Source organism: Lacrimispora amygdalina (genome assembly GCF_900205965.1).
Classification (GTDB): domain Bacteria; phylum Bacillota; class Clostridia; order Lachnospirales; family Lachnospiraceae; genus Lacrimispora; species Lacrimispora amygdalina_A.
This window is the reverse complement of sequence record NZ_OAOF01000003.1, coordinates 1-115,343: the sequence shown is the minus strand read 5'-3', so window position 1 is coordinate 115,343 and position 115,343 is coordinate 1. Positions and strand designations below refer to the sequence as shown.

At 43.2% G+C, this 115,343-nt stretch carries 115 protein-coding genes and 1 riboswitch (1 of these 116 running past the window's edge); of the genes, 10 read left to right on the top strand and 105 right to left on the bottom strand.

The genetic code is table 11. The features are described 5' to 3' along the window. On the bottom strand, nt 1-354 hold the 5' end (the start) of the coding sequence (locus CRO04_RS05395; protein ID WP_097003212.1) for an MBOAT family O-acyltransferase. Its footprint begins 1,095 nt before the window's first position; 354 of the gene's 1,449 nt are visible here — the first part of the coding sequence; the start codon lies at nt 352-354; the stop codon falls past the left edge of the window. Here CRO04_RS05395 and CRO04_RS05390 point away from each other — a divergent pair, their 5' ends adjacent. Further along, nucleotides 355-654, top strand: a complete 300-nt coding sequence (locus CRO04_RS05390; protein ID WP_097003211.1) for an HAD family hydrolase — start codon at nt 355-357, stop codon at nt 652-654. A 54-nt stretch (nt 655-708) separates the two neighbouring features. Here the strand turns inward: CRO04_RS05390 and CRO04_RS05385 are convergent, their stop codons facing one another. The 21 genes from CRO04_RS05385 to CRO04_RS05285 all read right to left on the bottom strand — a co-directional run bounded on the left by CRO04_RS05385 (nt 709) and on the right by CRO04_RS05285 (nt 20,610). After that, complete coding sequence (locus tag CRO04_RS05385; RefSeq protein ID WP_097003210.1) at nt 709-2,076, bottom strand: amidase family protein; 1,368 nt, start codon at nt 2,074-2,076, stop codon at nt 709-711. A gap of 149 nt (nt 2,077-2,225) precedes the next feature. After that, complete coding sequence (locus tag CRO04_RS05380) at nt 2,226-3,062, bottom strand: MBL fold metallo-hydrolase (protein ID WP_097003209.1); 837 nt, start codon at nt 3,060-3,062, stop codon at nt 2,226-2,228. A 60-nt stretch (nt 3,063-3,122) separates the two neighbouring features. Next, on the bottom strand, nt 3,123-3,479 hold the full coding sequence (locus CRO04_RS05375) for a NifB/NifX family molybdenum-iron cluster-binding protein (protein WP_097003208.1): 357 nt from the start codon (nt 3,477-3,479) through the stop codon (nt 3,123-3,125). Between the two features lie 23 nt (nt 3,480-3,502). Next, complete coding sequence (locus tag CRO04_RS05370; RefSeq protein WP_097003207.1) at nt 3,503-4,354, bottom strand: ATP-binding protein; 852 nt, start codon at nt 4,352-4,354, stop codon at nt 3,503-3,505. Further along, nucleotides 4,348-5,175, bottom strand: a complete 828-nt coding sequence (locus tag CRO04_RS05365; RefSeq protein WP_097003206.1) for a 4Fe-4S binding protein — start codon at nt 5,173-5,175, stop codon at nt 4,348-4,350. The genes CRO04_RS05370 and CRO04_RS05365 overlap by 7 nt, the downstream gene beginning before the upstream one ends. Nucleotides 5,176-5,195: 20 nt before the next feature. Beyond that, nucleotides 5,196-5,558 (bottom strand): NifB/NifX family molybdenum-iron cluster-binding protein, encoded by a 363-nt coding sequence (locus CRO04_RS05360; RefSeq protein ID WP_097003205.1) that lies wholly within the window; start codon nt 5,556-5,558, stop codon nt 5,196-5,198. A gap of 310 nt (nt 5,559-5,868) precedes the next feature. After that, nucleotides 5,869-6,645, bottom strand: coding sequence for an EFR1 family ferrodoxin (locus CRO04_RS05355; protein WP_097003204.1), 777 nt, complete (start codon nt 6,643-6,645; stop codon nt 5,869-5,871). 342 nt (nt 6,646-6,987) lie between these two features. Then, nucleotides 6,988-7,569 (bottom strand): TetR family transcriptional regulator, encoded by a 582-nt coding sequence (locus tag CRO04_RS05350; protein WP_097003479.1) that lies wholly within the window; start codon nt 7,567-7,569, stop codon nt 6,988-6,990. Between the two features lie 198 nt (nt 7,570-7,767). Next, nucleotides 7,768-8,517, bottom strand: a complete 750-nt coding sequence (locus CRO04_RS05345; RefSeq protein ID WP_097003203.1) for an ABC transporter permease — start codon at nt 8,515-8,517, stop codon at nt 7,768-7,770. Continuing rightward, nucleotides 8,510-9,427 carry an ABC transporter ATP-binding protein gene (locus CRO04_RS05340; protein ID WP_097003202.1) on the bottom strand — a complete coding sequence of 306 codons (918 nt, stop codon included), beginning with the start codon at nt 9,425-9,427 and terminating at the stop codon, nt 8,510-8,512. The genes CRO04_RS05345 and CRO04_RS05340 overlap by 8 nt, the downstream gene beginning before the upstream one ends. A 282-nt stretch (nt 9,428-9,709) precedes the next feature. After that, nucleotides 9,710-10,774, bottom strand: a complete 1,065-nt coding sequence (locus tag CRO04_RS05335) for a methyltransferase domain-containing protein (protein ID WP_097003201.1) — start codon at nt 10,772-10,774, stop codon at nt 9,710-9,712. 471 nt (nt 10,775-11,245) lie between these two features. After that, nucleotides 11,246-11,590 (bottom strand): recombinase family protein, encoded by a 345-nt coding sequence (locus CRO04_RS05330; RefSeq protein ID WP_242974348.1) that lies wholly within the window; start codon nt 11,588-11,590, stop codon nt 11,246-11,248. A gap of 70 nt (nt 11,591-11,660) precedes the next feature. Next, entirely contained in the window at nt 11,661-12,155 is a 495-nt protein-coding gene (locus tag CRO04_RS05325; protein WP_097003200.1) for a kinase, read from the bottom strand. Nucleotides 12,156-12,463: 308 nt separating this feature from the next. After that, entirely contained in the window at nt 12,464-13,834 is a 1,371-nt protein-coding gene (gene rlmD, locus CRO04_RS05320) for a 23S rRNA (uracil(1939)-C(5))-methyltransferase RlmD (RefSeq protein ID WP_097003199.1), read from the bottom strand. 132 nt (nt 13,835-13,966) lie between these two features. Beyond that, on the bottom strand, nt 13,967-15,637 hold the full coding sequence (locus CRO04_RS05315) for a DEAD/DEAH box helicase (protein ID WP_097003198.1): 1,671 nt from the start codon (nt 15,635-15,637) through the stop codon (nt 13,967-13,969). Nucleotides 15,638-15,827: 190 nt separating this feature from the next. After that, nucleotides 15,828-16,757 carry a CorA family divalent cation transporter gene (locus CRO04_RS05310; RefSeq protein ID WP_166432473.1) on the bottom strand — a complete coding sequence of 310 codons (930 nt, stop codon included), beginning with the start codon at nt 16,755-16,757 and terminating at the stop codon, nt 15,828-15,830. A 171-nt stretch (nt 16,758-16,928) separates the two neighbouring features. Then, nucleotides 16,929-17,525 carry an AAA family ATPase gene (locus CRO04_RS05305; protein ID WP_097003196.1) on the bottom strand — a complete coding sequence of 199 codons (597 nt, stop codon included), beginning with the start codon at nt 17,523-17,525 and terminating at the stop codon, nt 16,929-16,931. 15 nt (nt 17,526-17,540) lie between these two features. After that, entirely contained in the window at nt 17,541-18,203 is a 663-nt protein-coding gene (locus CRO04_RS05300; protein WP_097003195.1) for an amino acid ABC transporter permease, read from the bottom strand. Further along, complete coding sequence (locus CRO04_RS05295; RefSeq protein WP_097003194.1) at nt 18,197-18,931, bottom strand: amino acid ABC transporter permease; 735 nt, start codon at nt 18,929-18,931, stop codon at nt 18,197-18,199. The genes CRO04_RS05300 and CRO04_RS05295 overlap by 7 nt, the downstream gene beginning before the upstream one ends. A gap of 26 nt (nt 18,932-18,957) precedes the next feature. Beyond that, entirely contained in the window at nt 18,958-19,836 is an 879-nt protein-coding gene (locus tag CRO04_RS05290) for a transporter substrate-binding domain-containing protein (protein WP_097003193.1), read from the bottom strand. A 42-nt stretch (nt 19,837-19,878) separates the two neighbouring features. After that, nucleotides 19,879-20,610 carry an amino acid ABC transporter ATP-binding protein gene (locus CRO04_RS05285; protein WP_097003192.1) on the bottom strand — a complete coding sequence of 244 codons (732 nt, stop codon included), beginning with the start codon at nt 20,608-20,610 and terminating at the stop codon, nt 19,879-19,881. Nucleotides 20,611-21,032: 422 nt separating this feature from the next. On the opposite strand from CRO04_RS05285, the gene CRO04_RS25950 reads away from it, so the two are divergent. From CRO04_RS25950 to CRO04_RS05270, 3 genes are all read left to right on the top strand, one after another. Next, a complete protein-coding gene (locus CRO04_RS25950) occupies nt 21,033-21,332 on the top strand; it encodes a hypothetical protein (protein ID WP_141400942.1) in 300 nt (99 codons plus the stop codon). Nucleotide 21,333: 1 nt separating this feature from the next. Next, nucleotides 21,334-21,819: a hypothetical protein gene (locus CRO04_RS05275; protein WP_097003190.1), complete on the top strand. Its 486-nt coding sequence runs from the start codon at nt 21,334-21,336 to the stop codon at nt 21,817-21,819. A 157-nt stretch (nt 21,820-21,976) separates the two neighbouring features. Then, a complete protein-coding gene (locus CRO04_RS05270; RefSeq protein WP_097003189.1) occupies nt 21,977-22,177 on the top strand; it encodes a UDP-N-acetylmuramoyl-tripeptide--D-alanyl-D-alanine ligase in 201 nt (66 codons plus the stop codon). A gap of 257 nt (nt 22,178-22,434) precedes the next feature. On the opposite strand, the gene CRO04_RS05265 is transcribed toward CRO04_RS05270, so the two are convergent. The 17 genes from CRO04_RS05265 to CRO04_RS05185 form a co-directional block, all read right to left on the bottom strand. Next, complete coding sequence (locus CRO04_RS05265; protein WP_097003188.1) at nt 22,435-23,430, bottom strand: ABC transporter ATP-binding protein; 996 nt, start codon at nt 23,428-23,430, stop codon at nt 22,435-22,437. After that, entirely contained in the window at nt 23,420-24,451 is a 1,032-nt protein-coding gene (locus CRO04_RS05260; RefSeq protein WP_097003187.1) for an ABC transporter ATP-binding protein, read from the bottom strand. Before CRO04_RS05260 ends, CRO04_RS05265 begins: the two co-directional genes overlap by 11 nt. Nucleotides 24,452-24,466: 15 nt before the next feature. Next, nucleotides 24,467-25,345: an ABC transporter permease gene (locus CRO04_RS05255; protein WP_097003186.1), complete on the bottom strand. Its 879-nt coding sequence runs from the start codon at nt 25,343-25,345 to the stop codon at nt 24,467-24,469. A 6-nt stretch (nt 25,346-25,351) separates the two neighbouring features. Next, nucleotides 25,352-26,305: an ABC transporter permease gene (locus CRO04_RS05250; RefSeq protein WP_097003185.1), complete on the bottom strand. Its 954-nt coding sequence runs from the start codon at nt 26,303-26,305 to the stop codon at nt 25,352-25,354. Nucleotides 26,306-26,387: 82 nt separating this feature from the next. Continuing rightward, the gene (locus tag CRO04_RS05245; protein ID WP_097003184.1) at nt 26,388-28,022 is read right to left on the bottom strand and encodes an ABC transporter substrate-binding protein; all 1,635 of its coding nucleotides are present in this window, start codon (nt 28,020-28,022) and stop codon (nt 26,388-26,390) included. Between the two features lie 255 nt (nt 28,023-28,277). Then, nucleotides 28,278-29,918, bottom strand: a complete 1,641-nt coding sequence (locus tag CRO04_RS05240; RefSeq protein WP_097003183.1) for a hypothetical protein — start codon at nt 29,916-29,918, stop codon at nt 28,278-28,280. Between the two features lie 20 nt (nt 29,919-29,938). Continuing rightward, nucleotides 29,939-30,889: an ROK family protein gene (locus tag CRO04_RS05235; protein ID WP_097003182.1), complete on the bottom strand. Its 951-nt coding sequence runs from the start codon at nt 30,887-30,889 to the stop codon at nt 29,939-29,941. 69 nt (nt 30,890-30,958) lie between these two features. Then, a complete protein-coding gene (locus CRO04_RS05230) occupies nt 30,959-31,678 on the bottom strand; it encodes a phosphatase (RefSeq protein WP_097003181.1) in 720 nt (239 codons plus the stop codon). Nucleotides 31,679-31,796: 118 nt separating this feature from the next. Next, a complete protein-coding gene (locus tag CRO04_RS05225; RefSeq protein ID WP_278321355.1) occupies nt 31,797-32,489 on the bottom strand; it encodes an MgtC/SapB family protein in 693 nt (230 codons plus the stop codon). A 186-nt stretch (nt 32,490-32,675) separates the two neighbouring features. Continuing rightward, nucleotides 32,676-33,689 carry an inositol 2-dehydrogenase gene (gene iolG / locus CRO04_RS05220; protein ID WP_097003180.1) on the bottom strand — a complete coding sequence of 338 codons (1,014 nt, stop codon included), beginning with the start codon at nt 33,687-33,689 and terminating at the stop codon, nt 32,676-32,678. Between the two features lie 27 nt (nt 33,690-33,716). Continuing rightward, on the bottom strand, nt 33,717-34,616 hold the full coding sequence (iolE, locus tag CRO04_RS05215) for a myo-inosose-2 dehydratase (RefSeq protein WP_097003477.1): 900 nt from the start codon (nt 34,614-34,616) through the stop codon (nt 33,717-33,719). Between the two features lie 66 nt (nt 34,617-34,682). Continuing rightward, nucleotides 34,683-35,471, bottom strand: coding sequence for a 5-deoxy-glucuronate isomerase (locus CRO04_RS05210; RefSeq protein ID WP_097003179.1), 789 nt, complete (start codon nt 35,469-35,471; stop codon nt 34,683-34,685). A 30-nt stretch (nt 35,472-35,501) separates the two neighbouring features. Then, the gene (gene iolD, locus CRO04_RS05205) at nt 35,502-37,433 is read right to left on the bottom strand and encodes a 3D-(3,5/4)-trihydroxycyclohexane-1,2-dione acylhydrolase (decyclizing) (RefSeq protein WP_097003178.1); all 1,932 of its coding nucleotides are present in this window, start codon (nt 37,431-37,433) and stop codon (nt 35,502-35,504) included. Between the two features lie 22 nt (nt 37,434-37,455). Continuing rightward, nucleotides 37,456-38,490, bottom strand: a complete 1,035-nt coding sequence (iolC, locus tag CRO04_RS05200) for a 5-dehydro-2-deoxygluconokinase (RefSeq protein ID WP_097003177.1) — start codon at nt 38,488-38,490, stop codon at nt 37,456-37,458. Between the two features lie 159 nt (nt 38,491-38,649). Beyond that, nucleotides 38,650-39,669 (bottom strand): LacI family DNA-binding transcriptional regulator, encoded by a 1,020-nt coding sequence (locus CRO04_RS05195; protein WP_097003176.1) that lies wholly within the window; start codon nt 39,667-39,669, stop codon nt 38,650-38,652. Between the two features lie 94 nt (nt 39,670-39,763). Beyond that, a complete protein-coding gene (locus CRO04_RS05190; protein ID WP_330400782.1) occupies nt 39,764-41,287 on the bottom strand; it encodes a CoA-acylating methylmalonate-semialdehyde dehydrogenase in 1,524 nt (507 codons plus the stop codon). A 52-nt stretch (nt 41,288-41,339) separates the two neighbouring features. Further along, nucleotides 41,340-42,194, bottom strand: coding sequence for a class II fructose-bisphosphate aldolase (locus CRO04_RS05185; protein WP_097003175.1), 855 nt, complete (start codon nt 42,192-42,194; stop codon nt 41,340-41,342). A gap of 224 nt (nt 42,195-42,418) precedes the next feature. On the opposite strand from CRO04_RS05185, the gene CRO04_RS05180 reads away from it, so the two are divergent. After that, entirely contained in the window at nt 42,419-43,198 is a 780-nt protein-coding gene (locus CRO04_RS05180; protein WP_166432472.1) for a DeoR/GlpR family DNA-binding transcription regulator, read from the top strand. Here CRO04_RS05180 and CRO04_RS05175 read toward each other — a convergent pair. The 4 genes from CRO04_RS05175 to CRO04_RS05160 form a co-directional block, all read right to left on the bottom strand. Continuing rightward, the gene (locus CRO04_RS05175; protein ID WP_242974347.1) at nt 43,195-44,514 is read right to left on the bottom strand and encodes a glycoside hydrolase family 28 protein; all 1,320 of its coding nucleotides are present in this window, start codon (nt 44,512-44,514) and stop codon (nt 43,195-43,197) included. The two genes, CRO04_RS05180 and CRO04_RS05175, sit on opposite strands and share 4 nt — an antisense overlap. 147 nt (nt 44,515-44,661) lie before the next feature. Further along, nucleotides 44,662-45,507 carry a carbohydrate ABC transporter permease gene (locus CRO04_RS05170; RefSeq protein WP_097003173.1) on the bottom strand — a complete coding sequence of 282 codons (846 nt, stop codon included), beginning with the start codon at nt 45,505-45,507 and terminating at the stop codon, nt 44,662-44,664. Between the two features lie 5 nt (nt 45,508-45,512). Beyond that, nucleotides 45,513-46,424, bottom strand: coding sequence for a carbohydrate ABC transporter permease (locus tag CRO04_RS05165; protein ID WP_097003172.1), 912 nt, complete (start codon nt 46,422-46,424; stop codon nt 45,513-45,515). A gap of 79 nt (nt 46,425-46,503) precedes the next feature. Next, entirely contained in the window at nt 46,504-47,874 is a 1,371-nt protein-coding gene (locus CRO04_RS05160; RefSeq protein WP_097003171.1) for an ABC transporter substrate-binding protein, read from the bottom strand. Between the two features lie 215 nt (nt 47,875-48,089). Between CRO04_RS05160 and CRO04_RS05155 the strand changes: the two genes are divergently transcribed. Both CRO04_RS05155 and CRO04_RS05150 read left to right on the top strand, forming a co-directional pair. Further along, nucleotides 48,090-49,847: a sensor histidine kinase gene (locus CRO04_RS05155; RefSeq protein WP_097003170.1), complete on the top strand. Its 1,758-nt coding sequence runs from the start codon at nt 48,090-48,092 to the stop codon at nt 49,845-49,847. Then, complete coding sequence (locus tag CRO04_RS05150) at nt 49,841-51,361, top strand: response regulator (protein WP_097003169.1); 1,521 nt, start codon at nt 49,841-49,843, stop codon at nt 51,359-51,361. Before CRO04_RS05155 ends, CRO04_RS05150 begins: the two co-directional genes overlap by 7 nt. Nucleotides 51,362-51,414: 53 nt before the next feature. On the opposite strand, the gene CRO04_RS05145 is transcribed toward CRO04_RS05150, so the two are convergent. The 3 genes from CRO04_RS05145 to CRO04_RS05135 are packed head-to-tail and all read right to left on the bottom strand — an operon-like array spanning nt 51,415 to nt 54,461. Further along, a complete protein-coding gene (locus tag CRO04_RS05145; protein WP_097003168.1) occupies nt 51,415-52,266 on the bottom strand; it encodes a sugar phosphate isomerase/epimerase family protein in 852 nt (283 codons plus the stop codon). An 18-nt stretch (nt 52,267-52,284) separates the two neighbouring features. Beyond that, the gene (locus tag CRO04_RS05140; protein WP_097003167.1) at nt 52,285-53,439 is read right to left on the bottom strand and encodes a Gfo/Idh/MocA family protein; all 1,155 of its coding nucleotides are present in this window, start codon (nt 53,437-53,439) and stop codon (nt 52,285-52,287) included. A 2-nt stretch (nt 53,440-53,441) separates the two neighbouring features. Next, entirely contained in the window at nt 53,442-54,461 is a 1,020-nt protein-coding gene (locus CRO04_RS05135; protein ID WP_097003166.1) for a Gfo/Idh/MocA family protein, read from the bottom strand. Nucleotides 54,462-54,581: 120 nt separating this feature from the next. Between CRO04_RS05135 and CRO04_RS05130 the strand changes: the two genes are divergently transcribed. Then, nucleotides 54,582-55,427, top strand: coding sequence for an AraC family transcriptional regulator (locus tag CRO04_RS05130; RefSeq protein WP_097003165.1), 846 nt, complete (start codon nt 54,582-54,584; stop codon nt 55,425-55,427). Between the two features lie 14 nt (nt 55,428-55,441). On the opposite strand, the gene CRO04_RS05125 is transcribed toward CRO04_RS05130, so the two are convergent. From CRO04_RS05125 to CRO04_RS04850, 56 genes are all read right to left on the bottom strand, one after another. Next, nucleotides 55,442-56,200 (bottom strand): DUF6062 family protein, encoded by a 759-nt coding sequence (locus tag CRO04_RS05125; protein WP_097003164.1) that lies wholly within the window; start codon nt 56,198-56,200, stop codon nt 55,442-55,444. A gap of 2 nt (nt 56,201-56,202) precedes the next feature. Then, nucleotides 56,203-56,892: a response regulator transcription factor gene (locus tag CRO04_RS05120; protein ID WP_097003163.1), complete on the bottom strand. Its 690-nt coding sequence runs from the start codon at nt 56,890-56,892 to the stop codon at nt 56,203-56,205. Next, complete coding sequence (locus tag CRO04_RS05115) at nt 56,889-58,319, bottom strand: sensor histidine kinase (protein ID WP_207654408.1); 1,431 nt, start codon at nt 58,317-58,319, stop codon at nt 56,889-56,891. The genes CRO04_RS05120 and CRO04_RS05115 overlap by 4 nt, the downstream gene beginning before the upstream one ends. A 264-nt stretch (nt 58,320-58,583) precedes the next feature. Continuing rightward, complete coding sequence (locus CRO04_RS05110) at nt 58,584-59,858, bottom strand: zinc-binding dehydrogenase (protein ID WP_097003161.1); 1,275 nt, start codon at nt 59,856-59,858, stop codon at nt 58,584-58,586. A 36-nt stretch (nt 59,859-59,894) separates the two neighbouring features. Then, the gene (gene pfkB / locus CRO04_RS05105; RefSeq protein WP_097003160.1) at nt 59,895-60,824 is read right to left on the bottom strand and encodes a 1-phosphofructokinase; all 930 of its coding nucleotides are present in this window, start codon (nt 60,822-60,824) and stop codon (nt 59,895-59,897) included. Further along, on the bottom strand, nt 60,824-61,291 hold the full coding sequence (locus CRO04_RS05100; protein WP_097003159.1) for a PTS sugar transporter subunit IIA: 468 nt from the start codon (nt 61,289-61,291) through the stop codon (nt 60,824-60,826). The genes pfkB and CRO04_RS05100 overlap by 1 nt, the downstream gene beginning before the upstream one ends. Before the next feature lie 162 nt (nt 61,292-61,453). Beyond that, entirely contained in the window at nt 61,454-63,559 is a 2,106-nt protein-coding gene (locus CRO04_RS05095; protein ID WP_097003158.1) for a BglG family transcription antiterminator, read from the bottom strand. A 1-nt stretch (nt 63,560) separates the two neighbouring features. After that, nucleotides 63,561-64,892, bottom strand: a complete 1,332-nt coding sequence (locus CRO04_RS05090; RefSeq protein ID WP_097003157.1) for a PTS mannitol transporter subunit IICB — start codon at nt 64,890-64,892, stop codon at nt 63,561-63,563. A 98-nt stretch (nt 64,893-64,990) separates the two neighbouring features. Beyond that, nucleotides 64,991-66,373: a PTS mannitol transporter subunit IICB gene (locus tag CRO04_RS05085; protein WP_097003156.1), complete on the bottom strand. Its 1,383-nt coding sequence runs from the start codon at nt 66,371-66,373 to the stop codon at nt 64,991-64,993. Nucleotides 66,374-66,627: 254 nt separating this feature from the next. Further along, nucleotides 66,628-67,815 carry a methionine adenosyltransferase gene (metK, locus tag CRO04_RS05080; RefSeq protein WP_097003155.1) on the bottom strand — a complete coding sequence of 396 codons (1,188 nt, stop codon included), beginning with the start codon at nt 67,813-67,815 and terminating at the stop codon, nt 66,628-66,630. Between the two features lie 89 nt (nt 67,816-67,904). Then, nucleotides 67,905-68,034: riboswitch (SAM riboswitch) on the bottom strand. Nucleotides 68,035-68,135: 101 nt separating this feature from the next. Further along, nucleotides 68,136-69,059: a nucleotidyltransferase family protein gene (locus tag CRO04_RS05075; RefSeq protein ID WP_097003474.1), complete on the bottom strand. Its 924-nt coding sequence runs from the start codon at nt 69,057-69,059 to the stop codon at nt 68,136-68,138. 50 nt (nt 69,060-69,109) lie between these two features. Then, nucleotides 69,110-70,402, bottom strand: coding sequence for a UDP-N-acetylglucosamine 1-carboxyvinyltransferase (locus tag CRO04_RS05070; protein ID WP_097003154.1), 1,293 nt, complete (start codon nt 70,400-70,402; stop codon nt 69,110-69,112). Between the two features lie 106 nt (nt 70,403-70,508). Next, a complete protein-coding gene (locus CRO04_RS05065; protein WP_097003153.1) occupies nt 70,509-72,983 on the bottom strand; it encodes a hypothetical protein in 2,475 nt (824 codons plus the stop codon). A gap of 239 nt (nt 72,984-73,222) precedes the next feature. Continuing rightward, nucleotides 73,223-73,981, bottom strand: a complete 759-nt coding sequence (locus CRO04_RS05060; protein WP_166432471.1) for a hypothetical protein — start codon at nt 73,979-73,981, stop codon at nt 73,223-73,225. A 65-nt stretch (nt 73,982-74,046) separates the two neighbouring features. After that, complete coding sequence (locus CRO04_RS05055; RefSeq protein ID WP_097003151.1) at nt 74,047-74,967, bottom strand: nucleotidyltransferase family protein; 921 nt, start codon at nt 74,965-74,967, stop codon at nt 74,047-74,049. Between the two features lie 141 nt (nt 74,968-75,108). Next, the gene (gene atpC, locus CRO04_RS05050) at nt 75,109-75,507 is read right to left on the bottom strand and encodes an ATP synthase F1 subunit epsilon (protein ID WP_097003150.1); all 399 of its coding nucleotides are present in this window, start codon (nt 75,505-75,507) and stop codon (nt 75,109-75,111) included. A 10-nt stretch (nt 75,508-75,517) separates the two neighbouring features. Beyond that, a complete protein-coding gene (gene atpD / locus CRO04_RS05045; protein ID WP_097003149.1) occupies nt 75,518-76,912 on the bottom strand; it encodes a F0F1 ATP synthase subunit beta in 1,395 nt (464 codons plus the stop codon). Nucleotides 76,913-76,941: 29 nt separating this feature from the next. After that, on the bottom strand, nt 76,942-77,796 hold the full coding sequence (gene atpG, locus CRO04_RS05040) for an ATP synthase F1 subunit gamma (protein ID WP_097003148.1): 855 nt from the start codon (nt 77,794-77,796) through the stop codon (nt 76,942-76,944). A 15-nt stretch (nt 77,797-77,811) separates the two neighbouring features. After that, nucleotides 77,812-79,314 (bottom strand): F0F1 ATP synthase subunit alpha, encoded by a 1,503-nt coding sequence (gene atpA / locus CRO04_RS05035; protein ID WP_097003147.1) that lies wholly within the window; start codon nt 79,312-79,314, stop codon nt 77,812-77,814. A gap of 33 nt (nt 79,315-79,347) precedes the next feature. After that, the gene (locus tag CRO04_RS05030) at nt 79,348-79,896 is read right to left on the bottom strand and encodes a F0F1 ATP synthase subunit delta (protein ID WP_097003146.1); all 549 of its coding nucleotides are present in this window, start codon (nt 79,894-79,896) and stop codon (nt 79,348-79,350) included. Then, nucleotides 79,884-80,399 carry a F0F1 ATP synthase subunit B gene (gene atpF / locus CRO04_RS05025; RefSeq protein WP_097003145.1) on the bottom strand — a complete coding sequence of 172 codons (516 nt, stop codon included), beginning with the start codon at nt 80,397-80,399 and terminating at the stop codon, nt 79,884-79,886. The genes CRO04_RS05030 and atpF overlap by 13 nt, the downstream gene beginning before the upstream one ends. Nucleotides 80,400-80,446: 47 nt before the next feature. Beyond that, nucleotides 80,447-80,704 (bottom strand): ATP synthase Fo subunit C, encoded by a 258-nt coding sequence (locus CRO04_RS05020; protein ID WP_097003144.1) that lies wholly within the window; start codon nt 80,702-80,704, stop codon nt 80,447-80,449. A gap of 42 nt (nt 80,705-80,746) precedes the next feature. Then, the gene (gene atpB / locus CRO04_RS05015) at nt 80,747-81,448 is read right to left on the bottom strand and encodes a F0F1 ATP synthase subunit A (RefSeq protein ID WP_097003143.1); all 702 of its coding nucleotides are present in this window, start codon (nt 81,446-81,448) and stop codon (nt 80,747-80,749) included. A gap of 47 nt (nt 81,449-81,495) precedes the next feature. Then, nucleotides 81,496-81,897, bottom strand: coding sequence for an ATP synthase subunit I (locus CRO04_RS05010; RefSeq protein WP_097003142.1), 402 nt, complete (start codon nt 81,895-81,897; stop codon nt 81,496-81,498). Nucleotides 81,898-81,912: 15 nt separating this feature from the next. Continuing rightward, nucleotides 81,913-82,248, bottom strand: coding sequence for an AtpZ/AtpI family protein (locus CRO04_RS05005; RefSeq protein WP_097003141.1), 336 nt, complete (start codon nt 82,246-82,248; stop codon nt 81,913-81,915). Nucleotides 82,249-82,516: 268 nt separating this feature from the next. Then, nucleotides 82,517-82,801: an ethanolamine utilization microcompartment protein EutM gene (eutM, locus tag CRO04_RS05000; RefSeq protein ID WP_097003140.1), complete on the bottom strand. Its 285-nt coding sequence runs from the start codon at nt 82,799-82,801 to the stop codon at nt 82,517-82,519. A 44-nt stretch (nt 82,802-82,845) separates the two neighbouring features. Continuing rightward, complete coding sequence (locus tag CRO04_RS04995; protein ID WP_097003139.1) at nt 82,846-83,481, bottom strand: phosphate propanoyltransferase; 636 nt, start codon at nt 83,479-83,481, stop codon at nt 82,846-82,848. Between the two features lie 25 nt (nt 83,482-83,506). Beyond that, nucleotides 83,507-85,057: an acetaldehyde dehydrogenase (acetylating) gene (locus CRO04_RS04990; protein WP_097003138.1), complete on the bottom strand. Its 1,551-nt coding sequence runs from the start codon at nt 85,055-85,057 to the stop codon at nt 83,507-83,509. 26 nt (nt 85,058-85,083) lie between these two features. Then, nucleotides 85,084-85,695 carry a BMC domain-containing protein gene (locus CRO04_RS04985; RefSeq protein WP_330400781.1) on the bottom strand — a complete coding sequence of 204 codons (612 nt, stop codon included), beginning with the start codon at nt 85,693-85,695 and terminating at the stop codon, nt 85,084-85,086. 8 nt (nt 85,696-85,703) lie between these two features. Next, complete coding sequence (locus CRO04_RS04980) at nt 85,704-86,333, bottom strand: cupin domain-containing protein (RefSeq protein WP_097003136.1); 630 nt, start codon at nt 86,331-86,333, stop codon at nt 85,704-85,706. A gap of 15 nt (nt 86,334-86,348) precedes the next feature. Next, the gene (locus tag CRO04_RS04975; RefSeq protein WP_097003135.1) at nt 86,349-86,612 is read right to left on the bottom strand and encodes a EutN/CcmL family microcompartment protein; all 264 of its coding nucleotides are present in this window, start codon (nt 86,610-86,612) and stop codon (nt 86,349-86,351) included. After that, nucleotides 86,606-86,911 carry a BMC domain-containing protein gene (locus CRO04_RS04970; protein WP_097003134.1) on the bottom strand — a complete coding sequence of 102 codons (306 nt, stop codon included), beginning with the start codon at nt 86,909-86,911 and terminating at the stop codon, nt 86,606-86,608. The genes CRO04_RS04975 and CRO04_RS04970 overlap by 7 nt, the downstream gene beginning before the upstream one ends. 14 nt (nt 86,912-86,925) lie before the next feature. Beyond that, nucleotides 86,926-87,771, bottom strand: a complete 846-nt coding sequence (eutJ, locus tag CRO04_RS04965; RefSeq protein ID WP_097003133.1) for an ethanolamine utilization protein EutJ — start codon at nt 87,769-87,771, stop codon at nt 86,926-86,928. Then, a complete protein-coding gene (locus CRO04_RS04960) occupies nt 87,753-88,382 on the bottom strand; it encodes a hypothetical protein (RefSeq protein ID WP_097003132.1) in 630 nt (209 codons plus the stop codon). The genes eutJ and CRO04_RS04960 overlap by 19 nt, the downstream gene beginning before the upstream one ends. Beyond that, the gene (locus CRO04_RS04955) at nt 88,382-89,518 is read right to left on the bottom strand and encodes a 1-propanol dehydrogenase PduQ (RefSeq protein WP_166432470.1); all 1,137 of its coding nucleotides are present in this window, start codon (nt 89,516-89,518) and stop codon (nt 88,382-88,384) included. The genes CRO04_RS04960 and CRO04_RS04955 overlap by 1 nt, the downstream gene beginning before the upstream one ends. Before the next feature lie 19 nt (nt 89,519-89,537). Next, nucleotides 89,538-90,020: a EutP/PduV family microcompartment system protein gene (locus tag CRO04_RS04950; protein ID WP_097003131.1), complete on the bottom strand. Its 483-nt coding sequence runs from the start codon at nt 90,018-90,020 to the stop codon at nt 89,538-89,540. After that, nucleotides 90,017-90,355: a BMC domain-containing protein gene (locus tag CRO04_RS04945; RefSeq protein ID WP_097003130.1), complete on the bottom strand. Its 339-nt coding sequence runs from the start codon at nt 90,353-90,355 to the stop codon at nt 90,017-90,019. Before CRO04_RS04945 ends, CRO04_RS04950 begins: the two co-directional genes overlap by 4 nt. 15 nt (nt 90,356-90,370) lie before the next feature. Next, complete coding sequence (gene cutD / locus CRO04_RS04940; RefSeq protein WP_097003129.1) at nt 90,371-91,324, bottom strand: choline TMA-lyase-activating enzyme; 954 nt, start codon at nt 91,322-91,324, stop codon at nt 90,371-90,373. Between the two features lie 22 nt (nt 91,325-91,346). After that, a complete protein-coding gene (gene cutC, locus CRO04_RS04935) occupies nt 91,347-93,914 on the bottom strand; it encodes a choline trimethylamine-lyase (protein WP_330400780.1) in 2,568 nt (855 codons plus the stop codon). Nucleotides 93,915-93,923: 9 nt separating this feature from the next. Next, on the bottom strand, nt 93,924-95,408 hold the full coding sequence (locus tag CRO04_RS04930; protein WP_097003128.1) for an aldehyde dehydrogenase family protein: 1,485 nt from the start codon (nt 95,406-95,408) through the stop codon (nt 93,924-93,926). Between the two features lie 31 nt (nt 95,409-95,439). Beyond that, nucleotides 95,440-95,745 (bottom strand): BMC domain-containing protein, encoded by a 306-nt coding sequence (locus CRO04_RS04925; RefSeq protein WP_097003127.1) that lies wholly within the window; start codon nt 95,743-95,745, stop codon nt 95,440-95,442. Between the two features lie 17 nt (nt 95,746-95,762). Continuing rightward, complete coding sequence (locus CRO04_RS04920) at nt 95,763-96,059, bottom strand: BMC domain-containing protein (RefSeq protein ID WP_097003126.1); 297 nt, start codon at nt 96,057-96,059, stop codon at nt 95,763-95,765. A gap of 20 nt (nt 96,060-96,079) precedes the next feature. Then, on the bottom strand, nt 96,080-96,367 hold the full coding sequence (locus CRO04_RS04915) for a hypothetical protein (RefSeq protein WP_097003125.1): 288 nt from the start codon (nt 96,365-96,367) through the stop codon (nt 96,080-96,082). 4 nt (nt 96,368-96,371) lie between these two features. Continuing rightward, the gene (locus tag CRO04_RS04910; RefSeq protein ID WP_097003124.1) at nt 96,372-97,370 is read right to left on the bottom strand and encodes a DMT family transporter; all 999 of its coding nucleotides are present in this window, start codon (nt 97,368-97,370) and stop codon (nt 96,372-96,374) included. After that, nucleotides 97,370-97,660: an ethanolamine utilization microcompartment protein EutM gene (gene eutM / locus CRO04_RS04905; RefSeq protein WP_097003123.1), complete on the bottom strand. Its 291-nt coding sequence runs from the start codon at nt 97,658-97,660 to the stop codon at nt 97,370-97,372. The genes CRO04_RS04910 and eutM (CRO04_RS04905) overlap by 1 nt, the downstream gene beginning before the upstream one ends. Beyond that, nucleotides 97,650-98,624: a DMT family transporter gene (locus CRO04_RS04900; RefSeq protein WP_097003122.1), complete on the bottom strand. Its 975-nt coding sequence runs from the start codon at nt 98,622-98,624 to the stop codon at nt 97,650-97,652. Before CRO04_RS04900 ends, eutM (CRO04_RS04905) begins: the two co-directional genes overlap by 11 nt. Before the next feature lie 293 nt (nt 98,625-98,917). After that, nucleotides 98,918-99,751 (bottom strand): MerR family transcriptional regulator, encoded by an 834-nt coding sequence (locus CRO04_RS04895; RefSeq protein WP_097003121.1) that lies wholly within the window; start codon nt 99,749-99,751, stop codon nt 98,918-98,920. 199 nt (nt 99,752-99,950) lie between these two features. Further along, the gene (gene trxA, locus CRO04_RS04890) at nt 99,951-100,271 is read right to left on the bottom strand and encodes a thioredoxin (RefSeq protein ID WP_097003120.1); all 321 of its coding nucleotides are present in this window, start codon (nt 100,269-100,271) and stop codon (nt 99,951-99,953) included. A gap of 155 nt (nt 100,272-100,426) precedes the next feature. Then, on the bottom strand, nt 100,427-101,578 hold the full coding sequence (locus CRO04_RS04885) for a hypothetical protein (RefSeq protein ID WP_097003119.1): 1,152 nt from the start codon (nt 101,576-101,578) through the stop codon (nt 100,427-100,429). Continuing rightward, a complete protein-coding gene (locus tag CRO04_RS04880; protein WP_097003118.1) occupies nt 101,535-101,747 on the bottom strand; it encodes a hypothetical protein in 213 nt (70 codons plus the stop codon). Before CRO04_RS04880 ends, CRO04_RS04885 begins: the two co-directional genes overlap by 44 nt. A gap of 205 nt (nt 101,748-101,952) precedes the next feature. After that, nucleotides 101,953-102,225 (bottom strand): hypothetical protein, encoded by a 273-nt coding sequence (locus CRO04_RS04875; protein WP_097003117.1) that lies wholly within the window; start codon nt 102,223-102,225, stop codon nt 101,953-101,955. Nucleotides 102,226-102,402: 177 nt separating this feature from the next. After that, nucleotides 102,403-104,661 carry an alpha-xylosidase gene (gene yicI, locus CRO04_RS04870; protein WP_097003116.1) on the bottom strand — a complete coding sequence of 753 codons (2,259 nt, stop codon included), beginning with the start codon at nt 104,659-104,661 and terminating at the stop codon, nt 102,403-102,405. Nucleotides 104,662-104,685: 24 nt separating this feature from the next. Then, on the bottom strand, nt 104,686-106,719 hold the full coding sequence (locus CRO04_RS04865; protein WP_097003115.1) for a beta-glucosidase family protein: 2,034 nt from the start codon (nt 106,717-106,719) through the stop codon (nt 104,686-104,688). 16 nt (nt 106,720-106,735) lie between these two features. Next, nucleotides 106,736-107,557, bottom strand: coding sequence for a carbohydrate ABC transporter permease (locus CRO04_RS04860; protein ID WP_097003114.1), 822 nt, complete (start codon nt 107,555-107,557; stop codon nt 106,736-106,738). Continuing rightward, nucleotides 107,554-108,432 carry a carbohydrate ABC transporter permease gene (locus CRO04_RS04855; protein WP_097003113.1) on the bottom strand — a complete coding sequence of 293 codons (879 nt, stop codon included), beginning with the start codon at nt 108,430-108,432 and terminating at the stop codon, nt 107,554-107,556. The genes CRO04_RS04860 and CRO04_RS04855 overlap by 4 nt, the downstream gene beginning before the upstream one ends. A 13-nt stretch (nt 108,433-108,445) precedes the next feature. After that, entirely contained in the window at nt 108,446-109,777 is a 1,332-nt protein-coding gene (locus tag CRO04_RS04850; protein WP_097003112.1) for an ABC transporter substrate-binding protein, read from the bottom strand. Between the two features lie 342 nt (nt 109,778-110,119). Here CRO04_RS04850 and CRO04_RS04845 point away from each other — a divergent pair, with 342 nt between their 5' ends. Together CRO04_RS04845 and CRO04_RS04840 are read left to right on the top strand one after the other, a co-directional pair. After that, the gene (locus tag CRO04_RS04845; RefSeq protein WP_242974346.1) at nt 110,120-111,844 is read left to right on the top strand and encodes a sensor histidine kinase; all 1,725 of its coding nucleotides are present in this window, start codon (nt 110,120-110,122) and stop codon (nt 111,842-111,844) included. Next, complete coding sequence (locus CRO04_RS04840; RefSeq protein ID WP_097003111.1) at nt 111,822-112,580, top strand: response regulator transcription factor; 759 nt, start codon at nt 111,822-111,824, stop codon at nt 112,578-112,580. The genes CRO04_RS04845 and CRO04_RS04840 overlap by 23 nt, the downstream gene beginning before the upstream one ends. Before the next feature lie 204 nt (nt 112,581-112,784). On the opposite strand, the gene CRO04_RS04835 is transcribed toward CRO04_RS04840, so the two are convergent. The 3 genes from CRO04_RS04835 to CRO04_RS04825 all read right to left on the bottom strand — a co-directional run bounded on the left by CRO04_RS04835 (nt 112,785) and on the right by CRO04_RS04825 (nt 115,214). Further along, nucleotides 112,785-113,417 carry a GyrI-like domain-containing protein gene (locus CRO04_RS04835; protein ID WP_097003110.1) on the bottom strand — a complete coding sequence of 211 codons (633 nt, stop codon included), beginning with the start codon at nt 113,415-113,417 and terminating at the stop codon, nt 112,785-112,787. A 71-nt stretch (nt 113,418-113,488) separates the two neighbouring features. Then, a complete protein-coding gene (locus CRO04_RS04830; protein WP_097003109.1) occupies nt 113,489-114,019 on the bottom strand; it encodes a cysteine hydrolase family protein in 531 nt (176 codons plus the stop codon). Between the two features lie 208 nt (nt 114,020-114,227). Beyond that, nucleotides 114,228-115,214: a hypothetical protein gene (locus CRO04_RS04825; protein ID WP_097003108.1), complete on the bottom strand. Its 987-nt coding sequence runs from the start codon at nt 115,212-115,214 to the stop codon at nt 114,228-114,230. Between the last annotated feature and the right edge of the window lie 129 nt (nt 115,215-115,343).

Sequence of the window (115,343 nt, the reverse complement as noted above, 5' to 3'; positions counted from 1 at the left end):
AGTTATTGTACTTATTAACATGCCGAAGTACTTAAAATAGGCGAGACAGCCTAAATTAAACACCAGACTTATTATTAAAAAAAGCTTCTGCTTTTGTCTGCTTGTACTATTTTTATCTAAAAAATAACCTATACAATAATTAATCATTATGGAGATGCACATCAATATTACATAGGCAGGCTCTCCCCATGCATAGAAAAACAGGCTTGCGGCAAGCAGTACAATATTCCTCAAATACAGTCCCAGGATCCATGGGCGAGCCGTTCTCGGAATGAACGACCCACCTAGAGAATAATATAATATTAATGTGACTGGTAAAAAAGCGAATGTAAAAAACAGGCTGCTGAATACCATATGCCCTCCGTTATAATGATTCAGCGAGCTTATCAAGCCATAGCTGATAAGATCGTCTGTGCAGACGATACTCAGCAGCACAAACCGGATCCTGAACCACTTCTTTATTATGCAGAAAAGTCCGGTGCAACCCCGAATTCATGCATCTATATCGGCGATATGCCGACAGATATTGCATGTGCAAATGCGGCTGGTTTTGCTTCCGGACTCGTTACCTGGAACCATTCATCCGTCTGGGAACCTGATGTTGATTATATATTTTCATCGCCTGAGGATCTGCTTAAGCTGTACAATATATAGATCACCATCACTCACTATTTCCAACGGACAATTCAAATACTTATATACATTTTACTAAATCAATTTAGGCTTCACTCTTCTGCCCGCGTTTTGTTCTATTGCATAAGCTGTATTTAATAATTCTTCATCCGTTTGAGCAATGATATTTATTCCGTAAGGCATTCCATTATTATATAGCCCACAGGGTACCGTAATTGCTGGTAAACCAGTATATTGAACAATGGGGTGATCTTTAAATACAATACACACATTCACCTCCTTTAACTGATCACTCATATATCGTTTTGTGGACTCCATATCTTTTAACGTATCCATATATATGGATTCTGTCATATCACCAGAGGTATTATTCTGGGCTTCTTCTAATAATATTTGACCATATCTTAAGGCTTCTTCTTTATGGTTATTGTTAAATTCAATAATTTCCTTTAAACTTTTTATTCTATAATCTTGAGGTAACTCAGCTAAGTATTGATTCATAGCATACTTAAACTCATATTTTTTAATGTCATCGATCTTTTTATTAGAAATTGTTTTGAGATGTAATCGTTTTAAGATTGCACCAGCTTCCTTTAATTTATCTAAAACACCATTCGCCTTCTTTTTGTCTTCCTGCGACATATTATCGATAGCAGATTGGTCAATCCCTATTACAGTACCTTTAAGACTTGTCTTTTCTGTAAAGTGTATTTTATTGGCTGATATTTCATTAAAAATAATAATTGCATCTTTAACAGTTCTTGTCATGGGACCAACCATATCAAGAGTAAAACTTATGGGTATAATACCTTTTATACTCAAAGCACCCTTACCTGGACGGTACCCTACAATACCATTCTTTAAACCAGGAGATATGATAGAGCCGGAAGTATCGGTGCCAAAAGCTGCCATACATAAATCAGCTGCAACTGCAACCCCTGAACCGGTACTGGAACCTGCCGGGCTTTCACCTAAAACGTATGGTGATTTTACAATTCCTCCTTTTGAACTATATCCGTTAGGCATTCCCTTCGTCATATAATTAGCAAATTCAGTCATATTTGTTTTGCCAAGAATAACAGCACCTTTTTTCCTTAAAATTTTAACAATCTCAGCATCCGTTTCTGCAATTGAATCTGCCAATGCCAGCGATCCTGCGGATGTGTGCAAGCGATCTGCAGTATTTATATTGTCTTTTAAAAGAATCGGTACCCCGTAAAGCAAACCAAAATCACCATTATTTCTTTCATCAAGCTCCTCTGCTATTGTCATAACATCAGAATTTATCTCACAGATAGAATTTAATCCTTGAGAACCTTTGTCCAAAGAGGCAATTTGCTCTAAATATTGTGAAACAATCTCTTTTATAGAGAAGGTTTTATTTTTTATTATCTTACTTAATTCAGTAATTGTTATTTCGTCTAGATTTATTTTGGCTGCCATATTTTTCTCCTGCTTCTGTTTGACATTCTATAGTTATATTTTTACTATTATCTTCCTATATAGTTTGATTTATTCAAATGAAAAATTGTTATTGACAAAAAATGGACTTATGTGTTTTCTTCACAAAGTCCATTCTTATATTTCCGTATTTAAATCTCAATTACTTTTCCCGTATTGTTATAAAGAAATTGCTCTTTTAGTTCCTCACTAATAAGACAAATTCCTTCCTTTCCAGTACAATGTGACACTGCAATTAATTGTATTTTCATATCTTTGAAAGCAGCCATTGTTTTTTTCATTCTAAATTCATCTGCTTCAATTAAATGTGTTCCACCAATCACCGCATGAATAGGGATATTAACTCTTTTGGAAATTGTTTTTAATATATTTACAATTCCAACATGAGAACAGCCAACAATTACAACTAATCCTTTTTCTGTAATAATTCCCATTGATATTTCATCATCAAAATTGTCTGGAGTAAATTCATCATTTTCTTTTATAAAAAATCTGCTGTTTCTAACTTCATAGTCCGTATATCTAGAAAAATGATGAAAAACAATAATATGATCTGTCAAATAAATCATGTCTTCTTTTACTTTTCTTAAAGAGATCTGTTTTTTTGCTATAAATTCTTCATCAAATGAATTTCCATTAAATTTATAACCTGGTGCATCTGCAGTTTTGTATTTAGGCTTAAAGAATTCTTCGCCTACAATGAATTGCGGAACTTTATCAACTTCACTTATAAACTTTTCAACTCCACCACTATGATCATAATGTCCATGACTGATGATACAATAATCTAATTTATCTAAATTTTTATGAAGAGACTTGGCGTTTTTTATAAAATCTCCACTTTCTCCAGTATCAAATAAAATATTCTTTCTATCAGTCTCTATGTATAAAGATAACCCATGTTCATATAGCAGCTGACCCTTGTCATCTGGATTATTTTCAATTAACGTTGTTATCTTTAGTTCCATCAAAATTTTTTCCTCTTTCCTGATACCATAAAAGATTTTTCTGCAAATAGCTCACCTTTCTTAATCGTTACAATGACCCTCATGAGAATGTTCAGTACAAACACTTCCTGTAGATTTTAATCCACCTGCAATATATAGTTTTACAATATCATCAGTATTTCCCTGTGCTCCAACTACAACTTCAATCCCATTTTCGTTAAATAAGTCCTGTGCTGTTTCTCCCATTCCACCAGCAATAATAACATTTGCTTTCTGCTCTTTTAAAAAGACAGGAAGATATCCTGGTTTATGACCCGGGTTTGGTACAAAAACTTTATTTTTAACTTCAACATTCTCTACATCATAAATAGTAAAGCCTTCACAATGTCCAAAATGTCCACTTACAAACTTTCCATCACTCGCTACTGCTACATTCATTTTTTATTCCTCCAATTATTGTTTTATTTTTTCATGAGGCTATTCATACGAACCCACATTTCTTCAATTGCTTTTCTTGCAGGACTTTCTGCAAACTCTGTAATTGGTTTTAATGTGTTAACCGACTTCATGACCAATTTATCAAAAGGTATTTTTCCTACTACAAACAGATTCTTTTCTCTGGCAAAGTTCTCAATCTGAGAGGTCATATCTGAATTGATGTTATACTTATTCACACAAATCATTACCTGTGTTTCAAAATGTTCAGCAAGCTCCAAAATTCTTTTTAAATCATCCAGCCCAGATCTGGTCGGTTCTGTTACGATAAGTGCAACATCCGTATCCGTAATCGATGCGATTACAGAACACCCGATTCCAGGAGATCCATCAAGAATTACGATACTGTTATTCTCTTTAAAACTTTTTGCATTCTTTCTTAGCCCGGTAACCAGTTTGCCTGATCCATCACTTCCTATTCCCATCATTGCTCTGGATATGATCCCTTTATCCGTTTTTGTTATAAAAGTATCTGCTGTTTTTTCGTCTACCAATTTGATCGCGTTCTGTGGGCACACCAAAGTACAGGCTCCACATCCTTCGCAGCTAAATGAGTCTAATGTCCAATTTTTTATTGCACCGAACTTACAGACTTCTTCACAGATTTCACATTCTATACAAAGACTCTTGTTTATCTTTGCTTTTTTACCACCATAGAAGTCTTTCTTTTCAACATCCATACCTTTATAGAACAGATACAGGTTGGGTGCATCTACATCACAATCAACTTTTATCACATTTTTAGCCAATTCAGACAACGCAGCTACAACGGTCGTTTTCCCGGTTCCTCCTTTTCCGCTTAACACTGATATTACCATGTAAACGCCTCCTTTATCTTCTCTGCCATATCGATAAAATCCTTTTTGTGATTGTCGTTCTCACATAACATCATTCCTTTTGAATATAACGAGGCGGCTTCCATACTGTATGGAACAGTTCCAAAAATTTTAACATCATTGGTCCGGCAAAAAGTTTTCACCATATTATCTTTTCCGTCATCTTTATTAATGATAATTCCATATGGGATGTTATAAAGTTTTACAAGCTCCACAGCCATTTTTAAATCATGAAGACCAAATTCCGAAGGTTCGGTTACTAAAATTGCTGCATCTGCATATTTAAGGGCAGTTACTACATTACATGAAGTTCCTGGCGGACAGTCAATAAGATGATCTTCATTCGGTAATTCTTTCAAGCGTTTGTTTATTACTGGAACTGCCATTGGCTCCCCTACATTAAGAATACCGCGGTAACAGGGAATCTCTTTTGCATTTCCACTTTCCAGCTTACCAATAGCTCGCTTTACATAAAATAAAGCAGCCGTCTTACAGACCAGCCTGCAGGCACCACAGTCATGACACAATTTCTCAAAAACAACAATCTCTTTTCCAGCTTTTGCAAGCGCATTAAACTGACATGCTTTTGCACAGGCTCCACATAAAACACACTTTTTTTGATCAATATGAGGATATTCCACAAAAATATCTTCTCTTTTTTGAATAGAAGGATTCAAAAAGATAAATCCATTCGGCTCTTCCACATCACAATCAACATAACTAACCCCCAATGTCATTGCGAGATTTGCAGATACCGTTGTTTTACCAGTTCCTCCCTTTCCACTCAGTATTGCTATATTCATGCCATTCTCCTCGTATTCATCTATTTCATTCCGTGATGTGCACTTCCTTCAGCGTTAATCTCTGTAAGTCCATTGTTTTGAAACATTTCAATTGCTCTAAATACTGGAAATGCATCACAACTATACGCCTTGATTCCGGCTTTTTCTATCAATTCAAATGAATTCGGACCAAGTTTGCCGGTAATAATCACTGATACGTTCTCTTCTATCACTTGGCTTGCTGCTGCAATTCCAGCTCCTCCTCCAGAAGATACACCAGCGTTTCCTATTGTTTTAAATTCTCCTGACTCTGTGTCATAAATCAAAAAATAATCGCACCTACCAAATCTTCTATCCAATAGGCTTTCTTTATTCTGACCTGTTGCTGATATTGCAATTTTCATATTGTACCTCTTTTTCGCTCTTGTTTTTATGGGCATATGCTAATTACTATATTACTATTCATAATGGTTTTTGTCAAATGCCAATTACAAATATTTAAAATTTCTAATTGGCATGCTTCTACTCAATATGTGTGGTGTCAGATTGGTGCTGCTAATGATGATTATGCAAAGTTTCATATGTGGTCGAATGTGAAACGCAAGAAAGACCACTCTTTTCTTCCTAAAAGGATGAAAACAAGCGGTCTTTCGACTCACAATATACGGATGTGTTCACTAGTACTTAGATTTCGTATGCTGTCTAAGTTTACAGTCAACTGTTATTGCCTTCTATCAATTCTTTCAAACTAATACTGGGATTAGTATAGCGTCCTCTGCTTTGTGTCTTATTCTTATAGTTAATAGCCATCTTAGGGCACCATTGCACACACGCCATACATTGTTCGCAATTGTGATTAAAACTCGGTTTTTTATTTTTCATTACTATGTTGGCAGCAGGGCAAACTGCCTCACAGGTTCCGCAACCCGTACAAGCGTCGGAAACATTAAACCCTTTGTCTTTTCTGGGGAATATTAATTTGGGGGCAATAGAAGTTGATACATTAAGAAGCTCGTTTACCTTACCTGCGGGCTGCTGCGTTTTGGCTGTAATCTTTTGTACCAATGCAGGTATACGATCGGTAGCAATTTGATATTTCTCCGGGTTTCTCTCGTTCATTTTATACATCGCAACATAATTTGAAACCATACTGATTTTCTCTGCAAAATTAAGTGTTATACCTTTGTTTTCCAAAATTTTGGCAAGGGCAGTTAACGCAACACCGCTTGCGCCACCACAGCCAGTCACAGCAAAAAAATATGCGTTTTTACTTTTTTCAAGTGACATTTCGCTTATAAATTGTGTTACTCTTCGCGGCAAATTGAAAGCGTATGTCGGATATACAAAACCTATATAATCATACACTTCATTGCTGTCATGTCTCCCTTTACCCATAGATACCAACTTACAATCCGGTAATGATTCGGCTATTTTTTTAGCTACCTGTAAGTTATTTCCTGTTCCTGTAAAATAATAAATAATACTTTTCAATTTGCATAGCCTCCTATTTAACTTAAATCATCTAACTCCAGTTCAAGAGTTCTTGAGTCTGTACACTCGACCATATCAAGAGTTGTAATAGGACCAAGAAAAACTAAGTGAGCAGCTGCCTGGAACTAATATTACATGTTACATTATTTATTATTTGTAGTTTGTTATATTAATAATACCACGTGTTGTGATATGTTACAATATATTTATTTTGTAACATATCATTTTTTTGCTAAAGAATGTTGTTCCATCTTTGATTTTAAACATAGTCTGAATCTTGGAATACAAATAATTCATGCCCACAACAATTCCAATTGGGACTGTCAAGGGCAGCAATTCGATTCATCTATCAGGATTTTTAAGTCCTCTAATCAGAAGATTAATAACAGATTCTATTTTTTGCTTTCGATCAGTATCTTCAAATGAGTTTGGATGGATAAAGACGCTGGTTGCAAGATATACGGCTCTTGCCGCTTGATAAGGTGATTCCGCAAAAAATACACCTTCCGCAATTCCTTGTACTATAATCTCTTCAATATAGCTAATGCCTTCTTCTATACCTTTTTCTATGACTCCCGCAGAGCTTTGTGCTAGTTTAATGTAATTTGCAAACATTTCCGGATCTTCAATAGCACTGTTGCGTTTAGCTTCTGCATAGTCTTCAAGTAAATGAATAAGCTTAATATCAGCAGAATTATCTTCTTTTAAAATATCCTTTATAGAAGCATGCAAATATGAAAGCCAGCGTTCTGTAACAGCATTCCAAAGGTCGGTTTTCCCATTATAATACCGATAAAGGGCAGCATGGCTAACTTTTAATAATTTCGCTACGTCAGAAATATTCGCTTTTTCTGGTCCGAAACGGCGAATAACTTCTTCTGTTGCATTGAGTATTGTTTCTTTATCTAACGAGTTCTTATTCAAATTAATTACCACTTTCCTGTTTTATTTCCTATTATATCATGTTTAATTTCAAGTATCAAATTACTTCATTTGTAACATTAGCAAAATGGAGTACCGGATTTCCTTTTTGTTGCCGGTCACTGGCCGACAGGAATTTCTTCTGATTTTGTCTTGCTGAGTCATAATTTGATATAGTGTGGCGTTTAAATATTAGTTCCATTATTTCAAATCTTCCCTTTTGAAATGGTGATAGGTCATAAAGAAACCGACTGCCGATAACATAAATATGATTCCCAAAGATAAGGCAGTAGGGTAGCCAGTACTTTCAATTTTGCCCTGCACAAGAAAAAATGTGGCTGTCCACGGATATAATGCACCCCATTCTTGATTTGCGAGAGCTGCACTGCCCATGACGATAACAGCAGAACCAATCATAGGCGCAACAAATCCCTTGGTTATCCCTGCAGCAAATACAAAAGGAGAAGTTGTTAAAAACATTAGGATACCGCCTAATAGAAACTTTGGAAACCATTCAATTGCCACAAGCAAGCTGTATTCTTTCAGTGTAAAAACAGCGTGGTATATTCCACAAACGACATAAATACCTGCCCATGTCACAATATTAAGAGTAACAATCCAAAGCAGTAAGGAACAAAACTTGCCAAACAGTAGTTTTGTTCTAGAGACAGGAATGGGTAATATAGTTTTAAGTGTACTTTCTGTATATTCTCTACTGAATAAGAATGAAGCAATTGCCACATAAACCATCATATTTGTCAGTAGCATGGTATAGAGTATACTGCTGTTGTAAACGTCAGATAAGGTAAAAACAAACTCTGGGTTATCATAATGAGTTTGCACAGCCTCTAATAGCATTAACAATGGTGTGGACAGTACTCCTGTAATACTAATTGGTATTATTTTTGACCGCTTTAATTTTAGTAGTTCACAATAGATAAGATTACGCAATGCCACCACCCCCAATCAGTTTAGTGAAATATTCCTCTAAGTTTTCTTCACTAGTATTTATCTTTGTGACAAGAAGTCCGTTTAAGGCAAAGTCACGATTGATGTCACCTATACTATGACTGAAATCGTAAATTTTCAGCGTATTATCATGCACCGTAAAGTCTGTGATTTGGTAGTGGTTTTCTAAAATTTCTGCCGCCGCATGTCCATCCGACAAATCAAATTGAATGTATTTTCGGTTTCTTTTGTGTGGCTCTGCTATATCAAACTCTTCAATCAAACGTCCCTTGTGCATAACACCAATAATATCTGCAATCTGCTCAATCTCGTTTAAAACATGGCTTGATATAAAAATAGTGATGCCATTATCGTGGCTAAGTTTAGATAGAAATGAACGGATTTCTGATATTCCGATTGGGTCAAGTCCGTTAATTGGTTCATCAAGTATAAGTAGCTCTGGATCGTGCATCAGGGCAGCGGCAATACCAAGCCGTTGTTTCATGCCAAGGGAATAGTCAGCAAAGATCTTTCTTTTTTCTTCATGCAGCCCCACAATTTCAAGAGCATTTAAGACTGCATTTTTGCAAAGTTGTCCTCGTAATCTAGCAAGAATATATAAATTCTCATACCCTGTTAAATTACCATAAAACCCTGGTGTTTCAATAATCGAACCTATTTTATTATAAATAGCAGTTTCATTGTCCTTATAGTCTTTACCAAATAGTCTGACAGTTCCATCTGTTGGAAAAGTAAGTTTCAACATCATTTTCATTGCGGTAGTTTTCCCGGCTCCGTTTCTGCCAAGCAGTCCATAAATCTTCCCTTTTGGAACATGAAGACTTACTTTATCAACAACAGTAACAGTTCCATATCGTTTAGTGAGATTGTTTGTTTCAATAATAAATTCCATAACCATTATTCCTTTCTGCGGATTTCTATACTGCTGACCACAAATTTATTATCCGTTCCAGTGTTGCAAAAGCCAAGAAACCTACTGTCACAATAGAAAAAAACTCTGACACTTATCGTGTCAGAGCCTATTTTCAAGGGTTCCCATAGTCTTTTACTTAATTTTCAATCGTTTCATCAACAACGGGTCTTCCGTTTAGCAGACAAACCGTCTCCACGTGCGGTGAAAGATGTTTGTTATACTACATGGCGTAAATATCACCTTACCCCATCCGTAAACCATCTATTTTCTCACCTTAATGGCAAAAGCCGTTGGCAACATTAATGCTTTTCTGCCAAAATCATTATCTGATGCCATTGCTTTTTCTTTGTCAGTTTCTTCGATAAGTTCTTCAACAATAAAACCATTTCTGGCTAAAGAGTTAATATATGTACTCAACATACGATTAGAAAGCATAATTTCTTTGTTGCCCATATCAGCACAATACCATTCTTCATTAAAATAGGAATTACTAAAAACAAGTTTACCATCTTCAACTGACACACATTTATGAATGGGATGTGACCAACCGAAAACGAATACTCCATCTTTTTTCAAATAAGAATGAATACGTTTAAAGGTTTTATCCAAGCCTGTTGTCCAACCAATTCCATAAACAGAATAAACTAAATCGAAATAATCAATTGGTATTCCACATTCATCCTCCATAGGGGAACAAATTAGTTTAGCACTGATTCCTTGTGTCTGAAGATAATTTTCAGTTCTTTCAATTTGATTTGCAGATATATCCACCCCCCACAAATCAGTTGCCCCTAAATCTGCAACATATTTTAAGGAATGACCATTACCGCAACCGATTTCGAGCACACTTTTATCCGACAAATCTCCAAGTAAGTTCAACTTCTCCTTTGATGGTAAATAACCTCCCCACTTTGGTAAAGCTGTTACACCCAAAAACTCACTTCCTATTGTATTCCAAAACTCGATATTAGTTTTATGGGCTTCGCCCACATTTATATCAATATTAGCCACCTTACCTAAAACTTTACCACCGACAATGTTCTTTTTCATTTTCTCTGCTTCTTCGATAAGTTTCATAATATTTTCCTCTGCTTTCTTTTTGTAGTCTGCATCGGTCAGCTTTTCTCCTGAAAATAACTCGTTAAGATTGATTTTGAGAATTTCACAAATCGGCATCATAAGGGACAATTCAGGCATTCCGTTGCCACATTCCCATTTGCTTACAGTTTTATTGCTAATTCCAAGAGTATCAGCAAATTCACACTGAGTTAAGTTCCGCTGTTTTCTCATTTTTGCAATAAATCTTCCAATTTTAACTTGATTCAAGCCGACACCGCCTTTCTTTGAGGATATTATATTTCAATCACTAGTAAAATCACACCCACGAATCGTAGAATTTATATAAGAATTATTATAGAAAGCTTTTCAATCAGCTATCATCCCAAAATACTCCAACGCATAATTAACCTTAATCCTATCATCGGATTTTCTTACCCTTAAGTAACCCGCTGCCTGAATTAACCAGTTTTTTGTGCTATCTGCCCGCTCTTTTTAGCTAAACCTGTTCCCGAATGGGGATTTATCTGCCATGATGAATATGACGTAAATAATAAATACAATTATAAGTATTATGTTTTGGGAAGTAAACGTTATCGGGTATTGACTTTTTATATGACCAAGAAAATAGCGATGAATGATATGCAATCGATGACTTCAAAGATGTTGCCTTATTTTACCAGTCAGAAGATGAACAAGTAGCCTTTGATGTGTATTTAGTGGGCATAAAGAATTGGTGGACTACATATATTCTCCCCCAACCTCAAGAGTATCAACCGTATCCCTGCCAAATCTACTAATACTCTTGGTGAGTATGATGTCTAGGTTGTGGGATTGACAATCTTCCAGTATCCTTACAAACTCACTACGATAAGAACCTGTTTTACTGGATGCAATGTCCATATACACATCCACTAGTAACCACTGTGGTGTAGATGCAGTTAATCTTGTTAATGCCGATACTTGTGTTGTTAGGCTTTTTAGTTGGTCTACACTATTTGTACTCACACGGCAGTATATACCCACTCGCTTATCTCTCTTTGAAGGTTTCGCTGGTATATAATGAACTATTTTGTTTTCGGTCATGATAAAACCTCCGTAATTACAGATCCTTTGATCAATTGGATTTTGTCTGCTTCATAAAATGCTCATATTCTCACATAGAAATGTCTTTTAATATAATATTAACAGCGCTCTCTAAAGAAACATCCTGTTTGAAACTCTTCTCTGGAATTATCCCAATGAAATCTTTTTCATTCCACCATCGAAGCATTTCTGCTTCTCCAAATTCAAACTTTTTTTCTTTGGTTTCATGTCGTCTTAGTGTTTCCTCAAATGGAATGTCATAGTAATACGCGAACAATTTTTCTTTATATAATTCTGTAGCGGTTTCAAATAATGGTTTATACCAGTTTGCATTCAAAATTCCTTCAAGAATAACATATTTACAATGTGATTTTCCGTATTTCAAAAGTGTAATCAATAATGTCAAAGCTTCCGTATTTTTTCCATCATGTGCCCACAGCATCTCGCGTCTAACAATGTCTTGTGAAATCAAAAGAGTATTTCTTCCGATTTTTCTTTGAAGCATTTTTGCAACACTTGACTTCCCGCTACCTGAATTTCCCCTTAAAATAATAAGTGTTGACATTATTTATACCTCCCATTTTCTGCTTATTACTCTGCCAGATAATATGAATAATCTACATTAACATGAATTTATATTTCCATTTAATATCACGACTAATAAACATCTAAGCATATTACGCCAATATTAATTAGTCTATTCTCGCAACATATCTGTCTACTCAACCTACCAAAAAGTAATTCTGTCTACTCAACTATGCGACTTTTCACAGTAGATATATTCCCGTAGAATAGCCATTTTACAAGGGGTTCTGCCATTCTGCAAATCAGCAAAATACGCAGAACCCCTTATTTACTACACTTTTAAACCTTTTACTTTTCAACCCTTGACATCAATACTACGCACTCAACATGTGTGGTCCACGGAAACATATCGCACCCTCTCACCATAACAAGTTCATACCCTCTCTCCGCCAGGTACTTCAAATCCCTTGCCAACGTCGCCGAATCACAGCTTACATACACCACCCGCTTCGGTCCCATCTTCACAATGGTCTCCAGACATTTCTCATCGCAACCTTTTCTTGGCGGGTCCACGACAATTACATCCGCATATATATGATTCTTTTCATATTGTTCCGGCAGTACCTCCTCTGCCTTTCCTACAAAAAACTCTGCGTTCTCAATACCATTTTGCCTTGCATTTTCCCTTGCATCATCAATTGCCTGAGGGACAATCTCCACTCCATAGACCTTCTTTGCCTTCTGTGCAAGAAACAGGGATATGGTTCCGATTCCGCAATACAGATCCCAGACCGTCTCTTCGCCGGTAAGTCCTGCATACTCCAGAGCCGTTCCATATAGCTTCTCTGTCTGCACCGGGTTCACCTGATAGAAAGAGAGAGGAGAGATACGGTACTGCACAGATCCGATGTAATCCGTGATATACCCCGGTCCATAAAGATTCTCCACCTTGTTCCCCAAAATCACGTTTGTCCGTTCCTTATTCACATTCAGCGATATACTTGTCATTCCGGGTATCTCAAGCAGGCTTTTCACCAGCTCATCGATATGTGGCAGCTGATTTCCGTTAATAACCTGACATACCATCAGCTCTCCTGTGTGGAATCCTTTCCGGATCAGTGTATGGCGAATCAGCCCCTTATGCGTGCTCTCCTCATAAGGAGTCAGATGGTATCGTTCCATGTGGGCCTTAATCCGCTTTAATACCTCTTTATTCTCCTCCACGCCTAACAAACAGTCCTCACATCCGATAATAGCATGGGTCCTTCCGGCATAAAAGCCTGCAACTGGTCTTCCTTCCTTATCCAGTCCCCAGGGAAACTGAGCCTTATTGCGATATCTCCATGGCTCGTCCATTCCCATAACAGGAAGCATCGGGACATCGGTAAAGCCGCCGATCCGGGTAATATTACCATAAATTTTTCTTTCCTTATAGCGAAGCTGCTCTTCATAGCTCATGGTCTGAAGCTGACAGCCTCCGCACTGCCTGGCTACCGGGCATTCAGGGGTAATTCTGCTTTCTGACGGTTTTATAATTCGCTCCAGACGGGCAAAACCGTAGGTTTTTTTCACCTTCATGGCTTTTGCCTCCACCTGATCACCGATTACCGTATCTTTAATAAACCAGATGAACCCATCTGTTTTACCGATCCCTTCCCCGGCTTCACTCAGATCCTCTATCATCACCTGGAACCTGTCATTTTTCTTCCAATCTGCCATTTTTTCCTCCAATAAACTCCTCATTTGAACTAATTGTATCCTGTTTTCTGTCAGGAAGCAAGAAAAGAAAACAGGAGCCGGACAACTCCCGTAAGACAGACCGTCTTCCTTCGTTGTTCAGCTCCCGAAAATTTATCTGCCTTTTCCGTTGGCTTTTTCCATATGGATATTTTTACCTTTAATTTTTACATCCTTCATTGCAGTTAACACGGCATCTGCGTTCTCTCTGGGAACCTCTACAAATGTATATTTGTCATACATATCGATGCTTCCTACCATCTTACCGGGCATACCGGATTCTCCCGCAATGGCACCAAGAATATCTCCTGGTTTTACGTTCTGATTCTTGCCGATGTTAATGAACAGACGGGCCATATCATCTCTGGTAGACTCATATCTTCCGCCATTGCCTCCGCGGCTGTTGCTTCTTCCTCTGCCTCTGTTTCCGCCGCCGAAGCCTTCCAGCTCGTCAAGGGAACGGGGTTGTCTGGTATCGATGATGTCTTCGTTCTCCTCACCCATCATCATCTTTAAAAGAGCTGCTGCCAGATCAAGAGAAGTGTAATCCTCTTCCAGAAGCTTTTTCTCAATGATATTGACTGTCTTGCTGAGATCTGTATCGCCGATGGTCGATGCAACACCTTCCAGGATCTTATCCACTTTAATTGCAGTAACATCATTAAGAGATGGAATTGCCTGAGGTACGATCTTGGTCTTGCAGTAACGCTGAATGTCACGGAGCTTGTAAACTTCCTTGCCTACCACGAAGCTGAATGCAATACCTTCACGGCCGGCACGGCCTGTACGGCCGATACGATGTACGTAGTACTCGTCATCCTGTGGAAGATCATAGTTAAATACCGCCTCTACGTCGTCTACGTCGATTCCACGGGCCGCTACATCAGTTGCCACTAAAATCTCTGTCTTACCGTTACGGAAGCTGTTCATGACACGGTCACGCTGGATCTGCTTTAAGTCTCCGTGAAGACCTTCTGCAAAATATCCTCTTCCCTGAAGTGACTGTACCAGCTCATCTACCTGCTTTTTCGTATTACAGAAAACAACAGAAAGCTTCGGTGCATACATGTCTAAAAGACGGCACATTACTTCCACCTTGCTCTTTGGTTTCACCTCATAATAATACTGGGTCACCTTCGGTACAGTCAGCTCTTTCTTCACTACCTTTACCTGTACCGGATCCTGCTGGAACTTTCTTGCAATATCTAAAATAGCAGGAGGCATGGTTGCGGAGAACATCACGGTCTGCCGTTCTTCGGGAAGCTGGCTTAAGATAGTTTCCATATCCTCTAAAAATCCCATGTTAAGCATTTCATCTGCTTCATCCATCACAACAGTATGGACAAAATCAAATTTAACGGTTTTCCGGCGCATGTGGTCCATCACACGTCCCGGTGTTCCGATAATAATCTGAGTACCGTCTTTTAAAGAACGGATCTGTTTCACAATGTCCTGGCCTCCGTAGATAGGGAGAACCTTCACACCATGCATATATTTAGCAAGCCTGCGGATCTCATCTGCCACCTGAATAGCAAGCTCTCTGGTAGGACAGAGGGCCACCGCCTGAAGCTTTTTTACCTTAGGGTCAATTTTCTGTAACAGGGGAATACCAAAGGCTGCAGTCTTTCCAGTTCCTGTCTGGGCCTGACCAATGATATCTCTTCCCTCCAGCTGAACCGGTATTGCCTGGGTCTGGATCGGAGATGCCTCTTCAAATCCCATATCTGCTACTGCCCGCAGAATTCTTTCATCTAGTTGTAATTCGTCAAATCTTACTGTCTCCATAAATGATTAATTCCTTTCTCATTGCCAGCCGGGTTCTTATGTTGCCGACGGCCGCACAAACACACTATCGCAAACAAAACGAGAGGTATCAGGCACGTTTCAGACCTTCATCCTCTCGTTTCACACAAAAGTAAACTATAGCAGATTTTTTTTTTCGTGTCAAGGGAATCGCTTTAAATACCGTAATATATTATTTTTTTAACCACCCTTTCCGGGTAAAATACCATATTTCTCCAATTATTAAAAGGATACTGATGAGGATGCAGACAGGATATCCATAGGTCCAGTTAAGCTCCGGCATGTTTTTGAAATTCATGCCGTACCATCCTGCAATAAGAGACAGGGGTGCAAATACGGCCGTCACCATGGTAAGAAAGGATAATGCATGATTCTGCTTCATATCCATACGCACCTGATACATTTCACGGATCTGCTGTGCGTATTCCCGCAGTTCTTTTCCATACTCCGAAAGCCTCGCCATTCTCCCGGTAAATAAGTGGAACAGCGCCTGCTCATCCTTTTTTAACAGACCGTTATAATTTTCCGTTAAGGTCTGACTCATATTCATCAGCTGTCCGTAATAGGAGGTAACCTTTGCAAGCTCCTTCCTGGTTTTTAAAATAATTCCCAGTACATCCTCCCTTTCCTTTCTGCCGCTCATGATTCTGTCTTCCATCTCTGTTAAGTGTTCCTCATATTTCTGAAGATATACAATCTCGTCCCTGACCTGATATTCCAGGAATTCAAATAAAAGGTGGGCAGGGGTTGTCTTATCAAAAATTTCTGCTTTGTCTATCTCTTTCATCATACGTTCTGTTTCCCCGCTGTCATCAATAAAGAGAAGGCGGCTCTGGTCCATGTAAAAGCCAAATACCAGCGGACGTTTCAGAGGATTTTTTTTCACAGGAATTACAAAGGTACCTAAAACACAGTCCTTTAACAAATCGGTCCTGCAATACTGGGCCCGCTCTAAATTACGTACCAGCAAATGATCCTGATAGCGGGTATGATGTCTGTTCCAGTATTCGTCCCTGGTTAAAATTTCAATCAGCACATCCTCTTCTGATAAAGATTCCTCGGCTTTTACAGGAATCAGTCTTTTGTCTAATTTATACCTCACTTTAAGCTTCCTCCTAAACCCCGTACTTGGTCTCTTCCCTGACCTGCCTATTAAAGTTTAGTACCTGCCATTTCTGTTGTCAATAGAACAGGCCCTTTTGGCAGACGCTTCGGACTCTCATCCTGGTTTTGCCAAAAAGGCCTATTTTAAATAGGAAACTTCTGAATCATATCAGGCTCCAAATAACTGATGCACAATCTGGGCAATCAGCTTTGCTGTTCCTGTCACCCCAAGAAGAGAGGAATCAATCATCAGCTGCTTATGTTCCGGATTACCTGGTAAATAGCCGGCATATTTTTTGTGATATGCATTCCTGGCCTTATCTACGGAGAGGATCATTCTTTTAGCCTCTCCCTCTGTCATTCCCAGCGTCTCCACACAGTTTTCCAGGCGTTTCTCGTAAGAAGCATAAATAAAAATGTTAATGTTATTTTTTTCCTTTTCCAGTAGGAAATCAGAGCATCTTCCAACCAGAATGCAGCTGGACTTTTTTGCCAGATCCAGAATAATATCCTTCTGTACATCAAAGATAATATCCTGCATATACTCTTCATCCGTTCCAAGCGGAAACATCCTCGGCAAGAAGCTGTGCCTGGACTTCTCCTCCTCATTGCTGATCATTGAAACCGGCAGATTCAGCTTTTTTGCAACTTCCTCCACAATATCCCGGTCATAAAACTCCACGTTAAGAATCTGGGACAGCTCTTTGGCAATGGAACGCCCAAGACTTCCGAACTCACGGGTAATGGTGATCGTAAACTTCTCCATAACAGATGTACCTCCCTAACCGGTAACAATTGTTTTCTGATATCCCCTGACCACACAACTGAGTGTGAAGCAGATGGCAAAGTAGCAGATGGCCTCAAATCCAAACAGCAGCATCATTCCACGTACATCGTAGATACTGCCAAGGACAACTGCGCAGTTTCTCATGAACTCGGCTACGTCCACCATCTTTAAAAATGAGGTATCCTTGATAATGGTTATAACCTGGCTTAAAAGCGCCGGAATGACCTTCTTATACGTCTGGGGCAGTACAATGTACCACAGCGTCTGTAAAAAGCCAAAGCCCTGGGACTGCGCCCCTTCAAACTGTCCCTTTGGAATGGAGTTTAATCCGCCCCGGAAAATTTCTGCCATCACTGCAGAGGTGAACAGGGATATGGCAAATACCGATACTCCTACTTTATTCCCCTTCACAGTAAAGTAGATCCAGAGAATCCATAAAAGGTTGGGGGTACAGCGGAAAAATTCTGTATAGGCCGCCACTATGGCTCCGGCCCACTTCCATTTACCGGAAGAATACGTCCGGACCAGTGCCAGTATGGTTCCGAAAAATATACTGATTATGGTAGCCAGTACAGCGATGAGAACCGTCATCCGCAGTCCCTTCAGCATAAAAAGTACATTTGCCGGTGTAAATATCTGCTGAATTAATTCTAGCATGCTGCCTCCTCGTCTGCCTGAATATCAAGCTTTTTTGCAACCGGCAGCCGCATGGAGCGGATCTCTAAATATCTTGCCAGTCTGGCTAACGGGAAACAAATAATAAAGTACATCAGTGCACTGGTAAAATATGCCTGGGCAAAATACCCTCTGTCAGCGCCCCAGGAATCCGTAAAATACATCAGATCCATACCGGCAACCATAGCCAGAATAGAGGTATTTTTCACCAGATTTAATGCCTGGTTGGCAAGAGGGGGCATAATAATCTTAATCGTCTGAGGCAGAATGATATGATACATGGTTTCCAGATAGCCAAAGCCCTGGGATGCGGCTGCCTCCGACTGTCCCTTTGGTATAGCTTCAATTCCGGTTCTTATGACCTCGGATATGTAGGCACCATGATAGACTCCCACGCCGATTACCCCTAAAACAAACTTAGGGATACGAAATCCGGAGCTGGAAAATAACATGGGCAGAACCGAGTAATAACACATGACCTGTAAAGCCAGAGGCGTATTCTGTATGAACTCCACATAAATTCGCGAAATGATTCTTGGCAGCTTCCACTTAGATGTGGAGAACATGCCGAATATCACTCCCAGGACCAGCGAAACCGCCAGTCCTACCAGTGAAATCCGAAGCGTCATAAGAAACCCAGGGATATAATATTCGGGGAATGCCGTAAAAAGAGCACTCCATCGTTTTCCATCAAAAAGACCTTTTATCATGTCATTTTTCCTTTACTTAAAACAGCTTACTGTAATCCCCATTTATCCTGAAGGGTCTTCATAGAACCATCAGAAAGCATGGAAGTGACTTTTTTCTCAACTGCTTCTGCAAGTCCTTTGTTATCCTTAGCGGCTGCAACACCGTAATCCTGCTCTGCAAAACGGTCTTCCAGAATCTGATTGCCGTCATTTACGTAACCTGCAAGGATTGCACGGTCAACGGAGAAACAGTCAATCTGTTTGGTAGCCAGTGCCTGGGCCAGTGCCGGATAACCATCAAATTCCTGGAACTGTGGGTTTACCTTTAATCCCTTTTCATCCACGTATTTTTTAAATCCATCCTTTGTTGTAGAAGACTGGGCCACACCGATAATTTTTCCATCTAAATCCTCAATGGAATTGATTCCGGAATCCTTATTCACTAAAAGACCAACTGCATCAGTGTAGTACGGAGTGGAAAAGTTATAGGTTTCTTTTCTTTCTGGTGTAATGGTGAAGGTTGCAATAACCAGATCGATTTCCCCATTCTCTAATAAAGGTCCTCTGGTTTTTGCAGTCACGCCCTGAAATTCCACCAGTTTCTTTTCTTTCGCCTCGTCTGCGCTGCATCCGAAGATGGAACCTGCGATCTCATAGGCAAGATCATCCTCAAAGCCCTCATATTCTCCAGTTGCAGTATTTTGTAAACTGAACTTTGGAATATCTGATTTACAGCCAACCTTTAACACACCGCGGTCAATAATCTTTTGTACATCCTTTGCAGCTGCTCCGTCCGCTTCTGCAGAAGAACCTGATTCTTTCGTATCTGCCGGTGCAGCCGTTGTCTCCGGCGCTTTCGAACCACATGCAGTTAATGCTGCTGCCATAACCAATGACAGAGCCAGTGATAACATTCTTTTCTTCATAATTGTTTCCTCCTCGATATTTTTAATATATTAAACAACGTCCTAATGAAGGATTTTGCTTAAGAACGCTTTTGTCCGCTCATGCTCCGGACATTCAAAGAAGTGTTCCGGTGTTCCCTCTTCCACAATATAGCCGCCATCCATGAAGATTACCCGGTCGGCAACCTGACGGGCAAATCCCATCTCATGTGTCACACAGATCATGGTAATATTCTCATGAGCCAGCTCCACCATAACATTTAATACCTCCTGCACCATCTCAGGATCCAAAGCGGAGGTTGGTTCGTCAAATAAAATCAGCGGCTGCTTTGTGCATAAAGCTCTTGCAATCGCCACCCTCTGCTGCTGTCCGCCGGAAAGCTGAACCGGATAATTACCCGCCTTATCTTTTAAACCCACACGTTCTAAGCATTTCATTGCAATCTTTTTTGCTTCTTCTTTGGGAACATGCTGAAGTTTAACGGGTGCCAGTGTCAGATTTTCCAGAACAGTCAGATGAGGATATAAATTGAATTGCTGAAATACCATAGATGAGTATTTCTTAGCCATTTCCAAATGATTTTTCTTTGTAACCTGTGTTCCTGCCACCGTGACGGTACCGCTGGTTGGTTCCTCCAAATAGTTAATACAACGGATAAACGTGGATTTTCCGGAGCCGGATGGTCCGATGATAACCAGTTTTTCCCCTTCCCTGACCGTAAGGCTGATATCCTTTAATACCTCCAGGTCTCCGAAGTTCTTTTTTAAGTTTTCAACTTTCACCATATCTGGCATGTTTCCAGCCCCTCTCTGTCTGATTTCTAAAAAAATGCATAAGGGCGCCTAAGAATCTTAAGTTCTTAGGCGCCCTTGCCTTGTTGCGTTATGATATTGTTGTTATTATAAAAAGTTTTACCTGAAAAGTCAAGATATTTTTTAGTGGAGTAAAGTCATGAAGTAAATAAAATCATTGCAGACCGTATATAATCTGATAGTTAATCTATCCACAGTTTGGTATTGATCTCAATATATATCTGATATACCAGAACAGAATCAACTAACAAGCTAGTCTACAACGTTTTAGCATATCAGTAGTAAAAAACCTACTTAGCATGTTGATTGAAAGTTTTCTCAATATCACCCAAGGCATCTCCCCTTGTCAATATTTAAAATAAATAAAAATCAGAAAAACTGTTACCAATTTGAGTCTAAAAGCTTTGAGCATAGAGAATATCCTCAAAGATCTTGATTTGCAACGAAATCCAAATCAAGAAATTGTTTATGCCATAGTACCGTTAATTAACGATGGGAAGATAATAGGAAATCCAATGTTTTTTAAATCACGAGAAAAAATTTTTGAAGTAAGTGTACCATTTCAAAAGAAAGGTAATTATGAGAATTTAAGATTTCTGATTTTTCCTTATGCTGATTTCTTTGATATAGAATATCTGGGTACTTACAAAGCATTTTTATGGTCCGATCCTATAAAAACTCAAAAAATAAAAAAAGGGGATTAAAATGAAAAAAATTATCAAAACGTTTATTTTATCTTGTTCTTTGGCGTTAAGCATTACGGGTAGTGCTATTGCAGCTCAAAACGACAGTTCTGCATTAAAAGATTATGAGGTTGTAGCAGAGACAAGCAATAATCAATCAATTTATGGAACTGAAACCAATCAGGGAATCAGAGCCAGCAACGCAGTTGCTGTATGTACAGATTATATGCAGATTGATAAAAAGTTCTTAAAGAACCAGTGGCGTACAGTAGGTGAGACTATAATTACACCAACCGTAACCTGGGAAATAGCTATGGAATTGGAATTATTTAAAAATGGACACATAGCAACAACAGCATCAAAAACAAAATCAAATACAAGTTACTATTCTACCCATACAAAGTGGGTTAGCGGTAAACAAAGTGATGATTGGACTGCTGAAGGTATTTTTAGGGTATTCGATGATAATGGTTCTAAAATTCACGAACAAGAGTTATATATAGACTAAATTACATAGACCATAAAAATGAAAAACTGAACAAACCGTCTATCGTAATAAAGTATAGACGGTTTGTTTTATATAGACAGAAAGGTATTATTACTTTATTATGGAAACAATAACTAAAACAGAGAAACAACAATAAGTCGCGTTCTATGGAGGGAAAATGAAATTTAAAGAAAAATCTGGTGCAGTTACAATTATTGGAGATAATGTATCGCCTGTTAAAGTTTGTGATATAAAAAACGGTAGACCTAAAGTCAAACGATCAGAAACAGCCGATTATTATGAGTTCACTCTTATCTATTCATTATTTCATCGAGTCAAAAAAAAATATGACAAGAAAACGCTTAAAGAGATAAAATAGTTCAATAGTCAGGAAGTGAAATTGTGGTATTCTGAAAGTGTAAATTTACTTGCGGACTTGTGTCAATAACGTAGACACAAAAAGTTTAACTTCGGCTAATAATTGTAAGATACTAGAGAAATGTAATAACGATAGAGTCCAAGTTATTAAACTCTGAGAAATACGAAACCGCTGCAAGCCTAATATCTAAAAGCTGTACAGCGGTCCGCAGCTAACTTAAATGTTAAAAATTTACTATAATAAGTTTTACAAAAAAGTCAAGATTTATTTCCCCCAGTGTAAGGACAGGAAACAAAATGACCCGGAGAAACTTCCCTCATTTCCGGTATATGATTTTTGCATTCTTCCCTGGCATACATACATCTTGTGTGGAAATGACAGCCGGTTGGAACATGCATGGGACTGGGAAGCTCCCCACTTAGCATGACACGTCTGGACTGGGCTGCAAGTTTGGGATCTGCCAGCGGAATCGCAGAAAGCAGTGCCTTTGTGTAAGGGTGAAGGGGATTTTCATATAGCTCATCACTATCAGCAATCTCCACCAGTCTTCCTAAATACATCACACCGATCCTGGTGGATATATGACGAACCATAGACAGATCATGTGCAACGAACAGGTAGGTAAGTCCCATCTCCTTCTGCAGATCTTCCAAAAGATTCACCACCTGAGCCTGTATAGATACGTCAAGGGCAGAGATTGGCTCATCGCAGAGAAGAAACTCCGGTTCCACTAAAAGCGCTCTGGCGATACCGATTCTCTGCCGCTGGCCTCCGGAAAACTCGTAAGCATATTTATACATATCATCCGGTTTCAATCCCACCTTCTTTAAGATCTCCACCATTCTGCCTTCCATCTCGTCAGAGGATAACCCGGATACCGCAGTCAGAGACTCTTTTAAAATCTCCCGTACATTGTGGTGTGGATCTAATGAAGAATATGGATCCTGAAATATGATCTGCATCTGTCGGTGAACAGGAAGAAGCTGTTTTCCTTTTAAACCGGTAATATCCTGGCCTTTAAATAAAATGGAGCCGGATGTGGGATCATACATACGAATCAAAGTTCTGCCTAGTGTGGATTTCCCACATCCCGATTCTCCCACCAGTCCAAAGGTCTCCCCTTTGCGGATATAAAGGTTAATTTTATCTACCGCCTTCACTTCTGCTTTTTTTCTTCCAAAGAAGTCCTTTGCAGGGAAATACTTGCACAGATCTCTTGCTTCCAGAAGGATTTCATTTCTATTATTTTCCATGAGCTGTTACCTCCGCTTCCTGTTGGTCAAGCTCTTCCCCTGAATAGATGCACATGGCCCTCTGAGTGGTACTGTAAATGCGGTAACTGGGGATTTCTTTCCTGCATTCATCACATGCAAACTTACACCGCTCTGCAAAGGGACAGCCAGAGGGCGGATCAAGCAGGGATGGAGCCATGCCCGGAATGGGTTCCAGACGTTCTTTGCTGCCCGACTGTGGCTTGGGAACCGCGTGAAGAAGCGCCCTGGTATAAGGGTGCTTCGGAGAATAGAAGATCTCCTCCGTTGTTCCTTCTTCCATTAACAGGCCGCCGTACATTACCGCAATTCTATGGCTTAAGCTGGCTACGACGCCTAAATCATGAGTAATGAGAATAATGCTCATCCCGGTTTCTTCCTGCAGGCTTTTAAGGAGATCTAAAATCTGGGCCTGAATCGTCACATCAAGAGCTGTGGTAGGCTCATCGGCAATTAAAAGCTTTGGCCTGCAGCAAAGAGCCATGGCGATCAGGGCCCTCTGCCTCATGCCTCCCGAAAATTCGTGGGGATACTGCCCCAGACGCTTCTCCGGTGAGGGAATACCTACCTGCTCAAGTACTGCAATTGCTTCTTTTTTTGCCGCTTCCTTATTCATGCCGCGGTGACGCTTTAATACCTCTATTAAGTGATAACCTATGGTTTTTAAGGGATTTAAAGCAGTCATGGGGTCCTGAAAAATCATAGCCATTTCTTTCCCCCGCAACTTTCTCAGCTGCTCCGGGTTCATGGCGAGCAAATCCTCTCCCGCAAACGTAAGCTGATCTGCCTGAACCTCTGCATTATCTGGCATCAGTCCCATAACTGACTTCATAAGTACACTTTTTCCGCTTCCTGATTCCCCAACAACTGCAAGGATCTCACCGGCTTCCACGTACAGGCTGACTCCCCGCACTGCCTGCACTGTTCTGCCATGAGTATGGAAGGTGGTCCGAATGTCTGCAGCAGACAGTATATTTTCTTTCTTTTTTAATGTCTCTTCCAATTCTTCGTCCCTCCTTTACTCTTTCTCTCCGCTCATTACCTTTGGCTCCACATAAACACGAAGCAGGTTACCAAGCTTATTGAATGCAAATATCGTTATTATAATCAGAAGTCCCGGAATCAGTGCCATATGAAAGCTGTTCTGCATGGTTCCCTGGGCATTTTGTAAAAGACTTCCCCAGGAAGACATGGGCTGCTGAATTCCAACGCCCAGAAAGCTTAAGGAGGATTCCATCATAATGGCATCTGCCATACTGGTGGTTGCAGCTACAATGATTGTAGGAAAAACCGAAGGTATAATATGACTGGTAATAATTTTCCATGTACCAACTCCGGAGAAACCAGAATAAAGGATAAATTCCCGTTCTTTTAAGGACAGCGTCTCAGCCCTTACAAGTCTGGCAATCTCCATCCAGGTAAAAAGTCCTATTACAATAATAATAGATTTTATCCCTGGATTTAAAAAGATACTGACAACCGTTACCAGAACCATCCACGGAATAGAAAGAAGAATATCTACAATCCGCATCAGAATCATATCCACAATTCCACCGGTAAATCCTGCTACCGTACCTGCCGCCACACCGATAGTTAAACTGGTGAGCATGGCTAAAAATGCCACAATCAGGGAAACTCTGCCGCCATAGATCACCCTTGCGAAATAATCTCTTCCCACTTCATCCGTACCAAACCAGTGGGCAAAAGACGGTTCTTTCAGCCTGTTGGCAATATCCGTCGCATTGGGTTCCATGGGCAGAAAAGGAGCCAGGAGTGCAAACAGGATAATAATCCCTAAAAGGATCAGGGATATGACAGCCGCTTTATCATGTTTTAAAGCCAGCTTTACACTGTCAATCCGAATTGATTTATCTTTATTTTTCTTATCGTTTATCATGTCCCGTCACCCCATTTCCTTAATCCGCGGATCAATCAGGCAGTACAGGATATCTGAGAACAGATTTCCCAGGATAACCAGAGTGGAAGACAGCACCAGAATAATCATAACGATTGGGTAATCCATTCCCTGTATCGCTTTGATAAAATAAGGACCAACTCCCGGCCAGCTGAAAACCGTCTCTGTAATGATAGATCCTGTAATCAGCAATCGAAACGCGATACCAAACCGCGTGATCACAGGTAAAAGCACGTTCTTGCATACATGCTTAAACATAATCTCACTCTTCGTCGCACCAAACGCCCTCTGTACCATAACATAATCCTCAGAAAACTGGGTCAGAGTAGAGGAACGGACATATTTAATATTTGGCGGCATAAACGCAATGGTAAGCGTGAGATACGGCATAAAAAAGTGCTTTAAAAAGTCAGCTATGGAAGATTCCTTCCCTACCGCATGCATTCCCACAATGGGAAGAAGCTTCAACTTATAACCCAGAACAAAGATAAGAAGCATGGCAAACCAGAAGGATGGAACCGCGATCCCCACAGATGAAACTGCGTCTATGATTTTATCAGCCATTTTGTTTTTATTGGCACCTGCCATAAGCCCCAGTACCACAGCCAGAATATAAGCGGTGATAAAAGCAGGAAGCACCAGTTTTACTGTATTGGGAATTCTGACTGCAAGATCTGCAGCAATGCTTTGTTTTGTTACAATGGAATATCCGAAATTACCGTTCATAATCCCGTCAAGCCAGCGGATATATTGAACATACACCGGCTGGTCATAACCGTACTTTGCTTTGATTAAATCGATTGTTTCCTGTGACATCTTCGGGGAGGTCATGGCATCAATGGCATCATAAGGCGCAAAATGCATCAGCGCGAAGCAAAGGACCGATATGAGCAGGATCATGGGAATGGCTGTTAATATCCGTTTCAGTATATACTTGGCCATATCATCTCTCCTTAATAAAGAAAGAGGTGTCTGCTGCTTAAGGGCAGCAAAACACCATTCTCTCTTTTTTGCAGCTGCAATTTTACTTCTTCTGTAACTTGGAGGTGTCCTCAAAGGTATAAACTGGAACCAGCTTTGCATCTTCAATTCCAGTTACATTTTTAGAAACCACTAAAAGACGTTTGTTGGAATACATTGGATAGAAACAGGCTGTATCCTGAACCTTCTTCTGAAGATTGGTGTAGATTTCTTTTCGTTTAGCCTCGTCTGTTTCTTTCCGTCCCTGAGCAAACAACTCATTGATTTCAGGCTGATCATAGTACATATAATTGTATGCAGCGCCTGTTTCAAATAAGCTGGAGAAAGTGTCAGGGTCAATTCCCATAATATAACCGCCAAAGTACATATCGTAAGAATTGTTCTTATCTTTCATCTGCTGGCTGAGTGCCTTAGAATCAACACCTGCAAGAGTAACCTTAAATCCTGCTTTCTCAAGCTGTTCCTGAACCATCAGTGCTGAAGTGGACTGTAAACTGTCTGATCCGCTGTAACCAAGAGTCAGTTCTGGTTTCTCCACTCCGGAAGCAGCAAGATATTCTTTTGACTTTTCAAGGTTCTGCTCATATTTCTCCACATCTTCTGTAAAGAACTTGCTGTTTGGAGGCATGAAGCTCCATGGCAGATCATAGTTATCAGAGCTTAACAATGCTGCATCTGCAATTGCTTTTTTATCCAGAGCATAGAGAATTGCTTTTCTTAAATCCTCATTCTGCACACGGCCTGCATTGATCATCATATAGCCCACGCGGCCTTCCTGATACGGATATACCGTTAAATTGGCAGAATCCAGATCCATCTGTGCTATCTGAGCCGGAGTGCCGATCCATGCATCTACTTCGCCGCTCTGAATGGCTGTCATGGCTGTATTCTCATTCTCAATAATACGGTATACAATATTGTCAATGGAAGGAGCGCCAAGGAAATAGCTCTCATTCTTCGTAAACTTCACATAGGAACCTGCAGAGTACTCTGACATTACATAAGGTCCGGTTCCAACTGGCTTTGTATTAACATCATTATTTTCAAAATTAGTTACATTCTCATAAATATGCTTTGGCATAATGAAAATCTGGGAGAACATCTCCACTGCTGCAGAGTTTACGAAAGGCATGGTTAATTTAACTGTATAATCATCAACCTTTTCAATCTTTACAGCACCTTCCGGATAAACCAGCTGAGAATAAGCCCAGCCTGCGTTCTCTTCCTTCTCCATAGCCTCAAATGTGAAAACAACGTCGTCAGCAGTAAACTTCTCACCGTCTGACCATTTAACGTCATCACGCAAATGCATGGTGTAAGATAAGTTATCATCAGAAGTATCAATGCTCTTTGCCAGGAAATAGTTAATTCCGTCGGCATTGTACATATATAACGGAGAATAGATCATCTTAAGCGTCATAAGACCAAAACGGTCACTGGTAGTAATTACATTTACATTGGCACCCGGATCTCCTGCGATAGCATAGGTAAAGGTGCTTTCTCCTCCTTCTGACGGATTCGCCGCATCCGCTGTTGTCTCGCCACCACCTGCTGTACTGCCGGATACTGCTGTGGTACCTTCTGCTGACGGATCTTTGCCGCCGCACGCGGTAAGTCCTCCCAGCACCATAACAGCTGCCAAAAGAAAGCCCGCACGTTTCATAAAATTCTTTTTCATAATTTTCTCCTTTCTTTACTGTCCCTAAACTCATCTGTCCTTAATCAGAAAAAGTTAAAATCATTATATACCGACTTACCTACTTTTTTCAACACTTTTCGACATTAATCCTATTTTTCTATAGTTTTTATATGTTAATCATAGTTTTTCCATTAAGCAGGTAGTAAAAAAGACAGTTGTTAAAACCAGCAACTGCCTTCTTTGGCATATGATATATCTATTATGAACAATGTTGTATTTATGATATTCCCTTTTTTATATATTTCGAATGGAGAAGGTTCTTTCATATGGGGTATAGTCATTGAAATACAGAGTAAAGCCGGCGGTGTTGATCTCTTCACCTGAGTAATGTCCGCCGAATTCATGTGTTCCAAATCCCGGTCCAATGAGAAGCTTCTGATCTCCGTGAAGAAGATTAAGAAAGCCATCCCGAAGCACCATCTCTCCGCCTTTTTCTGCTCTCATATGAAAATGCTCATTTTCCAGAACGCTGCCTGCAGGAATACAGATTTCAACACGTAGAGGCGCTTTGTCAAGTCCCTCTGCTTTCACGGACACTTCCATGCCGTCGATGAGCTCTTTCAGAGTGACAGTCATGCGGATTTCACTGCTGTTTAAAATATCCCGCTTCTTATGATCCATTTTCCACCAGTCTGTTGTGTCCTGTTTTTCTTTAAACGGAAGATAATACCAGCCTTTTGCAACAGAAGTTAAAACGCAGACTCCATCTTTTTCTTCCATTGTCTGAGGAACAAAGTTACGGATATCGCAGTAGCTCTCTCCTATTTTTAAGTATACCAGTGTTTCCTTAAATTTTAAGAACAGAAACGCACTTTTCCCTTTGAGGATACTGTAGCCATATCGGGAAGTCTTTCCCCTGATTACACCAGCTTCCTCAAAAAGCTTATGGTACGTATCTAAGAAGCCATATCCTTTCAATTCATACTGCTCCATAAAATCATGAAGCATTATAATATGCAGGCATTCAGGCGCCATGTCGCCCCGTTCCATATTGTCTTTGATAATCTTATGGGCAGCCCGGTCAAAGATTTCCTCTCCGGTTTTTGCGGCCATATATAAATACTGGTAAAAATACTTGTCCGGATAATCAGCCTTCCCCTGATCCTGTCTGGTGGAATTCTGTGTGAAAATCGTATCGTCGGGATCAATGTAAAAGAGCATCATTTTTAAGTTCCGCTCCACATATCCCAGATAGCTTTCCTCGCCGGTTTCCTCATACATTGCCATCATGGCATTGTTTACCACTGCATTGTAATTGCCGGTAGAGCGCTCTGCATACTCCCCTTCCTCATTGCCGTCAATCCCTTCCGCCAGATACTGGTCTGCACGGGCAAGCAGCTGCGTGGCAAACTCCGGATTTTCTTCTTTTACCAGATTTGCCCCCTGCATCAATGCAGCTGTAATTCCCCAGCGGTGGTTGGGAGTGTGAAATCCTCCGGTCAGGAGAGCGTTTAAGGATTCTTCCAGTATAAAACGGTAACCGTCCTTCAGTTTTTCCAGCTCGCCTACTTTCGTATATTTTAAAAACAGGCGGTAGGTTGCAATCAGACGTTTAAAGCAAAAGGAGGTGTCCGGTGCAGATTTAAAATTGCAGGAGGGATAATCAAAGCTTCCATCCTCTCTCTGGCAGTTTGCGATAAAGGTCACGGCTGCTTCCATGGCACGAAGAAGAGCAGCATCCTTGTAATACCTGCTTTGAGAATTCAAATAAACTGATGCTGCATCTGCCATCACATAGATGGTGGGCTTGACCTCTAAAATAGCACGTTTCATCCCTCCGTAAAAAGGGTCTTTTTCGTCTGTTACCTGTGTACTTAAAAAATGATCCACCCGCTTCTCTGCGGAACGTATCAGATGTCCCATATACCGTTTCATAATTCCTGTCCTCTTTTCTTCTATTCTAATAGCGCAGCTCCAATCAGCCCGGCATCATTGTCTAACACCGCTGCAGTAATCCTTGTCCTGCGCTTTGAGGTTCTTGCATAATCTTCCTGGTCTATGATTCTTTTTAACGGATCTAAGAGTAAATCTCCAGCTTTGCTGATGCCTCCGCCAATGCAGATTAATTCCGGCTGGAATATATTGATTAAATCCAAAAGCCCCGCTGCCAGGTACTCGACGTATCGGTCAAATACGAAAAGCGCAGCAGCATCCTCTCTTCTGACTCCGTCAAAGAGTGTTTTGCCCTCCACGTTCTCAATCTCCCCTTCGCACAGCTCCCAGAGAATGGATTGGGGATTATCCAGCATCGCCTCTTTTGTCTGTGAAATCAATGCAGTGGCAGAAGCATAAGCTTCAAAGCAGCCTTTTCTTCCGCAGTTGCATACAATTCCGTTCCGGTCAATGGTGAAATGTCCGAATTCACCAGCCGCATAGTTCACTCCCTCATATAGCTTTCCGTCAAGAATGATTCCGCCGCCAACCCCGGTTCCCAGAGTCACAGCCAGCATGGAGCTTACGCCTTTCCCGCTTCCTGCCGTATATTCTCCCCATGCCGCAGCATTGGCATCATTATCAAAACGTATTTTTTTGCCCGGCAATGCCTTCTCCATCATGGATACCAGCGGCTCATCATAGAATCCCAGATTATTGGCATACTCAACTATTCCGGTCTCTTTATTAGCGGTTCCCGGGACGCCCATGCCCACAGCTTCTATCTCTTCCCAGGAAACATTTCCCTCCTGTGCCGCCTTCTTTGCAAGGTCCGCCATATCCTCAACGATCTCCCCTGCACTTCTTCCGCTTCTGGTTGGCACAGACAGGCGGGTGAAAAGTGTTCCGTCTTCTCCTACCAGACCGGCGGCAATATTGGTTCCCCCTAAGTCTATTCCGATATAATACTTCATTCTCTATCCGCTCCCTTTCCGCGCACAACTGCCGGAGCGCAGCTGCACCCCGGCATTTTTCTTTCATTATCATCTCCGTTTACGAAGAAACCAGGACTCCAGCTGTTCCATACCTGCATTCACCACCAGCTGTTTTGGAAAATTCAGGCTGTTTAACATGGCAAGAGCCTCATCAAACTGTCCCACACTCCTGCAGAAATGTGCATCTGAGCTGACAATGACAGAAACGCTGTATTTCATACAGAGTCTGGCAATGGTCCTGCAGTTTTGCGCGGAATCTTTCCTGACACGGAAAGTCCCTTCGTTAATCTCCACAAGTTTACCATTTTTACCTAACTCCGGTATTACCCGTTCAAAATCATACTCATAGCAGGCAGTTCCGCTATGTCCGATGATGTCTATCAGAGGATTTTTGGCTGCGTGAAGATATGCTTCTGTATGGTCTTTTATGCTTCCCGGCGGGATCACATCCTCATGAAAAGAGGCTATGGTATAATCCAGCCGGTTTTCTATGGTATCCGGACTTAAATCAATCTCTCCGTCAAAATTTATAAAATTCAGCTCTGCCCCGCGAAGTACACGGATCCCATCCACCCATTCCGGAAGCACACGCAGATTTCTGAAATGCCCCTCCGGTGCTCCGTCCGGATGAGCCGGACAGTGGTTGCTGATTCCTACCGCTAAAAGTCCGGCAGCCTTTGCCGCTGTGATATTTTCATAAACGGTACTATAACCATGCCCGCTTACATCTGTATGCGTGTGTAAATCTGCAGTAAGACGCTTTATCATAATTTTTCTCTTTGCTTTCTCGTAATCTTACTTCATGAGTATATCTCTTTTTACCGCGGTTCTTCTACCTTATTTTTGTTTTTCTGTTGAAATTTATTGCACTTTTTGTTTTTATAGACTATCCGTTAATCGAATCAATCCGTTTGTCGTTGGACAGGCGGAGAACCAGGTCATTCTTTTCATAGCCGGCCGGATAAAGTAAATCAAGTTCGATCTTGGTTGCGTCCTTGGATTTTCCTATTTTTACGTTAAGCACCTTTACCTTATCTTCGTTGAGTTTATGAAACAACTCTGTTATAACTGCGTCGTAATGGGAGGTACTGATTTTCAGCATACACCGATACGGTTCCTTTGATAGAAATGGTACGTCATGGAGCAGAACCTGTATCATAACCAAAAGAAACGCTGAACCGCAGCCCAGATAATAAGCACCGGCACCAATCGCCATTCCCACTCCTGCTGTTGCCCAGATACCGGCAGCCGTAGTCAGACCGCTGACGGAATTATTCTTAACAAAAATAACACCAGCTCCCAGAAAACCGATTCCAGACACGATCTGGGCAGCAATTCTGGAAGCATCAAATTTAGGAATATCCTGAAAACCATACTTGGATACAACCATCATAAGAGCAGCCCCCATCGCCACAATGGCATGGGTTCTCATTCCTGCCCCTTTATTCCGGTTTTTTCTTTCGTATCCGATTAAATATCCGGAAAAACCAGCTGCAATGATTCGAAAAAGCAAACTGGTCTGATACACCAGATCATACCGTTCCACCCAGCCAATCACCATCTGTTCCAATTGATACACGATAACCCCTCTTTTCTATGTTGAACTGTATCTTATAAAATATGCTACTAATTTAACATGTTTAAACAAAAACGTCAGCGCAGTATTTGCTTTTTCCATGTTAGTTTCTATGCAGTTTTTGTACTCTATAGTCCAGCACAGACAGATTGCAAAAGGACCTGCCAGTCAGCCAGCAGGTCCTATGTCTTACATTATAATCTCAGAAATTCTTACCGGTCTGTGCTCTTTTACAGATTTCTTAGCTGCGATTCCCATTAACACCGGTTTTAAACCATCTAATACACCAAGAGGAGTGTCTGTATCCTTCTCAATGGCTTCGATAAAGCAGTTTACTTCCTTAGCAAAGGACTGCATATAACGCTCTAAGAAGAAGTAAAGCGGCTTCTCACCTGTTACTCCATCTGCAGTGCTTAAGACAGCACTGGATTCTGTATCATTAGCAGTCGCAACCATTCCCTTAGATCCGAACACTTCCGCTCTCTGGTCATATCCATAAGCCGCTTTTCTGGAATTATCAATCACTGCAATCGCACCGTTCTCCATCTTGATTGTGATAACAGCAGTATCCACATCGCCGGCTTCTCCAATGGCAGGATCAACTAAAACAGCAGACTGTACATAGATCTCTTCTGCATCACATCCAGCCAGATAACGCACCATATCAAAATCATGAATGGTCATGTCAAGGAACATACCGCCGGATACAGCCGCATATTCTGCGCTGGGCGGCTCAGGATCTCTGGAAGTCACCTTGATAATATGTGGATCACCGATTTTTCCTGCTGCAACTGCATTTCTCACCGCTTCAAAGTTATGGTCAAAGCGGCGGTTAAAGCCTACCTGATATTTCACCTTGCTGTCCTTTAATGCATCGATCACTTCTTTAATCTTCTCTACGTCATGGTCAATGGGCTTTTCGCAGAATACATGCTTTCCAGCCTTAATTGCTTCTACAGAGATGGGAGAATGCGTGTTTGTGGAAGAGCAGATCAACACTGCATCGATCTCCGGATCAGCCAGAATCTCCTTGTAATCACTGGTTGTATTGGTTACGCCCATGCTCTTTGCCCAGTTTGCTGTTTCCTCATTCATAAATGGGTCAGCGATTGTCTTAATTGTAGCATTCTTAACAATATTGCAGATGCTTGTGGTATGAACCTTTCCGATTCTGCCTGCTCCGATAATTCCTACGGTTACCATAATATTCTTCTCCTTTTATCTTTAAAATTAAAGACCTGTTTTTTCAGCAATAAATTTTCTTGCGCGGATTGCATATTCCAGAGGATTTGCCTTAGCCGGATCCTGCTCCGCTTCTACTACCATATAACCCTCATAAGCTGCGTCTTCCAGCACCTTGAAGATCGGACCAAAGTCCACACATCCGTCTCCCGGAATGGTGAATGCACCTGCGCGTACGCCTGCTAAGAAGCTCATCTTCTCTTCCCTCACCTTTTTTACTACTTCCGGACGGATATCCTTTAAATGTACATGTTTGATGCGGTTGATATGCTTTGTTACCATTTCAACCGGATTCTCGCCGCAGTATGCAAAGTGGCCGCTGTCAAAAAGCAGACTTACATATTCCGGATCTGTATGTTCCATCATACGGTCTGTCTCTGCTGCAGACTGTACAACCGTCCCCATATGATGGTGGAAGGTTAATGCCACCCCGTATTTTTCTTTAGAAAGCTTGCCAAGTCGGTTTAAACCATTGCAGAGAAGATCCCATTCTCTGTCATCCATCTCATGCTTTCCTTCAAAAACCGGCTGATCCTGAATTCCCTGTGTGCTGTAACTCTGCTCAGATACACCCACTACCTTAGCGCCCATAGCTGCTAAGAAAGCTACATGCTTTTCAAATTCTGCCTCAGTCTCTTCGTAGGGTTTGCTGATTAAGAATGTAGAAAACCATGCGTTGCAGATCTCCACCCCTCTTAATTCGAGAGCCTTCTTTAAAACCTCCGGATCTTTCGGGTACTTGTTACCCACTTCAGAACCGGTAAATCCTGCAAGTGCCATTTCGCTGACGCACTGCTCGAAGGTATTCTCCTTACCCAGATCCGGAAGATCATCGTTGGTCCATGCAATTGGTGCAATTCCTAATTTTACTTTCTCCCTGTTTAACATTTTTGCTTCCCTTCCCTGTCTTATCATATTTTTATACCGCTGGTTTCGCGGCGATTAACCCCTGTGTTATTCAAATTTGGCATCATGCAGCCACAAGTAACGTTCATCTTCGTTGCGGTCTGTCTGATTCCACGGATTTCCCTCCAGATGGCGGATCATCCAACAGGTATACATCTGGAATCCCGGCGCAACCGCCTGGGGATGAAGCTCCCCTCCCGGAATTGCGGAAAAGCTGCCGTCTGTGCTTTTAAACACCTGATCTCCCACAAAGCTTGCACCGAATCCTTCCGGACGGTCAAACAGAAAATAATAGGTCTCAGGCTGTGGATGCCTGTGGGGTAGATAACCAGACCAGTTTCCCCTGTCATTTAAAACCTCTCCCAGCACCATATTGGAATAAGGAGCGATCTCAATGTCAAAAATCGTATTCACCCGGCGTTTTGCCACATTACCAAACTTACCTACAGCGGAGTATTTCCAGGGTGCATCTTCCGGCTGATACAGCTTTGCTTCAAATGCTTTCTCATTTTCAGCTGACTGGACTAAAATCTCAGAATCCTCTTTTGCTTTTACAGAAATTTCTGTACCTGCACAACCATGCAGACACCACGGTCCTTCTGTAAAAACATCAATTCTTGAAGCTTCCTGTTCTATACTTCCTCCGCGATATACAATTCTTCCTTTTAAAAGAAGCACCGCTGTTTCTTCCTTCTCTTTTAAGAACGTCCTGGTCTCTCCTGCTTTCATGCGGTAAACCCGAATGTCCATTCCCATATCTTTATACTCATTGGTATAAGTGGTTAAAATCTTTTCTCCGGACTCATCAAATTCCGGATATCCGAATACCTGACCCATAGTTTTCTTCCTTTCTTTCGATGTCCGTTTTTAATACTTTCTGGCTTCATTTCTTCCTTCCAGGACTCTTTCCCATGCCTCATTTACGCTGACCTTCTGGGAAACATCGGCAAGTCCTACGTTCCACCAGGACTCATACCCGTCGGACATAGTCTTTGGAATCACCTTTAAGTCAAACAGACATGCTTTTTCCTGACTCTTCGCATCCTTTAAGGCATCTTCCAGCTCCCCGATGGTACGGCAGGTATAGGTTTTCAGGCCATAGCCCTCTCCGATTTTTGCATAGTCAACAGGTATTAAATCACCAGTTGGTTTTTTGCCGTCTGTATATCGGAATTCTGTCGCAAGACTGCCGATACCATGGTTCATCTCCAGATTGTTGATACAGCCAAATCCGCAGTTATCAAATATCAGGATATTAACTTTCTGTCTTTCCTGCATAATGGTCATGATCTCACTGTGAAGCATCTGAAAACTGGAGTCGCCCACTACACAGTAAACCTCATGTTCCGGTTCTGCAAATTTTACGCCCAGGGTTGCTGCCACTTCATATCCCATACAGGAATATCCGTATTCTGCGTGGTACCCGCCCCGTTTGTCGGTGGTCCACATACGCTGCATACAGCTTGGAAGGGAACCTCCCGCAGTAATAATGGTAGCATCTTCATCAATCACTCTTCTGATGGCTGCAAGTGCGGCGGTCTGGGTAATCTTACCATTGGTCAGGCGGACAAATTCCGGAATCGTTCTGGGATCTCTCGCCTTGATAATGGGTTCGAAATCATCTCCTGTATACTGAGTGCTGCCTAAGCGCACCATTTCTTCAGCCCATTTCTTTTTGGCATCTGTGATCTCGTTTTTGTACTGAGATACATACTGCTTTTCTCTCAGTTTTTCAGTCAGTGCCTCTACCGTTACTTTTGCATCGCCCACTGCCATGGACGCATCCATCTTATAAGCATGAAATCTGCTGTTATTGATCGTAACAATCTTCACATTTTCTCTCTGAAACAGCCACTTGGAGCTGGTTGTAAAATCGCTCAGTCTGGTACCGATGGCGATTACCACATCCGCGTCCTTTGCAATGACATTGGAGGCATAAGTACCTGTTACTCCAATTCCGCCCAGGCAGTACGGATGGCTTGATTTACAGGCACTCTTTCCTGCCTGACTCTCCCCAAACGGAATTTTGAATTCTTCACAGAATTTTTCTACGGTTTCACCTGCATCTGAGTAACGGACGCCTCCGCCCACGATTACAATCGGTTTCTTCGCCTCAGAAATGATGTCAGCAATTTCTAAAAGCTCTTCCTCTACTGCCACAGGTCTGGTAATCTTATGAACCCGTTTCTTAAAGAAATACTCCGGATAATCAAAGGATTCTCCTTCCACATCCTGACATAGGGATATACAGCATGCCCCTGTCTCTGCCGGATCGGTTAGCACACGCATGGCATTGATCAGTGCGCTCATAATCATCTCCGGTCTGGTAATCCGGTCCCAGTACTTGCATACCGGTTTAAATGCATCGTTGGTCGTGGTAGCAAGGCTGCTGCTCTGCTCTAACTGCTGAAGCACCGGATCAGGCTGTCTGGAGGCAAAGGTATCCGCCGGAAATACAAGAAGCGGGATATTATTAACCGTTGCTGTAGCGCAGGCAGTCACCATATTGGCAGCACCCGGTCCAACCGATGAGGCGCAGGGGATAATTCTTCTGCGCTGATTCTGTTTGGCAAATGCGATAGCCGTATGGCACATGCCCTGCTCATTTCTGCCCTGAAGGACCCGGAGCTGGCCCGGATCTGTATCCAGAGCTTCTCCCAGGCCGACTGCAATTCCATGACCGAAAATCGTGAAAAAACCTTCAACAAACTTTATTTCTGTTCCATCCACTGAAACATACTGGTTATCCAGGAACTTTACCAGTGCCTGTGCTGTTGTCATCCTTATCGTTTTTGACATGTTCCGCTCTCCTTTTTATTTATTATACACGGGCGATCATCTCACCGAATTTTTCCTTTTCATCTCTGATAAATGCATGCACTTCCTCTGGTGCAGGCAGAGAATCCGAGCAGTTATTGCTCTTTACCATCATGGACGCCTCTGCTGAACCAAATTCCAGGCAGTCAATAATATCCCAGCCCTGATACAGACCATATAAGAAACCGGAGCCATATCCATCTCCGCCGCCAAAGCCTTTTCTGGCCTCTACCGGGAACGGTTTGATGGAAAACGACTGTCCGTCGCAGGTGTATGCCGTAGACCCCTTCATACCATGCTTAATTACAACGATTTTCGCATGATAACCCTGCCACAGTGCTGCACTTTCTTCATCAGTCATACCAGGTCTGATCAGCTTTTCTGTTAAGTCAAATTCCTCTCTTGAACCCATAATGATATCAGCTTCTTTTGCAACTGCAGAATAATAAATAGAAATCTCATCCTCATTTTTCCAGTTATAGGCCCTGTAATCAATGTCAAATATAATTCTGACATCATTTCTTTTCGCCAGCATCACGGTCTTAAGAGCGGCTTCCCTGGAAGGACTCTGGGCAAGTGCGGTCCCGGAAATCAAAACAGCCTTTGCCTTTTTTATATATTCTTCATCGATATCTTCCACATCCAGCTGTAAATCAGCAATGCAGTTGCGGTACATTAATATGCTGCTTTCGCTGGAGGAGAGCATCTCCGTAAATGTCAGTCCCAGTTTCTCACCATTTTTGCATGGGGTAATATGCGACGTATCGATCCCCTGCTCATTAAAGTAATCCACTACAAATTCACCGAACTGGTCATCTGACACTTTCCCGATAAATCCGGCTTTCATACCATGTCTTGTCACGCCTACGGCGATGTTGGCCGGAGAACCGCCCACAAACTTTTCAAACATGTGAACCTTCTTAAGCGGCTTAAATTCTTCCTTCACCTGCTCATTGTAAGCCGGGTTAAAATCAATTGCCACCCTGCCAAGAAGGATTAAATCAAACTCCCGGGCTTCGTCAAATTTTACATATTCCATCGTTACACCTCTCCCATCTGTTTTGCGTGCTTTTTCCCTCGTCTCATGTGCCTATATTATACCACGCACGCAGTCCGCGTGCAAGCAATTTTACACGGATAATTAAAAAAATCAGGACCTGTTTTTTATGATAAACAAACTCCTGATTCCACTTAGTTTTTAAATATTATATTTTGTTTTAATAATAATATCCGTGTAAAAATATTCCTGCTCTTTCCTGCTTCCTGACTGCATAATATCTGCAAGTATAAACAGAGCCCGGTACCCCTGGGTATAGCCGTTCTGATCAATTAAAAAATCGGCGATTCCCTCTTCCAGAGCACGGATATTCCCTGTGGTTAAATCATAGATGATGATATGAGGCTTTTTCTCCAGATCCAGCTCTTCAAACGCCTTTTTTATCCCCCCCTGTCCTCCAGAGAATATCACCGCACCCTGCAGATCCGGATAGGCAGTCAGGGTATTTAAAAGGATCTTCTCCACTTCCTCCTTTTCATCAAAGCTGCTCTGCACGCCCACAAGCTCAAGCTCCGGAAATGTTCTTTTTATTTCTTCCACAAACCCATCTACACGCATGCTGTTCACGCTGTTTCCAAAATATCCGGTAATCGCAAGAATCTTCCCCTGGCCGCCGGTGAGCATCCCCATAAGGCCCGCTGCCGTGCGGCCGCTCTTTTTGTTATCCTGGCCCACAAAGCAGCTGCGTCTGGTTCCCACGATATCTGTATTAAAGGTGACAACCGATATCCCCTGCCCGATGAGGGCATTGATTTTATCCCTGATTTTATCACATTCCACCGGCATGATTGCAATGCCGGAAACCTTGCTTTTTTCCAGCCGTTCCAGTGCCGCCAGCTGTTCCTCTTCACTGACAGTAACACATTCCTCCGTTACGAAACTGATCCCTCTTTTTTTCAATTCCCTTTGTGCGTCCTCTAAGCCTCTCCTGATTGGAATCATGAAAGAGGATTTGGAAAGCTGGGTTACAATACCGATACTAACCGGCTCCCTTTTCACTGACTTTTTGTCCTTCTTCGGCACATAGCCGATTTCATCTGCAATCTGGAAAATCCGCTCTGCCACCTCCTTGCTGATCCGTCCTCTGTTATTTAAAGCGCGGTCTACCGTTCCTCTGGACACACCTGCTCGTTCTGCTATTTCCCGAATCGTTCCCGCCATCTTTTCTCTCCTTTAAGAAATTCACTTTACCAATCATATCACACATAAAAATAGCACGCAAGTATATGCGTGCTATTTTTCACAAAAAGATTTATTAGATTGTACCATCCCAGGTATTTACGGTTGTGGATTCACCTGTTTCTTCGTCAAACCATCTGGTGGTAACAACTTTGTTTTCTGTATAGAAGCGGTATCCATCTTTTCCTAAGCAGTGAAGGTCTCCGATAAAGGACAGCTTGTTTCCGTTGAATGGGAACATACCAACGGGAACCGGGATTCCTACGTTAACGCCGATCATACCGCCGTCGGTGTGTCTTGCAAACTCTCTTGCATAGCGGCCGTTCTGGGTAAAGATTACGGAACCGTTGGCGTATGGATTGGCATTCATTACTTCCAGTCCTTCTTCAAATGTCTTTACTCTCTTAATGCAAAGAACCGGTCCGAAGATTTCTTTTTCTCCCACACTCATTTCAGGAGTTACATGATCAAGAATGGTAGGCCCTAAATAAAAACCGTTCTCATAGCCTTCCACTACCACGTCGCGGCCGTCCAGTACCAGCTTGGCACCTTCTGCGATTCCTGTTTCAATCCATTTAACAACTGATTCTTTGTGTGCCTGGTTAATAACCGGACCCAGATTGGTGGTCTTGTCGTAAGCAGGTCCTACTTTTAACTTCTTAGCCTGAGCCACAATCTCTGCCACAAGCTTATCTGCAATCTCTTCCTGTACTACTACAACAGGCAGTGCCATACATCTTTCACCTGCGCAGCCAAAAGTGGAATTGATGATTCCTGCTGCTACACGTTTCACCGGTGCATCTTTTAAAACCAGAGCATGGTTTTTCGCTTCGCAAAGAGCCTGAACTCTCTTACCTGTGGCTGCAGCTGTGGAATAAATATGCTTTCCAACAGATGTGGAACCTACGAAGGTGATACCTTTTACATCTTCATGAGTAAGAAGAATCTCTGCTTCGTTTCTGGAGCAGGTAACAATATTAATGACACCATCAGGAAGCCCTGCTTCTTTGTACAGCTCTGCAATACGCATGCTGGACTGAGGTGTAAAGGAAGCTGCTTTTAAGACAATGGTATTTCCGCAGGCGATACACATGGGAGTCATCCAGCCCATGGGAATCATCGCCGGGAAGTTAAATGGCACAATACCGGCAAATACGCCCAGAGGCATACGGTATAAAACAGTATCAAATCCGCTGGAAGCGTCCATTAAGCTTTCTCCCATCATCAGTGACGGAGCGCTGATGGCCTGCTCGGTTCCTTCCTTTGCTTTCAGAACATCGCCCTGAGCCTCATCCCAGTTTTTACCGTTTTCTTTGGCTACCAGCATAGTCAGTTCATCCATATGCTCAATCAGCAAATCTCTCAATTTATAGAGGATCTGTACTCTCTTAATTACCGGAGTTGCCGACCAGGATGGAAATGCCGCTTTTGCTGCTGCCACAGCCTCTTTCACTTCATCCGGAGTACAGCATGGTACTTTTGCAATCACTTCACCGGTACTTGGATTGTAGGCATCTGTATACTTATTTGTTGCAGACTCCTTCCACTGACCGTTTACAAAATACTTTAATGTTTTAACTTCTCCCATCTTTCTATCCATTCCTTTCTCTGCAGTTTTATTTTTATGGTAATAATAACATCAGTTGTCTTAATCATGAAAATGGCAGCGGCTCTGCACAGTTGAATATTCTGATATGCTGCTTCACATTCTCATAAACTCCCTGGACCATGGCTTCATTCAGTCCGAAGTAATCATGTTTCCCTTCCGATTTTAAATATGCCTCAGCTTTTTGTGTAAGGCTGTCAAAACTGGCTGTCGCAATGTTGATCTTACGTATTCCAAGGCCAGCTGCTTTTCTAAAATCTTCCGGGGTAATTCCTGTTCCGCCGTGAAGGACCAGAGGTATCTCTGTCATTTCGTCTATGGCTTTTAAAATATCAAAAGCCAGTCTCGGTGCTACCGGATAGTTACCATGGGCGTTGCCGATGGCTACTGCCAGTGCATCCACACCCGTCTTTTCACAAAATACTTTCGCATCCTCCGGATTGGTGCAGCGGATTCCTTCATCTGTGCTGCCATCCTCGCTTCCGCCTACCAGACCAAGCTCCGCCTCTACTGTGGCTCCGTATTCTCCGGCAAGAGAAACAGCCTCTAAAGTCTTTTTTATATTCTCTTCAAAAGGAAGAGTAGAGCCGTCCATCATGACTGAAGTAAATCCGTAATCCAGAGCCTGTTTTAACACCGCTAAGGTCTTGCCGTGATCTAAATGAACCGCAATATCCACCTTCGCATTCCTGGCAGCCTCTACCATCATAGGTCCCATGAAACACAGGGGCGAATGGGGCAGCCGTACTTCTGCGATCTGTAAGATAATAGGAGTGTTCATTTCCTCTGCTGCCTTCACAGCCCCCTTCACCATCTCTAAATTCCCCACACTGAATGCTCCTGCCGCCCGGTTCTGCTCCGACGCCTGCTTCAGCAGTTCTTTCATTTTTACTAATCCCATGCCTTGTTCCCTCTGCTTCCTCCCTTTTGTGAGTATATTTTGATTTATTTATTGTTATGTGTTGGTTATATTCTACCACTGAACTCTACAGAGGTCAAGATATACTACGAAAATTTTTTCGAAATCTGGTTATCTATTGGTGATTTCTTGATATTTTTTCTTGTATCTGGTATAATAGGAAGGCAGCAGCAGATCTAAGGAACCAGAGAATAAGGAGCATGAGTATGAGAATTTCCCGAATTGATCAAATAGAGCAATATATCATTGAACATAAGTCCGCATCCATTGATACCCTGTGTGAGTTATTTCAGATATCCAAAAACACCCTGCGGCGGGATCTGGAAGTACTTGTATCCAGAGGGAATGTGGAAAAAGTGTATGGCGGCGTCATTGCATCTGAAAATATTTTACCCATACCGGATCTGGTTACCTTTCAGGACAGGGCCAGCCGTAATTTTTTAAGCAAGCAGAGAATCGCCGCCCTGGCTGCTTCATTCGTGAGGGAGCGGGATATCATATTCATAGACAGCGGCACTACAACCATGAATATTGTGGACTATCTTACCCATTTAAATACAGTCACAGTCATAACAAACAGCATCCAGGTCATTAATAAATCCATGAATTATCCAAATATTAATCTGATTGTTCTCCCTGGCACGTTAAAAAGGGATACTGCCTCTCTCACCGGCAGCTCCTGTGTGGAATATTTAGAAGATTATAATATTGTACGTGCTTTTATGGCATGCACCGGGGTTTCTGTGCTTTCAGGCGTCTGCAACGCATCCACTGATGAGTACAATATTAAAAAAGCAGCATTAAAAAAAAGCCAGAAGCATTATCTTCTGGCAGATTCTTCAAAGTTTGGACGGGCATCTTTAATGACCTATGGAGACATGAATCAGTTCGACTACATTTTAACCGAAAAAATGCCGGATGACGCATTCTGTTCTTATTGCAAAGAACAAAACTGCGCCATTTCCGTTGCATCTCATGAGGATTAGACGGTGATATCCTCAGCCCGGCATATGGTGACATCCTGCTTGTAGAAAGGCCTCATGCTTTCTGCCACATGGATCTTCACATGTTCAAAACGGATATCCTTTGCATACTCTGCATATATTCCGGATATTTTCGTACGTATCAGTCCATCTCCCTGGCAGGGGCGGATATCATATCCCTCAATCTCCCAGCGGGAGTTTTTCTCCAGAGTGAGATGGATGTTATCAAAACTCACATCTTCAATATAGTTGTCTTCACTGCCGCGGATAAAGATTCCGTTCTCTCCTTTGCAGCTGATATTCTCAAACCGCACATTCCTGATTTTTCCGGCTTTTACCCCAGGTTTTCTGTCATGAGCCGTGATGCAGATTGGTTCTGCTCTTCCCCACCACTCATGGGAGAACCGGCGTGTTTCAATGGTAATATTAGAAAATACCACATTCTCTACATTTCCCCCATCCCGAATCTGTATGGAGATACCTCGATTGCTTTTGCTGATGGTACAGTTTTCTACCAGTACATTTCTAAAGTCACATTCTCCTTCTGTACCGAATTTAATGGCTGCACTGGTGGAAATCAAAGTGCAGTTGGAGATTACGATATTCTCACAGGGACCGTATTGATTATAGTCACCGGAATTTTTTAATACGATAGCATCGTCGCCGCATTCAATGTGGCAGCCGATAATTCGTACATTGGTGCAGTGGTCCGGATCAATACCGTCGGAATTTGCCATCTGTAAGTTATTTAAAAGACGGATTCCCTCAATTAAAACATCATCGCAGCCCACCAGATGAACCGTCCAGAACGCACAATTTATAAGTCTTACATCACGGATGGTAAGATGGCGGAATTTTTCTAAAAGCATCAGGGGAATTCTGGGGTAATAAGTACCTTCTATGTGATAACCGGAATTATCCCCGTAAAAAATAGATTCATTGGCATCTATGGTGCCCAGACCGGTGATCGCCACATTCTCCTGGTCATAGCCATAGATAAATGCATGAAACGGTCTGCCGTTATATTCGCTGTTTAAAAAAGAAGGAAGACCGGATTCATGAGCCACAATCCTGCCGCCGTTTGCCAGAGGATAATAATCGTTTAAATCACTGCTGGCTTTTAATACGGCTCCCATCTCCAGATGAAGTTCCACATTTGATTTCAAAAGAATTGAACCGCTGTTATAGATATGTCCGCCTGGAAGCAGTACCCGTCCGCCGCCTGCGCCGGTACATTCATCAATCGCTTTCTGAATCGCCCCTGCATCGTTTCCGGTCCCATCGCCTTTTGCTCCGAATTCCAATACATTGTAAATCATAATTTCCTCCATTTCCTGTATCTGAACAAGATTGTACTATTAAACTGCCCAATTATATCAATTTAACCAGGCAAATGAAAGGTCTAACTATAAAAAAAAGACAGAGACGTACAAAAAAGCTGTTTTTTGTACTGCCTCTGCCATTTTTTAACCTTTTAAACCAGATGTACTGATACCCTCCACCAGATATTTCTGCAGACTGATAAAAATCAGAACTGCCGGCATGATGGACAGCGTTGCCATTGCAAACATAGCCCCGTAATCGGAGGAGGAGCCAGGATCACTAAACAGCTTTAATGCAAGGCTGACCGGATACTTTGCGGACTCGTTGATATAAAGAAGTGCGGAAAGAAAATCATCCCATCTCCACATAAAGGAGAAAATACTTGCTGTAATTAATGCCGGTGTGATCAGCGGAAGTATAATTCTGACAAATATGCTGTAATAGGAGCAGCCGTCAATCTTCGCCGCTTCATCAAGCTCTCTTGGAATTCCGTCAATAAAGTTAATCATCAGATAGATGAAGAAGCCCTGGATTGCAAAATAATAGGGGACAATCAGGGGCAGGTAGCTTCCCACCCAGCCCAGCTTCTGATACCACAGATACTGGGGAATCATTAACACCTGTGCAGGCAGCATCATGGAAAGGAGCATGGCTGCGAACAGGAACCTTCTCCCAAAAAAGCTGCATCTGGCCAGACCATAAGCCACAAAGGCCGAGGAGAATACCGTACCTAAAGTGGCAACAATTGCAATAAACAGAGAGTTTCTGAAAAATATGATAAATCCTATTTTTGCAAACCCTTTCCAGCCGGTCGAGTAATTGGAAAATACAAACTTTTTGGGAATCAGCTGGCCCGCTGTTGTGAAAATGGTATTGCTCTCCTTAAAAGAACTCATGATCATCCATACCAAAGGATAAATCATGATCAGACCAAGGCCGCAGACAATAACGTGATAGAGAATCCCGCCAATTCTTTTCCTTGTTTTCATGGTTTTTACACTCCTTCCGTATAGACCCAGAATTTTTTAGTAGCAAATAGAAGTAACGTAATCAGCCCGATAATTCCAAGCATCACCCATGCCAATGCTGCGCCGTAACCGGTATTGTAGAATTCAAAAGACTGCTGGTACATATAAACAGTGTAGAACAAGGTGGAATTAAGGGGTTTCCCCTGTGTAATAATAAAGCACTGTGTAAATGCCAGAAATCCGTTGATTGTCTGCATCACCAGGTTAAAAAATATGGTTGGTGTAAGAAGTGGAAGCGTGATCTTAAAAAACTGGGAAAACCGGTTTGCGCCGTCCACTCTTGCCGCCTCATAAAGCGTAGTGGGAATCTGCTTTAAAGAAGATAAAAAAATCAGCATGGAAGAGCCAAACTGCCAGACTGCCAGTATGATCAGTGTCCAGATCGCTGTATTTACGTTTCCAAGCCATGGAAAGCTGGACTTGATTCCTATCAGCCGCAGCAGATGATTCACCACTCCGTCCGTAGCAAACATACGCTTCCAGAGAATCGCCACTGCCACTGAGCCGCCGATTATGGACGGCAGATAGTAGGCTGCACGGTATAATCCTGTCACTCTTGTTGTTTTAAACAGTATCAGTGCCACAATCAATGCAAATACCAGACGCAGGGGAACCGATACAAATGCAAAATAAAAGGTAACGCCGATGGTTTTAAAAAACACCGCATCGTCCGTAAACATCTTGATATAATTTTTCATGCCTGCAAATACTGGCGGTGCCAGAATATTGTAGTCACAAAAGGAATAGTAAAGGGATAGTCCCATGGGAACTACCATGAACAACAGAAATCCGATGGTAAACGGAAGGCTGAATACGAATCCTGCCGTGCTTTCCCTGTTCATAAAATGTCTGAAGTTCTCCCTCTTTTTTTCTTTCATATACGTCCCCTCCGTTCACACATGACTGCTCTTATTAAAAACCGGGGCAGAGCTTACCCTGCCCCGAAACTACCGGTAATTATTTCTCGCTCATAATCTTGTTGGCACTGTTAAAGAATTCCTCAGCAGCTGTCTTCGAATCATATGTACCATAGCAGAGCTGCTCCTGAACCTGATTTAACAGATTAAATACTTCACTTGCTCCATCCGGCTGGGGCGGATTGATCGGTGAACTGTTTGGAGTAACCACTTCATTGATATAGCGGATAATTTCCTGGTTGATGGCATCCATTTTCGGTGAAAGCTCTTCTGCAATCTTGCTGGATGCAGGAACGCCTCTTTCGCCTAACAGAATGTTATTTGCATCGCTGGAATTAGTCAGGTAATCTAATACCTTCACTGCTTCATCCGGATTCTTTGTATGTGCGCCGATGGAGAAGAACTGGCTGGACTTTAAGTACCCGGACTTCTTTGGATCAGGAGACGGCCAGGTAGTCATACCAATGGTCACTCCTTCCGGAGCCGCATTCTGCACTGCTGTCAGCTGGTTGGAGTTTGCGAATGCACACCAGGACATGGTCTCCGGACTGGAACCATATACCAGGGGATCCTGTTCAACAGAACCTATGGAAATCTCTGCAAATACGCCTGGATCAATGAGCCAGCCTTCTTTTAACCCGGTCTCATACATCTGGAAGAACGGAATGTAATCCTCTGCCTTTCCGCCCATCTTTTTATCACCGAATAAAACCACATCGTACGCTCTCATAAAATAATCCAGATATGTCTGGGCAGTTCCGTATACGATGGAAGTTTTATATCCGGTTTTTTCATATACCTGACGGCATACTGCTTCAAAATCATCAATTGTCATATAATCTTTTACTGTGATACCATTTTCATCAAGCAGGGTCTTGTTGTACATCATGGCCGGAGAGTTGATTCCTGCGCAGATTGCATAAACTCCGCCGTCAACTATTCCGGAAGCCATGGTATTTTCCGATATATTGGATACATCGAGTGCTCCCTTTTCTATGTAAGGCTTTAAATCAACTAAAAGTTCATTCTTCACATACTGGTCTATGTACATATAATCCATCTGAACAATATCTGGAAGTGCCTGTCCTGCTGCTGATGTAGCCAGTTTATTCCAGTAATCCGACCACTCGGAGAACTGTCCTTCAATCATTACTCCTTTATTCTGCTGTGAATAAAGATCTAAAGCGGCCTGAGTTCTCTCATTTCTGACCTGGTTCCCCCACCAGCTCATTGTCAGTTTCATGTCACCGCTTTCACCAGAGGCTTCCTTAGAAGGAGCCGCAGTCGCTGCCTGTGTCGTTGCAGGTGCCTGTGTTGCTGCAGTCGTGTTATTTGCTGAATTTCCCCCACAGCCTGCCAGAGCGGCCGCTGCCATACAGCACGACATCAGTAATGCAATTTTTTTCTTCATAATACCTTCCTCCTTGAATTATTAACTTTTCTTAGGTAGTTTTATTATACGTTTCATAGAATGGGGCGTAAATGTGTAAAACCGAGTTGGAAGTGGAAAAAACCGAGTTTTTTTGTTTATTTTGTATATTTTAAAATGTTTTATGTTGAATTATTGTTACTTTTTATATATAATCTCTTTATCACAACAAAGAATTTCCTTAATGAGGAGAACGTATGAAAGCATTTATCCGGAATCTTGCATTAAAAAAGAAGATCCAGTCCATTGTATTTCTATGTATTCTGCTCCTTACTTTTGTTTCCTTTTTTAATATCCATATGACCTCAATTGCCCACCAGAAAGTGCTGTACCAGGCAGTTGCGTCTTCTTTGTCCTTTTCTGCCAAGGAACTTTATAACCGACTGGATGTGATCAGCACCATGGCTGATATGGTGCTTGCAGACAGCACCATGCAGAAGAATCTGGGAATTTTAAAAGATACCGGGCGGATACAGGAACGAACCGTGGCCTATAAGGCCATCTACGGAATGTTAAACGAATATTACTTTAACTTCAGAAAAAATAATATCCGCTACATGAGTCTTTATCAGGATGACTATTCCATACATACACATATCATCAACAGGGAAAAAATTCCGGATTCCATTCGAAAGGACTTAATTGCACGGGCTGAGGCGGGAAAAGGAAAGACTATATGGGTTACGGATTACAGTGATAAGTACGGTCTTTTTCTGGTTAAGAATATACGGCGGACCCAATTTTTAAAGCTTGATTCCATTGGCAGTCTGATTGTAAACATCGACATGAATCAGCTGATTGATTCCTCTACAGATACCAGTCATCTTTATGAGTCTGCTGATTATATCCTGTTTGACGAAGACAATATCATCTATCAGTCCTCCTCTGCTGCGGCCGGGAACCCCATCGCAGTTTCAGGCACTTTTTTTTCACGGTACGGACTCTTTACGTCTATGGATCGTAACTATTTTTATGTAAGGAAGCTTCTTCCGGAATACAATTGGAATTATATCTGTATGATTCCCTACGACAATATCTCAGCTTCCCTTCGTACCAGCTTTCAATTCTCCTTCTTCATAACCTTTATTGCAGTGATCATATCCAGTGTTCTTTCTTCTATACTGATTAACTCTATAATCCGGCATTTTAATAATCTGCTGTTAAAAATGAAACATTTTGCTGACGGGCAGAATGAGATACTTCCGGTTTCCTATGATTACAAGGAAAGGACTGATGAACTGGGTATTCTCCATACCCGGTTTGACCAGATGGTTAATGATGTAAACATTTTGATACGCAATAATTATCTGAATGAAATTCTGCGGAAAGAAGCTCAGCTAAAAGCTCTGGAAAATCAGATGAATCCCCATTTTCTCTATAACACCTTAGAATCCATCAACTGGAGGGCTAAGTCAGTGGGGGCAAAAGATATCTCATCCATGGCAGAGAATCTGGGAACGCTTTTAAGAATCACACTGGACCAGAACAGTAAAGAAGTCCCATTAAGACGGGAGCTGGAACTAATACAGTGTTATATGACTATTCAGAAGTTCCGCTATGAAAACCGGCTGGAATATCGTATCACTGTACCGGAATATCTATACTCCTGTTATGTATTAAAACTGACTCTGCAGCCACTGGTGGAAAATTCCATACGATACGGTCTGGAAGAGAATACGGAAGGCTGTTTCATTCACATATTGGCAGAATGCGACACTGATACACTTTACATTACCATCAAAAACAACGGCTCAGCCTTTGAGGACAACCTTCTGGAAAAGTTAAAAACCAGTCAGGTCAGCCCCCACGGCTTCGGAATCGGTTTGGTGAATATACTGCAGCGGATGCAGTTAACCTATGGAGAAAAATACGGTCTCACCCTTTATAATGAAAATGAACAGGCAGTGGCAAGGCTTGCCTTTCCTCTTGTCCGAAAGGAGAATGAAGATTGCTGAAATTAATAATTGCTGATGATGAACGTATGATACGGGAATCTATTTCCAATATTATTGACTGGAACAGCCTGGGAATCGAACTGATCGGCAGCTGCGGAGACGGAATCGAAGCATACAACATGATTCTCGACGAATCACCGGATATCGTTCTGACCGATATCCGTATGCCCGGCATCTCCGGACTTGAACTGGTTGAGAGAATCTCCCAGACTGATATGGATATCCAGTTTATTTTACTGTCCGGATTCGGAGAATTTGAATATGCCAAGCAGGCGATGAAATACCGGGTTCACCATTATCTGCTTAAACCAAGCAATGAAGAACAGATTATTGAGAGTATCAGGGACGTCATAAAAGAATATTATCACAGAAGGGCTTTTAAGGATCTTCAGAACCGGCAGAAGGCACTGACATTCCATCTTCATCACAGCGTACTGGCTAATATTATTAATGAGGGGATCTTTATGGATGACTCTGCCCAGCCCGCCTGGGATGTCTATTCCGGCTTTATGGATTTTTGCTATACCAGCTATGAGCTGTGCTATCTTCATTATCTGGAAGAACCGCTCCTTGTTTCCGCTCTTGGGCTGATTTATGAATACATGTCAAAAAGTGCTCCGGGTATTGCCGTGTACAGTCTCTATGTGAAAAACACCCTGATTCTCTTTTTTGAAAGCCATCAGGTTTCCTATGAAGATCTGGACACTTTTATGTACCGGCTTTCCATAGAGCAACAGCCGGTACAGCTTAACTATCACAGAAGCACCTATCCCAATCTGATTCAGCTGATAGAAGCCATGACGTCTAAAATTAAGCGGTATGGAATGATTTATTTTATGAATGGTCTTAAGCCGGTTCCTATCTGCAATTATAAAAATCTGATAGAAAAAATTGAACAGCTGACAACTATTTTAATGAATACAGATATAGAGAACCGGGAATCCGGTTATGAAGAGCTTGAGAACACCCTTCACGATATCAGCAACCCTGATTTTTTAAAGCAGGCTGGTTCCCGCATTATTATTAAATTAACAGCAGGTAACCGTTACGGCTCCTCTGTAGAAGCAACCGAATATTTAATGACACTGAACCAGCAGACCGATCCGGCGATCATCAGGAATATGCTCATGGAAAAGATCAGCAAAACAATGGCAGATTCTACGGAAACCTCATACAGTCCTTTTATTGAAAAAGTGATTCAGTATGTAGAGAATAATTTAGATAACCCTAGTCTGACTCTGAAATGGATTGCAGAAAACTATTTATACATGAATGTGGATTACGTCAGCGCGCGTTTTATGAAAGAAACCAGACAAAAATTCTCCAATTATCTCACGACCCAGAGAATCCAGAAGGCAAAGCAGTTGTTATTGGAAGGAAGTACAGAACAAATCCAGTGTGTTGCAGAGAAGGTAGGCTGCGGAAACAATCCCCAGTATTTCAGTCAGATCTTCAAAAAACATACGGGCATGTCACCAAGCGCTTATATAAAACAGATAAACGGAGGGGATTAAACTCAAAAGCCCCGCCTGGTATCTAATTTCCAGGCGGGGCATCAATTTAAATTTTATGAGATTGTATTCAGAATTTTCACCAGAGCTTCATGCGCCATTGTGAAGGCTTCTTCTCCGCTCATTTTTTTCTTTTGGTCTCCATTCTTTTCCAAAGCAGAAAATCCTGCGAAATCACTTAAATGAGGTTCCAGAGATAAGAATCCCTGATATCCACTGTCTTTTAATTTTCTGAGGATCTTTTCCACATTTCCGTCTCCCATTCCTGCAGGAACCACGCTCGCATCTGACCAGAGCGCATCCTTGATGTGAACATAGGAAATATAGGGTTTTAACATGTCATACGCTTCTAAGGTATCCTGTTTGCACTGGACAAAGTTGGCGAAATCAAACACCGCCTGAAAATGATCCCCATAAAATTCCTTCATGATTTCCAGACACCTGTCTGCCATATCCCCATAAATATCTTTCTCATTTTCATGAAGAAGGAGGACTTTGTTTGCCTTAGCATAGTCCACAAACTGTCCAAGCTGATCCATGACCTGATTCTTATAAGGCGCATAACTTTCATTTTCCGGCATAAAAAAGCTGAACATACGGATATTTGGAGTATCCATTACATGAGCGATTTCAACGGTATGTTTGAATAATTCCATATGCGGTGCAAACTCATCCGTAATTTTAATCTTACCAATGGGAGAACCAACGGAAGATAAGGATATTCCGTTATCTGTAAGGCGGGCTTTTATTTCTTTTGCTTCATTTATGGTATGTTCCACCAGCCCCTTACCATCAACTCCACGCATTTCCACGTATGACATCCCCAGTTTTTTCAGCACCTTCATCTGAATATCTAAATTTGTATCAATTTCATCGGCAAAGCCGGACAGCTTAATCTTATCCCACATAATAACGTTCTCCTTTTCTTAATAGCTTCCTTCTGTATCAAACACCACGCCGGTTCCCTCTTTCTTTCTGGATGAAGCACGGCGTTTATTCAGTTCCTCTAAAAACAGATTTTCATCAAACGGCACCTCAATCTCCCGGTCAAGCCAGCTGGATAAATGCATGGCATTGGATAAGGTCAGCCCATTGATTCCTTCCACCCCGTCTGCAACCAGAGGTGTCCCCTTAAGGATTCTTCCTGCAAATGCTTTTAGTACGCCTGCATGCTGCTCATTGATCCCGTCTGTCTCCACTTCCGTAACGGTACATTCAGGAGTATCAAAGCCTCCTTTTGCCGTCTTACAGAAGGTACGCTCATTCTCTGCCAGCCTGTGAAGCATGAGGCGGTCATTTTCACAGACCAGCTTTCCCATCTCCATGGTAATTTCAAACCGGTTGGTACCAGGAGCATCTGCAGTGGAAGTTACAAAGACGCCTGTGGCTCCGTTTGGATATTCCATATAAGCAGTCACATCGTCTTCCACTTCAATGTCATGCCATTTTCCATTGTGGCAGAAGGCTCGTACTTTAACCGGCATTCCGCAGATCCACTGCAGCAGATCCATATTGTGAGGGCACTGATTTAAGAGGACACCTCCGCCCTCACCGTCCCAGGTTGCTCTCCAGCTTCCGGAATCGTAGTAGGACTGTGTCCGGTACCAGTCTGTCACAATCCAGTTAACGCGCTTAATTTCTCCTAACTCCCCTCCGGTTACCAGCTCATGCATCTTCCGGTATATGCAGTTGGTTCTCTGATTAAACATCATGGCAAATACACGGTCGGACTTTTCAGCAGCTTCGTTCATCTTTCTTACCTGTGCCGTATAAACACCTGCCGGTTTTTCGCACAAAACATGATGTCCTTGTTCCAGGGCATAAATTGTAAGTTCCGGGTGCTGGTAGTGGGGAACTGCGATTAATACAGCATCACACACTCCTGCGTCAATTAAATCCGTACCTTCTGAAAAAAATGCAGTCTCTGCCGGCATATGTTCTTTTGCCCAGGCAATCCGCCCTTCCTCCCGGTCAGCCACGGCTGTCACTTCCAGCTCCGGAACTTTTCCTTCCTGAATACTCTTTAAATGGTTCGTCCCCATATTACCAATTCCTATGATTCCCAATCTTACTTTTTCCATTGTTATTTTTCCTCGCTTTCTGCTGATTCATAGATATCCATCATGGTATCAAATGTAAGTCGGACCGACTCCAGATCATTCCTGAAAACCTTTCCTGTATTGACACAGTCATAAAAATCGTGAATGCAGGCCTCATGTCCACTGCCCCAGTAGGCTTTTCCAGGTACCCGGCCTTTGGGTGAACGCCATATAAAGGTTTCGGTATCTCCTGCTTCCTGACAAGTAACCGTATCTCCTTCCACCCTGATAAACCCTCTTTCCCCTGCAAGTTCAATCAGTACCGGTGCATCATTTACATAGGCTGTGGTTGCATAAAAGCTGGCCCTCACCGGTTCTTTCCCCTGCGTGAACTCCATATAAGCTTCAAGAGTATCCTCAACCTCCACAATCCCGCTTAAGTGATGGTTTCTCATGGATGCCTCTGTCCTGACCGGTTTTCCCAGCCAGTGAAGCAATAAGTCAAGGGCATGAATGGACTGGTTCATGAGGGCTCCACCGCCCTCTGTATCAAGCCTGCCTCTCCAGCCGCTTTCTGTGTAATAGGAAGCATCCCTGTGCCAGGTAACAAATGCCCTTCCTCCCCTTATAGCACCGATTCTGCCCTCCTCAATCAGTTCAGAGACTTTTCCGGTCGTCTCGTTATACCGGTTCTGAAAGCAGATTCCAAGCCTGCCGCTGCTGTTTATTGATGCTTCTTTTAACTGTTCAAACTGATCCCTGCTGATGGCCGGAGGCTTTTCCATAAATACGTGAACCCCCTTCTCCAAGGCCATTACAGCCATGGGAACATGACAGTAATGAGGCGTACAGATATGTACTCCATCCAATTCTTCCTTTTCAAGCATCTCTTCTATTGATTCATAAGCATGTCCTTTTCCTTCCGTATACTGGCGGCAGAATTCCTGTGCCCTTTCTATACGGATATCAGCCATGGCACAAAGTCTGACTTCTTTTAATTCCTTTAAAACCAAGGAATGGACCCTCCCAATGTTTCCGCAGCCAATCACTCCAACCCGAACCATAATCACTCCTCTTTTCTTTGTCTTGTCACTTCTATAAATTTATTATATACTTATTTTAACGCAAATTGTTTGCGCAGATTGACTAGAAATATGCGCAGATTGTCTATTTAAGGAGGTCCGATGAAAAAGGAAAGCCCATATCATTACAGCGAATTTTCCGATCCCATAAGCTGTGATTTTACAACCAGCAACATGGCGGGAAATGTAGATTTTCATATGCATAACAGCCATGAGATTTATCTGCTGGTAAACGGTCATATCCAGTATTTTGTGGAGAATGCATGCTACGATATGAATCCCGGCAATTTAATTCTTTTCTCCAACCGGGAGATCCATAAAGCGATCAACACCTCAAGCGAACCCTTTACCAGACTGGTCATTCACGTAAATCCTTCGTATATACGGCCTTATTGTACCCCATCAACCAATCTCTTAAACTGTTTCCATCGAGATCCGGGGAAAAACAATCTGGTCCTGCTGTCTAAGGCAGATTATGACCTTTTAATTTCCATGGCACACAATCTGGAAAAGGCAATAAAAAAACGCTGCATATATGGCAGCGATTTAACAGCATTAACGACTGTGATACAGATTTTAATACTCATCAATCAGGCATGGCAGAGTACAGGCTCTGTGAAAACAGCGCCAAGGCCCCATCGTGCCCAGGCAATCATGAATTATATTGACGGACACTTAACAGAACCGCTTTCTTTAGATACCATCTCACTTGCCCTCTCACTTGATAAATATTACTTAAGTCATTTATTCAAATCAGAGACGGAAAGCAGTATCTTCCAGTATATTGTGGTAAAACGGGTGGCTCTTGCTAAGGAACTGCTTCTAAAGGGACACACAGTCTCAGAAGCCTGCCATCTGTCAGGATTTAACGACTATTCCAACTTTATACGAACCTTCCGCCAGACAACGGGCTGTACACCGGGACAATTTAAGCGTCTCAATCCGTAATAATACAAAACAGGTTATCTTTGCTTATAAGGAGGATTTGCAGGGTATCCACCCCTGATCTTTTGCATCCCACGCTGAACGGCATCCTTTGACTGTTTCCAGTCAGCGTCCCGGTTCAGATAATCATACTTTTCGATAAACCAGTCAATATCACCGGAAACCCGCTCCATATTCTGAAGCATAAGGGGGAATACCACAGAATAGAACTTCCCGCGCTCTTCGTCGTTTAAACACCGGTCTGCACCTTTCATCAGATCTCCAAAATGATGGAGACAAAAGCCTTTGCTGCTTTTTATCTTCTCTGTGAAGCCGGCATCCTTTTTGTACAGATGAAAAAACGTTGCTATATACCGTTCATGCAGCTCACAGGAACGGTCACAGATATAGCAGGTTTTCTCTTTTTCCCCGATCCACCGGGAGAGAGGGGTTTCCTCTGCCTTCTTACCGGTGATCCGGTCCTTCAGAGATTTTTTCCCGGGGGAAAACGTCTTAAACTCTTCCTGCATCTCTGCGATCAGTTTCTTATAATATGTCTTTAATATCCAGCCATTCCCAAGTGCATTGCCATATTCAAACATCCGTCTCTGATGAATCCGGCAGAAACCTGCACGGTCTGTCTTCTCTCTGGTATCACTCTCCATATAAGAAGCACAGGATCCCAGCACAAAATCCATCAGCTCTTCTTCCCCTTTCTGTTCAAGATAGCAGAAAGGGCATTCGTCATTGGCATCTATGGCGTCATTCATGGGTATCTCGTATAATTTTTCCTTCATTCCTACACCTTAAAGCGGTAACCAACTCCCCAGATTGTCTCTATATACTGGGGTTTTGCCGTATTGAATTCTATCTTTTCCCGAATCTTCTTTATATGAACTGTAACTGTGGCAATATCCCCGATGGATTCCATATCCCAGATTTTATTAAACAGCTCTTCTTTGGTATAAACATGGTTGGGATTCTGGGCCAGGAATGTAAGAAGATCGAATTCCTTGGTGGTGAAGTTCTTCTCCTCTCCGTTCACCCATACGCGCCTGGCAGTCTTATCAATCTTCAGACCGCGGATCTCAATCATCTCATTGTCCGGCATACCGCTGCCAATCAGACGCTCATAGCGGGCAAGATGAGCCTTAACCCGGGCAACCATCTCACTGGGAGAAAATGGCTTTGTAATATAATCATCTGCACCAAGACCCAGCCCTCTGATTTTATCAATATCCTCTTTTTTAGCAGATACCATGATAATGGGGGTGTTCTTCACTTCACGGACCTTCCTGCATATCTCAAATCCATCCACTCCAGGAAGCATCAGATCCAGAATGAGTAAATCAAAATCCTCATGGAGCGCCAGCTTAAGCCCTTCTTCTCCGTCATTTTCAATCTCGACTTCAAATCCGCTTAACTCCAGATAATCCTTCTCCAGCTCTGCAATGCTCTCTTCGTCTTCCACAATCAATATTCTGCTCATTCCTGCATGACCTCCTGGTATTTTCTTAAAACAAAGTGTATTTCAGTTCCAATTCCTTCCTTGCTGGTGGCCCAGATTCTGCCCCCATGATCCTCAATAATTTTCTTAACGATGGACAGACCAATTCCGCTTCCTCCCTGGGAAGAATTTCTTGAGGAATCAGTCCGGTAGAAGCGGTCAAAAATGCTGGGTAAGTCCTTAGCAGGAATTCCCCTTCCATTGTCTTCAATCTCCACCTGTATAAAATCACCCACATCCTTAATCCGGATATTGATGATGCCGCTTTTCTTATCCATATATTTTACAGAATTGCTGATAATGTTGTTGATGACCCTTCGCATCTGCTCTGCATCTGCTATTATAATCACATCATTATCTACATAGTTAAAATAACCAAGCTCAATGCTTCTGGCCTCCATCTCAAGCCCTACCTCGTCGATGCAGTCACCAAAATAATTGGACACATTGATTTTGGAAAACGTATAAGGAATCTTGTTGGTATCAATCTTGGAATAAAAGGTCAGTTCATCAATCAGTTTATCCATATCGTTGGCTTTATTGTAGATTGTACGGATATAACGGTCCAGCTTCTCAGGTGATGAGGCAACCCCATCCATAATCCCCTCCACATATCCTTTGATGGCAGTTATGGGAGTCTTTAGATCATGGGAAATATTGCTGATCAGTTCCTTGTTCTCTTTGTCGTACTGCACCTTTTCCTCCGCTGATTCCTTTAAGCGGATTCTCATCTCTTCAAAATCCTGGCAGAGCTGACCGATCTCATCATCATTCTCTACCTCAAGGTTAAAATCCAGGTTTCCGTCCTTGATCTTCTTGGTGGCAACCTGAAGCCGTCCCAAAGGACTTACAACTGACCGGTATACCCACATCATTAGAATTGCATCCGTAAATAATATGATCATAATAGCTGCAAACAGCATCTCTGCCATCATAACCTTTATTTCAGGAAGAAGTCCGTCTACATTGGACACGATAAATACACTTCCCTTTTCATTGTCTGAATAAAGGAAGTCCATCTGCTTAACAAGATGCTGTGTCTCTCCGTCCAGATAAATCGCTCCGTCCAGAGTGCTGTCTATCTCTTCATACCTGGGCAGCTGTTCATAAAGCCCCTGGGTAATATGACTGTTACCGTCATAGATCAGAGTATCTCCTTTGCGCACTATCATATACGCATACTTGGAAGTCAGATTTTCATTCAGTTTCTGTAAAAAATCCTGATCGACAAACCGGTCAGGATCACTTTTTAAGATCCCGCTGATCTCCTTTTGCTCTTCTCTGGTCAGACGGTTAAAAATCTGCAGGGAATTGCCGGATAAAAGATCCACACGCTCTTTTAAATTATAGGCTTTGCTGAAAGCACTCATCTGATAGCTTCTCAAACCTGTCACTACGGCAAAAATCATGGTCAGAGGAATGACTGTTATGATTATAAACGCTACGACCAGGCGTGTTCTTAATTTTAGTTTCACCTTTTCGTCTCTCCCACGTCTTCGTTAATATAATATTTAATAAATAATAATTAATATGTAAAGTATTATAACACACAAAGCTCTCAAAATTTATAAAACAATTCTAAAATTTAAAGTCGCGGGTTTTTCCATAAATAAAAGCTGCACCCTCTCACAAGAGAAAGGATGCAGCATGGTTAATTCCTAACACTTCTTTATTTATAATTCCTTTGGATCAATCCCAAAATGCTCAAAAAGGATCTTTTCCGCTTCCCCATTCCATAATCCCTTATGGGCTTTACAGGATTCACTGAGTTTTTTAAACAGCGGATCGGTCTTTCCCAGCTCTTCAAAATCGTCAATGGCTGTTAAAGGCATATCAAATTGAGTATAGGTAAGCTTTTTCCCTCCGGGTATGGAAGGCAGATTTTTAGTCGCCTCTGCAATGCTGTCAATTCCACCCACATGGGTTACCATAACAGCCGCTTCAATGGCTCCTTTGGCAGACAGCAGATTTGCCTCTACCAGATCATCTGTATTACCGCCTGTAGTTCCCATAATATGGGTGCTTGTGTAGTGGCAGTTGTAAAGATTAATTTCCGCCTTAAACTGGCTGTCGGAAGGACCTGCAAAAAAGTTCATGCAGCCGTCAAAGGCCAGCAGCTTATCTCCCATTTCCGCCACTTCTTTAACAGGGACATAAACAAATACGTCATCATAGCCATGACCCTCAGTGATGGCCATCAGTTCCGCAATGGGATCACCCATTTTGGCTGTATTAACATAAAGAAGCTCAATTCCTCTCTCCAGGGCAGACTCCTCGGAAATCACTTCCTTTGCCCGGGCGATCCGTTCGTCGCTGATATCTGTAACTACAATCCTTTTTGGTTTATTTTCAAACTGCAGGCCATAGCTTACTGCTCCCAGTCCCATGGGACCGCATCCTCCCATAATCAGGATGTTTCCATCAGTTTTAGTTCCCATGGCATGATCATAATTTCTTTTGTTTGTATGATAATTGGCATGGAATCCGCCAATGATACAGCTCATCGGCTCTCCCAGTGAGGCTTCAAAGAAGCTCTCCCCTGTATAATCAAGAAGGCAGCCCAGCTCCATAACCTCGTTTGGCATGATGCAGTAAGTACAGGCACCTCCGCAGAATTCATAAGAATATCCCGGCGAATCCAGCTTTCCTTTGTAATTTAACGCTGGCTGCAGAGAAAACTTCTGACCTGGCTGGAACTGATCCTTCCACTTGTTCCCAACCTCTACGATCAGCCCAGAGCATTCATGACCGACAATCACCGGATTGGTATCCATATTCTGAGGTGCCCTTTTATGCTTTTTACCCTGCTTTACCAGCTTGTAGGTGGACATACAGATACTGTCGCTTAAAATTTTTACAAGAATCTCATCTTCCTTAATCTGCGGAAGTTCAAACTCCTCCAGTCTTAAATCATCTGTTCCATACATTCTTACCGCTTTTGTTTTCATATTTTCATCCTCCAACCTTACTTATGAATTTAGACATTAAATTTCCAACAGTTGTACCTGCTTCACCAGTTCATCCACCAGACTTCGGTGAGGCGGCTTTGTTCCAATGCTGGTAACTGCACCTGCAGAAGCCCCCATGCATAAACGAATGCATGTTTCAAGAGGAAGCTTTTTATCCCAGCTGTATGCCATGGCAGCAACCAGGGCATCCCCGGCGCCTACGGTGGAATGGGCTTTTACCTTAAGCCCGGGACAACGATACCGTTTTTCATTTGTTAAAAAAATGGCTCCCATCTGTCCAAGGGATATCGCAGCCATGGAAGCTCCGTGATTAAGAAGCTTTTCCCCCATGGATACCAGTTCCTGCTCGGAAGCTCTGTAATCCATCTGATAATGCCGTTCCAGTTCTGAACGGTTGGGCTTTAACATATCCGGCTTTCCTTTTAAGGATTCAGAAAACAACGCGCCGTCTGCATCCAGTAAAACCTTTGCCCCTTTTTGATGAACCATCTCCGTAATCCTGCGGTATATATCCGTTGGTATTCCCGCCGGTATGCTTCCTGCCAGTACAAACAGAGTATCCGGGTTTGCATAGCTGTCCAGCCTGTTAAGCAGATCATCAAGCTGTTCCTTTGACACCTCCGGTCCAGGCTCATTAAGCTCGGTCACCTCTCCGGTTTCCTCCACCACCTTTAAATTCGTTCTCGTCTCCCCTTTTACATCTACAAAATCAGTCTTAAGGCTAAGGTCCGTCATGACCTGTCTGATGATGGTTCCACTGGTTCCCCCCACAAAACCTGTGGCAATACTTTCTCCACCTAATTCCCTGATTGTCTTGGAAACGTTAATGCCTTTTCCTCCGGCATCCACTTCCACACGCTTTATTCTGTTTAAATCTCCCCGTTCAAATCTTCCAATATCCACTGTTTTATCAATGGCTGGATTCATGGTTACTGTAACGATCATTAAAAACACCCCTTCCCGGTAAACATGGTATAGATTTCCTGTGCACTGCAACTGGTGATCCTGTCCACATCAGCCGGATCTGCAAGGCACTGTGCAATTACAGAAAGTATCTCTAAATGCTCCTCACCTACCCCTGCGATCCCTATGACCAGCTTCACCATCTCTCCTCCCCAGTCTGTTCCGTCAGGAAAAACCATGACTGCAATACCGGAGTGTCTGATGCTTTTTTTTGCTTCCTCAACACCGTGAGGAAGTGCGATTCCATTGCCGATGTTCGTAGGAAAGGTCAGTTCCCGCAGAAGCATTGCCTCTATATAGGACTCATCCACGCAGCCACTTTCGCAAAGCATTCTCCCCACTTCTCGTATGACTGTCTCTTTATCTCCAGGTCTGCAATTCAATCGGATATTTCCAAGTTCCAGAAGTTCTGCATTTTTTTCTTTATTTTTTTTCCCGTATCCAAACACGTGATTCCCCTCCTCTGCTGGTGTTCTATTTAAATTATAGGGCTGGTATCTTATCTTTTTCAACGAAAACAAAATGGCATTTGGCGCCATCAAATGGCGCCAAAACTAAATGTACGAAAAAAACCAGGCCCTTCCCGGACCTGGTTTTACAGCTTTTATTCCTCACATCTTATCGAGATAATGTCTGAAATATTGATTTAAATAATGGGAAACAAAGGTTCTTATCTCCTCTTTTCCCCCATGCCTCACAGCCTCTAAAAACTTCTCCTCCTCAATCAGCCGCTCGCTTAATACCCCCAGGATCTCACTGTTTTCTGCTGCATGGTCATCCTTTGGCACCAGCATAACCAGCACAACACATACCCCTTTAAAATAAGGGTCACAAAACGGTGTTCCGTCTTTTGTCTGGCAAACGGAAAATACCGGCTTTACCACCCCCTCCGTTCTTGCATGAAGCAGGGCAAAGCCAAAGTCAGGGAAAATCTGGCTGCTAAGCCGTTCTCTCCTCATTAAATCCTCCTGGATCATGATCTGACGGTCTGCGTAGGAAGCCAGTCTCTCACTGACGGCTATCAGCAGTTCCTCAAAGGTGATTCCATTGTCCACCCGCTGGTATTCCATGAGCCTGATAATACTTTTAATCTGAACCGCCATAAAATTCACCTGGTCAAGCTGTATGGTAAACTCCTTGTTATCCTTCTTTTTAGGCATATATTCACACTGGCGCACTTTACCTGCAATCCGTTCCATTTCTTCAGCAGAAAGCAGGGGGCTTACATACAGGATGTCCGCCGTCTCCTTTAATGGTACTGTGGACACAAAGAAATCCGTCTTACTGAGCACATAGGGAGATAAGTCTGCCATACCATAAACAGACAGTTCCACTCTGTCTGAAAAATCTCTGGCAATCCTGGAAGACATAAGCCGCGAAATTCCGATCCCACTGGCACAGACGATCCCTATATTCACCTTTCTGCGGCTTTCCCTTCTGCTTTCCATCCGCACCTCAGCTGCACCGAAGTGTACGGCAAGAAATCCGATCTCCGGCTCCGGTACCTCATATCCATATCGTTTTTCAATTACCCTGGCAACGGACCTGCAACGCTCAAATATAGCCGGATAATCCCGTTTGATCTGATCCAGCAAAGGATTCTGGATCTTCATGCCATTGGCAAGGCGAACCAGAGTCGGCTTTAAATGGGCAATCAGTCCCTGTATCACAAATTCTTCATCCTGCTTCAGCAAATAAGCAATCCCGTCGTTATAGCTGTCGATCATTTCATTGACCACCTCCCACAGCTCCCTGGATTCCTCAATTTCACTTCTTGACTTCTCGTCAACATTTAACTGCTGAATCTTAGAGCCTTTGATGTGAAGGCAGATATAGGCACATTCAATTTCCGGAATCTGAATCTGAAACTCTTCTTCCAGGGATCTGGTTATGGTTTCAGCCAGATCATAATCCTGGTCTTTCTGCAGAAAATCTGCCATAAGGGGATCTTCTTCAATGATCTCCTGCCGGCGGATCCGGTTCACGGCAATCGCCACATGGATCACCAGACCAAGGTAGGAATCCTGTGTCAGATTCAGGATTCGTTTATCCCGTATTCTTAAGATGCAGGCAATCACCCGTTTTACAATGTCATCGTCCAGGATTCTGTAGATATTTCTCTCACTTTTGTTCTGAATAACATTTAACACAGACTGGTTCCGGTCTTCATACATCCCCTGTATCATATCTGTATGAATGTTTTCATCGATAAACACTCTGAGGGCCTGGCGGAAATCCCGTTCACTGCCTTCAATGAACACACCGTATCCCGGCTTTCTCTTTATTTCCAGATGATACTTGTGAAACCATCCTTTGACCGCCTCTAAATCCGAGCTGACAGTGGCCTCGCTGACCCCGAATAAATCACTATAATAATACAGCTTTTTTAACGTCTTATCCTTTAGAATTTCCAGAACCAGACGCTTCTGGCGTTCCATTCGGTCAGAAACGTCAAGGGCATCATCAGCTTCAAGTTCCGCCTGTAAGGCTTCCATCCGGGTCCTGTCTCCTTCCAGCCAGATGCCAGTCCCTGTTTTGGAGCAAAAGGTCAGACCATATTTCTTAAGTGCCCTGGGAATATACTCCAGCTCCCTTTGCACCGTTCTCTTGCTGATATGAATCTGGTCTGCAAGCTGCTTCACAGGAACTGGCCCCTGCTCTTTCAGCAGAGCCAGAACAATTTGCTGCATTCTGGGCGTAAAATCACTACCCGCCATCTCATCCACCTCCCATTAACCAGTTCAGGAGTTCCTTATAACCAGACATATCTGTTAAATTGTCCACCGTAAAGCATAAAATATTAGTTTCCGGCAGGGAACGGGCGAAATCCTTCTGGCAGACAATTGCATCTGCATCAGCCGGAATCCGGTCAGCCGACACATGGTATACCTCTATACCCGTCAGTCCCTCCAGTCTCAGTTTTTTCTTAAAAATGGCACTGGCCATTGCACTGGAGCCCAATCCTACGTCACAAACAAAATATATTCTGGCATGTTCCACTCTCTTAATGGGCATCTCTTCACCCTTTTGTTCTTTTTCTTTATCTATGGCTGGTTCCCTCCTTTTACCGGATAAAATCAGGCATGACAAAAGACAGCTCACCGCAGCGGAGATGGAAACCCCCATAACAATCCCCAGCCAATGCTTTTTGTCCGCCATAATCAGTATGGTAATAATGCTGCCAGGTGAAGCCGGTCCCATCAGTCCGCTGCCTGTTATCATGAAGCAGTAATTTCCAACGATGCTGCCCGCGATGGCTCCCCCCAGTAATCGTATATCTGATAGTATATAGGGGAAATAAACCTCATGAATCCCTCCCAGAAACTGAATAATCATGCTGGAAACCATTGGCTTTCTCATGTTCCGGTTAACCAGGGTATATGCAAGAAGGATTCCAAATCCCGGTCCTGGATTGGTCTCCAGAAGAAACAAAATGGAACTACCCTGATTTTTCAACTGTTCCAATCCCAGCGGCAGAAAAATGCCGTGATTGATCCAGTTATTGAAAAAAATAATTTTCAGGGGCTCTACCACAAAGCTGATAAAAGGGATAATTCCCATGTTTATCAGAAATGATAATCCATTCCCCAACAATCCCAGCAGCCATTCTGCCTTCGGGATCAGCAAAATATAGGCGGCGCCTCCGGCGAGCAGCCCTAAAGATGCTATATATAAGTTGCTAAAGAGCATCTCAAAGCCGGAAGGAATCCAGTTTTTAATCCGATCCAGCCCTTTTTTGCATAAAAAACCGGCGATACCACCGGCTGTGACAGCCAGAATCATGGCAGAGACAGGCTCTGCCATAACAACAACAGAAGCGGCAAGGGTGCCGGCTAAACCGCCGACTTCCCCGCCGCACATAGTGCCCGCTTTATATCCCATAAACACCGGAATCACCAGAGAAGACAAAATTTTAGACATTTCATACAAGTGCTCATTCTGGAATATGCCAGCTGAAAAGACTGACAGCAGTCCTGCTGTCACAAACAAAGGTATGCTTTCAGCGATCACCCTGCTGTAATACTTCAGTACTCTCCGCGCTAATTTCATCTTTGAAGTTCCCCTTTTGTACCCATTGTATAGTTTTATTAGTATTATACCATGGGATACAATCTGATACCAGAACGTCTATATTTTTTTAATTTTATCTAATTACTTTTTAATGATTCCACCAGCTGGTCATATTCCGGAGCTGCCAGAAAGTTAGTGATCAGAACCAGCTGCGCCTCAGGATTACTGTGAGCCGCACGCTCCTTCAATTCCTTATGCGTTACAACAATCTGTGCATCTGTTGGAATTGAGGATACCGGAGAGTGAACCACTTCAATGTCTCCGAATCCTGCTGCAGCCAGCTTTTTTTTCAGAACAGTGGCACCCATAGCACTGGATCCCATACCTGCATCACAGGCAAACACAATTTTTTTAACAGCACTGTTTGATACGGTTTTCGTTTCTACTGTCTGATTCCCTTTGGACTCCTGTTTCATCTTCTTAACTTTATCCCTGGATTCATCAAGATCTCCACTTTTTCCTGTAAACCGAAGCAGAGGAAGAGCCACAAGGAATGAAACAGCAGCAGCTACTGTAACACCTGCCAGCGTACCTAAATATCCGCCTCTTGGTGTCATTGCAAGAACAGCCAGGATGCTTCCTGGAGATGCGGGTGAGGTTAATCCTACACCCAGGAGCTGGAACACAAAAATTCCACTGGCTCCACCTGAAATAACCGCCAGAAGTAATAGAGGATTCATCAGGATGTAAGGAAAATAGATCTCATGGATTCCACCTAAAAAGTGAATGATGATTGCGCCTGGTGCTGAGCTTCTGGCAGTTCCCTTACCAGCAATACAGTAAGCCAGTAATATACCAAGTCCAGGACCAGGGTTTGCTTCAAGCAGAAAGAAGATGGATTTTCCCATTTCTTCTACCTGCTGGATTCCCATAGGAGAAAGTATTCCATGGTTGACAGCATTGTTTAAGAACAGGATCTTAGCCGGCTCAATAAAGACGCTTGCCAATGGAAGCAGCTTATGATCCACAAAGAACCCAACACCTGATTCCATCACCCGGTTCATCACCTCTACAAAAGGTGCAACTCCCTTCAGAGCAATTGCAGTTAAGATTGCACCGATGATACCCAGGGAAAAGTTATTAACCAGCATTTCAAAGCCTGCAGGGACCTTCCCCTCTATTTTACTGTCAAACTTTTTAATTACCCAGGCACTGAGCGGTCCCACGATCATTGCCCCCATAAACATAGGTACACTGGAACCAACAATTACGCCCATGGCTGTGATTGCACCGATAACGCCACCCCTCTGGCCATAAACAGCCGTACCGCCTGTATAGGCGATCAAAAGCGGCAGAAGCGTGCTGGCCATAGGTGAAACCAGAGCCCCGATGGCTTCATTCGGATACCAGCCAGTTGGGATAAACAATGCCGTAATCAGTCCCCATGCAATAAATGCACCGATGTTAGGCATTACCATACCGCTTAAAAAGCGGCCAAATACTTGTACCTTCTCTTTCATTTTACATACCCTCACTTTATGATATAGTATTTACTGTGTAATTTGTGGAAGGTATGATTGGCCAATCATTTCCTTTTCATAGCCTTATTATAATCAATCTGAGCTTTAAATTTCAACACGAAGTAACAGGGATTTGGCGCTAGTTTTAGTGCCAAATATTAAAAACGGTTCATCCCCCGGTTAATCTATAAAAAGAAAGATGCCGCACACAGCTGTAAATCAGCTGTTTTGCGGCATCCCTCTCATAATAATAACTATAAATATTCTTTTAACAGGGAAACCTTATCAAGCTTTTCCCATGGTAAATCTAAATCGTTTCTTCCAAAATGTCCGTAAGCCGCGGTCTGTTTATAGATCGGGCGGCGTAAATCCAGCATCTTAATAATACCGGCCGGACGTAAGTCGAAGTTTTCACGGATAATCTCAACCAGCTTTTCATTGCTTACTTTTCCTGTACCGAAGGTATCTGCCATGATGGAAGTAGGGTGAGCCACTCCGATGGCGTAGGATAACTGAATCTCACACTTATCTGCAAGACCGGCTGCCACGATGTTTTTCGCTACATAACGGGCTGCATATGCTGCGGAACGGTCTACCTTGGTACAGTCTTTTCCGGAAAATGCACCGCCGCCGTGACGGGCATAGCCGCCATACGTGTCTACAATGATTTTACGGCCGGTAAGACCGCTGTCTCCCTGGGGACCGCCAATTACAAAACGGCCGGTAGGATTAATAAAAAATTTCGTGTGTTCATCTACCAGCTCAGCCGGAAGAATCTCATCGAATACATATTTTTTGATATCTTTGTGAATCTGCTCCTGGCTGACATCCTCATCATGCTGGGTGGATAATACCACCGCATCAAGACGCAGCGGGCTGCCGTTCTCATCATATTCAACCGTCACCTGGGTTTTTCCATCCGGACGGAGGTACGTTAAGGTTCCGTTCTTGCGGACTTTAGTAAGCTGAAGTGCAAGCTTGTGTGCAAGCGCAATCGGATATGGCATATATTCTTCTGTCTCGTTGCTGGCGTAACCGAACATCATACCCTGATCTCCGGCTCCGATGGCATCGATTTCTTCTTCTGACATCTTATTCTCTTTTGCTTCCAGGGCACGGTCAACCCCCATTGCTATATCCTTTGACTGTTCATCCAGAGCTACAATCACTCCGCATGTGTCACAGTCAAATCCGTATTTTGCACGGTTATAGCCGATTCCTCTTACCGTTTCACGCACTACCTTCTGAATGTCCACATATGCCTGGGTGGTAATCTCACCCATAACCATAACCAGACCGGTGGTGGTGCAGGTCTCACAGGCTACCCGGCTCATCGGGTCCTGTCTTAACATCTCATCAAGAATTGCGTCAGAAATCTGATCACACATTTTATCCGGATGTCCTTCAGTAACGGACTCGGATGTAAATAATAATTTTTCCATGTTGTCATTTCCTCCTCTGGTTCACATGGGGGAATAACAAAAAGAAAAGTCCGCAGCAACGCGGACTTGATTCAACTTAGTATCAAATCCTCTTATTGCTCGATTTCTCGCTCAGGTTGGCACCTTCCAGACGTTCCTCATGGTAAAAAACACCATAAAACCGACCGGGGTTGCCGTGACTTCACAGATCCTTTGTATCTCCATCACTCTGAATAAGGGATATTACGACTTTTCATTTGTTATTCAATTAGCAGTTATGATATCTGCTTTTTCATTCTACTCTAATAACGGGCATATGTCAATAGCCTTACCAATTTTCACTACTCCCATAGCCTTTCCGGATAAAGGCCTGCTGCCTTAAATCCGGCAATGGCATCTACCACTGTCTTTTTATCTTCCTGATAGGTGACGCCGTACCAGCGGTCTGTACTTTTAAGCACCGTTACTTCTGCTTTCCCCTCTTTTAAAAGCTCATCAACCACAAACGGAAGGAAGTACTCACATTTAAGCGGGTTCGTCTTTAACTCCCTGTTTAAGAAAACAGGGAATCGGTCTTTTAGTTCCTTTAGTATACTCTCTGTAAATCCCCACAAATTCATGGATACAAGGGTATCTTGCGAAAGTGGAGTCCAGGATGCACCGTTATCTTCCGTAAATTCCGCTTTCTCTTCATGTTTTTCAATTCTGGTCCGCTCACAGATATCGGACAGATGTCCGTCTTCTGAAACTGTGCAGACACCTCTGGCTACATGACCATTCTCTGTCAGTGTGTTGTAAAGCTGATATCCAACCATGGAAAACTGGTATTTATTCTCTTCTCTGACACCGGACAGAAAATTGAAAACAGAAACAAATGCCCCTTTTCCATAGTAATCATCAGCATTGATTACAGCAAAAGGACCATCAATCACTTCTTCACAGCACAGAATCGCATGCCCTGTTCCCCAGGGCTTTACCCGTCCGTCCGGCACTTCATATCCTTCAGGCAGCTTAAACAGTTCCTGATAGACGTAATCCACCTTTACATGCGCAGCCATACGGTCGCCAATGTGTTCCTTAAATTCCTTTTCTATTGCCTTTTTGATAATGAAAACCACTTTTTCAAAGCCGGCCTCCACCGCATCATAAATAGAAAAATCAATAATTTTATTACCGTAAGCATCCACCGGATCAATCTGCTTTAATCCTCCGTACCGGCTGCCCATACCCGCAGCCATAATCACAAGCACCGGTTTCTTTCTCATGTCCAAAGTCCCTTCCTCCTGCTAAGCAAAACGGCGGGGAAATCCCCCGCCTAGCCTACTTTTAATTTAAATTTCTGAGCTTCTTTTTCTGAGTCCACCTTTTCAATCATGGCACCCAGACCCTGAAGCTTATCTTCAAAACATTCATAACCTCTTTGTATATAACCGATTTCATCCACTACGGTATATCCATCTGCTGCAAGACCTGCAATCACCAGTGCTGCTCCTGCCCGTAAATCGGGAGCATTCACAAAGGCTCCGGTTAAACCGGTTACACCGTCAATGACTGCCACATTGCCTTCCACCTTTATGTTGGCGCCCATGCGTGAGAGCTCATCTACATAGCGGAAACGGTTCTCAAATATGCTTTCAGTAACTACGCTGGTACCGCCTGCCAAAGCAAGGGTTACTGCCATCTGCGGCTGCATATCGGTAGGGAATCCCGGATATGGAAGTGTCTTGATATCTGTATGCTTCTGACTGATCTTTCCTACTACACGGACTGCATCGTCAAATTCCACGACTTCACAGCCCATCTCCAACAGCTTGGCCGTAATCGCTTCCAGATGCTTGGGAATTACATTCTTAACCATAACATCTCCCCGTGTGATTGCCGCAGCACACATGAATGTACCGGCCTCAATCTGATCGGGGATAATGGAGTACTCTGTACCATGCAGCCTGGTTACGCCTTTAATACGAATGGTATCCGTACCGGCACCCTTAATATTGGCACCCATACTGTTTAAGAAGTTAGCAACGTCAACCACGTGGGGTTCCTTAGCCACGTTCTCCAGAATGGTCTGTCCTTCTGCCAGAGTTGCGGCCATCATAATATTAATGGTAGCGCCTACGCTGACCACATCGAGATAGATATGGCTTGCTACCAGATCGATGGCATGGGCAATTACTGCTCCGCGTTCAATCTTTACATCGGCTCCCAGTGCACGGAACCCTTTTAAATGCTGGTCAATGGGTCTGCTTCCAATGTTGCAGCCTCCCGGAAGAGGAACCTGGGCACTTTTATACTTTCCCAGCATTGCTCCGATAAAATAGTACGAAGCCCTGATTCTTCGGATATATTCATCATCTACCGCTACTTCACGGATTGTCTTCCCATTAATGCGGACTGTATGTCTGTCAATTCTCTCTACCGTAGCTCCAATTTCTTCGATTGCTTCCAGTAATACATTTATATCATTCACATCAGGCAGATTATCAATCAGCACATCCTCATCTGTCATGATCGCTGCTGCAAGAATTCCCAAAGCGGCATTCTTGGCTCCTCCTATGGTCACTTCTCCCACCAGGGGATTGCCGCCTTTCATAATATACTGCTCCATTTCACACCTCTGACTATCTTTTATCTATTACAAAACTCTTAATTACTAACATTCACCTTAAATGATTATAACATATCTTACGAATTTGTAAAGAGAACGCACTTTCTTATTCAAGAATTACTCCGCAGACAAAATCATTACCAAGAGCTGAAAAATAAGCCGCAGCATCATTTAAGCCCATTTTCTGGCTGTCTCCCGTTTCGGGATTGTAGAGTGTCACATTATACTGGTCATAGCCTGAGAGGAGCACATAGCCTCCCTGTCCTGTGTAAGCAGCCGCAGGACAGCCCTGACCGATGAAATAAAGGATCTGGTTTAATTCAGCGCCTCTGGCATCTATCATGAAAACGCCTTCCTTCACTCCATTTTCCGCAAAGTCCGGAAGATTCCGGAAGAAAGCCCCTCCCTTTTTCATAGGATTCTTCATGCTTTTAACCGGAGGCCGGTTGACCCTGTTCCACAATATCTCATGATTCTGGTCCGTTACAACCCCCATCCGTTCATAAGCAAGGTCTAAGGCTTTTACAAAGCTTCTGCTGCTTCCCAGATAATGACCTCCAGCATATGCCAGAAATCTGTTATCCTGATTCTGGGGCCGGCTCTTTAACTCAACCACTTCCGTCGTTTCATAAGCCACTTTTTTAGGTACCGCAATTGATACATTTTTACTCGACGCTTCCTGTTCCAGCTGAACGAAGTAGATCTTTTTCCTGTCCTCTGAGGCATACCAGCCGATTCCCTTTAATTCTTCATCGGAAATCTCCTGATTGCAGACAATGGTATCCTGTTTGGATACTGAATAGGACTGATCCCCCATTTTTACTACCTGGGTTAAATGAATCCGGCTTCCGTCTACCGTAACATCTGCAATAGAAAACTGATCCTGTTCATATTTCTTAACAATTGATCCGCTCTGGTCCATAATTTCAATCCGGTACATGGGAGCATCCATAACTCTTCCATTCTGCGACCAGATGTCTCCTGCTTTTGCAATTCCGTATATAAAATCATCACCGACAAAACCAAGAGGACGATACTTATTATCCTCACCGCCGCCTATTTCTCTTTTAATTCCAGTGTCCAGATCCATTAAATGAATGACTCCGGCACCATAAATATCACTGCCTTCCTGCCATGCAAAATGACGCTCCGTGCTGCTGACTGCATAACCTCCCTCAGAAAGGGAATCTGCCAGAACCATATATTCATTGCTGTTTAAATCAATTCCATAAACCGCTCTGCCGGCCATAAGATAGAGCATACCATTGGTACCTAAGTGAGAAAGCTGATCCACATCTTCCTTCAGCATCTCAAAGGATGAGGTTACCGGTGTAAAGAAACGCTCACCTATAGCATTCTCTTTACTGCTGTACCGGTAAAGAGCGATCCCCATGCTCCCTTCGTGAATTCCCCGGTTCATGTATCCATATACGAGAAAATCCACATCTCCGTTGTCGCTCACAGAAAGAATCTTAATATCATGCTGGTTATATCCGCTGCGAAGGCCATCATCTTTACCGCTGCGGAAGGAAAATACCTTTACCGCATGGCTCTGCTTCTGGTCATAGGTCCATAAATCCCGGTTTATTCCATAAGCAATACAGTTCCCTCCTGGACTTTTCCGTGTCTGCACCTCATCCGGATTGGTAATTCCAAGTGTAATCCGTTTTCCTGAAAACAGTTCCTTCTGCCCTGAAAAAATCTGATTGGTGGTGCGCTCAAAATCCATCAGATAAATACGGCGGCTGTCCCATTTCATCGTAAATGAATCTTCTACTTCATAAAGCTCACCGTCATCACCAGCACCTTTTCTGGCTGCCTGGTACTCCAGACTGACACTGCACATCACACCATCCAAATCCTTAAGAGTTGCCCGGATCTCTCCAACCGGCTCCATGGACAGTCCTCCCCAGGTAAGCTGGGAGAAGCTGGACCGGATAGATACATGACCAAGGGAAGTGTTGTCCTCAGTATTGTTGGTTTCCAGATATGTGGTTAAATCTCTTGCCTGATCATAATTAAATGTTTTCGTAGTAAAATCAAAGGCAAAATCAATCATGTCTTTCCCATTGGTACTGTCTGTCCACATGATACGGGTGTAATAATAAAGAGTGCCGTTTTCAGAGGTATCCAGAGTCAGTATAAGTAAATATTCTTTGTCCTTTGTCAAAAGATTCTGAATGGGAAGGGAAGCTTTTACCGTACCATCTTCCTGATCCCACTTGCTTAAGCTGGTCCGCTCCACCAGCCGGCTAAGGTCAAGACTCCGCACTTCATACTTTATCCCGGTAATGCTGCCTTTATAATCTTCAATCCCCAGATTTAAATTCCTGTCCTGAGGAAGAACAGTAAGCGCTTCCCTTGAAACCGTCTGTCCCATATCCTGAACATATCCGTGAAGCAGATTCATGTTTCGTCCGTACATCTGGGTATATACAACAGGAAGTGAGGCCTCATCCATGGAGGTATACACCATCACTTCATTTTTTTCCGTATTTCTCTGATTCCACATAAAATAAACTGCGATAGCCAACAGGAATATCACAGATAAAATTCCAATTTTTTTAGCCAAACGATTCATATAAAACATCCTTTATTTTTCCATTTTTATCTTCTTTATTGTATACAATAATGGACAAAACTACAATGAAAACTTTCTTAAACATTCGTTAACTGGAAAAACGTCTGGCGAGGATTTCCCTCTTCCTAGCTGCATAACAACAACAAATAAAGGCTTTTTCATCCCTTCTGAACATTTTATCAGGTGCAACCAATATAAAAAGCAACTCCCCTTTTAAAGGAAGCTGCTTTTTATATTCCCTATCTGCATCGTCCGGAGTTACATCTTCTGCGGTGCATTTCATTCAGAAGCAGTACAGATACAATATCCCCCAGCCAGCCATTGCCCTGAGACGGACGGGGGCCTTTTCCCCAATATGGCGGCTTCGGTCCGGGCCCGGGCCCCCAGTATGGCGGTTTTGGTCCGGGACCGGGACCCCAATACGGCGGCTTTGGTCCGGGACCCCAATACGGTGGTCTTCGCCCGGGACCCCAGTACGGTGGTCTTGGTCCGGGACCCCAGGGCGGCGGTCTCCAACCAGGAGGTTTCGGCCCGGGCGGGCCCCAGCCGGGAGGTCCCCATGTGGAATAACGGTCATTCAGTTCTGCTTTTTCTACCTCTTCATTTTCCCATTCCATCGGCTCTGTCTGCATCTGTGCGGCCGATTCCATGCTGTCTTCATTCCCCATGAGCAGTTCATCAGTTATGATCCCTTCTTCACGGATCTTGGCGCAAATGGAATCACAAACCTGATGAATCAGCAGACGATCAGGATATTCATCGTACATTGGGCTGTCTTTATAATCCAGATGATCACATGCTGAAACGACGTACTCATGCAGACGTTTCATATGTCCCGGGTACATTCCCTGTAAATATTCCAGATCCTTTGCAATAATATCGCTTGGCTCCAGAGAACTTTCCCTGATACTCCTGTCACCATAAGAGATGTAAGGCGGCAGGCTCTCATAATCCTTTCCATAAGTATAGTCCGGGTTGCCTGGCACGGTTGTTATCACTCCCTGCTTTTGCTTATACAACACCATTCTATGCTAAGCGGATCAAAAAAGTGCGGATATTAGCGTTAAAAAAGGCGTTCCGGGTAAATTCCTTTTGCAACCAGTTCTCTGATGGCAGCAGAAACAGCCGGTTTATCTTCCTTATAAGTTACTCCAAACCACTTATCTTTTGTTTCCAGTACATGAACTTTTGCCATATCCTGACTGATCAGCCGGTCAATGATTTTTGGAAGCAGGTATTCGGATTTAATATCCCCTTCTTTCAAACTTTCTAAAAACAGTGGAAATCCCCGTTCCAGCTCCATTAAAAATGCAGGAGACAGTCCCCACATATTCATGGAGACATTCTGTTTAAGAGGTACCTTCACCGGATTCCCCGCATCATCTTTTCCGTGAGCCTCACCGTTTTGCATCGTTAGCTCATAGGTCTCCGAAACTTTCTTTAATACACCGTCATCCCCTACCTGACATACACCTCTGGTAACGCCTCCGTTCTCGCTCAAGGTGTTGCCCAGTATAAATCCGCTCATGCACAGATCGAAGGGTTTTGCATCTGTGTCCATCTGATTAACCAGATAGTCATGCATCTTTACAAACCCTTCTTTTCCATAATAATCATCTGCATTGATCACTGCGAAGGGCTCCCGTATCACGTCCCTGGCACAGAGAATCGCCTGTCCGGTACCCCAGGGTTTTGTTCTTTCCTCCGGCTTACGAAAGCCTTCCGGCAGATCATCAAGCTCCTGAAAGGCATACTCCACCGGTGCAATTTCAGCAATCCGGTTGCCGATGATTTCTTTAAAATCCTTTTCCAGATCCTTACGGATAATGAATATAATTTTATTGAATCCTGCTTCTAAAGCATCATAAATGGAATAATCCATAATGATCTCTCCACTGGGTCCAACCGGCTCCAGCTGTTTGATCCCGCCGCCAAACCGGCTCCCGATTCCGGCTGCCATAATTACTAGTGATGTTTCTTTCATAATACATTCTCCCTGTTTCATTTTATCTGTCCCTTAGTATAACATAGATTCAGGATATAATCCACAATCGGAGGGTTTTCAGGTATATTAATCCACAAAAAAGGGATTCAAACCACATAAATCGGTTTAAATCCCTTTTTTCTATTTCATAAGAGAAATTCTGACCACCGCTTTTTTTAACGCGATCTCAGCTCTTACAATATCAATATCTCCGCCCTTTTCGTTTAAGCGGCGTTCTGCACGGATCTTTGCCTCCTGTGCACGGCTTATATCGATTTCCTCCGGCCACTCCGCCACTTCTGCCATAATTACAATTTTTTCCGGTAGAATTTCGAGAAATCCTGACATCAGAGCAGCTTCTTTTATACCGCCTTCTTCATGAATCTTCAAAATTCCCGGTGCAACCATCGCAGTCATGGGGATATGTCCCCGGTAAACACCGATCTCGCCTTCTTCTGTAGTAAGTTCTACCATTGAGGCATCTCCCTCGTAAAACTTTCTCTCAGGAGTTATGATCTGCAGTTTGAATAAATCAGCCATCTTCCACCCCCTATTTTTTCACGCGGGCAAGAACGTCATCAATGCTGCCGGCATTTAAGAAATAGCTTTCCGGTATATCATCATGCTTTCCTTCCAGAATCTCCTTAAATCCCTGAATGGTATCAGAAACAGGCACATAACGTCCTTCCAGACCGGTAAACTGTCCTGCTACGAAGAAAGGCTGGGATAAGAATCTCTGAATCTTTCTTGCTCGGGCTACAGTCAGCTTATCTTCCTCAGAAAGTTCATCCATACCAAGCATGGCGATAATGTCCTGAAGTTCTTTGTACTTCTGAAGGACTTCCTGAACGCCGCGGGCAACCCGGTAATGCTCTTCGCCTACAATACGAGGATCAAGAATTCTGGATGTGGACCCTAACGGATCAACGGCCGGATAGATACCAAGCTCTACGATAGAACGGTCAAGAACCGTGGTTGCATCCAGATGGGCGAATGTATTCGCCGGAGCGGGGTCAGTTAAATCATCTGCCGGCACATAAACTGCCTGAACAGAAGTGATGGAACCGTTCTTTGTTGATGTAATACGCTCCTGAAGCGCACCCATCTCTGTCTGAAGAGTGGGCTGATAGCCAACGGCTGAAGGCATACGTCCAAGAAGAGCGGATACCTCAGAACCGGCCTGGGTAAAACGGAAGATGTTGTCAATGAATAAAAGCACATCCTTACCGCCCTGGTCACGGAAATACTCTGCCATGGTAAGCCCAGTCAGACCAACCCTCATACGGGCACCCGGCGGCTCATTCATCTGTCCGAAAACCATGGTTGTTTTATTGATTACGCCTGATTCCTGCATCTCGTGATATAAGTCATTTCCTTCACGGGTTCTCTCGCCAACTCCCGTAAATACAGAATATCCGCCATGCTCTGTAGCGATGTTACGAATTAATTCCTGAATTAATACGGTTTTTCCAACTCCTGCACCGCCGAACAGTCCGATCTTACCACCCTTCTGGTAAGGGCAGAGAAGGTCAACGACTTTAATTCCGGTTTCCAGAATCTCTGTTTCCGTAGACTGCTCCTCAAAGTTTGGAGCGGATCTGTGAATCGGGAGACGTTCTTTTACTTCCGGTGCTGGTTTCTTATCGATCGGATCGCCCAGAACGTTAAAGATACGTCCCAGAGTTTCTTCTCCAACCGGCACGCTGATAGGAGCGCCGGTTGCTGCCGCTTCCATACCACGTACCAGTCCATCGGTTGAGCCCATGGCGATACATCTTACGGTATCATCGCCAAGATGCTGGGATACTTCTACAACCAGTCTGCCGCCGTCTTTTGTGTTGATATCAATGGCTTCATTGATGTCCGGCAGCTTGCCCTGGCTGAACTTGATATCCAATACGGCACCGATGATCTGGGTGATCTTACCAATATTTTGTTCTGCCATCTTGTTTCTCCTTTATTTATATTTAACAGTTATGATATTGCATTGGCACCTGCTATAATCTCGGTAAGCTCCTGGGTAATAGAACCCTGTCTTGCCCTGTTATAAATCAGCCCAAGCTCTTCTATCATCTCTTCCGCGTTGTTTGTTGCAGAATCCATGGCAGTCATTCTCGCCCCATTTTCACTGGCTACTGCCTCTAATAAAGCGCCATAGATCAGACTGCTCATATATTTTGGAATAATGGAATCCAGAACCTCATCTTCGTTGGGCTCATAGTTCATAAGCGCCAGGTCCGCATGATCGCTTCCCTCTGTCATCTCAACAGGAAGAAGCTTCTTTATGGTTGGAATCTGGGTCACCGTATTCTTAAATGAGGTATAAACCAGATAGATCTCTCCGATCCGGTTCTGTCCGAATGCATCCAAAAGCTCCATGGTAATGTCTGAAGCATCCCGGTATAAGGGTTCATTGATTACCTCGGAATAATCCTGAACAATGTTATAGCCCTTTCTCCCCAGCGCTTCCTTACCCTTGCGGCCAATGGCATAGATATCGGTAAGCTCTGCCTCTAAACGCTCATCCTGCTGAACCAGTTTGGCAATATTGTTGTTATATCCGCCGGCAAGACCTCTGTTGGAGGTAATGACAATCACTGCCTTCCGATTGGAATCTCCTGCCTTTAAATATTTATGCTCAATGGTTCCGGACTTACTAAGCATAGAGTTTATGGTATCATACATCATATCATAATATGGCTTGGAAGCTTCTGCTTTCGCCCTGGATTTCTGCAGCTTTACGGTAGAAATGAGTTTCATGGCTTTGGTAATCTGTTCGGTACTCGAAATACTATCTCTTCTTCGTTTGATATCCCTAATGGATGCCATGATTTTCACCTGCCTTTAAAAAACACCTGCTTTGCACTCATTGATTGCTTTTACCAACAGTTCTTCTGTCTCAGGTGTAAGCTGTTTTGTTTCGCGTATACTTGCAGTAATCTCAGAATATTTGCTGTCAATAAAGCTTGTTAAAGCTTTCTCAAAATCGAGGATTTTAGCTGTAGGAATATCCAAAAGCAGTTTTCTCGTTGCCGCAAAGATAATGATGATCTGATATTCAACCGGAATCGGCTGATACTGACCCTGCTTTAATACTTCTCTGATTCTTTCTCCCTGTGCCAGCTGTTCTGCAGTCTCTTTGTCAAGCTCAGATCCGAACTGGGCAAAGCTTGCAAGCTCTCTGTACTGAGCCAGCTCCACACGAATGGGCGCAGCAATCTTCTTCATCGCCTTGATCTGGGCAGAACCTCCTACTCGGGATACGGATAGACCTGCGTTGATAGCAGGACGGAATCCTGAGTTAAATAACTCTGTCTCCAGATAAATCTGGCCGTCTGTAATGGAAATAACATTGGTCGGAATATAAGCTGATACGTCGCCTGCCTGTGTCTCAATGATAGGAAGTGCGGTTAAGGAGCCCCCACCCAGATCATCAGAAAGTCGGGAAGCACGCTCAAGGAGCCTGGAATGAAGATAGAATACATCTCCAGGATAAGCCTCACGGCCCGGTGGTCTCTTAAGAAGCAGGGACAGGGTACGGTAAGCTGCCGCATGTTTACTTAAATCATCGTAGATAACAAGAACATCTCCACCATTCTCCATCCACTCTTCTCCGATTGCACATCCGGAGTAAGGAGCGATATACTGAAGGGGAGCTAAATCGGAAGCAGTGGAAACTACAATGGTTGTGTAATCCATAGCACCGTACTCTTCCAATGTTTTTACAATCGTAGCAACAGTGGAGGATTTCTGGCCGATGGCAACGTAGATACAATGCACATTCTGCCCCTTCTGGTTGATAATTGTATCAAGAGCAATAGCGGTCTTACCAGTCTGGCGGTCTCCGATGATCAGCTCTCTTTGGCCTCTGCCGATTGGGATCATGGCATCAATTGCCTTAATACCAGTCTGAAGAGGAGTATCTACTGACTTTCTGTCGATTACACCATGAGCAACCCGCTCTATTTTACGGAACTTATCTGTCTGGATCGGTCCTTTTCCATCGATCGGCTGTCCCAGGGCATTCACAACTCGCCCGGTCAGTGCGTCACCTACCGGAACCTCTACCACTCGTCCTGTAGTTTTTACCGTATCGCCTTCACTGATTGCGCCGGTACCAAGTAAAACAGCACCAACATTGTCTTCTTCCAGGTTGAGAACCATGCCGTAGATTTCTCCCGGAAATTCCAGAAGCTCTCCCTGCATCGCATTCTCAAGGCCGTGAATACGGGCGATTCCGTCCGCTACCTGAATGACTGTACCGACATCAGAGACTTCCAGCTTCGTTGAATATCTTTGAATCTGTTCCTTGATGACGGAACTGATCTCTTCTGGTCTTAAATTCATTAAGGTTTGCACCTTCTTTCTGCAAAGTTTCTGTTACGATATCTGCAGCTTTATTAAGCTGCGGCGCAGTTCATAGATCTGCGTCTTAATGCTGGAATCCACTACCCGGTCACCGATCCGGATCATAAGCCCTCCGATAATGGAAGGGTCAACCTGATAATCCATCTCAAACTCCTGATAGCTGGTTGTGCCCAGCAATTTCTGTAAAAGCTGAGCTTTCTGCTCTTCTTTTAATTCCACAGCGCTGGTCACGTGTGCCACGCCGATTTTTTTATATTCTTTGACAGTGCTGATAAAGTAATCACAGATTGCGTTGATTTCCTTTTGTCTGCCTTTTTCGACAATGACTGTCAGGAACCCCATGAGAGCTTCCGATACCCGTCCGCCGAATACCTCTGTGATAATCCCGGCCTTTTCTTCCTTGGCAATCTTTGGATTATCAAGAAGTCCTGCAAAATCCTGATTTGTTGCAAAGATGTTCTGCAGGCTCTTTACTTCCTCGAACAAAGCGTCCACTTCCTGTTTTTCCAGGGCTTCCTCAAACAATGCATCACCGTATACTTTTGATACTAGCTTTGCCATGTACTCTCACCCATCTCTTTCAAGGTTTCATCGATCAGAGAATCCTGTACGGAAGTATCAATGGATGCTGCCACGACTTTGCCGGCCATGACAGAAGCGATGGATATGATCTGTTCCTTCATATCATCAAGCGCTTTCTTTCTCTCCAGTTCCACTTCCCGGTTTCCTCTCATAACAATGCGGTTCGCTTCTTCCCTGGCTTCTGATATAATCTCTGCCTCACGCTGCTTTGCTCTTTTTCTGGCATCCTCCAGAATCTCTTCTGCCTCTTTTCTAACTTCCAGAAGTCTGGCCTCATATTCTTCCTTCATAACATGAGCTGCTTCTTTATCTTCGGCTGCGCTTTTCAACTCTCCTGCAATTTTAAGCTTTCTTTTTTCCAGATAATCACGTACCGGGTTAAAAAGCTTATAAGATAATGCAAAAAACAGGATAAATACATTAATACCAGTGATAAATGAATCGAAAAGCAGCTGTGGGTCAAATCCCAATAATCGGTCCAAGGTTTCGCCTCCTCTCGCTCTTTCTTATTTTCCTGCCAATCCGATTCTTAGCTGAATGGCTTTAAGAACATAAGGATAGCGGCAACTGCGAAACCGTAAAGACCTGTTGTCTCGGCAACAGCCTGTCCTAAAAGCATAGTAGAAGTAATATCGGCTCTTGCTCCCGGATTACGACCTACTGCTGCAGCTGCATGTCCTGCTGCAATACCCTGTCCAATACCAGGTCCAACACCTGCGATCATGGCGATGCCTGCGCCGATTGCTGAGCAACCCAAGATAAAATCCTGTCCTGAAATTCCGTTCATAGAAAAATCCTCCTGAATTAAAATTATTAATGAAATGTTTAATTAATCCAACTTATCATTTACATATACCATGGTCAGCATACAAAATACATAAGTCTGTATACAACCGGAAAATAAATCAAAGTATACATGTAAAAATGATGGGATACCGATCTTTACAAAGATTGGCATCATACCATACCATAATCCCATGATCACGACTCCTGACATCATGTTTCCAAATAAACGGAGTGCCTGGGATATTGGGTTTGTAAATTCTCCGATTAAGTTAATCGGGAATAATACCGCAAATGGCTGTGCCATGCTTGTAAGATGCCCGATTCCGTGGTTTTTGATTCCCTGGTACTGAACGATGCAGAATGTGAATACACCGAGCATAAATGTGACACCAAAGTCTCCTGTTGGGGTTCTGAGTCCAAATAAACCACTGATATTACAGAAAAAAATAAAAAGAAATATTGTTCCGATATAATTGACAAACTTTTTCGCATTATGACCCATGTTTCCACTCACCAGATGATCCAGTGCCTCTACCGCCATTTCCATAATATTCTGAAATGTTCCGGGTACTTCCGTTGCCCGTTTCATCTTACGGTCCGTGATAAATGCAAGAATCAAAATCACGATTGTCACTATGCTGAGACCGATCTCTGTCGTGGTTATCCACAAATCCTGCCCAAACGCGTGAAACTTTGTAACACCTTTGATCATAAAGTCCACATTACTGGCATTCGCAATGACCATACGCTATAGCCTCCTTTCTTAATAATATTTCACATTACCGCAAGGGATTAAACCTTTTTCTTCTTATTAAATGCGATTTTGTGTATGACAGGTTGTAAAAATGCTCCTACCTTGAGTCCGAGGACTCCTGTTACTAATGCTACCGGATTGATTCGATCTGAAAACATACTAATAACAATTATCAATATGGCAATCAACAACAGATAACGGACGGCTGCGCTAATAATTCCCCATTTCTGAACAGTCCTGGGATCCTTGCTTTTCATGGAACGATCCAGCACCAGAGCCATGGAAAAAAACATGACCAGAGCCAAAACCATTCCCAGGATCAGTCCTGCAAAAACAGAGGCCTGAGGATACACAAAAAGTGCCACCAGCATAGCTGCTGCCGTAAAAAAAACAATTCCTGCCGAAACCTCAGCGATCAGATTCTTTGTTTCTTTATCCATTACAAGTCCTCCTGCTTATTTAAGTTTCTCTTCATTGCTCTTTTTTATACGGCTGGGCTGCTTCGGCTTACTCACCATAGGTCTTGCTTCTTTTTGTCTCTCCATTCGCGCTTTTTTATCCTCCTCCTGGTCTTGTCTCTGATTGATGGCAAATGTGGATTTCGCCACTCTGTATCCGTTTGATCCACCAGCCAGAAAACCCAGAATCATGAATAACAGCAACAACTTCGTTCCTGCATACCGGTCGATATAGTAACCGGCAAGAATACAGACAAATACAGGCACCATCACGTTTAACCCCAATTGGGTTACCATCATAAGACTCCTCATCACACTTTTATTATGACGCATGAATTCACCTGCTTTCTGCCTCCTGCACATATACTTCGTATTATACATAATAAAATTTGTTTTGTCTATTATATACGGAAATATTACTCGTTTTTTATAGAACATGTATAAAAAACGAGTAATTGTACATTAACATTACAGAGAAAACCCTTAATATTTGTAACCAACAAAAAACATAATTATTCTACATAATCCATCTGGAAATTGCAAAATGCCTGGCTCTTTACCGAAAAAAACCGGAGAGAACCAGGCATTCTTATCTTTGAGATTAAATTTCTTTTGCTGCCGGAAGAATTGTTTCAACTTCAGCATGCGGACGGGGAATTACATGTACGGATACCAGTTCTCCTACACGCTGAGCTGCTGCTGCACCTGCATCAGTTGCTGCCTTAACAGCTCCTACATCGCCTCTTACCATAACAGTAACAAGACCGCCGCCTACGAATTCTTTACCAATTAAAGTTACGTTAGCTGCCTTAACCATAGCGTCTGCTGCTTCGATGGATCCAATTAAACCTTTTGTCTCGATCATACCTAATGCATCATATTTCATTTTTATATCCTCCTGGGTTTTTATAATAAATTTTAATAGTTCCCTTATTTAACAATTGTAATCTTAGATGTACCGGACAGTCCCATAGCATTGGCTTCTTCCGTATCCAAGTGGCATTCTAATGCAGAAGTCTCTGTTACGCGGATTGCCACGTTGTTAAAGATGCCTCCACGGATGCCCTCTGTCTCAATTTTAACTGTTTCACCGTCATGTACGCCGAATTTCAAAGCGTCAGACGGCGACATGTGAATATGTCTCTGGGCAATGATCAAACCCTCTTTTGTTTCTACGGTGCCTTTTGGTCCTACCAGTGTAATTCCTGGTGTTCCTGCCAGTTCTCCGGACATTTTTGGTGTTGTATTTCTGCCAAGCTTAAAGCAGTCGGCAGCCAGGATTTCTACCTGGGTCTGCTTTCTTACCGGTCCTAAAATGCGGACTTTCTCAATAGCTCCCTTGGGACCGCATACTGTTACCATTTCCTTGCATGCATACTGTCCGGGCTGGGATAACTCTTTCATGTTGGTCAGCTCATAGCCTTTTCCAAACAGAGTATCTAAATCTTCCTGAGACAAATGCACATGGCGGTTGGATACGCCTACCGGAATCGTCAGCTCATCACTGCCGGATTCTGATTTAACCGCATCCATTAAGAGCTTGATTACCGCTTCATACTTATCCATTGCTATTCTCCTTTTTCAGTTCTGATTACTGGCCTTTCATAGCCAGAACGATTTCCTTTACAAGAGCTGCAAGCTTGTCATTGTCATCGCAGTTACTCTGACAGGAAGCTGCCGGAGCGCTTTCCTTCTTCTCGAAAGAAGCAACAAGCTCAGCAGGACTTAAGCAGGAGGATGCCTGTGATTTCTCTTTCCACATGAAAGTTGGGTCATCATCTACAATGGTTGCGCAGTCTTTTAAGCCGAATGCTACTGTCTTAACGTTCAGCAAATGTTTCGGGCTTACGTTTTCAGAAACGGAGCTTCCGCCGCAGGTTCCACAGCCTAATGTGAAGGCAATTGGAAGACCTGTGCTGATTCCCGTTCCGCCCTGGCTTCCGCCTGTGTTTACAAGAATTCTGGAAGCTGGTTTTGCTGCAAATTTTAATACCATATCTCTGTCCTGAGTATGAATGCTCATGGTATGACCGATACCGTTCTGTAACAGACGGTAGCTTAAACCACATGCTTCTTCCCAGTCCTTAACGGTATAGAAACCAAGAACTGTTGTCAGTTTTTCGTAGGATAATGGGTATCCTTCGCCTACGCCTTCCTGTTTGCCGATTAACACTTTTATGCCTTCCGGAATGGTAATGCCAGCAGCTGCAGCAATCACCTGGGGAGAACGTCCTACAAATTTCGCGTTCATGTTATGACCGTTTTTGAATAACAGATTGCAGACCTTGTCGGTTTCTTCTTTTGTCATGAAGTAGCCGCCCTGGCTCTTTAACTCTGCTACAACTTCTGCATGATTGCTCTCTTCGCAGATGATGGACTGCTCGGAAGCACAGATGGTGCCGTAGTCAAATGTCTTGCTGGCCATAATGGTTCTTACTGCATGTTTTACATCAGCTGTCTTTTCGATGTATGCCGGAGAGTTTCCTGCGCCTACGCCGATTGCTGGTTTTCCTGCACTGTAAGCAGCTTTTACCATACCAGGACCGCCTGTTGCGATGATTAAAGAAACTTCCTTACATTTCATCAGCTCATTGGTTGATCCCATGGAAGGCATGGTCACACAGCCGATAATTCCTTCTGGTGCACCAGCAGCCATTGCAGCTTCACGCATAACTTCTGCTGCCTTCTGAGTACATTTTGCTGCAGATGGATGTGGGGAAAATACGATTGCATTTCCTGATTTAATTGCGATCATGGATTTGAAGAATACCGTGGAAGTTGGGTTTGTAGAAGGTACGATACCCATTACAAGTCCTACCGGCTCTGCTACGTCAAAGGTCTGCTTTGCGGTATCTTCACAAAGAATTCCTCTTGTCTTCATGTCCTTGATCTCTTCATATAAAAGTGTGGAAGCTGCATGGTTCTTATAAGCTTTATCCATCACTTTACCGAATCCTGTTTCTTCAACAGCCATCTGAGCCAGACACAGGGAGTGCTCCTCGCCTGCCTTTGCCATACTTCTTAAAATGACATCAATCTGTTCTGCCGTATATCCTGCAATTTTCTTTGCTGCCGCTTCGCCGTTTCTGGCTAAATCCCTTGCTTCCTGGATGGAACGCAAATCATAATCAAAATTTTCCATGTTCCGTATCTCCTCTTCTAAAAATCTTAATCATTTTGTCCGTAATACTTCCTGAATTCTTCCAGCAGCAGGGTTTTATTTGCCTTTGAAATCTCTCTTCCAGCTATGCTGAATTCGGGATACTCCCGGGCAAGCGTCCTAAGCTCTGTTACCTTCATATCTTCAAGTATCTTCATGGTCTCAGCAAGACCGTCCTGGTGCATCCACAGATCAATGGTTTCTCTCTTTATGGTATCCACCAGTTCTGTCTCTGAGACTGGTTCTTCTTCTGTGATCTGGGCAGATAATTCAACTGTCTCTTTCCCTGGTTCGGCTGCCGGTTCCTCTGTAACCTCCGGTACAGGATCGGGTTCATCCGGAGTGTTGCCGCCGATGACAGCTGCAAGTTCCTCATGAGGCCTTGGAATCACATGGCGTGTGATTAATGCGGCACTGTTAATTCGCTCCACTGCCGCCGCTCCGGCCTCAACCGCTGCCTTCACTGCCGCCACATCGCCGGTCACCGTAACAGTAATGAGACCTCCGCCAACTTTGGTTTTCTCTACCAGAGACACATCCGCTGCCTTTAACATGGCATCGGCAGCTTCAATTGCCACCAGCACACCTTTTGTTTCTATAAAGCCAAGTGCCTGCATCATTTACCTCCTTAAACCAAGTCAGCCCAGTTAGCCGGATAGGTTGAGTAGAATACTCTTGCCTTGTCCGGAGAACCCCAGATTACCTTTGATCCTGACGGTACAAAGAGCACATCTCCGGCTTTTGCCGTAAAGGTCTTTCCGTCAATGGTCACAGTTAAGGTTCCTTCGATTACATAGTCGATTTCTTCATAGGTCAGTTCCCACTCAAATTCAGAATGGTCAATTACCAGGAAACCAGCGCTCATTTTTGACTCTTCTTTGCTTACAAGCTCCTGATAATAAGCTTTTACATTTGGATCACCTGTATCGAATACATCCATCTTTACAGAGCTGCCGCGAACAACCTTTAAACCGTTGCCATGGCTTTCTGACTCATATGGTTTTAAAATGTCATTTAACATTCCCTTTTCCATGAGAGCCTTCAGTACCATATAAATTTTCTCGCTGTCAATATCCATTCCTGCAAACGCTCCTTTCGCTTCTGCCTTCTCTTCTGCTTTGTCGCAGAAGGTGATTCCGTAAGCATCTGCTGCATCCTTTGCTGACGGTGTGATAATGCTTCCGCTCTCTACGTGAAATACACTCTTGCCTTCTGCATGCAATGTTTCCACGTCTTTTGCGCATATCAACTGCTTCATATGATCACTTCCCTTCTATATAAACTGGCAGTCTTCATCAATAATCCCAATTACTACGGCATCAACGGGAATCTCATCGTTTCCCAGCATGCGTCTGGCTGAAGAGCCGGTGGAAATGATCACGCGGTCACCGATTCCGGCGCTGATGATGTCTGCTACAATCAGCCGTTCACCTTCCCGTGTACCACCAATGATCTCGGCAAGCATAAACTTATAACCATTTAAAGACTCTGCCTTTCTGGTCGCCCAGATATTGTCAATCAGTCTTGCTGCTACCATTCTATCCCGCCTCTCTTCTCTCTTAGCCTGATTTCTTCCATCGCTGCCTCTACCGATGCCGTATCTCCAAAAATCGCTAGCATGATCATGTTCTGTGGGCAGCTACCCTTGATATCTTCTACTGTAACACCCACGGCTTTTTCTGCCACATCGGCGGCACATACCATTTCGATAATCCGTCCCTGAACGAGACCGATGGCATCCACCTTTCCGATAGGAGTGGAAGCTCCTGAGCCTTTTCTGCGGTTTAAAATATCAATGGTTCCAGGTGACGGCGATTTAATAATCCGATATTCCATACGTCCACTTCCTTTTAATCCATTTCCTCCTGAGTACAGGAGAATGCGATTCCCAGAGGAGTTACAAACATGGGGTTGTCCGGTTTTCGTGTATGGATCCCAGTCTGCTTCTCAATAATTGTTTCGATTCCTGCAAGACAGCAGGTACCGCCTACTAAGTAAATCTCATCTACGTCATATCCTTTGATGTGGCGGTTAATAATGGAGGCTACCTTTTCAATTACCGGCTTTAATACCGGAAGAAGCTCTTTGTGGTTTTCTTCTTTTCGCTTATAAAGCTCTGCTTCTGAAAAAGAGAGGTTATAAGCTCCGGATACAACCAGGGAAAAATGAGTTCCTCCCGTGGGCTCATCAGCTACGTAAACTACTTTTCCATCTTTTAAAATAGAAATTCCAGTGGTTCCGCCGCCGATATCCACCACTGCGCCGTTTTGTATTTTTAGTACTGCGTTTGCTGCTGTTGGTTCATCAAGAAGGGCAGTGATTTCAAATCCGGCTCCCTGTACCACATTCTTGATTGCGCCTCCGTCCAGTGAATCGGTTCCCGGAGGAATGGCTGCAGCTGCATAAAGCAGTTCCGTATTAAGTTTTTCCTCCAGTTCTGCCTTTAACTCACGAACGATCCGAATGGCGCCGATGTAATCAACTACCATTCCGTCACGGACCACATCCGCATATCGGTAAGCGCCGGCCACTGGCCTGAAATTCTCATCAAGTACAGCCAGTACCACGCACGCTGTTCCTAAATCCACCCCCGTATAATAAACGGAGGAACGTTCTCTGACAGGATTTTTTACCACTGCTTCAAACTGGCTTACCAGTTCGTTACAGCTATCAAATGTTATTTCTTTCTTTGACATGTGTTTCCTCCATACAACAGGCAGATCATCTGGGATAAGCGGTTAATAACCGGGTATAAATTTTTTTCTCCTGCTTCTGCCACAAGTTCTCTTACGCAGCAGCGCAGACGGTGTAACAGGACTATTTCTCTTCCTTTTTCGGACTGGGCATGAAAGCCGGTAATCTCAAAACAGTCAGAGTATGGTTCGTTTTGGTTTTCCTTATTAAATCCGGTGCAGGACTCAAATTGATTTATGTCGCCTGAAGCACCTTTCCCCACGAAAGATAACTTCCGCTCTAAATCAAATACCTGCTCTGCTAACAGCACGTCCCTGTCTAATAAGGAAATTCCGGCTTCCAGAAACTGTGCCTTTAAGGTTTCCAGTTTTAATAAGAAACAATCCGGCGCAGGCTCTGTAACTGTGACTGTAACTGGTGTCTCTGCAATTACTTCTGCAGGTTTTGTCAGTTTGCGTTTTGCCGTCAGGGGATCATCGCAAAATGATATCTTTTTGTCTAACAGGAACTGTCGCGCTCCTGGTGTAAGCTTTGCCTGTGCAGGAAGGTCGTAAGAGGCAAAGGGTTCTCTTCTGAATAAAATTCTCAAATCTTCTTCGGTAATGAATTTCATTAATAGCCCCCCTTACAAAGCTTGCGGTAAATCGCTTCGATCTCTTCTGCCGCAGGCACTCTTGGGTTGGTCAATGTGCAGTTATCATGAAGTGCTTTCTCTGCCATTTCCCGTACAGCCTGTTCAAATTCGTCTTTGTCCACGTTTAAATCAGTGATCTGCTGCGGTATTTTAATCTTATTCATTAGATTTTTAATGTGACGCACCAGGCCGTGTACCGTGGCTTTCTCTGTTCCTGCTGCGATACCAAGCATATTGGCAATGGCAACATATCTGCTGCATGCTGCAAAATCTCCGGCATCCTCTAAACCAGCGTTATAGCTGATCACATGAGGAAGCAGTATAGCATTGCTTCTTCCATGAGGAATGTGGAAACGGGCTCCCAGTGCATGAGCCATACTATGGCAAAGTCCTAAGGATGCGCCGTTAAAAGCAACTCCTGCCAGACAGGAAGCGTTGTGCATGTGAGTTCTTGCCTCCATGTCGCTTCCATCTTCCACGGTACGTGCCAGATAGCTCCATACCAGTCTGACCGCCTTTTCTGCACATGCATCAGTAAAATCACCTGCATTGGTTGAAACATAGGCTTCTAACGCATGGGTTAAAACATCCATACCGGTATCTGCCGTAATATGAGGCGGTACTGACACTGTAAAGCGGGGATCAAGGAATGCCGCATCCGGTACCATACTGTCGGAGCGCAGAGGATATTTCGCCTGAGCTTCCGGATCAGAAATAACGGAAAAATTAGTTACTTCGCTTCCGGTTCCGCTGGTGGTTGGAACTGCAATTAAATTCAGCTTGTCATTTCCCATCTGTGTGTAAATGTGGCTGGCTGCCTTTGCGGTATCGATGGCAGAACCTCCGCCTAAAGCGATTATCGTATCCGGTCCAAAGCCTTTCATTCCACCAATTGCCTTTGATACAACAGTGATTGTAGGATCAGGCAATACATCTGAGAAAACTTCAAAGCTGCTTCCTTTTTCTGTCAGCAGGTCTGTAATTAAATTCACCTTACCGGACTGAGCCATAAAGGGATCACAGATGATATAAGCTTTTTCGATTGAAAGTTCCTTGATTTTTTCCAGACAGGAAGATCCCATATATACCTTTGTGTTCATTACAAATTGCTCCACGTTACATTTCCCTCCTTTCCTAGAATTTGCCCACGTTTTCTGGGCATTTAGGGATACCCCTCAGGGTGTTTCCTAATATTTGTTCCATCAACTCATCAATTCCCGTCCGGTCTGATAAGTTGATGTGAATACAGGGAGTTATAATCCCTGCTTTCTTTAACTGACGGATACACCAGCCGTCATTCTCCGGCTTATTTCCGCTTCCTGTAATAACTCCGATTACCGGCACCCGGAATACTTTTGCAAATCCCGGGGGATAACTCTCCCGGCATGAGGACTGGTCTACCAGCATCAGTACATGGGAGGCGTCCTGAGCTGCCGCGATGATATGCTTGTGCATCCAGGGACTTTCTAAATAAACTCCCGGTACATCTAAGGTTTTCTCCCCATATACCATGTTCTGTGTCCGTTTGACAGGACCGTCTAAACCATTGATTGCGGCTGCAAGGGCAGTTTTTCCGCTGCCGCCCGGTCCGATGATCATGATTCTCTTTTTTCTCATGTTTTGGTTATATCCGGCACGGTATATGAAAGCCCGCGCCGTAAGGTATCACACACTGCCCGAAGGGCTGTCTCCACACTGTCCACGTCTCCTGCGATGATGACGGAGCCGGTGAAGCGGTCCAAAAATCCCACCTGCACACTGGCTGCCTTCGCCGCAATATCAGCAGCAATGATGGAGGTTTCAAAAGGAGACAGGGTTAAAATCCCGATGGCTCCAAGCTCATCGATGCCCAGACACTCATATACCTCAGGTATTGGCGACGCGATTACATGAGCGATGGTAACCTGCTTGCCGGGAACGGATTCTTCTATGACTCGCTGTATCTCTGACACGGCGCTCTCCCCTTTCTAGTGTTTCACCACAGTAACCGGGAACTGATACTCATTCATCCAGCCTTCGATACGGTCTAAATCCTCCGCACTTAAGCTTGGATCTCCATCAATTGGATATTCCATATCCAGCTGGTTGTATTTGTTTACTCCCAGCTTGTGATAAGGAAGTAAGTCAATTCCCTTAAAATTTTTGTAATCACGGAACGGCATTAAGAATTTAATCACTGCATCGATTTCTTCCCGGCTGTCATTAATTCCTTTTAACATTGGCATACGGACCTTTACGTTATACCGGCGGTGAAGCAGTTCTTTTAAATTGATTAAGATCTGTTCATTGTTCACGCCAACCAGTTCATTGTGGCGAACCGGATCCATATGCTTTATGTCAAACAGGAATAAGTCCACATATTCTGCGATCTGTAATATCGTTTCGGTCTTTGTGTAACCGCAGGTTTCAATGGCTGTGTTAATGCCTTCCTGCTTACATGCCATCAGAAGATTTAAGGCAGCCTCAGGCTGAGCCGTCACTTCTCCGCCGCCTAACGTCACACCGCCGCCTGATATATCATAAAATGCGGCATCTTCCTCTACAATCTTTAACAGCTCGGAAATTGTCTTTACCTCTCCGGCAATGGAAAGCGCTGAATTGGGGCAGACATTTTTGCATTTCATGCAGCCGATACAATCCTTTTCCCGTCTGATTTCATGTTTTCCGGTCTCTTTGGACATCACATGGATTCCTGCGGGGCAGACGCTTTCGCATGCCCCGCAGTCTGCACAGGAATTCTGCTTAAACATCACCTGGAATTTCCGTACCAGTCCTTCCGGATTGGCACACCATTTACACCGGAGCGGGCAGCCTTTAAAGAATACCAGGGTTCTGATTCCCGGTCCGTCATACATGTTGTACTTCTGTACGTTAAAGATGAGCGCCTTACGTTCGATATCTCCTGTATTTCCATGGTCCATTGTGATTGTTCTCCGTTTTCTTTTAGAAATGTGTCAACATGGTTCTGCTGATGATCTCATCCTGCACATCCTTGCACAGCTCTACGAAGAATGCGCTGTATCCAGCTACGCGGACGATTAAGTCTCGGTAAAGCTCCGGATGTTTCTGAGCCTCGATCAGAGTATTGTTATCTAAGTAGTTAAACTGCATCTCGCCATTTCCAAACATGCAGGCGGTACGAAGAAGAGTGATTAAGCTTTCTTCTCCTTCCGGTGTATCAAGAAGTCCAGCCATGATCTTAAAGTTGTGTACCATACCGATGTTCATGCTGTCGTTGGCCATCTTGGATACAGACTTGATGATTGCTGTGGGGCCCTTGAAGTCAGCGCCCTGGGTTGGACTGATACCATCAGATAATGGCAGCCATGCATGACGTCCGTTTGCAGATGCTCCTGTTAACTGACCGAATGGTGTGTTGTTGGAAATAGATAAGGTTCCGTGGCTTAATACAGAGTATAAGGTCTTATACTGTCTGTGCTCATGCTCGGTAAAGTCAACTAAGTCAGCAGCGATTAAATCTGCGTAATCATCGTCATTTCCGTATTTGGGTGCATTGAGGCAATCGGTGCGGATCTGGTCATAGCCCACAAAGTCAGCCTTTAATGCTTCATTTAACTGTGCAAGTGTATATTTTTTCTCTTCAAATACCAGCTTTTTAATTGCTGCCATGGAATCCGCATAAGTTGCAAGTCCAGACCATACAACTCCAGGTCCGAAGTTATACATCGCTCCGCCTGCAGATACGTCTTTTGCTTTTTCCATACATCCTTCATACATGATGGACATCAGAGGCTTTGGAGCAAGCTCTCTGTGAACGCGCTGAGAAATAACGGTTGCAACAGAAGACCATTTTGTAATGTACTTAATTTCTTCTTTCACAGCAGCTTCAAACTCTTCATAAGTCTTAAAGCTGTTGATATCACCCATGTCAGGACAAACCTGTTTGCCATACCATAACGGTACACCTTTGTTTAATACAAGCTCGATACAGATTGGCCACTGGGTATAAGCGGTAGAGGTCCACTGATACAGACGTCCTGATTTCTGAGGCTCTACGCAGCCCATCAGACAGTAGTCACGTGCATCTTCAATGGAAACGCCCTTTGCAAGCATCATCTTGATGTGAGCGTCATCAAAGTGGCAGGCCGGGAATCCCATACCGGAACGAACAACATCTACAATCTTCTTTAAGTACTGCTTCGGAGACTTGTTGTGAATACGGCATGCAAGTGATGGCTGATAAATCTTCACATGACGGACCGCATCCATCAGAAGGTAGGTTAATTCATTGGTTGCATCATGTCCGCTTCTTGTTACACCACCTACGCACATATTAACGAATGGCTGGTAACCTGCGAAGAATTTGGAACCGCCTTCGCTGGTGATCCACATCATTTCAGACATCTTAATCAGCATACAGCCTGCAAGCTCAAATGCCTGGAAATCATTCATACGGCCGGATTCGATGTCAGCCTTATAGTATGGATACATATACTGGTCTACACGTCCGATGGACATACCAGTCTGGTTCTCTTCTACTACAAGCAGGGATTCGATGGTCCATACAGACTGAATTGCCTCCCAGAAGGTTCTTGGCTTGTGAGCCGGAACGTATGCATTTACTTCAGCGATCTTTAAAAGCTCATCTTTACGCTTTGGATTGGTTTCCTTTGCAGCAAGCTCTTTTGCATACTCGGAAATTCTCTTTGCGTAGATCATTACGCCTTCTGTGGTATCAATGATGGACTTATAGAAGTAGATCTTCTCAATGTCATCTGGATTTTCGTAATTTAACTCTTTTAAATGATCCTTAGCTTCCTGCTGGATATCAAGCATACCCTTGTTCATTAAGATTACATCATAACCAGGATTGGAGTCACCGCCGCCGTTTACTGCGTGGTAGGAACAGTCAGAAACGAAGGATTCACCGGATAATTCCCACACACCAGCTTCACGGTACTGGTCTTCACAGTACTCATCAACGGATTTGCCCTTCCAGAATGGGAAAAGCTCTTCTCTCATGATCTTCTTGTCTTCATCAGAGATATAGAATGGATCCTGAGGACGGGTTCCGATGGTATCGATTTCGTCCATCATCCATCTCCATGCGATATCAGGAGAGAAAGCACCTGCACGTGGAGCGCCGTTTGGAGCACCTACGATCAGCTCGTTGTCCTGAATTACAAGGGGAGCTGTTTCGCAGCAGTAACGGAAACATTTCGCACGAAGCATGATCTTTGGCATACCTGGATTTTCTGCAGCAATCTTAGTGATTGCGCGGGCACGGTATGTTGTGATGGTTGGCTTATGTGTTAAGTAATTCTCTTTTAAGCTCTGAAGTCTTTTTGTAATACCGTCAGGAATGGTTGTACTTTCCTCGGCACATACTGCAGCACCTGCTTTTGCAGGCTCATTTTTATTGATTTCGTCAGAAACAGTTTCAAACATCTTCATCAGGGAAGCTCTTTCCTCCGGTGTCATGTTCTTCGTTGCTTCTACAAATTTATTTGAAAATTCACGAATATCCAATCTGTTTACCCTCTCTTTCAATTATTTCTCTTACAGTTCCTTTGATAATGCCTCTAAAATCTGCTTTAAAAGTTCTTTTGCGTCCCCATTCTGACCGGCAGATGCCGAAATCTGAGTACCAGGACACAACTCCTTCTTTGCATTTTCCAGATATTCATCGGCCTTTCTCACCCCATATCCCACTTTCCGGATATAGATGAAATTCATAGGGGAAACATTATCCGATGTAATACCGGCTCCGGCTGTGATACTCCCCAGTGTCATGGCAGGGAATAAATTGGTTGTCATACCCATGCTGCCTAATGTTGCAGGAGTATTGACAAGCACTCTTCCAACCGGTTTTTTCAAAGCGAACTGCCGGATTACTTCCTCGTCTCTGGAATGGATTACCAAAGTGTGTCCATGGCTTTCATTTACCAGTAGATTCATACATTTCTCACAGGCATGCATCCAGTCGTTTTCGATGTAGTAAGCAAGTACGGGACAAAGAAGCTCTTTTGCAAATGGGTTCCTGTCAGATATATATCTCTGCTGGGAAACCAGAACGCTTGTATTCTCCGGCACGGTAAAGCCTGCACGTCTGGCAAGCTCTGACGCCGGTCTTCCCATAATCTCCGTATCTGCATTTCCATGTTCTAAGTTGAGAAGAACAATTAACTGCTTCTCTTCTTCCCCGTTCATGAAATAAGCACCGTTTTCCAACATTTCCGCTTTTACTTCTGCAGCAATTAAGCTGTCCACTACCACATACTGTTCTGCCGCAGAAACGATTCCATAATCAAAGGTACGGCTTACGATAATATCTTCAACCGCCTGTTTTATATCAGCTGTCCGCTCTATAAATACAGGGCCGTTTCCGGTGCCTCCGTAAATATAGGGTTTTCCGCTTTGTGCTGCCTCACGGTTTAATTCCGGCACTCCGGTATTCACCACCATGGCTGCTGCCGGGTGATGAATCAGTTCCAAAGCTCCTGCTCTCGTTACCGTCTTTAGATATCCAATAGCTCCTTCCGGAAGTCCATAGCGAAGACCGGCTTCTTTCATACAGTCAAGGAGCCTGCCTGTGACCTTCACCGCCCGCTCATGTGGAGCAATGACGATTGGATTGCCGGACTTCACTGCAATCAGTACATTGTAAATAGCAGTGGATACCGGACTTACGGAAGGGGTAAGGGCAGCGATGACACCAACCGGGACACCTACGTCCATAGTTCTATGTACCGGGTCTTCCTTCAGAATGCCCACGCATTTCATGTCTTTTAAGTGCATCGGCACATAATCACAGACAAAGGTATCTTTCACAAGCTTATCCTTGGCACGTCCGTAGCCAGTTTCCTCTGCGGACATAACCGCCAGCTCTTTAGCCAGTTCCTTTGCTGCTTTCGCAAGACCCTCGACGATCTGATCAAGCTTTTCCTGGGGGAAGGTCAGCATGGTCTTACCGGCGTCTCTTGCGCTTTCCATTAAAATCCTTGCCTCCTGTATGGAGAGAAGGTCTTTATCTACAAAACTCATTTCTTTGTTCTCCCTTCAACCGGGATACGTTCTATTCCTGCTCCGGCGCAGCGATTGCATATCTCCTGATGATCTTCTCAAGATCCGGATGAGGTCTTGGGATTACAACACAGCTGTAAATCTCAGCGCCCATATCGCTTACTGCTTTCACTCCTGCATCAACTGCAGTCTTACAGGCTCCTACATCTCCGCGTACCAGAACGGAAATATATCCGGAAGCAACGTTCTCATAACCAATCAGTTCCACATCTGCTGCTTTGCACATAGCATCAGCTGCTTCTAATGCGAATACCAAACCAAATGTTTCAATTGAGCCGATGGCTTCATATCTCTCCATATACTGTTTTCCTCTCTTTACGCGTCAATATCATGCACTGATACAATGTCGCCGACTTCTTTGATCGGTCTTGGCATTACATTATGTGCAGTCAGTTTACCGATAGCTGCTGCTGCCTCTGCGCCTGCATCTACCGCGGAACGCACTGCTGCCACATCACCCTTTACCATAATGGTTACCAGGGTGGAGCCTACGTTTTCATAGGAAATCAATTCAACATCTGCTGCTTTGAGCATCTTATCTGCTGCTTCCAGAGCCGGAGTTAATCCAATGGTTTCTACCAGCCCTAACGCCTCATCTCCGTAATATCTCACCTTCGTAAACCTCCTGAAATTTATTTATGATTACGGTATTTCTTATCAACGTATTTGTCTACGGTTGCCTTGCCGTCCTCGTTAATGGAATAACGCATACGCAGTTCACCCTTCTCATCTAAGTCATAGCTTTCTAAGTTAACAAGTCCGTTAGCCTCTAATGACATTACGTGGTCCATATAACGATCTTTTGTAAACTGACGCTCTGTACCGTACTGGGACTTTAAAGCCCCCATAATCTGAGCGATGTCAGCACTTTCTACTCCGTATAAATAATTTAAAACCGCTGTTCTTGCAGGTAATAACATCTTTTTATTCCCCTTTCCTGAATAAATCCAGTGGATTCATGGTAACCACAATCGCACCTAACACGATTACGATAGAACCGATTACAATCGTAGGGGTAACTGCCTGTCCCAGAAACAGGATACAGAAGAAAACGCCCCAGAACGCATATGTTACATTTAAGGACATACCAATCGCACAGCCAACCGTGGAGTTGCTCTTATACCAGCAAAGGAAGGATACTGCTGCGCTTAAGCCGGATACTGCCAGCCAGACTGCAGGAATTCCTGCAAATAAGGTTCCGCCTAAGAGTCCCATTCCTCCAACGATCGGAAGAATTACGAACAGGTCTACAATACCGGAGATGAGCTGACGTAAGTTTACAGCCACATCAGTGTCGATCATGGCTCCGCCGTAGGTAGAGAATACACCTTCCAGTGCCCAGCAGATTGCTGCAACAAAGGAGAAGATAATTCCCAGAGTAAAGTTGTCACTGCCTTCCGGCTTGGTCCAGTTGATGATGATGGCACCAGCCACACATACAAGCATACCGACCATAACTCTTTTTGTTATTTTCTGTTTTAAGAAGATCCAGGCAAAAATAGCACCAAATAAGCTGCATAATGCGGAGATCGGGATTGCGTACGCTCCTGCCATGGCAAGACCAACCAGATAGGCGCCGTTTGCAATCGGTCCTCCGAGAATAGATCCGATTACAATCATTTTTCCAGGGAATGTGTTAAGACTTCTGCCCATCTCACGGAGACGGCCGCTTTTTGCATTGTAAGCAGTCAGCCAGATTCCTGCGAAAAGGTCATTTAAGCCGGATAAAACATAGGGTCCTGCTAAAAGACCTGCAGCACTGGCAAGAGGCTCATAGTAACCGGCTACCAGTACAAGAACTGTATAAATTCCGTATGTAAGTCCGGATAATGCACCTGTTGTCATTCCAGTTGTCCTGAATTTTTTGTTAATAGCTGCCATTTTTACATCCGCAGATGCTGATGTCATTCCTTGGTTACCCATTACTTAATCTCCTTTTTATCCTTTGGAAGAATTGTCTCAACTTCTGCGTGAGGACGTGGAATCACGTGTACAGATACCAGTTCGCCAACTCTCTGTGCTGCTGCTGCGCCTGCATCAGTCGCTGCCTTTACTGCTCCGACATCGCCTCTTACCATAACGGTAACAAGACCTCCGCCTACAAATTCTTTTCCAACAAGTGTTACATTTGCTGCCTTTACCATGGCGTCCGCAGCTTCAATTGAACCGATTAAACCTTTTGTTTCGATCATTCCTAATGCATCATATTTCATTTGTTACTTCCTCCTTTTTATTCAGCAATTCAAATGGGTCAACGGATACTAAAACAGCTCCGATCATAATGATAATAGAACCAATAATAATGGTAGGAGTCACTGGCTGTTTGATAAACAGGATACAAAACAGCACGCCCCAGAACGCGTAGGTTATATTTAAAGACATTCCCATGGCGCAGCCCACTGTGCTGTTTGATTTGTACCAGCAAAGGTAGGAGATGGCTGCACAGAGTCCGGAAACAATCAACCATGCTACCGGAGGCATGGACAACATCGTGCCCTTTAATAACCCCATTCCGCCTGCCAGAGGCAAAATAACAAACAGATCCACCACTCCTGACAGAAGCTGACGGATATTGATCACAATATCGCTGTCCAGCATGGCACTTCCGTAGGCTGCTAAAACGCCTTCCAAAGCCCAGCCGATGGCCGCTACAAAAGCACATATAATTCCAAGTGTGAAATTTGTGCTTCCTTCTGGTCTTACCCAGTTAATTACAATCGCTCCGATTACGCAGATCACCATACCTGTCCCCACCCTGAGAACAATTTTCTGTTTCAGGAAGATCCTTGCAAAAATTGCTCCAAACAGGATGTACATGGCTGATATAGGGATCGCATATGCTCCCGCCATGGCAAGACCCATTAAGTAAGCACCGCTGGCGATCGGACCTCCGATCAAAGATCCAAGCACAATGATTTTTCCCGGGAACAGCTTTAAGCTTCTGCCGATTTCCCGGATTCTTCCGGTCTTTATGTTATAAGCAGTAAGCCAAAGACCGGCAAAAAAATCATTTAAGCCTGAGGTTACATATGGAGCAGCAAACAAACCCACTGCTCCGGCAAGTGGTTTGTAATATCCGGCTATCAGTACAAAGGTTGTATATAACCCATACGTAATGCCGGATATCAAACCGGTTGTGATGCCAATTCTTTTAAATTTTTTACGCGCTTCCGTCATTTAAGTTTCCTTCCCCATCTGAATAGTGCACAAAATTTAAGTTTCCCTGTTTCATTTTCTTTCTTTCACGTTCAGCTGAAAACGTTTAGAAAATGCATGTCACCTGTTAATGTTACTAATTTTCTACTGGCTGCCTGCATTTTTCTATGCATTTAGTATAGGACTTCCCCCTATGGGGAATGTCAACCTGTTTTTTAATATTTTTTCTCTAATGCTCCGCACAAAAAAAAGGCTCCCCTGAAACAGTAAATTTACTCATTCCTGTTTCAAAAGAGCCCTGCTTTTCATGATCCTTAATCCCGGAAAATGGGAACAATGACTTCCGTCACGAATTCTTGCGGATTCCTGGTTGTCCAGTAATCCACCACATAACGCTCAAAGCATTCCTTACCGCACTGGTATCCCCGTTTGGCTGCCCAGTTTATAATCCGTTCATATTCCTCATCAATGGTCTCATGTCTTCCAATGTGATAAACCGAAGCGGCCATGACGCCGCCATAGGTCTGGCGGTTTAAGCATTCCTTGCATGGATGAATAGCCTTTTGCATAATGGTTGCCGTCTTGCATCTGCCTGCCATCTTATCTTCAAAGGAATCAAACTTTAAGATTACCGGTCCTGTAATCTCATTCTCAGCGTTCTCTAAGTGATTGGTCCATTCAATGTTTATGATGGACTCCATATAATTGTAATCGAAGCGCTGTGTCAGACTGCAAAAGGTGGTCTCCTGAAGGAATTTCACAGATACCTCATGTACGTTGTTCTGGAGCACCATTTTTGCTTCCTGAATCAGCTCATACCAGTCCTTGACAGCTACGTAGCTGTTGTGTATCTGCTGCTCCTGAAGACAGAGCTGACCAATCTTGTTGCGGAAATTCTGTTCCAGATAATAATAGGTATTGCCTTCAACAAGCCCCTGCATCTCTTCCAGCTTAAATCCCATCTGTTTGTAATATTTAACCACAGGAACCGTCATAAGCGTTTCTTTGTTATAGTAGCGGTAACTGTTCTCCTTGCAGATCATATCAGGCGATATGATCCCGATCTTGTCGTAGAAACGCAAGGCCTTTGTTGAAATGTTGCAGATCTTACTCACTTCCCCTATTGAGTATAGTTTCTTTTCTTCCATGTAAACCCCCATAAGCACTGGTCATTGACTATGTGTTCCCTGTTCATCTACTCATTTTATCGTTCGTATTCTGCCTGTACAACCAGTATAATCCTTCCCGTATAGGGGAATGTCAATACCCACTTACTTCTTATTTCTTCGCAAAAAAAGACCACAGGCACCTCCTGTTTAAGGATTGGCCTGTGGTCTTATGAGTCCTTTATTTAACCTGTTCTACCATTTGCAGAATGTCCTTCTTGGATTTCACTCCCACAGAAGTTGCAGCCAGCTTTCCGCCTTTGAAAATTCCAACTGTAGGAATGCTCATAACCTTAAACTGTCCGGCAAGGTCCGGCTCATTATCCACATCAACCTTTCCTATCTTTAAACCGGAATGATTCTCAGAAGCAATCTCATCAAGAACCGGTGCAAACATCTTGCAGGGTCCGCACCAGGTTGCCCAGAAATCCACCAGTACCACGTCGTCTGTCTTTAAAACCTCTTCATCGAAATTCTGCTTTGTTAATGTTACGATTGACATATATAGCTCCTCCTTTATTCTATCGCTTATTTCAGGAAAATTGCCTTCTTCCATTAGTCTTATCATTATTTCACGGATTATGCTCCGCAAGTAGCGTTTGTTTATTACTGTTATTATAAAAGTTACAGTTGCTTTTGTCAATAGAATTTATAAATTTATTTCGCTTCTATTCCAAGAAAATTTATCAATTCCAGGAATTTCTCCTTTAATTCTGATAGACTTACGGTTGCTTCCCCTTGTGTAGAGAGCTTTTCATGATCCAGAACTCCTGCGGGAATTCTTCCGCCTTCATAACCGCCGCTGAGTTTCACCTTCAGGCTTAAGTTCTTCTTATTATAACCGATGTTTAATTCCTTTATCTGAAGGGACCTTTTTTCTTTGCTGCTATTATCAAAATACACCGTTGTATCGAAATTGATTTCTCTATCCGGTCCGGTTACATGACCGGATAAAAGTACCCCCTGATTCTCCACCCGTTGAAACCCGGCATAAGCCAGTTCCGGTATAATGACTTGTGATATGGAAAGGTCTTTGCGTATAGAAATAAGTATTTCCTGGGTATCCCCTTCCGTTTTTCGTTCTTCCAAAAATTTTGCCCAGCTTTTCAGTTCCTCTCCAGGACCCTCTTCAAAGAGCGCTCCTGTCTCTTGTAATACTGAATCAAACTGATCAGCTGGAACCAGTGCCCGTATGGCAGCACCGTTTTCATCTCTTTCGGTAAACTCCACCCTGCTTTTTTTAATCATATCCCTGATATGATCCATCAGTATCCCAAATTTATTTCCGAAATTTTCATTTTGCTGTGGAAGAGGGGATACCCCCAGCTGAGCTTTAACATCTGTCTGGGTTGTTTTCACTAGTGCTGCTGAAATCTGGGGCACCCGGATCACCACCTGATCGGCATCAGCCCAATATTGTGCACCTTCCTGTACGGCACCAAGGAAATAGACATCAAATTTTCCCTGTGCAAATGTATTCTTTAAATCTCTCTGTTTGGTAAGCGAAATCCCAAGACCTCCGGGCAGCACCAGTACCGGCTTTCCATTGACGAGTGCTTCGTCTGCAACCAGCTTAAAGGAGTCTTCGTAAGCATCTCCCTCGCCCTTTTCACTTCCCCAGAGTTCTTTTAGGATTCCCTGCGTCTGCAGGGCTGAACGGCCAAGATAAAATCTGGCATAATATATAGGGATATAATGCCAGCCAGCAGCAGCAAGTACTATGACGGCCACTACGGCTGCAGCTGCCCAGACAGGAATTCGTTTCTTACATGATTCCAGTCTGGCTGAGTTTTTCTTCAAAAAATTCATTCAGTTCAAGCACCTTCTTCCTCAATACGATTCCAACCAGCAGGGAGAGTGAAATGTACACCAACAGCGTTAATCTCAGTGCAATCAGCGTTGTTGCAACCGGATTAAAAAATATATGCTTAAAATCACCTGTGAATATTCTGACTATGTTTTTTACATGTTGAACCATGACTGCCTCCTTTGTAGTAGATTCTTTCACTTATAAAGCGGAGTAGCTATGTATTATAATATTTTATTGCAATAAATGCAATGACATATTCTGTTAAGAATACACATGATTATTATGAACTGGAATTCCAATATTATTAAAACAGAAAAAACGGACTTCCTTAAGGGAAATCCGAATCTTTACTTAATTATAATAAGGTGGTCTTTCAGTCTGGCTTTTTTGTTATGTATAATGCAATAGTATCCATTATTTTTATCTGATTCCCAGCCTTCATAACAGCTTCCCTGATTCCATCGTAAAACCTGGATTTATAGGGTTCCTTTAACGTGATGTGCTCCACCTGGGTTCCAGCCAGGTAATCAACGTATTCATCTGCACTTAAAACTCTTTCTTTTTTCCACTCCTGATAATTCAAATCAGTAAATCCATAGTTGAGAACATGTTCGTAGTCTAATCTGCATGTATACTTTGTTTCCACATGAAAATGCTTTCTATATACTTCCTGTATCTGCTTGACGAGCAGAGTGACTTACTGATTTTCCCCTGGCTTTGTATCATAATCCCCAAATATGAGAATTAAAGTATACGATTAACAGGGTATTGCAAAATCACTTCGCTCAGGTGATCAGGCAATACCCTTTTTTTAACTATTACTTCACGATTCAATTAAAACAACCTTAACCTCCTGTTCCCCCAATACCTTATAATGAAAGTTTCCGTTCCCCCCTTCCACATAAAGCCTGATCACATCCCCTTCCCGTACTGCTTTTACGTTCATTACAATTTTTCCTTCTAAGTCGGTAACCGAAGTCTCACCTACTCCTCCATCCTCAAATACGGACAGCCAGAACGAAACCCCGTCACAATAATCGTAATCCGTCCGGTTATCGCAGCTGCCGACCGCCAATACGCTGTTTTGTCTTACAAGAACCGGCAGACCGTAATAATCAAAGGTCTCCTTCCTCCAGCTTCCTCCTGACATCACTTCTCCATTCAGCAAATTCACCCATCTGCCATCCGGTACATAATATTCCACCTCACCGGATTCATTGAAAACCGGTGCCACCAGAAGGCTGTCTCCTAACATATACTGTCTGTCAAGAACCTCACAGGCCCGGTCTCCCGGGAATTCCATAAACATAGGTCGTATAACAGGAATGCCGTTCTCATGGGCTTTTACTGCCTGCCTGAATAAATAAGGCATAAGGCTGCATTTCAGCTTTACAAATTTCCGGAGAACCTCACAGGCCTCCTCATCGAACAGCCATGGAACCCGGTAAGAAGAGGAACCGTGAAGCCGGCTGTGAGAGCTTAAGAGTCCAAACTGACACCAGCGTTTGTACACATCAGCAGTTGCAGTACTCTCAAATCCACCAATATCATGGCTCCAGAACCCATACCCGGAACATGCCAGGGAAAGGCCGCTCCGAAGCGTCTCAGCCATAGACGGATAGGAAGCAGAACAGTCGCCTCCCCAGTGTACCGGAAACTTCTGGCTGCCTGCTGCAGCGGAGCGGGCAAATAAGACGGCCTCCCCTTTTCCCCGCTCCCTTTCAAGCAGTTCAAAAACAGCCTTATTATATAAATAAGTATAATAATTGTGCATTCTCACCGGATCAGAGCCATCGTGATAAGCTATATCTTTCACAGGGATCCTCTCTCCGAAATCCGTCTTAAAACAGTCCACACCCATATCCAGAAGCAGTTTCAGCTTTTCCTGATACCAGGCTGCTGCCTCCGGATTGGTGAAATCAACCACTCCCATACCAGCCTGCCACATATCGGTCTGCCAGACAGCCCCTTTTTTCTTTCTGATTAAATATCCGTTTTCCTTTGCTTCCTGAAACAGAGTCGACTTCTGTGCTATATACGGATTGATCCACACACAGATTTTAAGCCCTTTTTCATGATAGCGTCTCAGCATCCCCACAGGATCCGGAAATGTTTTGGCATCCCAGGTAAAATTGCACCACTCATACGCCTCCATCCAGAAGCAGTCAAAATGAAAAACCTGCAGAGGAATATCCCGCCTGGCCATTCCATCAATAAAACCGGAGGTGGTATCTTCATCATACTCTGTTGTAAACGAAGTTGTCAGCCAGAGACCAAAGGACCATGCAGGCGGTAGAGACGGTTTCCCGGTTAACTCCGTATATTTTTTTATGGTACCTTTTGGTGTATGTCCATTGATAATGTAATAATCCAGCCGTTCTCCCTCTAAAGAAAACTGGACACGTTCTACCTTTTCGCTGCCAATCTCATAGGATACGTCTCCCGGATCAGCAACCAAAACCCCATATCCCTTATTCGTCATATAGAACGGGATATTTTTATAGGCAATCTCGCTGGCAGTCCCACCGTCCTCATTCCACATCTCCACAACCTGACCATTCTTTACAAACGGAGTAAAGCGTTCACCCAAGCCATAAACATATTCCCCTACATCAAGTGCAAGCTGCTCGACCATATAGCATTTTCCATTGTCCCGGTATTTCATATATGCCATATTTTTAAAACCGGTGCCTGTAAGCTCCCTGTCCCCATCATAGAAGCGGATTCCCCAGGATTCAGGCCGTTTGTCAATAACCGCCCTGGTATTGCCTGACTGGTAGGCGATTTCATTCTCTGATTCAACAATAGTCACCTTTGGACTGCATTCTGCAATCGCAGGAAAGGGACCAGCATCAGCAAGCCCTTCAAAATGGGAAACGGAAACCTTCAGCACATCTTCCATTGGACTGGTAATACGGATTGTCAGCATCCCTAAGTTTAAAATGTCTCCTCTGCTTTTAATATGTCTGCCCGGAGCATAAACCGTCAGCTCTCCGTCCTTAATCCGGCTGTCTGCATATTCTACCGCATAGAGAGGTATCATTTCCTCTCTTACATTCCAAAAACCACTGGTAAATTTCATCTCTGCTCTCCTTACCTGAATGGTTCAGATCTCATCTTCCTGAACCTCTATGCACTGTCTTAACCGTATATCTGAAACTGAACTTCCCACACAAATCTCATATTCATCATCAGGTACAATGAAACTCTTTAATTCTTCATTATAATAGGAAAAATCCCTTTGGGTTAAACAAAAAGACAGAGTCTTACTTTCCCCAGGCTCCAGTTCCGTTTTATCAAATGCCCGCAGTTCCATAAGAGGCCGCTTTACGGTTTTCCCTGCAGCCCTGACATAAACCTGAACCGTTTCAAGACCCGCCCGTGTCCCGCAGTTACGTACATCCACCTTTACGAAAACATTCAGACCGGCTTTCTCAACTCTCAGATTCTCATATTGATACTCCGTATATGATAATCCGTGACCGAAGGGGTATCGTACCTTAATACCTTCCGATTCAAAATAACGGTATCCCACAAAGACATCTTCTTTGTAAACCACCGTTTCACCTCCCGGAAACTCTCCCAGCTTATGAGCCGGGCAATCTTCAAGGCGGACCGGAAAAGTAAACGGCAGCTTTCCGGATGGATTTACGCTTCCCAGAAGGACTCTGGCAAGCGCCCGTCCTCCCTCCATACCATTGTAGCTGGTATATACAATGGCTTTCGTCCGGTCTGCAAAGGCCTCTAAATTCACCGGCGATCCAGCCGCTACTGCAACAACAGCGTTATCATTAGCATTCAGAACTGCAGTAATTAGTTTCTCCTGCCCCTCAGGAAGCTTCATATCCTTTCGGTCCTGCCCTTCCACATCATATTCATGGTTCAGACCGCAGATTACTATCACATCTTCACATTCTGCAGCCAGAGCTGCGGCCCGGGTTATCCCCTCAGCCCCTGCTCCTGGTTCATATTCCACCTTAATATTTCCCCCTGCTTCCATCTTAAGCCCCATGAGAGGAGATATCTCATATAATGCTTTGATTCCCGCGCTTCCGCCTCCGGGTGCATGAAGTGCGTCTGCAAGTTCTCCAATTACCGCCAGGCGTTTCTTTTCTTTCAGAATTATGGGAAGTCTGTTTTCTTCGTTTTTCAGAAGAACTACAGCTTCCTCGCCGCAGGACCGTATCGCTTCCCGGTGTTCAGAAGCATTGTATACGCCTGGATTCCTGGTTTTCTTTCTGTCTCCAAGCATGGACAGACGGTCCATCAGGTTTAAGATATTCCTGATCTTCTCATCAATAACCGCCTCATCCACTTCTTTTTCCAATACCTTGCTGCGAAGCGGTTCTGCCATATAATAATGGTCAAAATCATTGGTAACAGACATTTCGATATCAAGACCGCCTAAAGCCGCCTTAAGTGTATTATGAACAGCGCCCCAGTCCGATATCACTACTCCGTCAAACTTCCATTCCATGCGGAGGATATCCCATAAAAGGTAACGGTTGTGGCAGCAGAATTCTCCCCGTAATTGATTATAGGCCCCCATTATGGTTTGGGCTTTTCCGTCCAATACAGCCGCTTCAAAGCCAGGGAGATAAATTTCCCGCAGCGCCCGTTCGCTGACCTTTACGTTTACCGAAAGACGGTTTGTCTCCTGATTATTAACCGCAAAATGCTTCACACAGGCTGCAATATCATTTTCCTGAATTCCTTTGATCAGCGGAACTGCCATTTGGGCGGTAAGACAGGGATCTTCACTCATGTATTCAAAATTGCGTCCGCAAAGCGGTGTGCGGATTATATTAATTCCCGGAGCGAGAATTACGTCCTTCCCTCTCCCCCTTGCCTCAGCCCCCAGTACACGCCCCATCTGTTTCGCCTGTCTGGGGTTCCATGTACATGCGAGAGCGGTATTGGAGGGTAAGTAGGAAACAAAATCATCGCTGTTTCCCTTTGGCTCCCAGTTATCATCTAAAAGCTCCCTCCTCACTCCCATAGGTCCATCAGACATCCACAGGGGTGGAATATCAAGACGTTCTACTCCGCCCGTATGAAAAATCCCAGTTCCGTGTATCATTCCGATCTTTTCATCCAGTGTCAGTTCGTTTACCAGTTCCTCAATTTCATGCCTTTCCATGGAAACCTCCTGTTGTTTATCCCTTGACCGAACCGGCGGAAACTCCGCCCACAATATACTTCTGACCTATAACAAATACCACCAGTACCGGTGCCAGAGTTAATATAATGTCTGCAGCAACCAGATTCCAGGAATTCTCAAATGCTCCGAAAAAGCTGTATACTGCCAGAGTCATGGGCCATTTCCGGGAATTGTTCAGATAATACAGCGGCATGGTAAAATCGTTCCACACCGTCATAAACTCTAATACGAATACCGTAGACATAATCGGTTTTATAAGAGGTACAATCACCCTTATAAAAAGCTGGCGTGGACTGCACCCGTCAATCACCGCTGCTTCATCAATCTCCCTGGGTATTGTCGCAATAAATCCAAAGGAAAGAAAAAGACTTAAAGGAATATTAATTGCTGCATATAAAAGAATAATTCCGACCCGTGTATTCACCAGATGAAAAACCTGTAATACCTTCATCAGCGCCACGTTGTTAATTGGTACTGCTATTCCTGAAATAATAAAATAATACAAAAACCGGTTGATCCCCTTTTGATTTCTGGATATCACAAATGCGGCAGCTGAAACCAGAATGACAATTAATACTACGCTGCAGGAAGCATAAAGAATTCCATTAAGAAATGAAGAAAACAGCTTTCCCTTTTCCACCACTGTAATGTAATTTTCAAACACCCATTCTTTCGGCAGAGAAAGGGTCATACGGTTAGCCTCCGCGGAGGTCTTAAAGGAATTGATTAATAAGACTGCCAGCGGAAGTAAAACAATCAGACTGATAAAAATGGTAACCAGATTTCCGGCTAAGGAAACAATGCTTCTCTTTCTCATACCTCCACCTCCTTGTTTTCCATCGACCAGATAATAAAATAAAGGAGAGATAAAACCACTAAGAATAAGATACTTGACAGCGTGGTTCCCATGGCCAGATTGCCTTTGGAAAATTCTTTATATACTGCCGTATTAATCACTCCGGTGGCATTGCCCGGTCCGCCGTTTGTCAGGGAATAGATCATGTCAAAGACTCGCAGACCATACGTGACATTTAAAACCGTTATATTTACAAGAACTGGTTTTAAAAGCGGAAGGGTGATACGGGTAAACTTTTGAAAGAAGCTGGCACCGTCGATGCTGGCAGCTTCGTAGTATTCCGGGGCTACAGAAAGCAGCCCCGCAATGATAATCACCATAATATATCCCATACCCTTCCAGGTATCGACTAAAATCACAGTTGGAAAAACAAGTTTTAAGTCAGTCAGCCAGTTATTTGCCAGTCCTGCAAGACCGATTCCTCTCAGGAAATTATTTAAAAAGCCTGTGTTTGGGTGAAGCATGCTCCGGAAAACCAGACCTACCACAAGATAGGACATAACCTGAGGCGAAAATATAATCATGCGGTGGACATTTTTACCCCAGATAAAAGACCTGGTTAATAACAGGGCCAGAGCCAGCCCCACAATCGTTTTCAGAACCGTTGTGGCTGCTGTAAATAACAGGGTATTAAATATGTATTTCAAATATTCCGATTTTCCCTGAAAAATTGCTTTATAATTTGCCAGCCCCACAAAATGTATCTCACTGCTGAAATTATTCCAGTCTGTAAAGGAATATGCGATTCCAAGCACGCCCGGCAGAAAGCACAGGAGAAAGAAGAGAATGGCCGCACCGGCAGCATAATACCACGGGTATATTTTTTTTCTGTTCATTTACATCGTTCCTTTATTTTATCCAGCCCGGATCTTTTTGCAGAGTCGCCTGCTCCGTCCGCCGCTTCATAATTGAGTCCAGTACATCCTTCGGGTTCATCGCGCCTGTATACATGGATTCCAGATCCTTACCTACGTCCATCCACTGGCTGTCAATATAATTCACAGAGGTCTGGACTACATTGGCCTTTTGAAGGGAATCCAGGAATTTCTGATCCTCTTCAGAATATTTGCTCTTAATCTCAGACCAGCATAAGTTGCTTAGCTCCGGCTGTCCGTCAAGACGTTTCTGTAAGTTTTCCGGTCTGGAAAGGAATTCAAAAAATTGCTTTGCCTCTTCCACATACTTACTGTCCTTGTTAATGAAATAAGCATTGCTTGCAGGATTGACTCCAATGATCTGGTTATCTCCCCACGGCATCACAAACGCCCCTAATTTTTCATTGGCTTTAAAATCCGGATAATCCGCTTCAATCTCACCCCGGTAGCCTAATTCCGCGATTGTCATGGCACATCTGCCCGAAGCCATTGCCTCTTTTCCGTTTTCCCATGCATTGCTTAAATAATCGTCACCGAAATAACCTGCTCTGGCACATTCATCTAGCTGCTCAATAATCGTCAGAAGGGAAGGAATCTGATCCAGATCAATCTTGTTATCATTTAACTTCTGGTAGATATCCGGGTCCTGGGCCAGCCACAATCCGCCTGTCTCAAACAGCGGAAGCACCTGATGCCATCCATTGGTGGTCGCTTCATAAATTGGTGTTGTCCCGGAATCCTTGATTTTCTGGCAGACTTCTTTGAATTCTGCATAGGTGGAAGGGACCTTCAGTCCTAACTGATTGAAAATGTCTTTATTATAGAGATAAAAATACATCTTTGCTCCAGGAAATGTAATGCCGTATACCTTTTTGTCAACAGAAACTGCAGACCGTGCGCTTTTATCCATCCGGTCCACCCAGCTCTGATCTGACAGCTCTGCACAGTATTGATCCATATGAGTGCTGGAAGCAAGGTCGATGGGCGTATCCGCGCATATAATATCCGGTGCTTCTCCCGACTCCAGCTTCACCTTAATTAAATCTCTCCATTGTGCATCCGGAGAAATCTGAAAATCAATCTTAATTCCCGTTTCTCCTTCAAACTCTTTGGCAAGTTCCTGAACAATACCGGAAGTAGGAAGACCACTTTGATGACTGCCAAATGTCAGTGTTACATTCTTTTTTGTACCACCGCTCTCATTACTATTCCCGCTGCTGGCTCCCGTATTGCAGCCCGCCGTTAATCCTGCCGCAAGTATCACCGCCAAAGTCAGGCTGATCATTTTCTTTCCACTCTTTTTCATGACATTCTCCTTTATTCTTCTCACCGAGAGATTCGTTATTTCTTCCATATAAGTAGCTGGAACAAATAATGTTTTGTTATAAATTCATAATACCACAAGCGAGACTGGGTCAAAATAGACAATTACGAACTACCATTTGCATTTTTTTGAACTACATTGTATAATGTTGTTCAAAAAGGGAGGTGCTTTTCGATCAAAAAGTCAGAACAGTATTCCCAAAAATGGTATCTCTTTATTATATATAGTCTTTTTATCCTGGTACTACTGGCTATTTTCTTTATTTTCACTTATACTCATTATCGCAAAAATGCCTTAAAGGATGCCTCTAAGGATCTTGAGAATATGTGCGCTTCGGTGGAAAGCTCGGTCAGAACCCAGCTTGACAGCCTCTCGTCCATCTCCATGAACATTGTTTATTCCAATGCCATAAAAATGAATTTCAGGGAGTTCTCCACCTCTTATCAGCGTAACGGAACAGCACCTGTTAATCAGGCAGATTCCAGAGAAAAGGCGATGGCAATCCATGATATCGTCACAGCCATGATCGGAGCCTATCAGAGTGCCTCTGAAATTAACTTATATACAATGGACGGTTCCTGCGTGGAAGCCGGTTACTGGCTTAAAACTACTTCTGTGAATTTAGAACACCTCCCCTGGTATTCCCAGACCCTTGCATTAAACGGTCATAAATACATAACGGCTCCGATTGTGAACCGGCAGCTCTCGGCAAAAGGCGAAAATCAGAAATCCCAGAAATTCATATCCCTGGTACGTCTCTTTCTGGAACCGGACGGCACGCCGGAAGGGATTGTTGAAGTGGTACAGGACTGCGACCGGATATTCTCCTTATGCTCCCAGCTTGAAAGCCAGAATCCGGACAGCTGGGTCTTTATTTATAATTCCAGAAAGGAACTTGTCTATCCTTATCAGTCGGATTCCTCGTATCCCAATTACTATGCCATGATCACTCAGGCTTCATCAAAAGACGATAAAGCCGGCATCTTAAATACAGGAAGCAGCGGCAAATATCTCTATGCTGACCAGACGATTGAGGGCTATGACTGGACTGTGATCTTAATCAAACCAAAATCAGCATTTAACCGATCACTGTCCTTTTTCAGAACAACGTTTTTCCTGATCGGAGCATTTTCCATTCTGGTAACCCTCTTCATCTGCTTTTTTATATCCAAGCGTCTCACGGTACCTTTGGAAAAGCTTACGGCAGCGACAGGTAAAATCACCATCAGCCGTGTACTTGACGAAAAAAAGGTGAACTTAACCTCTGCTGACAGCAGCATTAAAGAACTTTCCCTGCTGTGTGAATCCATTCGCAGCATGTACGAAAAGCTGCGTTCCACTTCGCAGGAAGTCTTATTGTCCAGGTCCGAGGAAACAAGGGCCAAATTTCAGGCCGCCCAGTCACTCATCAACCCTCATTTTCTTTATAACTGCCTGACCAATATATCGGTGATGGCGGAAGAAGAGATGAATGAGGATATCGTACGGATGTGCCAGTACCTTTGTGACTACTTCCGATATATTTCTTCCTCCAGAGAGATGATTGTCCCACTTAAGGAGGAGATCTTTTATACGGAGTGCTATTTAAACTGTATGCAGATGCGCTTTCATGAAGGTTTTTCCTATACCCTGGACATTGCAAAGGAAACGGAGCAATTCTACATACCAAAACTCATTATTCAGCCAATTGTGGAAAATGCGTTTAAATACGGATTTCAGATTTCTCCGCCATGGCAGCTTTCCATCTCTTCCTATGCGGATCATGAACGGTGGTATTTAAAGGTTGAGGATAATGGAGGGCTCTTAAGTGAAGAAAAGAAAAACGAACTGTTAAGACTCTATGAAAACCTGGATATGGATAAAGAATGGAATTCACTGCAGATCGGCAACATGGGACTTAAAAATGTCTGCCTGCGTTTAAGGCTGCTGTATGGAGCGGAAGCAGTATTCCAGATTGACTGCTCCAATTCAAACAAAACCAGTTTTATTCTGGGCGGACCTGTCTATCAGTCAAGGGAGGAATATTATGAGCACCATCCAGAGCTATAGTTATCTGGCAGCGGAAGATGAAAGCCTGATTCGAAAAAACCTGATCAAAAAAATCACTTCGTTGAATCTGCCTCTTAGGCTGGCGGGTGAAGCTGCAAATGGACTGGAGGCAATTGAATTAACAGAGGCAACCTGCCCGGATCTCATTATCACTGATATACGGATGCCACAGTGTGACGGGATTGAGCTGGCAGGATATTTAAAGAAGAATCATCCTGGTGTTAAGATTATTATAATCAGCGGTTATGATGATTTTTCATATGCCCAGTCTGCCATCCGCTATGGAGTCGTAGATTATTTATTAAAACCGGTTACAGTGGAGAATCTGTTTGAATCACTTCAGAAGCTGCTGATTACCATGAAGTCTGAAACAGATGTCCTGGAATCCTACTGTACGGATCATGACAGACTGAGCCAGGAATCTATTTGCAGACTCATGGAGAAATATCTTCAGGAGAATTATAAGAATGAAGTTTTTTTCCAGGAAATCAGTGAGAAGCTGGGATTTACACCGGAATATCTCGGGAAGATATTTAAGAAGAGTACAGGAGAAACTCCTTCCAAGTATCTGACAAGAATTCGAATCAATGAAGCCAAACGGCTGTTGCTCCATAACCCGGGTTTGGAGATCCAGAAGGTAGGGGAATTATCCGGATATCCGGACAGCGCTTATTTCAGCAGGGTTTTTAAATCTTATGTGGGTATTCAGCCAAGCGAATACCGGAATAGAACTTAATTAATTGCTTTTACTAAAATGGTCACCGCCTATCCTGTTGCCGTATGGTAGGCTATTTTTTCAACTTATGCCCATTGAAGCGGAGCAGGCTGTTTATGTAATCAGCAATGCCAAGATAAATGTTGCAAACAAAAGCACAGTGCATAAATGTTCGGCTCTACAGATTCATAGTTATTCAACCTGATTATAGGAATAGTGCTTATTTCAGGTCTTTATTATGGGGTGACGAATGACTGTCTTCCATTTTGCGGGCTGCACTTTACGGGTATCTGAAAGATAAATTTCATGGTGTAAACGGATATCTGACATATCATTTATATAACCATTTTCATGCAGATACTCATCCATAACAGCAACGGTAGCCGGTTCCTCATCAAATGGGCCCATGTGCATGATTTGTACACATAGCCCCTCGTCTACTGTCAGGAACTCTGCCAACGAGCAATCAAGCTTTTTCTTTCTGCCCGCTTCTGCCACTGCCCAGTCAAAATCCTCTTTTGTTACAAAGTCCGGCAGACGGATAACGGAAATCCAATTGAATGTGTCCTTATTTGAGTAGTCCACACCTGTGACATGATCCTGCCACCAGAAGCCTTCCAGCGGAGGAACTACATATTCAAAAAAACCTTCTATTTTATGCGTACCCTTATAACTCATTTTAATAGTATAAGCAACCGCATATAAAATGTTCAATGCTTTCTGATATGCTCCGCCTTCCTGATTTGGATCCCCTTTGCCTCTCACTGCGATATAATTTGTAACTGGAACAGTTATTATCTGCGGTGTGTTTTTTGGCATATAAAATTCTTTATATTCTTTCTTAAAATCAAAAGCCATATTTTTACCTCCAGTTTCTAATTGTTATCAAGGTCTAGTATAAAACCTTACATCGTGTGAGAGTCAATCACTTATTTTATCAAGTCTTTTATCTCATCTAAACTAATAACCTGCGCATAGCGGTTATTCCATATTTTATTTTCATAATATTCTGCCAGGTCCCTCCCGCTCGCAAAAGCATTATCAAATGTGGTCGTGGTTGACTGCGGTATGGTTACCTCATATTCATATTCAAAAGCCACTTTACAGGTGACATCGAGACAGTACTCCGTCTGCATTCCACATAGAATAATTTTCTTTATACCTTTTTCCTGCAGGTACTCATGTAAACCGGTCTTTCTAAATGCACTGTTATAATGTTTTTCAAATATTTTTTCATCCGGGAGCGGAGCGATGTCTTTGTAAATCGTCCAGCCGACGCTGCCTTGCTCCAGCTCGTCTCCCATTCCACCGTCGTGCTGGACGTAGATAACAGGGATACCTTTTTTTCTGCAGGAATCCAATAATACCTTTATATTCTCTATCACTGTCACTCTGTTATAAGGTTCAGCTTCTACCAAAGCAGTCTGCATGTCAACAATTATTAACGCATCGTAACTCATTATAAATCCTCCCTAGACAAACTAATACCTTTTATACTATTTCCAGTATTTTAAAACCATTCATAAGAAAATGCAACATAAAAAATAAAGTCCTATAACTTGAACCGATCCCCATAAGCGAAGCCTATTTCAACTTATGGGATGTTGCAGTTCAAGATACAAGACTTTTATAATACTAAGTTAATTTCAAATATGCAGAACATGAATATCAGGCTCCCGTCCATGCTCCATCATTTCCTACCCTATACCCATCCGGAGTCGTTGTATTCGTATCCATGGCACCATCATCACCGCAATAATACCACTTATTTTTCCAATTAACCCAGCCAGTCACCATGTAACCAGCTTCATTGAAATAATACCAGCTTCCATTAATATATTTCCAGTTGCTGACCATATACGTATTATCAGTTCGATACTTCCAGCCTTTATCATCCTTTATCCATTTGCCACTGCGGCTGTCCCCAGGACCTGACAGCGTATCCGCAGATCCACCGGAACTAATCTTTTCAGCATCTTTCAGATTTACATGCCAGGATTCTGATTTTTTCCAGCTGCCCTTAAGTGACGAATCCGTTATAGCACGGACTTTATAGGTATAAGAACCAGATTTGGTAATAAAACTGGAAAAATCATAGCTTGTTTCTTCCGTTTTAAACACTGACGTTACGGATTGGCTGCCACGGTAAAGCTGTACCTCATACTTATCTGCATCACCCGCTGCGTTCCATCTGGCTATCCCATTCATCTCATCCCATTCCAGATCACTTAAAGCTAAGTCACGCACATCAAGGTCATATTTATAAAAGACATCTAATGCGATATATGCGGTTAAATCCCAACCATTTGACTGACAACTTACTAACGTTCCACTAGCTCCACTGATGGATAAATGCTTTTTTATAGTCCCTTCAGAAAATGTATTGTTATCATCAGCTTTCAGCCGAACTTTCAGAATGTGTGCATCATCATCAGTCCAATTGATATCCGACCCACGAATTACATCGACATCATCTACATGGTACATATTGGAGTCCGTGGTGACACCGACTTCTACATCGTTCCCATCTTGTTGCAAACCAATATTAATTTTTACCTCCTGGATTGTGTCGGAAGAAGCCATAGACGTAAACGGTACGGCTATCATACAAAAGCACGCCCCTAATAAAGTAATAATTTTTTTGCGCAAATACATATCATTTCCCCCTAGTATAATAATGATGCAGTCAAGAATGACTACTCAGTTAACAAGTTTCTTATCAGATAACAGAAGAAGGGGTTCTTCCTTCATCAAATGTTATCCATTCATAATTATCATGTCTGA

Coding starts and splice junctions, on each gene's coding strand:
- iolG (WP_097003180.1), bottom strand. CDS start 33,689: ATGGTAACCGTAGGAATTATCGGAGCAGGCAGAATCGGAAAGGTTCAT.
- CRO04_RS05250 (WP_097003185.1), bottom strand. CDS start 26,305: ATGGCCAAGTATATACTGAAACGGATATTAACAGCCATTCCCATGATC.
- CRO04_RS04995 (WP_097003139.1), bottom strand. CDS start 83,481: ATGGATAAGTATGAAGCGGTAATCAAGCTCTTAATGGATGCGGTTAAA.
- CRO04_RS04950 (WP_097003131.1), bottom strand. CDS start 90,020: ATGAGAAAAAAGAGAATCATGATCATCGGACCGGGCGGCAGCGGAAAA.
- atpC (WP_097003150.1), bottom strand. CDS start 75,507: ATGGCTGATTTATTCAAACTGCAGATCATAACTCCTGAGAGAAAGTTT.
- CRO04_RS04910 (WP_097003124.1), bottom strand. CDS start 97,370: ATGGGTAACCAAGGAATGACATCAGCATCTGCGGATGTAAAAATGGCA.
- CRO04_RS05375 (WP_097003208.1), bottom strand. CDS start 3,479: ATGAATGTAGCAGTAGCGAGTGATGGAAAGTTTGTAAGTGGACATTTT.
- pfkB (WP_097003160.1), bottom strand. CDS start 60,824: ATGATCGTTACAGTAACCATGAATCCAGCCATTGATAAAACAGTGGAT.
- CRO04_RS05185 (WP_097003175.1), bottom strand. CDS start 42,194: ATGGGATTAGTAAAAATGAAAGAACTGCTGAAGCAGGCGTCGGAGCAG.
- CRO04_RS05175 (WP_242974347.1), bottom strand. CDS start 44,514: ATGATTTACAATGTATTGGAATTCGGAGCAAAAGGCGATGGGACCGGA.
- CRO04_RS05365 (WP_097003206.1), bottom strand. CDS start 5,175: ATGAATATAGCAATACTGAGTGGAAAGGGAGGAACTGGTAAAACAACG.
- CRO04_RS05115 (WP_207654408.1), bottom strand. CDS start 58,319: ATGATTTTTGCCGTAGTGACAGGTTTGAGAAGCTATCAGATGAGTGCT.
- CRO04_RS04845 (WP_242974346.1), top strand. CDS start 110,120: ATGTGCGCTTCGGTGGAAAGCTCGGTCAGAACCCAGCTTGACAGCCTC.
- CRO04_RS05390 (WP_097003211.1), top strand. CDS start 355: ATGCCCTCCGTTATAATGATTCAGCGAGCTTATCAAGCCATAGCTGAT.
- CRO04_RS05190 (WP_330400782.1), bottom strand. CDS start 41,287: ATGGATAGAAAGATGGGAGAAGTTAAAACATTAAAGTATTTTGTAAAC.
- CRO04_RS04830 (WP_097003109.1), bottom strand. CDS start 114,019: ATGAGTTACGATGCGTTAATAATTGTTGACATGCAGACTGCTTTGGTA.
- CRO04_RS04880 (WP_097003118.1), bottom strand. CDS start 101,747: ATGGTTCAACATGTAAAAAACATAGTCAGAATATTCACAGGTGATTTT.
- CRO04_RS04865 (WP_097003115.1), bottom strand. CDS start 106,719: ATGGAAAGGCATGAAATTGAGGAACTGGTAAACGAACTGACACTGGAT.
- CRO04_RS05055 (WP_097003151.1), bottom strand. CDS start 74,967: ATGAAAGAAACATCACTAGTAATTATGGCAGCCGGAATCGGGAGCCGG.
- CRO04_RS04835 (WP_097003110.1), bottom strand. CDS start 113,417: ATGGCTTTTGATTTTAAGAAAGAATATAAAGAATTTTATATGCCAAAA.
- CRO04_RS05385 (WP_097003210.1), bottom strand. CDS start 2,076: ATGGCAGCCAAAATAAATCTAGACGAAATAACAATTACTGAATTAAGT.
- CRO04_RS05285 (WP_097003192.1), bottom strand. CDS start 20,610: ATGCCAGATATGGTGAAAGTTGAAAACTTAAAAAAGAACTTCGGAGAC.
- CRO04_RS05245 (WP_097003184.1), bottom strand. CDS start 28,022: ATGAAAAAGAATTTTATGAAACGTGCGGGCTTTCTTTTGGCAGCTGTT.
- CRO04_RS05145 (WP_097003168.1), bottom strand. CDS start 52,266: ATGTGGGATAAGATTAAGCTGTCCGGCTTTGCCGATGAAATTGATACA.
- CRO04_RS04930 (WP_097003128.1), bottom strand. CDS start 95,408: ATGAGTTTTGTAGATAAAGACCTTCTCTCCATACAGGAGGCAAGGATT.
- CRO04_RS04860 (WP_097003114.1), bottom strand. CDS start 107,557: ATGAGAAAGAGAAGCATTGTTTCCTTAGCCGGAAATCTGGTTACCATT.
- CRO04_RS05140 (WP_097003167.1), bottom strand. CDS start 53,439: ATGGAAAAAGTAAGATTGGGAATCATAGGAATTGGTAATATGGGGACG.
- CRO04_RS05305 (WP_097003196.1), bottom strand. CDS start 17,525: ATGGAGAAGTTTACGATCACCATTACCCGTGAGTTCGGAAGTCTTGGG.
- CRO04_RS05125 (WP_097003164.1), bottom strand. CDS start 56,200: ATGAAGGAAAAATTATACGAGATACCCATGAATGACGCCATAGATGCC.
- CRO04_RS04840 (WP_097003111.1), top strand. CDS start 111,822: ATGAGCACCATCCAGAGCTATAGTTATCTGGCAGCGGAAGATGAAAGC.
- CRO04_RS05030 (WP_097003146.1), bottom strand. CDS start 79,896: ATGGCAAAGCTAGTATCAAAAGTATACGGTGATGCATTGTTTGAGGAA.
- CRO04_RS05370 (WP_097003207.1), bottom strand. CDS start 4,354: ATGGTAATATCAGTGTTAAGCGGAAAAGGAGGAACCGGGAAAACGACC.
- CRO04_RS04915 (WP_097003125.1), bottom strand. CDS start 96,367: ATGTTATTACCTGCAAGAACAGCGGTTTTAAATTATTTATACGGAGTA.
- atpD (WP_097003149.1), bottom strand. CDS start 76,912: ATGGCAGAACAAAATATTGGTAAGATCACCCAGATCATCGGTGCCGTA.
- CRO04_RS05230 (WP_097003181.1), bottom strand. CDS start 31,678: ATGATAAAGCGTCTTACTGCAGATTTACACACGCATACAGATGTAAGC.
- rlmD (WP_097003199.1), bottom strand. CDS start 13,834: ATGGCAGATTGGAAGAAAAATGACAGGTTCCAGGTGATGATAGAGGAT.
- atpA (WP_097003147.1), bottom strand. CDS start 79,314: ATGAATTTAAGACCAGAAGAGATCAGTTCCGTCATCAAGGAACAGATT.
- CRO04_RS05300 (WP_097003195.1), bottom strand. CDS start 18,203: ATGCTAGAATTAATTCAGCAGATATTTACACCGGCAAATGTACTTTTT.
- CRO04_RS05170 (WP_097003173.1), bottom strand. CDS start 45,507: ATGAAAACAAGGAAAAGAATTGGCGGGATTCTCTATCACGTTATTGTC.
- CRO04_RS05295 (WP_097003194.1), bottom strand. CDS start 18,931: ATGATAAAAGGTCTTTTTGATGGAAAACGATGGAGTGCTCTTTTTACG.
- CRO04_RS05130 (WP_097003165.1), top strand. CDS start 54,582: ATGAAAAAGGAAAGCCCATATCATTACAGCGAATTTTCCGATCCCATA.
- eutJ (WP_097003133.1), bottom strand. CDS start 87,771: ATGTCAAAGAAAGAAATAACATTTGATAGCTGTAACGAACTGGTAAGC.
- CRO04_RS05380 (WP_097003209.1), bottom strand. CDS start 3,062: ATGGAACTAAAGATAACAACGTTAATTGAAAATAATCCAGATGACAAG.
- CRO04_RS05155 (WP_097003170.1), top strand. CDS start 48,090: ATGAAAGCATTTATCCGGAATCTTGCATTAAAAAAGAAGATCCAGTCC.
- CRO04_RS05270 (WP_097003189.1), top strand. CDS start 21,977: ATGAAATTTAAAGAAAAATCTGGTGCAGTTACAATTATTGGAGATAAT.
- CRO04_RS05120 (WP_097003163.1), bottom strand. CDS start 56,892: ATGAGCAGAATATTGATTGTGGAAGACGAAGAGAGCATTGCAGAGCTG.
- CRO04_RS05075 (WP_097003474.1), bottom strand. CDS start 69,059: ATGAGAAAGAAACCGGTGCTTGTGATTATGGCTGCGGGTATGGGCAGC.
- CRO04_RS05330 (WP_242974348.1), bottom strand. CDS start 11,590: ATGACCGAAAACAAAATAGTTCATTATATACCAGCGAAACCTTCAAAG.
- CRO04_RS05255 (WP_097003186.1), bottom strand. CDS start 25,345: ATGATAAACGATAAGAAAAATAAAGATAAATCAATTCGGATTGACAGT.
- CRO04_RS05315 (WP_097003198.1), bottom strand. CDS start 15,637: ATGGAGACAGTAAGATTTGACGAATTACAACTAGATGAAAGAATTCTG.
- CRO04_RS05005 (WP_097003141.1), bottom strand. CDS start 82,248: ATGCGTCATAATAAAAGTGTGATGAGGAGTCTTATGATGGTAACCCAA.
- CRO04_RS04850 (WP_097003112.1), bottom strand. CDS start 109,777: ATGAAAAAGAGTGGAAAGAAAATGATCAGCCTGACTTTGGCGGTGATA.
- CRO04_RS05265 (WP_097003188.1), bottom strand. CDS start 23,430: ATGGAAAATAATAGAAATGAAATCCTTCTGGAAGCAAGAGATCTGTGC.
- CRO04_RS05160 (WP_097003171.1), bottom strand. CDS start 47,874: ATGAAGAAAAAAATTGCATTACTGATGTCGTGCTGTATGGCAGCGGCC.
- cutD (WP_097003129.1), bottom strand. CDS start 91,324: ATGGACCATGGAAATACAGGAGATATCGAACGTAAGGCGCTCATCTTT.
- eutM (WP_097003123.1), bottom strand. CDS start 97,660: ATGAAATATGATGCATTAGGAATGATCGAAACAAAAGGTTTAATCGGT.
- CRO04_RS04925 (WP_097003127.1), bottom strand. CDS start 95,745: ATGGAGAGATATGAAGCCATCGGCTCAATTGAAACATTTGGTTTGGTA.
- CRO04_RS05110 (WP_097003161.1), bottom strand. CDS start 59,858: ATGAAAACAAAAGCGGTAAGAATGTATGGAACAGATGATTTAAGACTG.
- iolD (WP_097003178.1), bottom strand. CDS start 37,433: ATGTCAAAAACGATAAGGATGACAACAGCACAGGCACTGGTAAAGTTC.
- CRO04_RS05090 (WP_097003157.1), bottom strand. CDS start 64,892: ATGAAATTAGCGCGGAGAGTACTGAAGTATTACAGCAGGGTGATCGCT.
- CRO04_RS05010 (WP_097003142.1), bottom strand. CDS start 81,897: ATGGATAAAGAAACAAAGAATCTGATCGCTGAGGTTTCGGCAGGAATT.
- CRO04_RS05165 (WP_097003172.1), bottom strand. CDS start 46,424: ATGAAAGAAAAAAAGAGGGAGAACTTCAGACATTTTATGAACAGGGAA.
- CRO04_RS05235 (WP_097003182.1), bottom strand. CDS start 30,889: ATGAAGTATTATATCGGAATAGACTTAGGGGGAACCAATATTGCCGCC.
- CRO04_RS04885 (WP_097003119.1), bottom strand. CDS start 101,578: ATGAATTTTTTGAAGAAAAACTCAGCCAGACTGGAATCATGTAAGAAA.
- CRO04_RS05210 (WP_097003179.1), bottom strand. CDS start 35,471: ATGGGTCAGGTATTCGGATATCCGGAATTTGATGAGTCCGGAGAAAAG.
- CRO04_RS05135 (WP_097003166.1), bottom strand. CDS start 54,461: ATGGTTCGGGTTGGAGTGATTGGCTGCGGAAACATTGGGAGGGTCCAT.
- CRO04_RS04985 (WP_330400781.1), bottom strand. CDS start 85,695: ATGATGCAGGCACTTGGCTTTATAGAAACAAAAGGTGTGCTGGTGGCA.
- iolE (WP_097003477.1), bottom strand. CDS start 34,616: ATGTTAAACAGGGAGAAAGTAAAATTAGGAATTGCACCAATTGCATGG.
- CRO04_RS05340 (WP_097003202.1), bottom strand. CDS start 9,427: ATGGAATTTATTATTGAAACAAACAATCTCACTAAACGATATGGAACT.
- CRO04_RS05065 (WP_097003153.1), bottom strand. CDS start 72,983: ATGAATCGTTTGGCTAAAAAAATTGGAATTTTATCTGTGATATTCCTG.
- CRO04_RS05240 (WP_097003183.1), bottom strand. CDS start 29,918: ATGAAACGGTATATGGGACATCTGATACGTTCCGCAGAGAAGCGGGTG.
- eutM (WP_097003140.1), bottom strand. CDS start 82,801: ATGAAATATGATGCATTAGGTATGATCGAGACAAAAGGTTTAATTGGA.
- metK (WP_097003155.1), bottom strand. CDS start 67,815: ATGGAAAAATTATTATTTACATCCGAGTCCGTTACTGAAGGACATCCG.
- yicI (WP_097003116.1), bottom strand. CDS start 104,661: ATGAAATTTACCAGTGGTTTTTGGAATGTAAGAGAGGAAATGATACCT.
- trxA (WP_097003120.1), bottom strand. CDS start 100,271: ATGTCAATCGTAACATTAACAAAGCAGAATTTCGATGAAGAGGTTTTA.
- CRO04_RS05290 (WP_097003193.1), bottom strand. CDS start 19,836: ATGAAGAAAAGAATGTTATCACTGGCTCTGTCATTGGTTATGGCAGCA.
- CRO04_RS05180 (WP_166432472.1), top strand. CDS start 42,419: ATGAGAATTTCCCGAATTGATCAAATAGAGCAATATATCATTGAACAT.
- CRO04_RS04855 (WP_097003113.1), bottom strand. CDS start 108,432: ATGAACAGAAAAAAAATATACCCGTGGTATTATGCTGCCGGTGCGGCC.
- CRO04_RS04975 (WP_097003135.1), bottom strand. CDS start 86,612: ATGGTAGCAGCAAGACTGATTGACAATATCTGGGCGACCAGAAAGGCA.
- CRO04_RS05275 (WP_097003190.1), top strand. CDS start 21,334: ATGAAAAAAATTATCAAAACGTTTATTTTATCTTGTTCTTTGGCGTTA.
- CRO04_RS04990 (WP_097003138.1), bottom strand. CDS start 85,057: ATGGAAAATTTTGATTATGATTTGCGTTCCATCCAGGAAGCAAGGGAT.
- atpG (WP_097003148.1), bottom strand. CDS start 77,796: ATGGCATCCATTAGGGATATCAAACGAAGAAGAGATAGTATTTCGAGT.
- CRO04_RS04970 (WP_097003134.1), bottom strand. CDS start 86,911: ATGGAATATCGGATTATTAAATCGCCGTCACCTGGAACCATTGATATT.
- CRO04_RS04895 (WP_097003121.1), bottom strand. CDS start 99,751: ATGGAAGAAAAGAAACTATACTCAATAGGGGAAGTGAGTAAGATCTGC.
- CRO04_RS04960 (WP_097003132.1), bottom strand. CDS start 88,382: ATGAAATTCATTACCGAAGAAGATTTGAGAATTTTATTCAGAAGAGAA.
- CRO04_RS05195 (WP_097003176.1), bottom strand. CDS start 39,669: ATGGCGGGAACGATTCGGGAAATAGCAGAACGAGCAGGTGTGTCCAGA.
- CRO04_RS04825 (WP_097003108.1), bottom strand. CDS start 115,214: ATGTATTTGCGCAAAAAAATTATTACTTTATTAGGGGCGTGCTTTTGT.
- CRO04_RS04980 (WP_097003136.1), bottom strand. CDS start 86,333: ATGAAGCAGTTGATATGCGCAAAAGACGTGGAAACATTGCATGCAGAA.
- CRO04_RS04900 (WP_097003122.1), bottom strand. CDS start 98,624: ATGACGGAAGCGCGTAAAAAATTTAAAAGAATTGGCATCACAACCGGT.
- CRO04_RS05070 (WP_097003154.1), bottom strand. CDS start 70,402: ATGGAGCAGTATATTATGAAAGGCGGCAATCCCCTGGTGGGAGAAGTG.
- atpB (WP_097003143.1), bottom strand. CDS start 81,448: ATGGTCATTGCGAATGCCAGTAATGTGGACTTTATGATCAAAGGTGTT.
- CRO04_RS05095 (WP_097003158.1), bottom strand. CDS start 63,559: ATGGCGGGTAGTGATTTTACGCCCAGAATGCAGCAAATTGTTCTGGCT.
- CRO04_RS05360 (WP_097003205.1), bottom strand. CDS start 5,558: ATGAAAATTGCAATATCAGCAACAGGTCAGAATAAAGAAAGCCTATTG.
- CRO04_RS05325 (WP_097003200.1), bottom strand. CDS start 12,155: ATGTCAACACTTATTATTTTAAGGGGAAATTCAGGTAGCGGGAAGTCA.
- CRO04_RS05020 (WP_097003144.1), bottom strand. CDS start 80,704: ATGAACGGAATTTCAGGACAGGATTTTATCTTGGGTTGCTCAGCAATC.
- CRO04_RS05085 (WP_097003156.1), bottom strand. CDS start 66,373: ATGAAAGAGAAGGTACAAGTATTTGGCCGCTTTTTAAGCGGTATGGTA.
- iolC (WP_097003177.1), bottom strand. CDS start 38,490: ATGGAATATGTAAAATTTGACGAAGCCCGGGAGTTTGATTTAATCCTT.